This window comes from Euzebyales bacterium, from assembly GCA_036374135.1.
Lineage (GTDB): Bacteria > Actinomycetota > Nitriliruptoria > Euzebyales > JAHELV01 > JAHELV01.
This window is the reverse complement of the sequence record DASUUK010000035.1, coordinates 1-112,527: the sequence shown is the minus strand read 5'-3', so window position 1 is coordinate 112,527 and position 112,527 is coordinate 1. Positions and strand designations below refer to the sequence as shown.

Below are 112,527 nucleotides of genomic sequence, written 5' to 3'. Positions count from 1 at the left end.
CTGGACGCGCTGACACGCGCGAGCATGCGCCCGGCGTCGTCGCTGTGCCGCGCGTGCTTCGACGGGCAGTATCCGATCCCCGTGCCGCGCGCCACGCCGACCGACGAGCACACGACGCTTCCCGCGTTCGAGCTCGCCACCACGACAGGGTGAGGGCGAGCGCCAGCGAGCCGGCGGGCGGGGACGACAGGCCACGTGAGCCGGTGACGTACGCGGATGCCGGTGTCTCACTCGACGCAGCGGACGCGGCCATCGAGGCCATCGCACCGCACGTCGCCCGCACCGGGCGCCCCGAGGTCGTGGGCGCGTTCGGCGGCTTCAGCGGGCTGTTCGCGCTGCCGGCCGGTCGCTGGCGCGAACCGCTGCTGGTGACCAGTTGCGACGGCGTCGGGACCAAGCTCGAGATCGCGCGTCAGTTGGGCCGCTACGACACGGTCGGTCAGGACCTCGTCGCGATGGTCGTCGACGACCTGGTGGTGTGCGGAGCCGAGCCGCTGGTCTTCAACGACTACCTCGCGGTCGGCGCACTGGACGTGACCGCGGTCGAACAGGTTGTGGCCGGCATCGCCGACGGCTGCGTCGCCGCCGGCTGTGCACTCGTCGGCGGCGAGACGGCCGAGCACCCCGGCGTCATGGCCCGAGACCAGGTCGATCTCGCCGGCTTCGGCGTGGGGATCGTCGAACGCGACGAGGTGCTGGGCCCCGACCTGGTGGCGCCCGGAGACGCACTCGTCGCGATGGGATCGTCCGGCCTGCACAGCAACGGGTACTCGCTGGTCCGACGGGTCGTCGACGGCCTGGATCTGGCGAGTGATCACGGTCTGGGTGAGCCGCTGGGCGACGCGCTGCTGCGGCCGACGCGCATCTACGCGCCGGACTGCCTGGCGCTGATCCGCGCGACCGAGGTGCACGGACTGTGCCACGTGACGGGCGGCGGCGTGCCTGGCAACCTTCCACGGATCCTTCCCGACGGCCTGGGCGCAACCGTCGATGCCGCGACGTTCCCCGCCCCGCCAATCGCGGGTTGGCTCGCCGACCGCGGACCGGTGCCACCGGACGAGATGTGGCGGACGTTCAACATGGGGGCGGGCATGATCGCCGTCGTGGCCGATGGCGGTGCGGCTGTCGAAGTGCTGCGCCAGCGGCGGGTCGACGCGTGGGTGTGCGGCGTCGTCACGGACCGTCCGGGCATCGAGATCGCGGGCCTGTGATGCCTGACCGGCACCGGCGCTGCCCGAGCGCCGCATACGACCCGGGCGTGCGCGCACACCGTGGGAGGACCGCGGATGTCGGTGATGGACGACGCCGAGCGCGTCCCGGCGGAATCGCCGTCCGCATGGGGACGCTGGCTCGACCATGACGGACAAGGCGTGCGGACACACGCGCCCGCAGGATCGATGAGATCGCCGACGGTGCGTACGGGGGCGCCCGCGCGATCGGCTGACCGTCACAGTAGGCACAGCCGGATCTCCCGGTGCGCGTGCCGGTGACCACCGGAACCGTCCCGCCGGTCCGGCGTTATGCTGCCACGATGCGCGACCTGACCTCCTTCATCGCAGGACTGCCCAAGGCGGAGTTGCACGTCCACCACGTGGGGTCGGCGTCGCCCCGTGTCGTGGCCGAACTGGCCGCGCGCAGCGGCGGCGACTCGCCGGTCCCGGCCGACCCCGACGCGCTGGCCGACTATTTCGCGTTCCGTGACTTCGACCACTTCATCGAGGTGTACCTGTCGGTCGTCGATCTGATCACCGGGCCGGAGGATCTGCACCTGTTGATCTACGAGGTGGCACGGGACCTCGTGCACCAGCAGGTCCGGTACGCCGAGGTCACCGTCACCCCGTACACGCACACCAGGAACGGCATCGCGCCGGCGGCGCTGTGCGAGGCGATCGAGGACGCCCGCGTCGCTGCCGAGCGCGAATGGGGGATCGTCCTGCGCTGGTGCTTCGACATCGCGGGGGAGTTCGGGCTGCCGGCGGCGGACGAGACCCTGGCGATCGCCCTGGACCAACGCCCCGACGGCCTCGTCAGCTTCGGGCTCGGCGGACCGGAGCAAGGTGTACCGCGGCCGCAGTTCGCCGAGCACTTCTCGCGGGCGCGTGCCGCGGGCCTGCGGTCGGTGCCGCACGCCGGTGAGACGACTGGACCGGAGACCGTCTGGGACGCGCTGCACCACCTCGGCGCCGAGCGGATCGGTCACGGCATCAATGCCGTGCACGACCCCGACCTGGTCACGCATCTGGTCGAGCGCGGGATCCCGCTCGAGGTCTGCCCCACATCGAACGTGCGCACGGGCGCGGTGTCGTCCCTCGACGATCATCCGCTGCCGGACCTGGTGGCGGCGGGTGTGACCGTCTCGATCAACTCCGACGACCCGCCGATGTTCGGGACGACGCTCAACGACGAGTACGCGGCGGCGGCGCGGCTGCTGGACCTCGACGCCACCGGCGTGGCTGATCTGGCCACCGCGGCGGTCGACGCGTCGTTCATGCCCGCCCACGACAGGTCCCGGCTGCGATCGGAGGTCGACCGGTACCGCTCGGCCTGGGGACAGGTGCAACGCTCCGCGACGACGGAGGCCACGCCGGCAGCGGCCGTGCCGCCGCGCACCAGCGAGTTCGGCTGGTCGGAAGACTTCGAATGACAGCGGTTTAGCGGACGGTGGACCCGCCAGCCGGCGGGCCCATGTCGTCCGCGCGCCGCGTCAGGAGCGGAGCCAGAAGCCGCGCAGGCGCCCGACCGTCGCCATGCGCCGCTCGGCGAAGCGATCGGCCGCCGCGAGGGTCGTGATGCCCTCGTCGTGCGCCAGTGCGAAGATCTCACGCAGCCTCGGACCGATCTGCTCGACCCGTACGCGGGCGCGCGACTCCGAGTACCCGTCCGCGTGCATCTCGTCGGCGACCTGGATCACCCCGCCCGCGTTGATCACGTAGTCGGGTGCGTACAGGATCCCCGCGTCGCGCAGCGCGGCGGCGTGGCGCTCGTCCTCCAACTGGTTGTTCGCGGCGCCGGCGATCACGTCGCTTTGCAGTTCCGGGATGGTGTGGTCGTTGATCACCGCACCCAACGCGTTCGGGCTGAACACGTCGGCGTCCACCATGTGGATCTTGTCGACGTCGACCACGTCGGCGCCGAGGTGCTCGGCGCACCACGCGGTGGCATCGGCATTGGTGTCGGCGACCGTGACCTTGCCGCCCGCCTCGTGGATCGCGCCGGCCAGCCGTCGTCCGACCTTGCCGACCCCCTGGATCGCCACGTGGCGTCCAGTCAGCGCGTCGGAGCCCCAGCGTTCGGCGAGGCAGGCGCGCACGCCCTCGAACGTGCCGTGCGCGGTCATGACGCCCGAGTCGCCCGAGCCGCCCTCGACGGGTTCGGCGCCCGTCACCCATCGTGTCTCACGGGCAACGATCGCCATGTCCTTCGGGTACGTACCGACGTCACACGCCGTGATGTAGCGGCCGTTCAGTGACTCGACCAGTCGGCCGTAGGCGCGCAGCAGCCCTTCCGACTTGTCACGTGCCGGGTCGCCGATGATCACCGCCTTCCCACCACCCAGATCCAGGCCCGCGACCGCCGCCTTGTACGCCATCGCCTTCGACAGGCGCAACGCGTCGGTCAGCGCCGCCGACTCATCGGGATACGGATAGAAACGGGTGCCGCCGAGGCTGGGGCCCAGGCGCGTCGAGTGGATCGCGATGATCGCGCGCAGTCCGGTGTCGGGGTCGCTGCCCAACACCACCTGCTCGTGACCGTCGAACCGAGCGAACGGACCGTTCATGGTGCTTCCTCCTGCTCACCGCCGGACGGATCGCGTCCGGCGAGTCATCCGCCGACCGGGATCGCCGGTTCGGCGCCGTACTGCGATCGTATGTCGGATCCGGGCGTTCAGAAGCCCGGAGCGGCCACGGTGGCGGCGCAGGTGCCCACGCCGGCCAGCCACACCACCCACGACCGACGTCGCAGCCGCCGCAAACCCGCCCGCTGGGCGGCCCGACGGGTCGCCGTCGCGCACCGGTCGAGCGCGACCACGACGGTGTCGACGGAGGTGGCGTCGCGCAACTCCGCCGCCAGCAGTGTCACCCACGGGCACCGTGTCGCGGCGGCCCAGCCGTCGACGGCGTCCGCGACCGACACGCCGGACGCGAGGGCGTCCCTGACCTGACGCAGCTCGTCCACCACGCAGGGCCCACGGTGGGCGGCGGCACCGACCACGTCCGCCGCTCCCACGACCCGGGTGATGGCGGCGTCGGGCGACGCCCCGGCGGCGACGAGCAGCGCCCACCGGTCGAACGCCTCCGCGAGCTCCTCGACGCGGCGGACGCGTTGGCCGGGCGGCCGTGGCGCGTACCGCACCGCAGACCCCGGATCGATGGTCGACGCCCCGTCGACTGACGGTACGTGCGGCGCGAGGCGCTCGACGAGATCAACGCGACGGACCCGCATGCGTCAGGCGCGCGTCGACGCCGCCGGGGAGGCGAGGTGGGCCGTCGGCGCGCAGCGGGCGAGCCGGCGGGGTCCGGCGGCGTCGATCCACACCCCGGCGGCGAACCACGCGAGCACGGCGACCCCGGCGAGCAGGACGGCGGCAACGCCTCCGACCGCGCCGACCGCGATCGGTGCCAGCGGCGCCAGCAGCAGCCATCGACCCGCGTGGGCGGTGCGGGCGAGGGCGGCCCGGTCGTCGTGGTGGGCGATGTCGTCGACCTCGCTGCGCCACAACGCGGTGAGCACGAACGGTGCCGCCGTCCCGGCCACGACGGTGACGGCGTGCAGCCGGTCACTCCGCGCGCTGCCCAGCCGGTCGCACGCCACGGCGAGCCGACGCGCGGCGGACGCCCGCGGCCCGTGGGTCCGGCGCGCATGACGGACCGCCGCGCGTGCGCCCGGTGGCCCCTGCGCGAGGGCATCGAGCGCGCGGGCCGCGATGTGCCGGTCGGCCGGGCGTGCGCCCGACGCCGCGCGGGCGACCACACACGGCCACGCCTCTGCGCCGCCCCCGGTGTCGAGCGCCCCCCGGCGGCGGCGCGCGTGCACGGTGCCGAGGACGACCAGTAGGAGGGCGACGGCTACGGTCACCCGAGATCCTCCGAGCCGTCCGCCCAGTGGCCGAGCGCCCCCGCGCGGACCGGTTCGGGCGGGGTAGGCCGTCCGTCGTCGGACGGACGTTCGACCAGCGATGTCACGGCGCCGGCGAGCAGCGTCGCCCACGTGTCGGCGACCGCCTCGCGCTCCCGCAGCTGATCCTCCAGATCGACGGTCGGCGCGTACAGCACCGGGCGTACCGTCCGGCCTCCCGCGACCCCTTCCATCAGATGACCGACCGCCCGTCCCAGCTCGGCACGCACGCCGGTCACAGCGGGGGCCTGGTTGAGCACCGGCAGCAGCCGCTCGGGCCGCAGACCGATCTCCAGCAACTCGGCCATCACGCGGACGAGCGCGTGGACACCCTTCATCGTCGCCTGACCCACGACGACGATCGCGTCCGCGTCGAGCGCGATCGTGCGCGCGAGCACGTTGCGCTCCTCGACCTCGATCGAGCCGCCCTGTGCCTCACCCTCGACATCGGGGTCGATGTCGGCGACCACGACATCGAACGCGTCGCGCAGGGAGCGCAGCGTCGCCTGCAACGAGCCGCTCGCGACACGCGACCAGTGCCGTGCACGCGTGAGCCCGGGCAGCAGGTAGTAGCCGCGTTCGACGATGCCCAGCGCGAGCTGGCGCACCTGATGGCGTTCGGGCGTGCGCTCGGCGTGCAGATCGACGACATCGAGCAGCCCCGCGTGCCCGCCGCGGGCGTTGTGCAGCATCGCCTGCTCGGCGTGCAGGCAGCAGTCGGCGAGCAGCACCCGACGTCGGGCGGCGGCCAGGCCCTGCGCCACCGCGATCGCGGTGACGCTGGCGCCTGCGCCGCCCGCGCCGGTGACCGCGACGAGTGGCGACGCCGACGCGCGTGTCGACGCTCGATGATCGTCCTGCAGGAGTGAACGCAGCGCGGTGAGCAGTTGCGCCTGGTCGAAGCCGTTCGGCAACGCGGCGGCGGCACCGAGGTCACGCCACTGCCTGCGCCGGCGGACACCGTCGATGACGATGGCGACGCCGTCCACGGCCGCGATCGCGCCAAGCAGATCGCGGTCGACGAACGACAGGTCGCCGTCCAGTAGCACGCCCCGCGGAGTCGTCGCCGTGTCCAGGCGCGCCTGCAGGTGGGCGACGGACTGACAGTAGGACACGGTGAACGGAACGGCACCGGCCAGCGACCACGCTTCCAGCCGCTGCGGCCAGGAGGCGGTGCGGCTGACGAGTCCCAGCAGGGTGTCCGGGCCGCGCATCAGGCGCCTACCGTTGTGTACATGGCGATGCAAGATCGGGTCCCCGGTGTATCATGGCGGGCGATGGCGCAACAAGAAATCACCTGGCTTAGCACGGCGGCGGCGGCCCGGCATCTGGGGATCACACCGCGCACGCTCTACCGGTTGATCGACGAGGGCGAGATCGCCGCCTACAAGTTCGGCCGCGTGATCCGGCTTCAGGAGCAGGACGTCAAAGCGTTCATCGAGCGCAGCCGGATCGTGCCGGGTTCGCTCGAGCACCTCTATCCCGATCCTGCGCGGTCGAGCTCGGACTGACGTCATCGGCGGCTGACCGCCTCGGCGACGGCAGACAGCCGCATGTGCGTCCCGTCGACGAAGGACACGAGGTCACGGCCAACCCCTGCGATGCGTCCACGGTGGACGAGCGTGCCGCCCGCCAGCACCACGTCCGCGCCACGTTCGGCGAACGCCCCGACGACGTCGGCGACGGTGGCGGCCCGCAACGTGCTCACCGGCTCCGCGTCGAGCGTCGATCCGGCAGCGATCCGCACGCCGATGACGGCGTCGACGGCGATGTAGGCCACGCCCGACGCGTTCACGACGGCGAGGACGCGGTGGCCGGCAGCGCGCGCGACGCCCCGGTAGACCCGTCCCCCCGCGACGTGCACGTCGACCGGGTCCTGTGACGTGGTGGCGTCCCGGCACACGTCCTCGAACGTGCGGTCCTCGTCGAGCTGCCGCCCCAGCCAGCGGCGTCGACGGCGGGCGTCCACGGTGCGCCGTGCCAGCTCGTCGTCGACGAACGCGTGGAGTTGATCATCGCGCATGCGACCCCCGAGAGCTGTCGTCCGTCGAGCAGTGACGCGGCGAGTCTACGACCGCGCATCGGACGCCCGACATGACCGTTGCGGCACCCACCGGGGCGAGATCACCGATGTGTCGCGACCGCGTCGCGGGGGTGCCGCGCCCGCCCTGGCACGGTCGGCGACGACGTCCACGGCGGCGTCATAGGTCCGCAATCGACACGCGCCCGTAACCTCCGCTAAACTTGCTTCGTTTGCTTAGCAACTGCTCGACAAGTAACCCGCGACCTCGATCGGGGCACTTATGGCCGGAGTCAAGGGCAGGGTCGTCGTCATCACCGGTGCCGGCGGGGGACTCGGCCGGCAGCACGCGCTGCTGTTCGCACGCGAAGGCGCCCGGGTGGTGGTCAACGACCTGGGAGGCAACCGCGACGGCTCCGGGTTCGGGTCGGACATGGCCGACGACGTGGTCACGGAGATCACGCAGGCCGGCGGCGAGGCGATCGCCAACTACGACGATGTCTCGACGAGCGACGGTGGTGAACGCATCGTCAAGACCGCGGTCGAGGCATTCGGACAGGTCGACGCGGTGATCAACAACGCAGGCATCCTGCGCGACAAGTCGTTCCACAAGATGTCGGCCGACCAGTGGGACGCGGTGCTGCGGGTCCACCTGTACGGCGCGTTCAACGTCACACGCGCCGCCTGGCCCCTGATGCGCGAGCAGCAGTTCGGCCGCGTGGTCGTCACGACGTCGACGTCGGGACTCTTCGGCAACTTCGGCCAGGCCAACTACGGGGCGGCCAAGATGGGGATGGTCGGCCTGATCAATACCCTGGCGGTCGAGGGGGCCCGCTACAACATCGCCGCCAACGCGGTCGCGCCGCTGGCGGACACGCGCATGACCGAGGACGTGATCCCCGACGAGGCCCGCGCGGGTCTGGACCCCGCCTACGTCTCGCCGGTCGTCGTGCACCTGGCGTCGGAGGAGTGCACGGACACCGGGATCGTCATCCTGGCGAGCGGCGGCCACTACGCCCGCATCGCGTACATGCAGGCGAAGGGCGTGCAGTTCGACCACGTGCCGTCGGTCGAAGAGATCGCGCTGTCGTGGAACGAGATCAGCGATCTGACGGACTCCGCGCCCGGACGCAACCCGCTGGAGTGACCTCCGACGTCGGACCGGGCCGCGGCGGTCCGCTCCGCGCTACGCTGCCGTCATGTGCGCAGCGGGGCCGACCGACGAACTGTTCGCGACCGACGCCTACGTGCACACGTTCGAGGCGGTCGTGGACGCCGTCGACGCCGACCAGCAGTTGGTGGCGCTCAACAGGACCGCGTTCTACCCCGGCGGTGGGGGACAGCCCTACGACGTGGGCCGGCTGCAGTGGCACGACGGCAGCGGCGATGTCGCGCGCACGCGCCGGGTCGCGGGGCGCGTGTGGCACGCGATCGCGCCCGACCAGCCACTACCCGATCCCGGCACGGGTGTCGAGGGTCGCATCGACTGGGAGCGTCGCCACCTGCTGATGCGGACGCACACGGCGCTGCACATCCTGTGCGGCGTCATCTGGCAGGACTTCGCTGTAGCGGTCACCGGCGGCAACATGGAGCCGGGCACCGGCCGGCTCGACTTCGAGTTGTCCGAGATGTCGGCGGAGCTCGGGCGCCGCCTCGAGCAGCGAATCAACGCCGAGATCGCCCGTGCGCGCGCGATCGCGGTCGAGTTCGTCGACCGCGCGCACGCCGACACCGACCCGGCGCTGATCCGCACGAAGGCGAACCTGATCCCGGCGAGCATCGATCCCCTGCGCGTCATCGACATCGCGGGGCTGGACCGTCAGGCCGACGGGGGCACCCATGTCGCGACGACCGCCGAGGTCGGCGCGGTGGAGGTCACCGGGACCCAGTCGAAGGGGCGCGCCAACAAGCGCGTCCGCATCGCGGTGCGGGATCAACCGTCCGAGGAGTCCAGCCGCAGGGCGTAACCTGTCGACCGGACGCCCGGAGCCGGCTCGTGGTCGAGCGCCGGGTCACGTTGGAAGCCGAGCCTGCTGTACAGGTCCCGCGCGTCCTCCATCTCCTGCGTGACCGCGAGGACGACCCGCTCCTTGCCCTCGTCGCGGGCCGCGGCGATGCAGCGCTCCATGAGCGCGCGGCCCACGCCGGTGCCGCGCTCCTCGGGCGGCACCGCCAGGACGCGGACCGCGGACGCGTCCGGCTGCGCACCCCGCCAGTCGGGGTACCGCGTCACGGTGCCGACGATGCGGTCGTCGCGCAGAGCCACCAGCACCTGCGCGTCGATCGACCGGCCGCGGACGTTTGCGATGTCCTGCGCGAACGATGACCAGGCGTCAGGCGCCATCCGGGCTGCGAACTCGCTGTACGCGTCGACCACCAGCGACGCCACGATGTCCAGCTCGTCGTCGCGGGCCTCACGTATGGTCAGTTCCTGTTCGCTCACGCCGACCCCTTGATCGTCGATCTCGTGGATGTATCGTCACGACTGGTGCACGACGAAACATAGCGTCGGCGCTCCTGGCCGCGTGCGCGCCGCATGGCGCACTGGTAGACAGGATCCGCCGGGCGGACGAAGGACACAGACGGCGATGAGCGCGCGTGCGGGTCACCCGGTCGTCAAACTGATCGCCTGGCTCGCAGTGGCGTTGGGATGCGCCCTGCTCGTGTCGTGGTGGTCCGCGGGCGACGTCGCCGCGCAGGACGACGAGATCGGCGACGTCGAGCTCGGTGCCCAGCTGTACGCGCAGGCGTGCGCGCAATGTCACGCGTCGGACGGCGGCGGCGCGCAGGTGCCGGGCACCGACCGGCAGGCTCCGGCGCTCGCGGGGTCGGGCGTTGCCGCGTCCTACGTCGACCTGGTCCTGCGGACCGGCCGGATGCCCCCGGCGGCGGATCCGTACGACAACCAGCCCCGCAACGTCGCGTTCGACGACGAGCAGAGGGCGGCGATCGTGGCGTGGGTCACCCAGGAGTTCGACCTGACCAACGACCTCGCCGAGGTCACGGACCTGCCCGAGGGCGATCCCGCCAACGGCCAGGCGGTGTACGCAGAGAACTGCGCGGCGTGCCACGGCTCGACCGGCGCAGGCGGCGTCGCGGGCGGCGGTGCCTGGACGCCGGCCGTCAACACCTATGACACCACGACGATCGTCGAGGCCATCAGGATCGGCCCCTTCCAGATGCCCGCGTTCGGTGACGACATCATCAGCGACCAGGATGCCGCCGACGTCGGTGCGTTCCTCGAGGAGGTCTCCTCCGAGAGTGGCACACCGCTCGGCCTGGTCGAACTCAACCCCGTGTTCGCATCGGGCTTCGTCGCGCTGCTGGCGGTCGCGATGATCCTGTCGCTGTTCTGGATCTCGTCGAAGCCGACCTGGTTCCCGGATCCCGACGCGGACGCGGACAAGACCGAGAGCGACGACACGCGTCCGACCGCCGTGCGCACCGCAGACCGGACGGAGCGATCCTGACGTGAACCCGAACATCTCGAGCAGCGACAGCGGTAGGCACACGTCCCGTGCCTCAAGCAGCGACAGCGGTAGGCACACGTCCCGTGCCTCAAGCAGCGACAGCGGTAGGCACACGTCCCGTGCCTCAAGTGCTCAACACCGTGGCCACGCCGCCCCGCAGGCCGCCGATGCGAGGCACACGTCATGAGCGACGAGCAGCGCAGTCGACCGGATCTGCAGGTCGTCAGCGAGGAGACCCCACCGCCCAGCCAGGCCAACGACGCGCTGGTCATCGGCAGTGCGATCGTCGCGGCGCTGGCGGGCATCGGCTTCGCGGTGGGGCTGGCGTTGCAGACCTCCATCGCGGTGTACGGCACGGCGCTCGCCATCGGGCTGCTGGCGCTCGGCTTCGGCGCGCGGCGCTACTTCAGTGACCTCTTCCCGGACATCGAGGCGGTCGAGCCGCGGCACCCAGACGACGGGGAGGACGACGAATCGGTCGCGGCGATCGCGCCACTCGAGCGACGGTCCATGTTGCGCAACACGCTCATCGGTGCGGGCGGTGTGTTCGGCCTGAGCCTGCTGGCGCCCGTGCCGTCGCTGGGGCCCGCGCCCGGCGACGAGCTCAAGCGAACGGACTGGCGCCGCGGCACGCGCCTCGTGACGACCGACGGGGAACCGATCAGCGCCGACAACGTCGCGACGGGTGGTGTGGCGACCGTCTGGCCTGAGGGCTCGGTCAACAACGAGATCTCCGCGGTCATCCTGGTGCGGGTCGGCGACGGCCACATCCGGGAGCCGACGAACCTGGAGTGGGTGGTCAACGACGAGCTGATCGCCTACTCGAAGGTGTGCACGCACGCCGGGTGCCCCGTCGGCCTGTTCCGCGAGCAGGACAACGCGTTGTTCTGCCCCTGCCACCAGTCGACGTTCGACGCGGTACGGGGCGCGGTGCCGACGTTCGGGCCGACGGCACGTGCGCTGCCGCAACTGCCGCTCGGTGTCGACGAGGAAGGCTTCCTGATCGCACTCGGCGACTTCGAGGAGCAGGTCGGACCCGCCTTCGGTTAGGACGCGAACTAACGTGGAGGCCCACCGCCGGGAAGGGACGCGATGACGCCGCTGTTCGGCAAGCTGCTCGACGAGCTCGACGCCCGCCTGCACGTACGGAGGGACGCCCGCAGGACCGCCAACAAGGTGTTCCCCAGCAACTGGTCGTTCCTGCTCGGTGAGGTGGCGGTGTTCTCCCTGGTCATCCTCGTGCTGACCGGTATCTTCCTGACCTTCTTCTACCGCCCGAACGTCGAGATGATCACCTACACGGGCAGCAACCCGGTCTTCGCGGGACGGTCGTTGCCGGCCGCCTTCGAGTCGATCGTGCGGCTGTCCAGCGATGTCAACGGCGGTCTGCTGTTCCGCCGCCTGCACCGCGGGGCGTCACACCTGTTCATCGCGACGATCGTGCTGCACATGCTGCGGATCATGCTGACCGGCGCATTCCGTAAGCCGCGCGAGCTCAACTACTTCGTCGGCATCGGGCTGCTGACGCTGGCCTTCGGCGCAGGGTTCACCGGCTACTCGCTGCCCTACGACTCGCTGGCCGGGACCGGCATCCGCATCGCCTACACCGAACTGCTGTCGCTGCCGCTGATCGGCGACCGGGTTGCGTTCTGGATCTTCGGCGGGGCGTTCCCGACAGGCGACGTCATCCCGCGCTTCTTCGTGCTGCACGTCATGGTGCTGCCGGCGGCGATCATCGCGACCGTCGGCCTGCACCTGTTCATGGTGTACCGACAGAAGCACACCCAGTTCCCGCGCCTCGGGGTCGACGGGCACAACCTCGTGCTCGGCAAGCCGCTGTGGCCGCTGCAGTTCGCCGAGAGCACGACGCTGTTCCTGTGGACGGGCGGGCTGCTCGCCGCCGCCGCCGTGCTGATCCCCTGGAGCGATGTGTCGCTGCTCGGCCCGTACATCCCCGGCGAGGTGGGCAACAACGCGCAGCCCGACTGGTTCCTGTTCTGGCTCGAGGGCGCGTTGCGGATCTTCCCACCGCTCGAGTTCACGATCCCACCCGGCATCGTCATATCTGGCCCGTTCGTGGCCGGTGTCGTGCTGCCCGGACTGATCTTCACCTTCCTCGCGCTCTACCCGTTTCTCGAGAAGCGCGTCTACGACCTGTCCGGCGAGTGGCACGTGCTGCAGAACCCGCTGGAGATCCCGCTGCGCGCCGGCGTGATGCTCGGCGTGTTCAGCGGTCTGCTCATCCTGTCGGCCGCCGCGACCAACGACATCCTCTCGCGGATGCTGGGCATCCCCATCGAGATGATCACCTGGATCGCGCGGGTCGCGGTGATCGTCGTACCCGTCGTGCTCGGCTTGTGGATCGCGCGGTACTCCCGCAAGCGGCTGCGGCGCCGGGGTCTGGACGTCCCCAGCTCCGAGGTCGACGGCCAGGAGCGGTACATCGCCGCCTGACCACATGGTGCACGGGTCGGACCCCTCCGGCGATCGGATGTATCACACGCCGGTCCACGTGCCTCATCTTCACGATGATCTCCGCACGAATCTCAGACGCAGCCTGCGCAACGCGCGGGCGACCGGCCGGCCGCTGCGTAGACTCCGCCCCCATGGATGCTGACATCGGACAGCTGCTGCTGCGCGCGGCTGAGGGCGAGCGACAGGCGTGGGACGCTCTCGTCGAGCGGCACGCGCGCCTGGTGTGGTCCGTCGCCCGATCGTTCGGTTTCGACGATGCGACCGCCGCCGACGTCAGCCAGACCGTGTGGCTGCGTCTTGTCGAGCACCTCGACCGCATACGTGATCCGCAACGCCTGCCAGGATGGCTGGCGACCACGACGCGTCGGGAGGCGCTGCGAGTGCTGCGGGGGCAGCGTCGGCAACAGCCCTCGGAGATGGTTGAGACGACACCGGACCGGACGTCGCCGGCACCGGAGGAGCTCCTGCTGGACACGGAGCTACGACGCCAGGTCCACGCCGCATTCGCGGAGCTTCCGGACCGGTGTCGGCAGCTGCTGCGCCTGATGTGCGCGGAGCCGCGACTGGACTACGCGACCATCTCGGAGATCATCGGGCGTCCCGTCGGCAGCCTCGGGCCGACGAGGGCGCGCTGCCTGTCCCACCTGCGGCGGCTGATCGACAACCCGAGCACGACGGGAGCGCGACGACGTGGCTGATCACCCTGACGCCGACCGCACGGGCGTGCCACCGCCGCACCCGGATGGGTTGGACGCGACGTCGTCGTCCGATGGCGGCATGAACGACGACGAGCTGATCGGCATCCTGCACGAGGTGTTCGACGCCGTCGATGCGCCGCCTGGACACGTCGTTGCGCAGGCCCGGGATGCGTACCTCTGGCACAACGTCGACGTCGAACTGGCGGAGCTGGTCTTCGACTCGGCTGCGACGAGCGAACCCTCGGGCGTCCGCGCGGCCGAGGCGCCGCGGCAGGTGACGTTCCGCGCGCCGGGGCTCGAGATCGAGGTCGAGGTGGTGTCGGAGCGCACGCGGATCGTGATCGGTCAGCTCGTGCCGGCACAGGAGGCGACGGTCGAGCTGCGTCACAGCGGACGGCGCGACGAAACCACCGCCGACGCCCTCGGTCGGTTCTCGTTCGACGACGTGGCGGCCGGCCCGATCAAGTTGAGCGTCGTCACGGCGTCAGGTGCGACGGTGCAGACGGAGGGCCTCGTCGTCTGACCCGCGTCAGCTCTGTGGTGCCGTGTCGTCCTCACCGTTCTGCCCACCGCCACCGTTGGGCGGGGGACCGTCGCCGCCCTCGTCCGGGGCCGGCTCGGGCTCGGCGGGTGGATCCTGCTCGACGGGCTCCTGCACCTCGGGCTGCTCCTCGGGCTCGGGCGCTGGAGCGGGCGCCGGCGCCTGCGTCGGCTCAGGTTCCGGAGCGGGCGCGGGCTCCGACGGCGCCTCCTCGACGGGCTCGTCGGCGGGCTCGTCGGCGGGCTCGTCGGCGGGCTCGGGCTCGGCTTCAACCTCGGGCTCGGGCGCCGCGTCGTCGACGATCTCGAAGTCGCCGCTCGGCTCCGGGAAATCGTGCGGATCGGTGAACCGCAGCGCCTCCCGCATGTACTCGGCCCACAGCTCGGCGGGGAAGCCGCCGCCCGTGGGAGCGCCGGCGATCGGCTGGTTGGAGTTGCGGTAGCCCATCCAGGTGACGGTGGTCAGATCCGGTGTGAAGCCGGCGAACCACGCATCCGCCGCGTTCTGGGTGGTGCCGGTCTTGCCGGCCGCCGGACGATCGATCTGGGCAGCGACCCCGGTGCCCGAGTCGATCACGCCCCGCAGGACATCCACCGTCGTCCACGCGACATCCTCCGGCAGCACGCGGCGCGGCTCGGAGTCGGGCTGGAACAGCACCTGGCCGTCGGACTCGACACGGGTGATCGTGCGCGGCCGCCTGGCGACCCCACCGCTGGCGAGGGTGTTGTACGCGGCCGCGAGGTCGAGTGGCGTGACCTCCTCGGCACCCAGCACGATCGACGGGTTGGGTTCGAGCTCCGACGCGATGCCGGCGCGCTCGCCGAGGCGCGCGATCGCGTCGGCACCCACCTCGAGGGCGACCTGGGCGTACACCGTGTTGACGGAGCTCCACGTCGCTTCCCGCAGGGTCATCGATCCGTACGCCGCGCCACCGTAGTTGGAGACCTCCCAGCCGTTGGGGTCCCCGGACTCCCCGGCACCGAAGGTGATCGTCGACGGTGCGTCGAACCAGCTTTCCGGGGACCGCCCGTCGGCGATCCACGCCGCCAGCGCCAGCGGCTTGAACGTGGACCCCGGCTGCCGCCCGAGGCGCTGCGGTCCTCCGACCGCCAGGTTGTACTGGTCGCGTTCGTGGTTGCGTCCGCCGACGATCGCGCGTACGGCGCCGGTGGACGGGTCGAGCGACACGAGCGCTCCGGTCGGCACCTTGACGTCGTCGCCGGCGAGCGCGCGCAGCTCACCGCCGAGCTGGTCGAAGCGGCGGTCGTAGACCTCCTCGGCGGCGCGTTGCATGCGCAGGTTGAGCGTCGTCGTGACCGTCAGTCCGCGGTAGGCCTGTTCGCCCAGGCGCTCGCTGAGCTCCTGCTCGACCATGTCCATGAAGAACGGCGCGTTGCCCGACACGCGCTTGGCACGGGGCGTGACTGCGGGCCGCTCGGCGCGCATCTGCGCGGCCTCAGCCTCCGTGATCCACTGCTGGGCCAAGAGCTGATCGACCACGTACGCGTAGCGCTCGGCGGCGCGCTCGGGATGCTCGACCGGATCCGACGCCGAGGGCGCGGGGATCAGGCCCGCGAGCAGCGCCGACTCGGCCGGGGTCAGCTTGCCGACGGTCTTGCCGAAGTAAGCCCGCGACGCGGCCTGGATGCCGTACGCCCCACGCCCGAAGTAGATGGTGTTGAGGTACCACTCGAGGATCTGGTCCTTCGACACCTCCCGCTCCATCTTCATCGCCAGCACGGCTTCGCGAGCCTTGCGCATCGCGGTGTGTTCGGTGTCGCCGGTGACGTTCTTGATGTACTGCTGGCTGATGGTCGAGCCGCCCTGCCGCAGTTCGCCGGAACGCACGTTGCGGACGGCCGCCCGCACGATGCCCGGCACGCTCACACCGGGGTGCTCGTAGAACTCTGCGTCCTCGGCGGCCAGCACCGCCTGCTTCGTGTGGTCGGGGATGCGATCCAGATCGACGTCGGACCGCGCGGCCTCCTCGTACAGCTCGCCGACCTTGCGACCGCGCGTGTCGAGCACGACGGTCGGTGCCGTGTCCAGCTCGCCGGGCAGTGGCACCGACGCGACCGCGTACACGACGGCACCGGCGACGACCGCGGCGATCAGCAGCACCGTCAGCAACATGCCCAGCCAGAAGCTCGGTCTCCGGTACCAGCGTCGGCGACGACGCCGTCGGGCGCGGACGGGCTCATGGGGAGGGGTCCACTCGCGGCGACGGGCCGGGATCTGCGTGTGCGGAGTCGTCTGCAGACCGCGTGTCCGCGGGGACTGCGGCGCGTTCATGTGCAACGAGTCTGCCACCGTCGGCATGATCCGCATGACCCGCATCGGCACGTCGTGCAGGTTCTCCCTGGCCAGGCGGACGGGCTACGCGGAGTGGGACTGACCCATCAGCACGCTCTCGTGCAGATGGTTCCAGCCGCACACGAGGCAGCACTCGACGGTGTAGGCGGTGAACGAGTCATGGTCAGCCGCCAGGTCCTCCAACTCCTCCCGGGTCCACACCGGCGTGCCCGACCTGCGGCGCAGATCGCGGCCGAACACGTAGGTCACGAGCCGCAGCGAGGAGGTGGCGTCCGCCGCCACGTGCGCGCGCCGGTCGGCCAGGGCGCAGATTGGACACCGGCGCTCACTCGGGGTACCGATGTTGCGCGCCGCACGCAGCAGCTCGGGGTGCGCGTCGCACACGTCGGCCACCGCAACGGAGCCCTGCGACACCCGGCGAACGAGTGCGCGCTTGGCCATCCGGTAGTCGGTTGAGCTTCGCATGCCGCTCCCGCAAGTCTAAAGCGGGCGCTCGAGGACGGTTCCGGCACCGTCCCACCTGCCCGTCCGGCCAGGGATTGACGTCAGAACATATCGGCGCGATACATCGGCGCGATAGACTTGCGCCGTCGAAAGCTTCGTGGGGCCTGGTTCCACGAACGACTGGAGGACCGGCTCCCGCCGGACAGAGATTCTCGTGGGGCCTGGTTCCACGAACGACCGGAGGACCGGCTCCCGCCGGACAAGAACCCGTCCATGTGAGGAACATCTCGTGCTGGAGCTCGCCATCCTCGGGTTGCTCAAAGAGCGACCGATGCATGGCTACGAGCTGCGCAAGCAGCTCGCGCAGCGCCTCGGGTTGTTCTGGACCGTCTCGTTCGGCTCGCTCTATCCGACCCTCAAGAAGCTGGAGCGCCGGGGCGTCGTCGAGAAGGTCCCGACGAAGTCGACCGACGAGCGCCCACGCCGCAAGCAGGAGTACCGGATCACCGACGCCGGCGAGGCCGACTTCCTGGAGCTGCTCGGCGAGCTCGACGCGCAGGAGGTCGAGGAGGAGAAGTTCTCACTGCGGCTCGCGTTCTTCAGCTACCTGAGCCCTGAGATCCGCCTCCGCCTGCTCGAACGGCGTCGGTCGTACCTGCGCGAGCGGCTCGATCAGGCCGACCGTGCGCTGCGACGTGCCAGGCGGCTGCGCGCCGACACGTACACGATCGCCTTGATGCGCCACGGGGTCAACGGCATCACCAATGACATCGCATGGCTGGACGAGCTCATCACCGCCGAGCGCGTCCGCGTGACCGAGGATCGCGGCGAGGTCGACGATTCCGTCGAACCGTCGCAGGCGCCCGAGCCACCCCACGACTCGACCGACGTGACCGAATCCACTTCGCCGTTCATCCGCAGGCAGGAGCCGCAGGCCTGACGACCGATCGTCGTCGGCGCCCGTGCGCCGACGCAAGGAGTACAAGTCATGGGCACACACCGCACACCCGTCCGGGTCGCCGTGGTCGGCGTCGGCAACTGCGCCAGCTCGCTGGCGCAGGGGGTGCACTACTACGCCGACGCCCAGGCAGGCGAGGACGTGCCGGGGCTGATGCACGTCGAGCTCGGGGGGTACCACGTCAGTGATCTCGAGTTCGTGGCGGCGTTCGACGTCGACGCCAAGAAGGTCGGGCGCGACCTCGCCGAAGCGATCGTTGCCCCGCCGAACAACACGATCCAGTTCGCCGAGGTCCCACCGATCGGTGTCGAGGTGCAGCGCGGCCCGACGCTCGACGGCTTCGGCGAGTACTACCGCGAGACGAGCGAGGAGAGCGACGCGTCACCCGTCGACGTCGCCGCCGTGCTGCGCGAATCCGGCGCCGAGGTGCTGGTGTGCTATCTGCCCGTCGGGTCCGAGGACGCCGCCCGGTACTACGCCGAGCAGGCGCTCGCCGCGGGCGTGGCGTTCGTCAACTGCCTGCCGGTCTTCATCGCGAGCGACCCCGCGTGGGCACAGCGCTTCACGTCCGCGGGCGTGCCGATCATCGGCGACGACGTCAAGTCGCAGGTCGGGGCGACCATCACACACCGCATGCTCGCCCGGCTGTTCGAGGACCGCGGAGCCGCCATCGACCGCACGTACCAGCTCAACTTCGGCGGCAACATGGACTTCATGAACATGTTGGAGCGCAAGCGCCTGACGTCGAAGAAGGTTTCCAAGACGCAGTCGGTCACCAGCCAGCTCGACACGCCGATCGGGCGCGACGACATCCACATCGGTCCCAGCGACCACGTGCCGTGGCTGGAGGACCGCAAGTGGGCCTACATCCGCATGGAGGGGCGCAACTTCGGTGATGTCCCGATCAGTGTCGAGATCAAGCTCGAGGTGTGGGACTCACCCAACTCGGCCGGTGTGGTGATCGACGCGGTGCGTTGCGCGCGGCTGGCCATCGACCGCGGCATCGGTGGCCCGCTGCTCGGACCCTCCAGCTACTTCATGAAGTCGCCGCCGGCCCAGTTCACCGACGACGTCTGCCACCGGATGGTCGAGGAGTTCATCGCCGGCCCGGTCGGCGACTTCGCGGTCGACCTGCGCGAGCACGCCACCAGCTGACCTGCTCACCACAGGACGCCGGTCCGGTCCGGCGGCAGGTAGCGCCAGCCGACGCATCGGCTGACGGCTGCCACGGGGACGGGTCCGAAGTGCCGGCTGTCGGTGCTCGCCGCAGCGTTGTCACCGCGCAGGTCGACGCCGTCGGCGCCGACGTGCCGCGCCCGCTTGAGCAGCAGCCGGTCAGGCACCCGCGGATCGGCGGCGAGGGCGAGCCGCCCCGCGCGCACCCGGCCCGGTAGACGCACCAGCACCAGTCGGTCTCCCGAACGCAGTGTCGGCGCCATGCTCGAACCGTCCACGACGACGTGGCGCACGCCGCCGCGGCGTGCCCAGGTCGCGAGGGCGGCGGCCCCCAGCGCGATGGTTAGCGGGCGCAGCACCCGGACACACTACGACCCTGCAACGTCGCATGCGTCATCGACGCTCCAAGGAGTCCTCAGGCATGAACATCAGCACTCGACTGCTCACGCTGCTCGACCGGGTGGCTGCGCCGACCACGGTGCACGCGCACTGCGACATCCCCTGCGGCATCTACGACCCGGAGCAGGCACGGATCGAGGCAGAGTCCTGCTTCAAGATCGCCCAGAAGATGGCGGACTCGGACGACGAGCTGTTCAAGCAGCGCTGCGTCATCGTGAAGGAAGAGCGTGCCGAGCTCGCCAAGCACCACATCTCGGTCCTGTTCAGCGACCGGTTCAAGCCCGAGCACCTCGACCAGTTCCCGAACCTCCAGGACACGTTCTGGCGGGCGCTGAAGCAGTGCTCCCAGGTCAAGCGCAGCAACGACCCCGCCGAGGGCCAGAAGCTGCTCGATCTGATCGACGAGATCGACGACATGTGGAAGAAGACCGGCGGACTGGAAGAGACGCGCGTCAACGGTCGTCCCGGCTAGACGACGGCGTACGCTCGCTCTGTACGGGTCCCGCCGTTCGGCGGGGCCCGTCGCCGTGTGACGACGGGAGCTGCCACAGATGAGCGCGCCGCCACCGACCCGACCGGGCACGACGTTGCGCCGCCTGGCTCGTGCGGTCGGTGTCGCCGACGCCTACGACGCATCCGGGCGGACGCACCACGCGCCGGATGCGACGCTGCGGGCCGCGCTGCGTGAGCTGGGTCACCCGTGTGACACCGACGGGGACGCCGCCCGGTCGCTGCGGGCAGTGCGACGTGCGGCGTGGACGCGCCCGGTCGACCCCGTCGCGGTCTGCTGGCGCGACGCAACCGGCACGTCGGCCCGGACGCGCGTGTCCGTCAGCGCCGGTTCCCGCGCCACGGTCCGGTTGACGCTGGAGGTCGAGAACGGGGGGCGCGTCCCCGTCGCGCCTCCCGTGTGGGGTGGTGTGGCGGACACGACGGCGGGTCCGCGGCGGCGCGGCGCCGTCACCCTGCCGCAGGACCTGCCGCTCGGCTACCACCACCTGACGGTCGACGACAGACAGGCGACGGCTGTCTGCACCGTCATCGTCGCGCCGGGCAGCGCGCCCGCGGTCACCGCTCGGCGTCGATGGGGGTGGATGCTGCAGGCCTACGCGGTGCGGTCGGCCGGCAGCTGGGGACAGGGCGAGTTCCGCGACATCGGGATGCTCGCAGACTGGGCCGCCCCCCACGGGGCGGACTTCCTGCTGATCAACCCCGTGCACGCCACGGAGCCGACGCTGCCCCAGCAGCCGTCGCCGTACTCGCCGACCAGCCGACGCTTCGTGAACCCCTGCTATCTGCACGTGCCCGACGTCGACGGCTTCACCCAGCTCGCGGCGTCCGATCCGCGGTGGGAGCATGCGGCCCTTCCCGGTTCCTTGCGGCCGGACACGGATCGCATCGATCGCGACGCGGTGTGGGCGACCAAGCGGGCGGCGCTGTGGCAGCTGTACACCCGCGGCCCTGCCGACGACGCCGACGCCCGGGCACGGCTGGCGGCGTTCCGCGACGCTGGCGGCACAGCACTCCAACGCTTCGCGGTGTTCTGCGCGCTCGCGGAGGAGCACGGCGGCTCCTTCGAGGACTGGCCCGCGGACCTGCGGGATCCGCGGTCGGAAGCCGTCGCGGCGTGGGCGGGCTCGCACGCCGATCTCGTGGCCTTCCACGCATGGCTGCAGCAGCTGTGCACGGACCAGCTCGACGCCATGCAGGCCCGCGCACACCTGGCTGGCATGGACATCGGCGTCATTGGTGACCTCGCCGTCGGTGTCGCGCCCGGCGGCGCTGACGTCTGGGCGCTGCCCGACGAGTTCGCACGCACGATGCGCGTCGGCGCGCCCCCCGACGCGTTCAACCGCCAGGGACAGGACTGGGACCAGCCCCCGCCGTTGCCGAACGTCATGCGCGACACCGGGCACCGCACCATGCGGGAGGTGCTGGCGGCCGCGTTCGCCGGCTCCGGGGGTCTGCGGATCGATCACATCCTCGGGTTCTCGCGGTTGTTCTGGATTCCCGAGGGTGGGTCTCCCGCCGATGGAACGTACGTGCGCTATCCCGCGGAGGAACTGTTCGCGGTCCTCACGCTCGAGGCACGACGAGCAGGGGCCGTGGTGATCGGCGAGGACCTGGGAACCGTTGACGACCGCATCAGGCGGCTGATGCGCGAGCGGGGCGTCGCCGGCAGCGCCGTCCTGTGGTTCGAGGTCGACGAGTGCACGCCGCACGGTCGGCGGCGGCCACGGGACTACCCGCGCGCGGCGCTCGCGTCGGTGACCACCCACGACCTGCCGACCGCGACGGGATGGTGGGACGGGTCATCGCTGGAGATCCGCGACGAGCTCGACCTGCTGGGCCGGCCACTGTCGGAGGAACGCGCCGAGCGCGCGCGCGAGCACGCGTCGATGCTGGCGCTGCTGGAGGAGGCCGGCATCGCCGTCGACGACGCGGGCGTGCGCGAGCGTGTCGTGGCGATGCACCGGCTGCTCGCGGAGACACCGACCGCGCTGGTCGCCGTCGCGCTGTGGGACGGCGTGGGCGACCCTCGCCAGCCGAACCTGCCGGGCACGGTCGACGCGTACCCCAACTGGCGGTTGCCGCTGGCGGAGCCGGGTCCGGACGGTCTCCGGCCGATCACCGTGGAGCGGCTGCGCTCCTCACCGGCCATCGCCGAGGTCGCGGCCACCGTGCACACCGCCCGGCGCTGACCTGATCGCGTGCAGCGTGAGGAACACCGTGATCCCGTCCGTGGCCGCGTGGCACACGGCTGGCGTCCGCACCGTCACGCCTGCCGATCGCGCCACCACGCGTCGAGCAGTGCACGGCCGTCTGCCTCCGTCAGCGGTCCCTTCTCGATGCGCGCGTCGAGGAGGTGCCGGTACGCCTCGCCGACCAGCGGGCCCGGTGCGATCCCGAGGTGCTCCATGATCTGGTGACCGTCGAGCGGCGGGCGCAGCGCGGCGAGTTGCTCCTCGTGACGCAGTGCGACGATGCGCTCCTCGAGCTCGTCCATCGCCGCGGCGAGCGTACGCGCCGTGCGTCGGTTCTGGGTCGTGACATCCGCGCGCGCGAGCGCGTTGAGCCGTCGGAGCTGTTCGTCGGAGCCGGCGTCGCGGGCGTAGCGGCGGACCGCCGAGTCGGTCCACCCCTGCTCCGAGTAGCCGTGGAACCGCAGGTGGAGGTACACGAGCTGCGTGACGTCATCGATCATGCGCCTGGAGTAGCGCAGTTCCGTCATGCGGGCGCGCGCCATGCGGGCGCCAACCACCTCGTGGTGATGGAACGTGACCTTCCCGCCACCGCCGAACCGCCGCGTCGCCGGCTTGCCGATGTCGTGCAGGAGGCCAGCGAGTCGCAGGACCAGGTCATCGGGCTCGCACCGCTCCACGACCGCGAGCGTGTGGGCGTACACATCCTTGTGGTGGTGGGCGGGATCGCGTTCCATGCGCAGCGCTGGCAGTTCCGGCAGGAAGTGGTCCGCGAGGCCGGTCTCGCACAGCAGGTCCAGCCCGCGGCCCGCCTGTTCGGCGACGACGAGCTTGTTCAGCTCGTCGCGGATGCGCTCACGACTGATCGAATCCAGCTGATCCGCCATGGCCGTCGCCGCCGTCCGCGCCTCGTCGTCGACGTCGGCGTCGAGGACGGCGGCGAAGCGCGCGAGCCTGACCATGCGCAACGGATCGTCGCCGAAGCTGGTCTCGGCGGCGACCGGCGTGCGCAGCAGGCGCCTGTGCAGATCGGTCAATCCGCCGAACGGATCGACGAACCTGCGGTCCACCAGGTCGACCGCCATCGCGTTGCACGTGAAGTCGCGGCGTGACAGATCCGTCTCAATGTCGTCACCGTAGGACACCTCGGGATGACGCGACCCACGCTGGTACGTGTCCGAGCGCAGGGTCGTGACCTCGAACGTCGTGCCGTCGCGACGCGCGCTGACCGTGCCGAACCTGGCGCCCGTCAGCCAGAGGTCGTCGGCCCACCCCCGCAGGAGGCGCTCGGTGTCGCCGGGGCGCGCCGTCGTGGCGAGATCGAGGTCCCGACCGTGCGGCCCGTCATGTGTGAGCGGCCCGTACAGCAGCGTGTCGCGCACGGTGCCGCCGACGAGGTACAGCTCGTGACCGTCGTCGGCGAAGCGCGCCGCCAGCTCGTCGGCGGCCGGATAGACCGCGACGAGCTCAGCGAGTTGGCGCTGCTGCGTGTCGGTGTCGGACATGGATGGCCATGCTAGACCGCACGGTGACAGACCAGAGCGCCGGCGAATTATGCTTGCGCTCCATGTCCTCGTACGCACCCAGGCCAGCCCGTCGCGGCGGTCGCGCCCGGTCCGGCTCCGCGGAGTGAGCGGACCCATCCGCAGCGCAGCCGGCATCGACGTGGACGACACCTCACCGCGCCACTCTGCGCTCGTGGCCGCCGGCATCCTGCTGTCGCGGATGAGCGGGCTGGTGCGGACCGCCGTGTTCGGCGCTGTCTTCGGCGTCGGGCCGGTCGCCGACGCGTTCCAGGCGGCACTTCGCATCCCGAACCTCTTGCAGAACCTGCTCGGCGAAGGTGTGCTGTCGGCGTCCTTCATCCCCGTCTACAGCCGTCTGCTGGCCCAGGGACGTGACGAGGAGGCCGGCCGCGTCGCCGGCGCGATCCTCGGGCTGCTGACGGCGTTGACCGGCGTGCTGGCCGTGGTGGGCGTCACCCTGGCGGAACCGATCACCCGGCTGATCGCGGTCGGCTTCACCGACGAACGGCTCGACCTGACCGTCGCCCTGACCAGGATCATGTTCCCGGGCGTGGGGTTCCTCGTGCTGTCGGCGTGGTGCCTGGGCGTACTCAACAGCCACCGGCGGTTCTTCCTCTCGTACGTCGCCCCCGTCATCTGGAACGTCACACAGATCGTGGTCCTCGTGGTCGCGGCGACATTCGTGATCACCGAGGGGCCCGACAGGCTCGAGCAGCTCTCGATCGCACTCGCGTGGGGGGTGCTGGCCGGTGGCGTCCTGCAGTTCGCGGTCCAGATCGGGCCGGTGCTGCGATCCGCCCGCGGGTTGCGGCCATCGCTGGACACCAGCATCCCCGGGGTGCGCACGACACTGCGATCGTTCTGGCCTGTGGTCGCCGGGCGTGGCGTCGTCCAGCTGATGGCCTACATGGACCTGTTGCTCGCCAGCCTGCTGGCCGCCGGCGCGCTCGCCGCCCTGGAGTACGCCACCCGGCTGGCGCTCCTGCCCATCAGCCTGTTCGGGATGAGCGTCGCAGCCTCGGAGCTGCCGGCGCTGTCGTCCCTCGACACCACGAGCGGCGGCCTCGTGGCACGGCGGTTGCGGCCGATGCTGGCGCGGATCGCGTTCTACGTCGTGCCGTCCATCGTGGGGTTCGTCGTACTCGGCGACCTGCTGTACGACGTGGTGCTGACCCCGCTGGCGGCGCGTCAGGTGTGGTTCATCCTGCTCGGTTCGTGCGTCGGCCTGCTGTCGAGCACCTCGTCGCGGCTGCTGCAGTCCGCGCTGTACGCCGGCGGGGACACCCGCACGCCGACGCGCTACGCCATCCTGCGCGTGCTGGTCGCGGCGGCGCTCGGTGCGTTCCTGATGCTGCAGTTCGACCGCCTGGCAGTCACGAACGACGGCGTCATCCTCGACGGCTCGCTACCCGCTCTCACGCCGCTTTCGCAGGCCGCCCGAGCCACCGATGAAGACACGTTCCTGCGGCTGGGAGCCGTCGGGTTGACGCTGGCCGCCGGCATCTCGTCGTGGCTCGAGCTCGGCCTGCTGCGGCGCCACCTGACGCGCATCGGCGCCGTGGGCGTGCGGGTGGGTGGGGGCTGGCTCGCACGGACCGCACTCGCAGGCGTACTCGCGGCCGCGGCCGGTGTCGGGACGCGGATCGCGCTGGCCGCAGAGCCCCTGCTGGTGGTGCTGCCCGCAGCAGCAGCCGCGGTCTGCTCGACCTACTTCATCGCCGCAGGTCTCGCGCGCTTGCCCGAGATCGGTTACATGCTGCGACTGCTGCGCCGGCGGTGACACGGCACGCGGTTCTCTCGACGGGCGCCGAGAAGTACACTCGACGCCTGGTCCAGCCCCTGAGGGCACGTCGTCCGCAGTGAGCAAACGAATGGAACCGGGGCGTACAGCGCAATGGCCGAGGTCGTCGACCACCGGTGTCGCAGCGCGAGCAGTCACCGGCACGCGCGTGAGCACGGTCTGACTGACCGTCGCCGTAGGCGCATGTCATGAGCGACGAAGCCGATCGCACCGGAGTCCTGACGGGCGGCGGGCCCGAGCCCGACCCTTCACTCCCGCCCCGGGTGCTCAGCGACCGCTACCTGCTGGAGGAGCGCATCGCGATCGGCGGCATGGCGACCGTGTGGCGGTCGCACGACGAGAAGCTGGCGCGCACGGTGGCGGTGAAGCTGCTCCACAAGCACCTGTCCAACGACCGCGCCTTCCGCGAGCGCTTCCGCCGGGAGGCCGTCGCGGCGGCCAAGCTGGCGCATCCGGGCATCGTCGGCATCTACGACACGGGCCGTGACGGCGACTGGGTCTACCTCGTCATGGAGTTCGTCCAGGGCGTGACGCTGCGCGAGGTCATGGTGCAGTACGGGCGACTGGATCCCGGCCTCGCCGCGAGCGTCGGCATGCGGGTCGCCTTCGCGCTCGACTTCGCCCATGAGCGCGGGCTCGTCCACCGGGACGTCAAGCCGGCCAACATCCTCCTCGGCCATGAGGGTGCGGTGAAGATGGGCGACTTCGGGATCGTCAAGGTCGAGCACGCACGCACCGAGCTGACCAAGACGGGCATGGTGCTCGGCACGGCCGCCTACGTCGCGCCGGAACAGGTGGAGGACAGCGCGGTCGACGGCCGTGCCGACCAGTACTCGCTGGGCTGCGTGCTGTACGAGGCGCTGAGCGGCCAGCAACCATTCTCGGCCGCGTCGACCGTGGCGATCGCGGCGCAGCGGCTGGATCACGAGCCGCTGGCGCTCCGGTCACTGCGTGCGGACGTCCCGCGCGAGCTCGACGACGTGGTCATGCGTGCCCTCGCGCGCAGCCCGTCGGACCGGCACCCCAACTGTCGGGCGCTGGCCGAGGCGCTCGAACCTTGGGCGCGCGAGGACGACGTCCTGATCGAGACGACCCAGATGCTGGTTCGTGGCGAGACGGTGCCCGACGTCGAGGCGTCGCCCTACGTGTCGCAGCCGATCAACAGCCGATCGTTCATCCGCAGCGAAGGGCGCTGGCTCGCATCCGCGCTGGGCCTGCTGATCGTGTCGGTGCTGCTTATCGCGGCGGGCGTCGCGACCGGCGTGTTCGAGATCCGCGGCGTCCCCCTGCTCACCGTCAGCGGCGACGAGGCGACCCCCGCCGCGGTCACGCCACAGCCGTTGGAGATCGCCGAGCTGTCGACGCTCGACCCGCAGGGATTCCCCCCGACCGAGAACGATGATCTGTTGTCGGCGCTCGTCGACGGCGACCCCGACACACGATGGCGGACCGACACCTACTCGGACGAGGACTTCGGCAACCTGAAGAACGGCCTGGGCGTGGTGGCCGACTTCGGCGAGACCGTGCGGCCCACGACGATGACCATCGGCATCCCGACGGGGGGCATCAGTTTCGACGTCCGCGTCAGCGACGAGCTCACCGACGATCCCGATGCGTGGATGACGGTGGCCGAGCAACGGGCTGCCCAGGGTCCGACAGCGGTCATCACGTTCACCGACGAGCTCGAGGCGAGGTACGTGATGATCTGGATCGTGGCGCCGCTCGTCCAGGAGGACCGCGGCTACACCGCCTCGTTCTCCGAGATCTCGGTCGAGGGCGTCAGGAGCGGCGGCCAGTAGGCCATGACGACCGACGACGAGCTGGTCGCGCGCGCCCGCGCGGGCGACGACGGCGCGTTCGACGCCATCGTGGAGCGGTACGCCGATCATGTGTACGGGGTGTGCCTGCGCTACTTCCGTGATCCCCACGACGCCGACGACGCGTTCCAGATGGCCTTCCTCGCCTGCTACCGCGGACTGCGCGGCTTCCGCGGTCGCGCCCAGCTGTCGACCTGGCTGTACCGCGTGGCCACCAACGCCTGCCACGATCTCGCGCGCCGGCGGGCCCGCCGGCCACGTACCGTGCCGCTCGATGACGAACGTCGCGCTGTGGGCGCCGTCGACCAGTCGGCGGTCGACCGCCTGGCCGCCGCCGAGCTGCAACCGGCCCTGGTCGACGCGCTGAACCACCTGGACGACGACCAGCGCCAGGCGGTCGTCTTGCGCGATGTCATCGGTGCGAGCTACGCGGAGATCGCGAGCGCCCAGGGTGTCGCGGTCGGGACGGCGAAGTCACGGGTGCACCGCGGCCACGCACGTCTCGCCGAACTGCTGGCCCCGACCGGGAACCGATCCGAGGCCTTAGGACCTCCAACCGTGCAGGACTGACTGCGCATGCGTGACGATCACCAGACCTCGACGGACGCCGTGGACGACGGCGAGCTGCTGGCCGCCTACCTCGACAGCGAGACCGACGACACCACGACCGCCCGGCTGGAGCGGCGCCTCGCCGACGATGCGGCGCTGGCCGAGCGGCTCGACGCGATCGCACAGGTCCGCATGCGGATGCAGCGGCTCTCAGAGGTCTCCGCACCGGACGAGGCGCGGCAACGTCTGCGCGAGGAACTGGCGCGCGTGCGCGGCGGCACGACCGTCGGCGGGCCTGCCGGCGCCGATGCGCCGACGGGCGCAGGACGCCGCCGGTGGTGGGCGCTCCGCGCCGGACCTGCGTTGGCAGCGGCGGCGGTCCTGGTCATCGCCGTGTTCGGTGCCGCGACGCTGCTCAGACCCGTCGGCGGCAGCGAGGAGAGCGGCGAGGCGCTCGTCGCCGACGAGGGAGACGCGGCCGAGGCGGCCGGTGCTGGCGGAGCAGACGACGCCCCGCAGGCGGACGAGCAGCCCGCCGGGGAGGCCGCCGACACTGCCGCGGCGCAGGCGCAGGCGGCCCCGGTGGACAGTGACAGCGAGATCGCCACACGCGCCCTGGAGCTGCGCGCCGATGCGCCGGACGATCTGCGGGCGCGCGAACGGCAGCTGCGCGAACGCGCCGGCCTGCCGACCGACCGGCTGTGCGTCACCGAGCTCGACGCGGCGACGGTTGATCTCGTGGACGAGGACGGACGTGTCGCGCTGGCCATGCTGTTGTCCGACGTCGACCAGATCGTGCTGCTCGTGCCACGGACGTGCGCCGCCATACGCACCATCCCGGCGTCGCGATGACCTGACCGGTCACCCCGCCCGGCGGCGTCCCGCCACGAGCTCACCGCGGCGCTCCGCCGCCTGCGGCCTCAACCCTGCAGACCGCGCCCGGCCAGCCAGACGGCGACCGGATAGGCGAGCACGGCGAGCCCGGAGGCCGGCAACAGCGTGCCGAAGCCCACCAGGAAGGCGACGGCCACGGCGATGGCCGCGAGGCCCATCGCGATGCCGAGGAACGGTTGCTGGCTCTGTCCGCGCGTGCTCCAGCGCACGACGCGTCCCAGGCCGAAGCCGAGGACGCCTGCGAGTATCAGCGAGCCGATGCGCACCGCGGCGACGAGTTGGGCGTAGACGATGCCGCCGGCCACCGCCGCGACGAGACCGACGCCGATCGCCCGGACGTAGTGCTGCGGCTTGCCCAGGGCGCGCGCCGACCGTGGCGTGCGGGCACAGCTGGGGCACTTCTGGCCCACGGCCGCGGTGCGGACGCAACGCGTGCATATCGGGTCGCCGCATGCCGAGCACGAGAGCCGCGTCTCGGTGTCAGGATGGTTGACGCACGTCTGCACGATCTTCGCCACATCACGCATTCTAGGCGCGAGGGCCGGTACCCGGCGCTCCGGCGGGGTCCCGGGCGGCAGAGGAATATCCTGCACAGCGCCGTGCGTTGGCCAGGGGTGGCTGGACGATCCCGCCAGAAGGACAGGAAAGCACATATGAGCGACGACGTGATGCACGACGTCATCATCATCGGGTCCGGACCCGCCGGGCTGACCGCCGCGCTGTACGCGGCGCGCGCCGCGCTGGAACCGCTGATGATCGAGGGCCGTGCCGCCGGTGGTCAGTTGATGTTGACCACCGACGTCGAGAACTACCCGGGCTTCCCCGACGGCGTGATGGGGCCGGCGCTGATGGCGGACATGCGCAAGCAGGCCGAGCGGTTCGGCGCGCGTTTCGTGTCCGCCGACGTCGACGAGGTCGATCTGGCGGCCGGTTCCCCCTTCACGGTGCGCGTCGGGGGGGACCGCTATCAGGCACGGACCATCGTCGTCTCCACCGGGGCCAAGGCACGGTGGCTCGACCTGCCGGGCGAACAGCGGTTGATCGGCAAGGGTGTCTCGAGTTGCGCGACGTGCGACGGCTTCTTCTTCCGTGACCTCAAGCTCGTCGTGGTCGGGGGCGGCGACTCGGCGATGGAGGAGGCGACGTTCCTGACGAAGTTCGCCAGCTCGGTGACCGTCGTCCACCGACGCGACGAGCTGCGCGCCTCGCAGGTGATGCAGGACCGCGCGTTCGCCAACGAGAAGATCGACTTCATCTGGAACGCTGAGGTCACGGCCGTGCTCGGTGACGAGAAGGTCACGGGTGTCGAGCTGACGGACACCGTGACCGGTGACCGCCATCAACTGGCGACCGACGGCCTGTTCGTGGCGATCGGGCACGATCCCGAGACCGCGTTGTTCGCCGGACAGCTCGAGCTCGACGACCAGGGGTACATCGTCGTGGACGAGCCGAGCACGCGCACCAGCGTGTCCGGGGTGTTCGCCGCGGGCGACGTCGTCGACCACACGTACCGCCAGGCGGTCACGGCCGCCGGCATGGGCTGCAAGGCCGCCATCGATGCCGAGCAGTGGCTGGGCATCAACGCGCACAACTGGTAGCGTCGGCCGGCCGAGCCTGCCAGCGCACGCGCGGAATATTCTCGGCGTACGCACCGTTGGAACGCACGTTGGTCGCCGTCGAGCAGCGACCAACACGAGTCTGCGATCCACACATCCACCCGGAAAGGTAGAAGATTGAGCAACGCCACAGCCGTGACCGACACCAGTTGGGACACCGAGGTCCTGCAGGCCGACAAGCCGGTGCTGGTGGACTTCTGGGCGGAATGGTGCGGCCCCTGCCGGATGGTGAGCCCCATCGTCGACGAGGTCGCCGGCGAGCACGCCGACGACCTCAAGGTCGTCAAGCTCAACGTCGATGACAACCCCGACATCGCGCGGCGGTACCGGGTGATGTCGATCCCGACGTTGATGGTCTTCTCGGACGGCGACGAGCGCAAGCGTATCGTCGGCGCACGCGGCAAGGCACAGCTGCTCAGCGAGATGTCGGAGTTCCTCTAGAAGGGCACGTCGGTGCGCGACGCGTCGCGCACCGAGACGGTAACGTTGCCGTCCGTGGAACCAGATGCAGGGCTTCGGCGTGGCGCGGACGGGCCTGACGTTGCGGACGTCCAGCGACGGCTCGGTCGGTTGCGCATCGACGAGGTGACCGTCAGCGGTCACTTCGACGAGCGCACCGAACGCGCCGTGCGGCAGTTCCAGCGCCTACGCGGGTTGCCCGCCGACGGCGTGGTGACCGACGAGACCTGGCGCGTGCTGGTGGAGGCCGGGTACGCGCTCGGCGACCGGTTGCTGCTGCGGACGCGCATCCCCCTGCGCGGCGACGACGTGATGGATCTGCAGCTGCGACTCAACCAGCTCGGATTCGATGCCGGCAACGAGGACGGCATCTTCGGCCGCGCGACGCAGTCGGCCGTGGAGGAGTTCCAACGCAACACGGGACTGGCCGTCGATGGACGTGTCGGCCCCGCGACGGTCCATCAGCTGCAGCGTCTGCGGCGGGACCACCAGCGCGCAGGAGCGGGCGTGCGTGCGCGGCAGCGCGAGCGGTTGCGCGAGTGGATCGGTCAGAACCTGACGAGCCGGCGGCTGCTGATCGATCCCGCCCACGGGCCGCAGCATCCCGGACAGACCGGGCCGGGCGGCGCGGTGGAAGCCGACGTGACCTGGGCGATCGCCAGCCAGCTCGCGGCGCGACTGAACGCCACGGGCGCGAGCGCGTTCCTCTCCCGGGGCCCGGACACGTCGCCGTCGGGGAGCGAACGGGCGCGGCTGGCGAACGAGCTCGATGTCGACGCGGTCGTGTCGATCGGGACGAACTCGCTGGCCAACCCCCGTGCACGCGGAGCCGCGACGTACTACTTCGGCACCCAGCAGTTCGTGTCGGAGTCCGGTCAGCGGCTCGCCACCGCGCTCCTCGACGAGCTCGTGGTCCACGACTGGGTTCCCGACTGCCGTGCGCACGCGATGACCTGGGCGATCCTGCGCGAGACCCGCATGCCCGCCGTCGTGGTCGAGCCGGGCTTTCTGAGCTCGCCGGCGGACGAGGCGCGCCTGACCGCACCGGGCTCGCAGGCGGTGATCGCCGAGGCCCTGCTCACGGGCATCTCGCGGTTCTTCGCCGCACCCCTGCCGGCGGCGGTCGCCTGAGGCGCGTCACGACGTCGTGGGCGCCGTCCGAGGATCGCGACGGCCGAGAACCGCACGTACGCCTTCGAGGGCGTGCTCCATCGCCTCCTGCCAGCGCACGGTCTGCCGTAGGTCGAGGCGCAGGAGCGGGTAGCGAGGGTGCTCGTGGAGCACCGTGAACCCCACTGCCTGGAGGAACCCCTCGGGAAGCAGGCACGTGGACGTGGGTGTCCGCGCGCCTGTGGCCTCGACGGCGCGGAAGCCGGCATCGTGCGCGTGACGGAGCACACGGTGCAACAGCATGCGCGCGACACCGGCGCCGCGCGCATCTGGGTCGACCCAGATCGTGGTGAGGACCAACGCGTCGTCGCTCGGTTTGGTCCCGAGCCGCCGCGTCCGGTTGGCCTGTTCCGCAGGAACGTAGGCCGCGTAGGCGATCGTGTGCCCGTCCTGTCGCAGGAGCAGACCGGGCGGCCCCCAGTCGAGCTCCATGGCGCGCCACCACAGCTTCTTGGCCTCAGCGGCCTCGTCGGCGCGCGCCGGCTGGGGACCACGTGGCGAGGTGGGAAGCTCCCAGAACGTGCACGTTCGACACTCCTGCGGTAGGCGATCGACGTCGTCGCCGAGCAGGCGATGAACGCGGGCGCTCACCGACGGTCCGGGCGGCGCGGCAGCAGGAGCGCGAGCAGCGCGCCGATCGCCAGGCCGACGCCGAGGCCGATCACCGCCCGCCACACCGGCGTCGGTCCGACGTCGACCACGTCGCCGGCGTCGACGGGTCGCGTGTTGCGCACTTCGCCACCTTCTCGCAGATCATTTGCGGACCGCCGGTTCAGCGGCCGCAGTGCGCAGTGTACGGCGCTCACACGACATCCACCCACGACGTGTTCGGCGGTCCGCGCGGCCGCCCGATAGGCTCCATCGCCAACGACCGCGACGCACGGCGACGCAGCGAGGGCGCGAACGATGACCGAGGTCCAACTCGACCCGTACCAGCAGCGCTACGCACGACGCGCGCGAGGCATGACCGCGTCAGAGATCAGGGCGCTCTTCGCCGTCGCCACGCGACCGGAGATCGTGTCGCTCGCGGGCGGTATGCCCTACACGGCTGCACTCGACAACGACGCGATCACCGAGGTCACGACCGCCGTGCTGCGCGATGCCGGCCCAGCGGCGCTGCAGTACGGAGGAGGCGAGGGCCTCGCCCCGCTGCGCGAGCGGCTGGTCGACGTGATGGCCGCCGAGCACCTGAAGGTCCATCCGGACGACATCGTGGTGACCAACGGTGGACAGCAGGCCCTCGATCTGCTCGCACGCCTGTTCTGCAACCCCGGCGATCTCGTCTTAGCCGAAGGTCCTGCGTATGTCGGTGCATTAGGTGCGTTTTCATCATATCAAGGTCATGTCATTCATATTGACATGGACGCTCATGGGCTGATCCCCGAGGCACTCGACGACACGATGGCCGCGCTCGCCGACGCCGCGCGCACGCCGAAGTTCCTCTACACCGTGCCGAACCACCAGAACCCCGCCGGTGTCTCCCTTTCGCTGCGACGCCGCGAGCAGTTGATCGAACGGGCGGAACGGTACGACCTGCTCCTGGTCGAGGACAACCCGTACGGTCTGCTCGATTTCAAAGGTGAGCAGCTGCCGTGCCTCCACACGATGGCGCCGGATCGAGTGATCTACCTCGGGACGTTGTCGAAGATCTTCTCCCCGGGCATCCGCATCGGCTGGGCGGTCGCTCCTGCGCCGATCCGTCGCAAGCTGACACTGCTCAAAGAGACGGCCGACCTCAGCCAGTCGAACCTGACCCAGTACGTCGCGGAGCGTTGGTTGTCGACCCAACCGTGGCTCGACCAGGTCCAGCAGTTCCGGGATCTGTACCGGGAACGATGCGACGCGATGCTCGAGGAACTGACCCGTCAGATCGGCGATCAGTGCACGTGGAGCGTCCCGACGGGCGGCTTCTTCGTATGGCTGCGTCTGCCGGCCGGCATGGACAGCAAGGAGATGCTGCCCGGCGCGCTGCAGGCCCGGGTCGCCTACGTGCCGGGTCGGGCGTTCTACGCGGACGGATCGGGCGAACGCGAGATGCGGCTGTCCTTCTGCTTCCCGACGAGCGAACGGATTCGGGAGGGCGTGCGCCGCCTCGCCGGCGTCATCCGTGAACAGACGGCCTTGCAGGCGGCGTTCTACGGCGCCGCGGGGGAGGGAAGCGGGGCATGACGATCGCTGTGTTGTCCGGCGGGAGCAGCTTCGAGCGGGAGATCAGCCTCCGCTCCGGCAAGCGCGTCACCGAGGCGTTGCGTGATCGCGGTCACGACGTCGTCGAACTGGATCTCGACGCTGACCTTGTCCGCGCGTTGACGGAGGAGTCGATCGACGTCGTCTTCCTGGCACTGCACGGCAAGGCCGGGGAGGACGGGAGCATCCAGCGACTGCTGGATCTGCTGGGCCTGCCGTACACGGGCTCACGTGCGACGGCATCGGCGCTGGCGTGGGACAAGGGTGTCAGCAAGGGCATGTTCCGCCGCCACGGCATCTCCACGCCCGACTGGCAGGTCCTCAGCGCGGACGCCGTACGCGAGTACGGCGCAGGCAAGGCGTTGGCGCGCATCGCCGACGGCCTGCAGTTCCCGCTCATGGTCAAGCCGGTCCAGGGTGGGGCGTCACTCGGTGTCCGCCGCGTGGATCAACGCGACGCCCTCGCCCCAGCCGTCATGTCGGCGTTCCACTACCACTCGGCCGTACTGCTCGAGCAGGTGGTCACGGGGACCGAGGTCGCGGTGTCGATCGTCGACGGTCGACCGCTGCCAGCCGTCGAGATCCACCCGAAGGAGGGTGCCTACGACTTCGCCGCCCGGTACACGCACGGGGCGACCGACTTCCACGTGCCGGCCCGCCTTGACGGCGAAGTCAGCGACGCCTGCGCCGAGACCACGCTGGCGTCATGGGAGGCGCTCGGATGCCGCCACGTCATGCGGGCCGACCTCATGGTGGACGCCAGCGGCGCCCCCTGGGTGCTCGAGGTCGACACCTGCCCCGGCCTCACGGAGACATCGCTGCTGCCGTTGGCCGCGCAGGCGGCAGATCTCGCGTTCGATGCCCTCTGCGAGCGCATCGTGACGTTGGCACGGGACGCAGCGACGAGCTGACGCGCATGGCGGCGCATTCCGCCGTCGACACCCGTCGTCGCGAACCGCCGTGTCGTCGTCCGGCCGCGATCCTGGCGCGCTCGAGCGAGGCGCGCCGGTCGGATGGTCTGGTGATCCCCGCGCAGGGTCCATGATCTAGAGCGGCTGTTCCTGCTGTAGTCCCGTGCCGACCCCGCCTTCGAGCACACCCAGCAGGCGCTGCAGATCCTTGTGGCCCGAGAAGTCGATCACGACCTGGCCGCGGCGAGCGGTTCCGGTGATTCGCACCTTCGTGGCGAACACATCCGACAGACGCTGCTGGAGGCCTCCGAACGGCGACAGTTGGTGCTCGGCAGGGCGGTCCTGCGCGACCTGCTCCTCCAGCAGCCGACGTACCAACCGTTCGGCGGCGCGGACCGACAGTCCCTCTGACACGATCCGCTCGGCCGCGGTGCGCTGCAGTGCCACGTCCTCGATCGCGAGGAGGGCGCGCGCATGACCCGGCGACAACGCGCCGGACGCCACCTGCCGCTGCAGGTCGGGACCGAGGCTCAGCAGGCGCAGCGTGTTGGTGATCGCAGACCGCGATCGGCCCAGGCGAGCCGCCAACTGCTCGTGGGTGAATGCGAAGTCGTCGAGCAGTTGCTGGTAGGCCGCCGCCTCCTCGAGCGCGTTGAGATCCACGCGGTGGATGTTCTCAACGAGCGCCTCGGTCAGGATCTGATCGTCCTCGGTGTGACGTATGACAGCGCGGATCTCGCGGAACCCCGCGAGTTGCGCAGCGCGGAACCGGCGCTCGCCGGCGACGATCTGGTACCGGTCGTCACCCAGTTCGCGCACAACGATCGGCTGGAGCAGGCCGACTGTCTGGAGCGACTGGGCCAACTCGGCGATGCTGTGCTGGTCGAACGCGTCACGTGGCTGGCGCGGATTCGGTTCGATCTGCTCCAGCGCGATCGTGCGCAGGCCGCCGCGTTCCGCGGTGGCGGCCGGGATCAGCGCCTCCAATCCTCGACCCAGCCCACCCGTTCGGGTCATGATGTGCTCCTCGTTGCCTCAGCCGCCACTACGCGCTCCCACACTTCGGAGGCCAGTCGATGGTACGCGACCGCGCCGCGTGAGCCGGGATCGAAGACCGTGATCGGCTGGCCGTACGACGGCGCCTCCGCGAGACGCACCGACCTCGGGATGCGGGTGCGGAACACGAGGTCCCCGAAGTGGCGCCGAACCTCCTCGGCCACCTCGTGTGACAGCTTCGTACGGCCGTCATACATCGTCAGTGCGAACCCGGTTATCTTCAGATCGTGGTTGAGCGTCTGTCGGATGAGCTCGGCATTGCGTGTCAATGCGCCGAGTCCCTCCAGGGCGTAGTACTCGCACTGGATCGGCACGACGACACCATCCGCGGCCGATAGTGCGTTGATGGTCAGCAGTCCGAGACTGGGCGGGCAGTCGACGATGATGATGTCGTAGTGATCGCGCACATCGTCGAGTGCGCGCCGCAGTTGCCGTTCACGGCTCAGTGCGCTGACGAGCTCGATCTCGGCACCCGCGAGGTCGATCGACGATGGCAGCAGCCACAGGTTGGGGATGTCGGTCTGCTCGATCACCTTCGCGGACGGCATGCCATCACTGAGCACCTCGTAGATGCTCGGCTGATCGCCACGCAGGCGTATGCCGACCCCCGACGTGCAGTTGGCCTGCGGATCACTGTCAACGAGCAACACGCGCACCGACTGCTGCGCGAGCGCTGATGCGAGGCTCACGGCGGTGGTCGTCTTGCCGACGCCGCCCTTCTGGTTGGCGACGACGATGATCGACGCCGGCACTCCTCGACGACCGCCTTCGTGTTTCACGTGAAACTGCTCATCTGCACGCCAGTAGCCGTACCAACGGTCCTTGCCGTCAGGCAGTGCTGACACTGGGCCCTCCACCGTCCGCGCGCAACAGAACTCGCTGAGTCTTGGGGAAGTCGGCTGGGACTGCTCCCGTCCCGGACAGCCGCACCAACCACGTCGGCCGGATCGTACCCTCGACCTGCTCCACGTTCTCGACCACCAGACCGATCCGCTTCAGCATTGGCCGTGCCGACCCGACATCCTCGTGAGCGCGCGGTCCTCGGATCGCGACCACATCGCCCGTCGTGACGAACGGCCGTGCCAACGCCGCGGTGACGGTCAGCGTACCGGCGGCGCGGCTGATCACGCCGTCGAACGCCGCGCGGTAGTTGTCGTCGGCCGCGAGATCTTCGGCACGCGCATGCACCGGCTCGACGTTGTCCAGACCCAACTCCTCGGCAAACCTCGCCACCTGCCGGATCTTCTTCCGGCGCGCGTCGACCAGCGTCCACCGCACCGAAGGAAACGCGTGTGCCAGCACCAGGCCCGGCAGTCCCCCGCCGGTCCCGAGGTCCATCCAGCGCCCGCCGGCCTCGATGGCCAACCGGCCCGTGATCGCCACACATTCCGCCACATGGATGCGTCGGACATCAGCCCTGTCGCGCCGGGACACGAGGTTGACGGGCGAGTCGGCGATGAGCGCGGCGAGCCGCGCCGACCACACCGCGCCGACCGGCCACGGCTCAACGGCCATGGCTCACCGTGACGCGCGTGATCGGGGGACCGGCCATCGCCCTCGCGCGGGCGAATGTTTCACGTGAAACTACACGCGTGTCATTCTTCGTCCACGTAGACGACGACGCGTCGACGCGGCTCCACACCCTCACTCGCCGACCGGACACCGCCGGTACGGGCCACCAGATCGTGCATGATCTTGCGCTCGAACGCGTCCATCGGCTCGAGCCGGTACGGCTCGCCCGTTTCGCGGACCTGCGCGATGCCGTCCCGGCAGCGGTCCTTCATCTTCTCGAGCTGGCGCTGTCGGTAGCCCTCGATGTCGATGCGCACGTGTGAGCGACGTTCGACCTGGCGCTGGGTTGCGGCTCGCACCAGTTCCTGCAACGCGTCCAGCGTCGCACCACGACGACCGATGAGCAGTCCGCTTCCGACATCGACCACGTTGATGAAGGCCTGTGTCTCGTCGACCTCGATCTCGATGTCTCCCGGCAGCTCGAGGATGTCCAGCAGCCCCTCGACGAAATCCGCCGCGAGGTCCGCTTCCTCGTTCAGTTCCGCGAGCCGGTCCGTCGCGACGACCTCGTCCGCAGCCGTCACGGCCGCCTCGTCCTCGTCCGCAGCCGTCACCGGCGCATCCGCGACGTCCGCGGCAACGGTGTCGCCCGTCGGATGCTCGATCCCGTCGACCTCCTCGTCGGTCGTCGCGGTCGTGTCGTCCACCGCGGTGTCAGTCACAGCTGTCTCCCCGTTGTCGGCGGCGTCGAGCACGGTCACACGCACATGCGCCCGACTGCGGCCGGCGAACAACCCGCGGCGGCCCTCGCTGAGCACCTCGATCTTGGCCTCGTCGCGCGCGACGCCCAACTCGCGCAACGCCGCCCGTGTCGCGTCCTCGACGGTCGACGCCCGCTTCTCAACCATCCGCGTCATCGTCGCCTGTCCCTCGTTTCGTCACGTTTGCGTCCCAGGCGGCCGAGGCCTCCGGGGCGGTGTCCGTTGCCCTGAGCGCGGTTGCGGCCGGTGTTGCGTGCCCGATCCGGCGCCGAGCGCTTGCCGGAGTCCTTCGTCGACCGCTTGTCGCCGGTCCGCCGCCGGCTGTCCCCACGCCGGTCGGCATCGCGCGTGCCACCCGATTCTGTCTGGGGCGGCCCGCCCGCGCCGACCTCCCGCAGCATGTACCACTGCTGGCCGACCTGCACGACGTTGGTCGTCACCCAGTAGACCAGGATGCCGACCGGCAGACCCCACCCGAGGAACACCAGGAAGACCGGCATGATGTACATCATCATCTTCTGCTGCTGCATCTGCTGGTCGTCGGCGACGGTCGCCTGACGCCCCATCATCTGCCGCTGCTGCAGGAAGGTCGTCGCACCCATCGCGATGAGCATGAAGACCGCGACACCCGCCGCCACGGTCGCCCCGTTCGCGATCATCTGCCCGATGTTCTGCTGCAGCGTCGCGCTGCCGACGAAGGTCGCATCGACCAGTTCCGGACGCACGTCCGGGCTGCGCAGCACGCTGAACAACGCGATGAAGATCGGAGCCTGCGCCACGAGCGGGAGGCAACTCGCCGCCGGATTGACGTCGTGCTCCTTGTACAGCGCCATCAGCTCTTCCTGCTGCTTCTGGCGCCGCTCCCGGTACTTCTCCGGGTCGGTCCGCATCATGCCGCGGTCCGTCTTGTACTTGCTCTGGATCCGCTTCATGTCCGGACGCAACTGCTGCATCTTCTGCATCGACCGGAACTGGCGGATCGCCAGGGGCAGCAGTGCGAGCCGCACGAGCAACGTCAGCAGCACGACCGCGGAGACCCACGCGTACTCGCCGAAGAGCCCGACCGTCGCGTCGTGCAGGACCTTCAGTACTTCGCCTAGGGCCGTCAGCAGCCCGTTCCAGATGCCCATCGCGTTAGATACCGACCTTCCTGGTCACGACCCGCGTCCCGCTGCCTGTGTGCCGTTCGGGTCGCGGCGGCACATGGTCCACTCCACCCGGATTCCACGGGTGGCAACGGCCGAGACGACGCATGGCCATCCATCCTCCCCGGATCGCGCCGAACCTGCGGACGGCCGTGATGCCATACTGCGAACAGCTCGGGTAGAACCTGCACCGTTGCGGATCGATGCGGGGTACCAGTTGCCACACGCGCATCAGTGCGACCAGCAGATGAGCCAGGGGGCTCGCTGCCGAACGCCCGTCGTCGGCACTCATCCGACGGCCCGATCGGCAGCGCGCTCGCTCAGGCGCTGCAGGTCACGGTGCAGCGTCGTGAACGGGGCGTCCAGGGCCGGCCGGCGGACGTCGACCACCAGGTCCACGGCCCGGGGAAGCCGTGCGCGTTGCGCGGCCGCCCGGAGCCGGCGCTTGGCGCGGTTCCGCGCCACGGCGCTCCCGACCGCCCGACTCGCCACCACCGCCAACTCACCGTCGCCGCTCCGATCATGGCCGAGGGCGTGCACGACCATCGCCGACGACGACGCCCGGATGCGGGCGGCGCGGACCGCGCGGATGCGGCGGGACGACATGCCTGTCACTGCATTCCGTCAGGCCGTCAGCGTCTTGCGGCCCTTCGCACGGCGCCGCCGGATGATCGCGCGACCCGAACGGGTCCGCATCCGCGACCGGAAGCCGTGCTTCCGCTTGCGGCGGCGGTTGTTCGGCTGGTACGTGCGCTTCATGGTTCAGTCCTCGTGGTGCTCGCGGGAGCAGGAGACGGCTGGTCGGGAGGCAATATCGCCGGGCACACCTGCCCGTAGGCGAGCCGCTGGGAGCGATGTTGCCGCACAGCCCGCGCGGAACCGTTGCGGTGTGGTTGCAACGGAGGTTCCGTGGTCGTCGTGGACAACGTGCCCGAGTGCAACGACGGCCGTGCCGTTTGCGTACACACGAGTCTAGAACGGCGGACACCCCCCGCAACCACCGGTCCGGCGTCACGGGGACTGGCCGGCGGCATGTCCGGAGCGTCCCAGAATCGTGTTGCGACCTCCACCGTCGTCAACCTATACTCCTGCCCCGCGCTCGGTTGCCACGCAGATTTCAGGATCACTGGGGTCGGTAGTGCGCCGTCAGGGCACACCGCGGGACCCGGTGGGACGGTGTCTGGTGGGGGCCGATGCGACGTCACCGCTTCCCTGGTGCAGACGTGGCGAACGTCACGGTCCATTCCCTCTGCACGCCGGTGGGAGCCATCGCTCGTGGCACGAGTCCACAGCTGTGGATATGTATGTGGACAACCACCCGGTTGCCCCGCGGTCCAACGGATCGCCATCGCCGACAATGGGAGGATCGTGCCTGTGGAGACCGTCGTGGGCGATCTGGATCAGATCTGGCAGGCAAGCCTGGAAATCCTCCAGCAGGATCTCACCGCCGCCGCGTTGCGGGCATGGCTCGATGAGACCCAGCCGATCGGCATCGAGAACGACACCGTCGTCCTCGCCGCGCCCCACAGGTTCGCACGGGAACAACTCGATGCGCGGTACGGCGACGCACTGCGCTCCGCGTTGACGGCCGCTGCCGGCCGCACGCTCAACGTGCTCGTCATCGTCCGCACCGACGAGCCGACCAGTCAGCCTCACGCATCGTCACCCACACCGGCGCCCGCGCCGTACAAGCCCGAGGCCGCACCGACGGTGCCAGTCGGCGGCGGGGGCCGGCTCAACGAGAAGTACACGTTCGACCGGTTCGTCATCGGCGCCAGCAACAGGTTCGCGCACGCCGCCGCGTTCGCCGTGGCTGAGGCGCCGGCGCAGGCGTACAACCCGCTGTTCATCTACGGCGGCGCCGGGCTGGGCAAGACGCACCTGCTCCAGGCCGTCGGGCACTACACCACCTCGCTGTTCAGCGACCTACGCGTCCACTACGCGACCAGCGAGCAGTTCACCAACGAGTTCATCGACGCGATCCAGAACGGACGGCGCGTCGGCTTCCAGCGCCGCTACCGCGATGTCGACGTCCTCATGATCGACGACATCCAGTTCCTCGAGAACAAGGAGCAGACGCAGGAGGAGTTCTTCCACACGTTCAACGCCCTGCACAACGCTCAGAAGCAGATCGTCATCTCGTCCGACCGACCGCCCAAGGAGATCGGGCAGCTCGAGGAACGGCTCCGCACGCGGTTCAGCTGGGGCCTGATCACCGACATCCAGCCACCCGACCTCGAGACACGTCTGGCGATCCTGCGCAAGAAATCCCAGCAGGACCAGCTCCCGGTGCCCGACGACGTGCTCGAGCTGATCGCCAGCCGCATCTCTTCCAACATCCGTGAGCTCGAGGGGGCGTTGATCCGGGTCGCCGCGTTCGCCAGCCTCCAGCGCACCGAGGTCACGCTCGAGCTCGCGCAGATGGTGCTCAAGGACCTGTTGCCGGAGCCGTCCACGGCCGATATCACCGTCGGCCTGATCATGGGGCAGACAGCCAACTACTTCTCGCTGACCCTCGACGACCTGTGCTCGACGAGTCGCGCCCGCCAGCTCGTCAACGCGCGCCAGATCGCCATGTACCTCACCCGTGAGCTCACGGACCTCTCGCTGCCGAAGATCGGCCAGGCGTTCGGCGGCCGCGACCACACGACCGTGATCCACGCCACCAACAAGATCGGCGGACTGATGCAGGAGCGTCACGCGATCTTCGACCAGGTCCAGGAGCTCACGACCCGCATCAAGAACGCGGCCAACGCGTGACCTCGATGACCGGCCGCCACCTGTGGAGTTCCTGTGCATCCGCCACGGGACAGCATGTGGAAAACTGTGGGTTGTCCACGTCCACCGCGAACCACATCGCTGTCATGGGGACAACCCGGCAGTTGTCCCCACACCATCAACAGGATGTCCAGATGCCGTACACAAGGCTGACGAGGCGCCTGACCTGGGATGACGACCGGTTGTCCACAGGTTCCGCCTCCCCCTGCTGTTACGGCGGATCTGAACTCTCCATCAAGATCTTCACCCGGGCGAACGCCCGGCTGTGTACAACGCATCTCGGACAGCACGACCCGTCGGCACCGCCGGTGCCATCAGAGGTGGCACTTGACGGCCGCTCGACGGAGCGTTGCCGACCGCATCACCTTCGGAGGCCGTCATGAAGTTCCGGGCTGAGCGCACCGAGTTCGCCGACGCCGCGACGTGGGTCCTGCGCACCGTCGGCGCACGAGCGACGTTGCCCGCACTGTCGGGCGTGCGCATGGAGGTCGCCGGCGACCGGTTGCTGCTCGGTTCGACGGACCTCGAGGTGTCGAGCACGCTGTCGATCCCGGTCCAGGCCGAGCGGGAGGGCACGGCGCTCGTGCCCGGCCGCCTGCTCGGCGATGTGGTGCGCAGCCTGCCGAACGCCGCGATCAGTGCGGACGCCGACACCGACCGACTGCATCTCGAGTGCGGCAATGCGCGGTTCGATCTGCGGCTCATGCCGCTGGAGGACTTCCCATCGCTGGCCACGGCCGCCGCCGGCGGATCGCCGGCTGTCATGAAGGCCGCCGAGTTCGCCGGGCGGGTGGCCCAGGTGGCGCGGGCCGCGAGCACCGATGACGCGCGTCCCGTGCTGACCGGCGTGTACGTCGAGGCGACGAACGATCACCTGGTGCTCGCCGCGACCGATTCGTATCGCCTCGCCATGCTCACCCTCGACTGGGAGCAGGACGTGGAGGGCACCGTGCTGCTGCCGCGCCGCGCACTCGACGAGGCACGGCGGTCGGCCGAGCAGCTCGGTTCCGAGGTGCGGATGTCGTTCGAGGACAGCCAGGTCGGCTTCGACTTCGGCGACCGCCAGCTGGTGACGCGGCTCATCGAGGGGTCGTTCCCTCCCTTCCGTCAGTTGATCCCGTCCGGGTTCGAGCGGCGGCTCGAGGTCGACCGCTCCGATCTGATCGAGGTCGTGCGGCGCGTCGCGGTGGTCGGCGATGCCAACACCACGGCGACCCCGGTGACGCTCCACCTGACGGCCGACACCGTACGTGTGACCGCGGGCAGCGGTGAGATCGGCGAGGCCGAGGAGACGCTGCAGGGCGCACTGTCGGGCGACGACCTGCAGATCGCGTTCAACCCCAGGTACCTGACCGACGGCCTCGACGCCGCCGGCACCGACCAGGTGGCACTCGAGTTCCGCGACGAGCTCAAGCCCGCGGTGATCCGTCCGGTCGCGTCCGGCGACGAGGGTGACGAGGCGGGCGCCGACTTCCTGTACCTGCTGATGCCCGTTCGCCTGTAGCGGCCCGGCCGGTACGGCAGGGCGCGCCGGTCGTGCGGCTCGAACACCTGGAGCTCGTGGACTTCCGCGCGTACACGAGCGTCTCGGTCGAGTTCCTCGACGGCCCCAACGTGCTGGTCGGGCGCAACGCTCAGGGCAAGACGAACGTCCTGGAGGCGGTGAACTACCTGGCCACGGGCTCCAGTCACCGGACCAGCAGCGATGGCCCGTTGGTGCGGGCCGGTGAGGACGCCGCGATCATCAGGGCGCGGGCTCGGAGCGACGCCGGTCGGGAGCTGCGGGTCGAGTACGAGCTGCGGCCAGGGGGGCGGTCGCGTGCGCGCATCGGTGGCCAGGCGCAGCAGCGCGTCCGTGAGGCGATCGGTGTCATCCGGACCGTGCTGTTCGCACCCGAGGACACCCAACTCGTGCGCGGTGACCCCTCGGACCGGCGGCGGTTCCTGGACGACCTGTTGACACAGCGCCGCCCCGCGTACCACGCGGCGCGGCAGGAGTACGACCGGGTGCTGCGGCAGCGCAACGCGCTGTTGAAGACCGCACGTGGTCGGGGCGTCCCGCCGGCGTCGACGCTGGACACGTGGACCGATGCGTTGGTGGCGGCCGGCAGTGCGGTGCTCGCCGCACGGGTCGCGGCGGTGCACGCGCTGTCCGGACCGACCGCACGGGCGTACGCGGATCTGGTCGCCGGTGATGCGGGCCCGTCGGCAGGGGTGCAGCTGGACTACCAGCTGTCGACGGGACGGACGGTGCGGGGGGATCCGGACGAGGGCGTGCCCGATCCGTCGGTCCTCGCCGCCGAGCTGCGCGCCGGCCTCGACGAACGGCTGCCGGCGGAGATCGAGCGGGGTGTCACGCTGGCCGGGCCCCACCGCGACGATCTGGTGCTGACGTTGGCGGACCTGCCCGCCAAGGGCTTCGCCAGCCATGGCGAGACGTGGTCGCTCGTGCTCGCGCTCCGGCTCGCCAGCAGGGAGGTCCTGTTCGAGGTCGGGGACGAACCGATCGTGTTGCTCGACGACGTGTTCGCCGAGCTCGACGAGGAGCGCCGTCGCCGGCTCGCTGCGCACTGTGACCGCTTCGGTCAGGTGCTGGTGACCGCGGCGGTCGCCGACGACGTGCCACTGGACGGGCCCCGGTACGCAGTGCGTGACCGCACGATCGTGCCACCCCCGGAGACCGTCCGTGGGTGAGGGCGAGCGGCAGCGAGCCGGTGGGTGGGGATCTGGTGAGGGCGAGCGGCAGCGAGCCGGTGGGTGGGGACATGCCTGATCGCCCGCGCCGTCGCTGGTACGACCCGCTCGGAGCCGGCGCGACCCCGCCGGCCACCACGGGCGAGGTGGCGCCGGTCAGCGATGCGTTGCACTCGCTCGCAGCCCGCCGGGGCTGGCAGTCGCACCTGGTGGCGGGCGACCTGCAGGCGGACTGGGAGGCGATCGTCGGCGCACAGCTCGCCGGCCACACAGCCCCCTTGCGACTGTCCGGAGGCGTGCTCGTCCTGGCCGCGCGCACCCCATTGTGGGCCGCGGAGGTCCGCCAGTTCGGCACCGTGATCATGCGCCGCGTCAACGAGCGGCTCGGGGAGGGCACCGTTCGGACGATCACGGTGTCCGTTCGTCGTGACACAGGCCGCTGACCTGCGGAAACGCGCGGAACGCCTAGCACAGGCCATCGTGTGGTGCGTGGTATACTTCAGTAGTACGCAGACCGCTCCGGCTCCGTGTGCGGCTGACATTAGCGTGAGCGTTCGTCGTGCGCCTGGATGGCCGGCCGGTCGTGCACCTCTACGAAGCCTCGCCCCGTTGTGGTGCTGTGGTGTCGGGACCGCTCTCCGGCGGCCGTGACGCCGCCGTTGCTGTGAAGAAGGAACAACCCGTCGTGAGCATCAGCCCATCCGAGTACGGTGCCAAGGACATCACGGTCCTCGAGGGCCTCGAGGCGGTGCGCAAGCGACCGGGAATGTACGTCGGATCGACCGGCCCGCGTGGCCTGCACCACCTGGTGTACGAGATCGTCGACAACTCGGTCGACGAGGCCATGGCCGGTCGCTGCACCAGCATCGACATCGTGCTGGGCGCGGACAGTTCCGTCACCGTGTCGGACGACGGCCGTGGCATCCCGGTCGGCGAGCATCCCACGCTGCACCGTTCGGCTCTGGAGGTCGTGCTGACCGTGCTGCACGCCGGCGGCAAGTTCGACAACAAGTCGTACGCGGTGTCGGGCGGCCTGCACGGCGTGGGCGTGTCGGTGGTCAACGCGCTCTCCGAGCGCCTCGTCGCCGAGGTGCGGCGCGATGGCCGGCTGTACCGCCAGACCTACCGCCGTGGGGCGCCGGTGGCGCCGGTCGCCGACGTCGGCCCGGCCGAGGGCACGGGCACCACCATCAGCTTCTGGGCCGATCCCGACATCTTCGAGACGCTCGACTACAACTGGGACACGCTGACCACACGGTTCCGCGAGACCGCCTTCCTGACGGCGGGCCTGCGCATCACGGTCACCGACGAGCGCGCACGCGACGAGGATGGCACGCCGAGGCGGATCGAGTTCCGGTTCGACGGCGGCCTGACCGACTTCGTCACACACCTGTCCAAGGCGAAGGAGCCGCTGCACGACACGGTGGTCTCGTTCAGTGCGGCCGAGGACGGGCCAGGCGGACCGCAGGAGCTCGATGTCGCGCTGCAGTGGAACGGCAGCTTCCACGACTCGATCCACACGTTCGCCAACACGATCAACACCCACGAGGGCGGTACCCACGAGGAGGGCTTCAAGAAGGCGCTCACAGGTGTGGTCAACAGGGTCGCCCGCGACACGGGTCTGTTCCGGCCGACCAGCAGGGAGAAGGATCTGACGCTGACCGGCGAGGACATCCGCGAGGGCCTCGTCGCGATCGTGTCCGTCAAGATCGCAGATCCGCAGTTCGAGGGACAGACCAAGACCAAGCTGGGCAACACCGAGGTCCGTAGCTTCGTCGAGCGCACCTGCAACGAGCAGCTCAAGAACTGGTTCGCGGAGCATCCCCAGGAGACCCGGGTCATCGTCAACAAGGCGATCCAGGGCGCACGGGCACGGATGGCCGCGCGCAAGGCGCGCGACCTGACACGTCGCAAGGGCCTGCTCGAGTCGCACTCGCTGCCCGGCAAGCTGGCCGACTGCCAGTCCAACGATCCCCTGGAGACCGAGATCTTCGTGGTCGAGGGTGACTCGGCCGGCGGATCCTCGAAGCAGGCGCGCGACCGTCGGATCCAGGCGATCCTGCCCATCCGCGGCAAGATCCTCAACGTCGAGAAGGCCCGGTTGGGCAAGGCGTTGGAGAACAAGGAGATCCAGGCGTTGATCACCGCGATCGGCACCGGCATCGGCGACGAGTTCGACGCCGAGAAGCTGCGGTACCACAAGATCGTGATGCTGATGGACGCCGACGTCGACGGGGCACACATCCGCACCCTGGTGCTGACGTTCCTGTTCCGGCACATGCGCGAGCTGATCGAGGCCGGACACGTCTACATCGCCCAACCGCCGCTGTACCAGATCACGCCGGCCAACAGCAAGGACAAGCACCGCGACGCGCGGTACGCCTTCAGCGACCGGGAGCGTGACGAGATCCTGCTCGAACTGCGGGGCGATCCAGGGTCCAACGGCAACGGCAGCGGCCCGCCGAAGAAGGCCCGCAAGTTCGACATCTTCCGCTTCAAGGGCCTCGGCGAGATGGACCCGGAGCAGTTGTGGGAGACCACCATGGACCCCGGCGCGCGTGTCATGCGTCAGGTGACCATGGAGGATGCGGCCACCGCCGACAAGCTGTTCACGACGTTGATGGGCGACGACGTCGAGGCGCGCCGTGACTTCATCGTGCGCAACGCCAAGGACGTGCGATTCCTCGACGTCTGAGTCCGCGAGCTCGCCCGACCCACCGGATCCGACAGGTTCGCGAGACCTCGGGCACCCGACCAGCCCCTCACACACGACGACGTAGGCCAGATGGATGAGTGAAGACGTGCTGCCAGACACCGGCGACGGCGAGCAGTTCGAGCCGATCGAGCTCGAGGACGAGCTCCAACGCTCGTACCTCGACTACGCGATGTCCGTCATCGTCGGGCGCGCGCTGCCCAGCGCCCAGGACGGACTGAAGCCGGTCCACCGCCGCATCCTGTACTCGATGTTCGAGGGCGGGATGCGGGCGACGGCCAAGCAGCGCAAGGCCGCCGCCGCCGTCGGTGACGTGATGAAGAAGTACCACCCGCACGGCGACTCGGCCATCTACGACGCCCTGGTGCGCATGGCGCAGCCCTGGGCGATCCGTTACCCACTGATCGACGGGCACGGGAACTTCGGGTCGATCGACGGCGATCCCGCAGCGGCGATGCGTTACACCGAGGCACGCCTGTCACCACTCGCGATGGAGCTGTTGCGCGACATCGACGAGGACACGGTCGACTTCGTCGACAACTACGACGGGGAGGAGTCCGAGCCGGTCGTCCTGCCCAGCCGTTTCCCGAACCTGCTGGTCAACGGCAGCTCGGGGATCGCCGTCGGCATGTCGACCAACGTGCCGCCGCACAACCTGGTCGAGATGACCAACGCGATCATCGCCACGATCGACGACCCCGACATCACGCTCGACGACATCCAGCGGATCTGCCCCGGGCCGGACTTTCCTACCGGCGCGCAGATCATGGGCACCGCCGCCATCCGAGAGGCGTACGAGACCGGGCGCGGGTCGATCCGCATGCGGGCGGTCAGCGAGATCGAGGAGTCCCGTGACGGCGAGCGCATCGTCATCAGCGAGTTTCCCTACCAGGTGAACAAGGCCAATCTGGCGATGAAGATCGCCGAGCTGGTCAACGAACGACGGGTCGCCGGCATCCGCAACGTGCGCGACGAGTCGAACCGGGAGGGCATCCGCCTCGTCGTCGAGCTCCAGCGGGGGGCCAACGCTCAGGTCGTGCTCAACCAGCTCTACAAGATGACCCAGCTGCAGGAGACGTTCGGGGTCATCAACCTCGCGCTGGTGGACGGCGTCCCGCGGACGCTGGGCCTGCTCGACACCATCCGCATCTACATCGATCACCAGATCACGATCATCACCCGACGGACCCAGTACCGCCTGCGCAAGGCCGAGGAGCGGGCGCACGTCCTCGAGGGTCTGATCGTCGCGCTGGACCATCTCGACGAGGTCATCAACCTGATCCGCAACGCCGCATCGGCGGACGTGGCGCTCACCGAACTGCAGCAGCGGTTCGAGCTCTCGGAGATCCAGGCACGCGCGATCCTGGACATGCAGCTGCGGCGGCTGGCGGCTCTGGAGCGCCAGCGCATCCTCGACGAGTACGCCGAGCTGACCGAGCGCATCGCGGACCTGCGCGACATTCTCGCCCGGCCCGAGCGGATCCGCGGGATCATCGTCGACGAGTTGACGGAGATCCGCGATCGCTTCGGCGACGCCCGCCGCACGCGCATCCTGCCGGGAGACGGCGACCTCGACATGGCGGACCTGATCCCGCTCGAGGACGTCGTCGTGACGGTCACGCGCGCCGGCTACGTCAAGCGCACCAAGGTGAGCGAGTACCGCACGCAGCGTCGCGGTGGGAAAGGGGTCGCGGGTGCCGGCCTCAGGGAGGACGACATCGTCCGCGACCTGTTCGTGACGACGACGCACCACTGGTTGCTGTTCTTCACCAACCTCGGACGTGTCTACCGGGTCCGGGCGTGGAGCATCCCGGAGAAGTCGCGGACGGCGCGGGGGACCTATGTCACCAGCGTCGAGGGCCTGGCGCTCGAGTCGGACGAGCGGATCGCCGCCGTGCTCGCGCTGCGCGACTTCGAGGGCAACGGAGGGCACTACCTGACCTTCGCGACCGAGCAGGGGATGATCAAGCGGACCGTGCTCGACGAGTACGACTCGCCGCGCCAGGTGCTGATCGCGATCAACCTCCGTGATGACGACCGGCTGGTCGGCGTGTCGGTGACCAGCGGCAACGACGACATCTTCCTCGTGTCGCGCAAGGGCATGGCCATTCGCTTCCACGAGACGGACGCCCGCGCCATGGGCCGCGACACGACCGGTGTGATCGGCATGCAGCTCGGCGAGGCCGACGCGGTGCTGTCGATGACGCCGGCTGTGACTGACGGCCAACTGTTGGTCGTGACCGAAGAAGGCTACGGTAAGCGGACACCGCTGGAGCGGTATCCCAGGCAGCGACGCGGCGGCAAAGGGGTGCGGACCGCCAGGCTGACCGACGAGCGTGGTGCGCTGGTCGGTGCGTTGGTCGCAGCCTACGAGCAGGAGATCTTCATCATCACAGACATCGGTACCATCATCAGGATGGACGTCAAGGACATCCGGCCGACCGGGCGCTCGACCCAGGGCGTGCGTGTGATGACCCCGACCGAAGGCGCCACCGTCGTGTCGATCGCACCGGTGCGTGAAGGTGACGAGTTGGAGGACGACTAGGCCATGGACGACTGGCTGCCATCGGAGCGCTCGACGCAGACGCGCACGTTCGCCGAGCCGGGTGTTCCGGACCCTTCGCGAGATCGCGCTGGCGGGGCACAATCGAGGCAGGCGACACGCGGTGGCGTGGCGACGCGCGCGATACCGGAGGATGGCGATGGACGCCGACAGCGCTTCACCGACATGGTGACCTCCCGGGCCAGGGCACGCGGCGCGTCGACGCGTCCCGCGAGCACGCGTCCGACCCGACGCATGATCCGTCGCGACATCATGGTCCGTCGCGTCGACCCGTGGTCGGTGCTCAAGATCAGCGTCGTGTTCTACGCGGTGATGCTGATCATCACCATGCTGTCGAACGCGATCTTCTGGGCGTTCGTCAACCGCCTCGGGCTGATCGACCAGGTGACCGAGATCGCCGGTGCGCTCAACATCGCGCTGCGGATCAACACCGGCAACATCCTGCGGGCCACCTTCCTCGTGGGCGTGCTGGGCGTGATCTTCGCCAGTGCGGTCAACGTCTTCCTGGCGTTCCTGTACAACCTGGTCGCCGACCTGATCGGTGGGATCCGCATCGATCTCGCCGAGGACGAATAGGCGGCCGGATCGCCGACATCCGCGGACCTGCGCTGGTCCGTGGCCTCCGCTACACTCACGATTCCACAACGGGCCATTAGCTCAGGCGGTTAGAGCGCACCCCTGATAAGGGTGAGGTCCGAGGTTCAAGTCCTCGATGGCCCACTGGACGCAGTGAGCGGGCACGCGGCCCGCTCCGCTACCCGAGGTCCCACCATGCGCAAGCTGACGATCATGGCCCTGCTGGCCGCTGCCGTCTCGTACCTCCTCAAGAAGCAGCGCGAGCGGGAGTTCGACGAGTCGATCTGGGAAGAGCCGCAGGGCGCATAGCCCCCGGTGGCGCATCGGCCGTCCCAGGGCCCTTAGCTCAATTGGTAGAGCGCCACCTTTGCAAGGTGGAGGTCGCCGGTTCGATTCCGGCAGGGTCCACCACCTGAGCCCGCTGCGGCCGTGACCATCTTGTGTACGTGTACGCGGCGGCCCCGCGTGCACGGCGTTGCAGCGACCGGCGGGTGCGTGATAGGACTGCGCCATGACCGATGCGCCCCGAACCGCCAGTGCCGACCGCCTTCGTTCGGTGCCGTTGTTCGCCGGCGTGAGCGACGACGGCCTCGAGTTGGTGCTCGCGGCCGCCAGCTCGCACGAGGTGCCCGCCGGCCACGTGCTGATCCAGCCTGATCAGGCCGGCGCGGGCCTGTTCGTCGTCGAAGAGGGCACGGTGGTCGTCGAACGGCCCCAGGGCGCCGTCGAACTCGGGCCGGGTGAGTTCTTCGGTGAGTTGGCGCTGCTGTGGGAGGGTGCGGTGCACTCGCTGCGGGTGCGTGCGGTGACACCGGTGCGTGTGCTGGCGCTCGCAAGGGACGACTTCACGCGCCTGGTCGAGTCCGAGCCGCAGGTCGCCCTCGCCATGCTCCGGGTGCTGGCACGCCGCCTCTGGAACGCCACCAGGTAGCTCGAGGACAGGGTCGCGCGTCGCGCACCGCGCGCGGCTAGCGTGCGGGGATCCGATCGGGCACACGCACGCCGGCGCGCCACACGCCCGTGATGTGCTCAGGATCCGCGAGCACGCCGATGTCGTCCGTAGGGTCGGCGTCGAGCGTGATGACGTCGGCGTCATGATCCGGACGGAGCAGCCCCGATCGCGGAGCCTGTGGGCCCAGGGTGGCTGGTCCGTTGGCGCTTGCGGCCGCGATCACGTCGAGCACCGGCATGCCCAGGTCGGCGAGCAGCACGGCCTCCTGGGCGTTCCGCCCCCACAGGTGTGAGGCGAAGATGTCAGTCCCCATGGCGATCGGCACACCCGCCGCCACTGCGATGCGGATCGCCTCGTCGTGGCGGTCGCCACTCGCGGCCACCTTGGCGACGGTGTGGTCGGGCAACCCGCCGCCGGCACCGAGGCCGCGCAGGTGATGGTCGATGAAGCACGTCGGGACGAGCGTCGCGCCTGCTTTCACCATCGCGTCCGCCGCCTCCTCATCAAGCCACGTGCCGTGCTCGATCGTGTCCACACCTGCGCGCAGCGCGGCCATGATCCCCGCCTTGCCATGGCAGTGCGCGGCCACTGCGCAGCCCATGCGCGCCGCCTCGTCGACGATCGCCCCCAGTTCGTCGTCGGTGAACTGCTGGTGGTGCGGATCGTCGACGGCGGACATCATTCCGCCCGAGACGTGCACCTTGATGACGCGGGCGCTCATGCGTAGCATCTCGCGAACGGCCCGGCGGCAGTCCGCCTCGCCGTCGCACAGCCTGAGGTACGACACGTGCTCGCCCAGGGTGCGCATGACGGGTAGCGGGATCTCGTGGAGGTCTCCGTGCCCGCCGGTCATCGACAACATCGCACCGGCGCCGTAGATCGCCGGTCCGGGCAGGGTTCCGTCGGTCACGGCGCGTGCCAGATGGACGCCGACACCACCGACCTCACGGATGCTCGTGATGCCCGCGCGGAGCGCAGCGAGTGCGTCGATCGCCGATCGCGCACCGGCCGCCGCCGGCGGCTCGAACGCCCACCACACGGGGTTCATCGCCGATGTCCCGGTGAAGTGGGCGTGGCAGTCCCACATGCCCGGCATGACGCAAGTGCGCCTCGGTGACGACGGCGTCATCGATCGGGGGAGCGTCGCGAGCGCGGCCGGCGTAGACGATGCGCGGCCCGTCCATCACGACGACGCCGTCCGCGACCGGGTCGCCCCTGCCGGGGATCAGCACCTGCGCCTCGATCCGCTGCATGGTCATCCTTCCTCGGGTCGTGGCACGTGTGTGTACGCGTACGCACCAACGGCGCGTGCTCGGACGTCCAGGTGCCGACCAGTTCGTGTCCGCCCACCGTACGGCGGCGCGGCGTCAGCCGGTCGGCAGCGACATGCGATCGCGTCGGGACCACACGAACTTGACGACGGCCCCGACCAGCAGCGCGATGACCGCGTAGTTCAGCCAGTCCGAGTACTGCCCGACCGAGCGCCAGCGGTTGCCCAGCAGGTAGCCGCCGGTGACCAGCAGCGTGTTCCACAGCGCGCTGCCCAGTGTCGTGAGGATGACGAACGTGCCCAGCGGCATGCGGCGGAAACCGGCGGGAAGCGAGATCAGGCTGCGGACGCCCGGGACCAGGCGTCCGATGAGGACCGACGACCGGTCGTGGCGGTCGAACCACTGCTCGGCACGGTCGAGGTCACCGGGCTCCATGAGCGGGATGCGCTCCAGCAGATCCCGCACCCGGTCGTTGCCCCACGCCGCGGCCAGCAGGTACAGGCCGAGCGCGCCGAGCGTCGACCCGATGGTCGCGGCGACCACTGCGCCGAGCAGGCTCAGACGACCCTGCCCGGCGAGGAAGCCCGCCATCGGCAGCACCAACTCGCTCGGTACCGGGGGGAAGAACACCTCCGCCAGCGTGAGGAGGCCCACGCCGACGGATCCCAGCATGGCGATGACGTCGGCGATCCATCCGATGAGCCCTGTCAGCTCGCTCGGCTGGGCGGCACTCGCCGCAATGGCGACGTCGACGACCGCGTCCGGCAGGTGAGATGTCACGCAGGACAGCTACCCCGTGACCGGACGGAGACACGTGCGGGCGATGCGCCAGCGGTACTGTTGCCTCGCGGTCGTCCCGGGAAGGTGCTGATGCGTCGCTGGATCGTCGTCCTGGCGGTCATCGCGGTCGTCGTGGCCGTGGTGGTGGTGCTCGCCACCGATGTGCCGTCGTCCTACGCGTTCGCTCCGCTGCTCGGCGTCGTGATCCTGTGGTTCGGCCTTGGTTCGTTGCGCTCCCTGCAGGCGGGTGCGGCGCACATCCCAGACGGTGACCCGGTCCCGGTGGACGTGGCGAACGAACGCATCACCTACTGGTGTGCCGGCTGCGGCGCCGAGGTGCTGTTGCTGATGCGCGGCACCGACAGCGCGCCGCGCCACTGTGGAGAACGGATGCGCGAGCGTGTGGAGATCGCCCGCGAACGCCCGGATCGGAGACTGTGAACGGCGGCAGAGGCGCCGCCGATCCGGGCCGACCGGGCATGGGCGCATGTCCGGAGCCGTGGTCCACACCTGTGGATAACCATGTGGATAGTGCGGGCGAGAGGTGGTCCGCACGGGCCGGTCGCCGCCGTGCGGAGCGTGATCGGCCACCACACGCACACGCAGGTTATCCCCAGGTGTGGACAACATTGGGGAAATCTCATCGGTGGGAGTAGACGAATCCATGGGATCGTCAGCCGTTGGAGTCACCGCCAGCGGCTCAACGTCACCAGCCCCGCCGCCATCATCACGAACCCGATGATGAGGTTGATGTTGCCGCCGGGTATCCCCGGGATGAGGTAGATCAGGATCAGGATCAGGGTGCCCACGCCGATGAGGCCAAGGCCGAGCGCGGGCACCCACCTCGGGCTCGGTTTCGGCCTCGGCGGCTTCGGCGGGATGTAGGTCGAGCGCTTGGATCGGGATTTCGGCAAGGTACAACTCCGTGCGTGTGGGACGCTCCGACGCTCATGGTACGGTCTCCGGCGTTGACTTCGAACGCGACCACCGGTGAACGGCCGTGGAGTCTCCGCCTGATCGGTGTGGTCGGGTGGATGCTTCTCGCCGCGGGCGCTGTCGTGCTCCTGTACCTGGTCTACTCGCTGCTGTTCACGAACGTGGCGGCCGAGCGCGCACAGGACGAGCTCCGCAGCCAATGGCAGACGCCGGACGATCGTGGCGTGGTGGTGGCCGCTGCCGACGGTCCGTCGGAGCCTCCGTCGGGCGGAGCCGATCCCGTCGCCGCCGGAGGTGGTGGTGTCGCGCTCATCGAGTTCGCGCGACCCGGCACTGACGAGCCACTCGTGCACGATGATCCCCTCGTGGTCCTCGACGACGTCTCCGTCGCGGATCTGCAACAGGGACCCGGTCACTATCCGGGCACGGCGCTGCCCGGTCGGCCGGGGAACTTCGCAGTCGCAGGCCACCGCACGACCTATGGCGCACCGTTCTTCCACCTCGACGTCCTGCGCCCCGGCGATGAGGTGCTGGTCACCGATCGCCGTGGACGCCGCTTCACGTACCGGGTCGCCGGCCAGCAGGTCGTGGCCCCGAGCGCCACGTGGGTGATCGATGACGATCCCCTCAGAACGGGACGACCGACCCTGACGCTGACGACGTGCAACCCGCGGTTCTCGGCGGCGCAGCGGCTGGTCGTGCATGCCGAGCTCGTGACCTGACAGGCCAGCGAGAGAACGGGCCGCCCGTGAGCCGTGCAGTGCGCTTGTTGGTGATCGCCGTCATCGTCGTGATCGCCGTCATCGTGTTGTTCACCGTCGTGTTCCCCTGGGTGGACCGGCAGTTCTTCGCGAACCCGGTCCTCGGCTGATCGTGGTCCCGCCGGACCCCGACTGGGATGGGCGCGCGTCGTCGGCGACCTATCCGGCCGGGGTGCCGTCCTCGTACGCCTATCCGGACGTCGTCGCGTGCCGCCTGCTCGACGACGCCGCCCAGGACTTCCCCGACGTCGTCGCCGTGGAGTACCGGGGCTACCGCCTGACCTATCGCAAGCTCGTCGATCATGTGGATCGGCTGGCGACCGCGCTGACGGCGCTCGGCGTCGCGCCCGGCCATCGGGTGGCGGTGGTGCTGCCGACATGTCCACAGGCGGTGATCGCGCTGTTCGCCACATGGCGCGTCGGCGCCGTCGCGGCACTCGTGCACCGCGACGAGGGTCCGCACCTCGCGGCACTGGAGCCACGCGTCGTGGTCACCACCGACCGGTGGTACGGGTCGGCTGTCGCGGAGGTCCGTGCGTCGATGGCACCGTCGACACCCGTCATCGTCACCGCGCGCGAGGACTACCTCCCGTTCCCCCGCAACATGGCGGCCTCGCTGCGCAACCGCCTCCGCGGCGCGCGCGACGACATGATCCTGCCACTGTCCGATCTCATCCGGCGCAGCCATCCCACGACCGGCGGTCGGGCGGCGCCCGATGCCGACGCGGTCACGACCGCGCGTGCCGTGTCCACCACGCAGCACCACCTGGTGGTCAACAGCTTCCAGCTCCGGCTGTGGCTCCCTGACGTGGTCGCGGGCGACGAGCGCATGCTTCTGGCCGTCCCCCTCACGTCGATGGCCGGTGTCGTGTGGCTGCTCACCGCCGTGCTGTCGGCCGCCACGATCGTGCTGGTCGACCACAGTCGCACGGCCCGGCGGCAGCGCGCCGCGATGCGCGCCCGCCCGACGATCCTGCCGCTGGACGCGCAGCTCACGGGCGACCTGCTGCGATCGTCGTGGCGTCGGGGGCTGCTGAGCTCCGTGCGCATCGCGGTCTCGACCGACGCGCTCGACGAACGGTCCAGCGCCGCCCTGGAGCAGGTGACCGACAAGGGCCGCGTGCGGCGTGCGTGGGGGATCCGGGGCGTGCTCACGCACGCCGACCCGATCTACGGGCGTGTGCTGTCCGGTAGCGTGGGCCTACCCCTGCCCGACACCGCCACCGCTGTCGTCGATCCGGCCACCGGACGTGCGCGACCCGCGAGTGACCGGGGTCACGTGTGGATCCGCGGACCGCAGCTGTGCTCGGGCGAGTGGGTCGACGCCGCCACCGACGGGACACTCGACGCCGACGGCTACCTGACGGTGCTGCCCGACGCCGCGCAGGAGCACGTGCAGACGGATGACTGACAGCGCTCGACGCGCGGTGCGGGACTAGGATTGCGCCCATGACCGGCCCACGGCTCTTCGTCATCGACAACTACGACAGCTTCACCTACAACCTCGTCCAGGAGTTCGGTGAGCTGGGGGCGCAGGTCGAGGTCGCGCGCAACGACGCCTTCGTGCTGGACGACGTCGCGTCGGCGGCGCCGGAGGGCATCGTTGTCTCGCCCGGCCCCGGCACGCCGCTCGATGCGGGCCTGTCCAACGACGTCATCGCCGCGTTCGGTGACCGGATACCCATCCTGGGTGTGTGCCTGGGGCACCAGTGCATCGCGCACGTCCACGGCGGACGTGTCGTGCGCGCGCCGGAACTGCTGCACGGCAAGACGTCTCAGATCCACCACGCCGGCGCCGGCGTCTTCGCCGATCTGCCCAGCCCGTTCGTGGCCACCAGGTACCACTCCCTGATCGTCGCGGACGACGACCTTCCGGACGTGCTGGAGGTCACCGCACGCACGCAGGACGGGCTGATCATGGGGCTGCGTCATCGCACCCATCCGATCGAGGGCGTCCAGTTCCATCCCGAGTCGATCCTGACCACCGCCGGCATGGATCTGCTGCGCACGTTCGTACGCCGCACCGCCCCGCTTCCGGTTGGCTGACGTCGACGTCCTGGTCATCGGTGCCGGGCTCGCCGGGCTCACGGCCGCGCGGTCGCTGACCGCCGCGGGTCGCACCGTCGTCGTCCTCGACAAGAGCACCGGGCCCGGCGGGCGGCTGGCCACGCGCCGCATCGACGGCGCGACCCTCGACCACGGTGCGCAGTTCTTCACCGTGCGAAGCGACGAGTTCGCCGACCTCGCGCGGCGTTGGCAGCGCTCCGGCGCCCCCATCGAGCGGTGGAGCGACGGCTTCGCCCAGGCGTCCGACATCCGTGACGGACCGTCGGGCGTGACGGAGACCGGCGGGGACGGCCACGCGCGCTACGTCCTGCGCGGCGGGATGAACGCGCTCGCCAAGGCGCTGGCCCGCGACGATCTCACGGTCCTCACCGATGCGCGGGCGACGGCGGCGTGGGTGCGCGACGGGCGATGGCGTGTGGCCGTCGCCGGTGCGGGTGGTCCCGATGTGCACGACGGAGCGGCGCTGGTGTGCACCCCCCCGGTGCCACAGGGCCTGGCGTTGCTGGCCCGCGGTGGCACGGTGCTGCCCACGTCGTTGGCGGCGGCACTCGAAGCGGTCAGCTACGACCCGTGCCTGGCGTTGCTCGCGGTCCTGGACACCGATCCGGGTCTGCCCGCGCCGGGCGGGGTGCAGTTCGCGGACGGGCCGGTGCGTTGGCTTGCCGACAATGCCCGCAAGCCCGTATCGGACCGTCCCGCGGTCACGGTGCACGCGTCCGCACCGTGGAGCACAGCGTGGTACGACCGCGCCGAGGCCGACGTCGCGGCGACACTGCGCGGCTGGCTGGCGCCCTGGTTGGGGGACGCGACCGTGGTCGCCGCCCAGGTCAAGCGCTGGCGGTACGCCCAGCCCCGCGACCTCGTCGACCATCGAACCCTGCACGGTGCCGTCGACGGCGCCGCGGTGGGGTTCGCCGGCGACGCGTTCGGACACGCGCGGATCGAGGGCGCGGCGCGCAGCGGGCTCGCCGCCGCGCAGGCGTTGCTCGCCCGATGACGACGACCGAGGGCTGACGAGCCGCCGCGTCCTGCGCGGGCGACGATCCGTCGACCGTGGTCAGGGCCCACCGCCGTTGCCCTCGTTGCCGGACCCGCTGCCGCCGCCGTCGTTGCCCGACCCGTTGTTGCCGTCGTTCTGGGTCGCCGCCGGGTCGGGACCGACCGACACGGTCAGCTTGACCAGCGTCTGCTCCTCGACCACCTCACCGGCTGGCGGGTCGCTCTCGATGACCTGACCCTGCGGGATGGTGTCACTGAACTCCTCAACGGGCTCGTCGAGTTGCAGGCCCGCGTCGATCAACGCCTGGGTCGCATCGGCGATGTCCTGGCCCACCACGTCGGGGACCTCCGTCGTCGTCGGCTCGGGCGGTGGCGGCGGCTCGACCTGTTCGGGGCCCAGCGACACGATCAACGTGACCTCCAACCCCTTGGGCACACGGGTGCCGGCCGCCGGCACCTGACGGATGACGCGGCCCTGGCCAACGGTTTCGTCGAACTGCTCGGTGATCACGGCCTCGAAGCAGGGCTGCGGTTCGCATGCGGAGTTCAGCCGCTGGACCGCTTCATCCTGCGGCAGGTTCGCGACATCGGGCACCTCGGCTTCATCGGATCCGCTCGAGATCACCAGGTCGACCTCGGTGTCCTCGGGCACCTCGGTGCCGGCGGCGGGTCGGGTCTCGATGACCTGGCCCTCCGGCACGTCGTCGCTGGTCCGCCGGGTCTGTTCACCGACCCGCAGGTTGACGTCGTTCAGCGCCTGCCGGGCACGTCGCAGCGGCAGCCCGGACACGTCCGGAACCTCGACGGGCGGGGCGCCCGTGTTCACGGTCAGCGTGACCGCGGTGTCGACGGGCAGCGGCTCGCCTCCGGGCGTGGGATCCTGCGCGACGACCTCGCCTTCCTCGGGACCCGACTGCTCGACGGTCTCGATCGTCACGTCCATGAACCCCTGGTCGCCGAGGACCTCGACAGCCTCGTCCTGCTGCATGCCGACCACGTCAGGCAGTTCCGCGGTGTCCACCTGCTCGGCGGTCAGATTCGTGAACAGCCACCAGCCGCCGATCAGCAGCGCGAGCAGCAGGAGGACGGCCGCGATCCACCACCCCGCGCGGCGCCGCGGCTCCTCCTCGTACGGCTCGTCGCGGTAGTAATCGTCCTCCTCGACCGTCGGTGCGCCGGCGGCGGACGACACGACCGTCTGCTCGTTCCACCGGTCCGCCGCCTGCGTCGCCGCCAATGCACCGATCAACGGGGCAACGATCGGCACGCCGGCACGGGCGCGTTCGAGGTCGGCGTTGAACTCCCGCGCCGTCTGGTACCGGTCATCGGGGTCCTTGGCCATCGCCTTGAGCGTGATCGCGTCGAGCTCGGGCGTCGATTCGTCCGACAGCTCGGACGGTGGCTCGGGCATGGTCGACACGTGCTGGTAGGCCAACGCGACCGGAGAGTCGGCGTGGAATGGCTGCCGACCGGTGAGCAGTTCGTAGAGCACGCACCCGAGCGAGTAGACGTCCGTCCGGCGATCGACGGTGTCGCCCTGCGCCTGTTCCGGCGACACATACGCGGCGGTGCCGAACACCGCGGCGGTCTCGGTGATGGTCTCGGCGTTCACAGCCCGGGCGATGCCGAAGTCGGTGACCTTCACCTCGCCGTCGGTCGACACCATGATGTTGCCCGGCTTGATGTCGCGGTGGATCAGGCCGTGCTCGTGGGCGTAGTCCAGCGCCAGCGCCGCGTCGCCGACGATCTCGGTGGCGCGTCCCGCGGTGATGCGCTCCGAGCGCGTCAGGTCGCGCAGGCTGCGTCCGCGCACCAGCTCCATGACGATGAACGGGCGACCGTCGGTCTCGCCGGCGTCGTACACGCTGACGATGTTGGGGTGGTTGAGGCTGGCGGCCGACTGTGCCTCGCGGCGGAACCGCAGCAGGAAGTTGGGGTCGTCGGCGTAGCGCGCGTGCAGGATCTTGACCGCCACCTCGCGGTCGAGCTGCTCGTCGAAGGCGCGCTGGACGTCGGCCATCCCGCCGCGGCCGACGCTCCCGAGGAGGCGGTAGCGGCCGGCGAGCAGGGTGGGCACACCGCTGAGCGGCCGAGTCTCGTCTGACATGTCGTCCTCGCTGTCTGTCGCCGTCGGCGACGCCAGCTCACTGTGCTGTGTCGAGTGCGGCCTGCATCACCCGGGCCGCTACGGGAGCGGCGACGGCACCACCGGTGGCACCGCTGCCCGCGCCGCCACCGTCCGGCAGGACGACGGCCACCGCGACGGTCGGGTCGTCCGCCGGCGCGAATCCTACGAACCACACCGTAGGTGGGCGACCCTGCCCTGTCTCAGCGGTGCCGGTCTTGCCGGCGACCTCGACGCCGCTGATCGCTGCGGACTGACCGGAGCCCGCGTTGACCACGTTCTCCATCATGGCCTGCAGCGCGTCGGCCGAACTGCGACTGAGCGCCTGCGCACTCGGCTGATCGGGCAGGCGCAGCTCCTCGGGCTCGAACGGACGGATCACCCGACCGGACATGTCCTCGACGCGGTCGACGATGCGTGGGGTCATCAACACCCCGTCGTTGCCGATCGCGGCGGCGACCATGGCCATCTGCAACGGCGTTGCCCGCACGTCGCGCTGGCCGATCGCGCTCTGGGCCGTGGCGGGAGGATCGAGATCGGTGGGGATCTGACTCGTCCCGGGACCGGGGAGCTGGAAGGTCCACTCGGCGTTGAAGCCGAAGCGCTCGGCCTGTTCGGCCAGCAGGTCGGGTCCCAGTTCGAGGCCGAGCTGGGCAAAGGTCGTGTTGCAGCTGATGGTCAGCGCCTGCGTGAGGGTGATCGGCTGCCCTCCGTTGCACGTCCCGCCGCTGAAGTTGCCGATCGTCGCGGTGGTCTGTGGCAGATCCAGCGCCGCGGGGTCGGTGAACGTCTGGTCAGGGCTCACCCCGCTCTCCAGGGCGGCTGCGGCGGTGACCAGCTTGAACGTCGAGCCGGGGGGATACGACTCGCGTACCGCGCGGTTGAGCAACGGCGTGGCCGGGTCGGCGTTCAGGTCCTCCCACGCGGCGCGGACGTCGGCCGGGTTGTGACTGGCCAGCGCGTTCGGGTCGTACGTCGGCGACGACCAGAGCGCGAGCACCGCCCCGGTCCGCGGCTCGAGTGCGACGACCGCACCTTCGCGGTTGCCGACCCCTTCCGCGGCGGCTTGCTGGACCGCCTCCCGTACGGTCGTGTGCACCGAGTCGCCCGCACGCTCGCGACCCGCAATGAGGTCTGCGAGGTTGCGCGCGAAGGCCTCCGGGGCGTTGCCGGTCAGCTCGTCGTTGAACGCCCGCTCGATCTCGGAGCGTCCGAAGATGGGCGACGAGTACCCGGTCACGTGTGCGTAGCGTGGTCCGCTCGCATAGGTGCGCCGATACTTCAGCTCGCCGCCCGTCTCGACGGACTCGGCGATCGGGCGCGTGGCGTTGCCGTCGCCGATGAGGATCCGCCCACGTTCCGACTCGTACTCCTCCACGAGCCGACGAGCATTGGCGCCGTTGGACGCGAGGTCGTCGGCGCGGACGACCTGCAGGTAGTTGAGGTTGACGAACAGCGCGGCGAAGAGCGCCACGATCAGCAGAGCCACCCGGCGGATGGAGGCGTTCACGCCTGCGCCTTCCCGGCATCGTCGGCCTCGTCCTCGCGTGCGGCCGCGCGTCGGCGGCGCAGTGGCCTGCCACGTGTCCCCAGCTCAGTGGCCGAGACGCGGATGAGCAGCCCGACCAGCACGTAGTTCGCCAGCAGGGACGATCCGCCATAGGACACGAACGGCAGCGTCAGGCCGGTGAGGGGGATCAGGCGGGTCACGCCACCGACGATGATGAAGACCTGCAGTGCGTACAGGGTGACCAGGCCCATTGCGAGCAGCTGCCCGAACTCCTGGCGGCATCGCAGCGCGATGCGGTAGCCCCGTCCGATGAACAGCAGGTAGCACAGGAGCAGGCCGGTCGTGCCCAGCAGTCCGACTTCCTCACCGAACGCGCTGAAGATGAAGTCGGTCGACACGATCGGGATGAAGTCGGGGTGCCCCTGACCAAGCCCGACGCCGGCCACGCCACCGGTGCCCAGCGCGAACAGCGACTGCTGCAGCTGGCCGGCACCGAACGCGTCGCTGTTCCACAGGTCCAGCCAGATACCGATCCGATCGCGGACGTGTCCGAACAGCTGGTAGGCCATGAAGCCGCCCAGTGCGAACAGGCTGACCCCGCCGATCACGTACGCGATGCGTGACGTCGCGACGTACAGCATGCAGATGAACAGGCCGAACAACAGCAGCGACAGCCCCAGGTCACGTTCGAACACAAGGACGGCGAGGCTGAGCACCCAGACGGCGAGCACGGGACCGAACGCGCGAGCCGGCGGTACCATCACCGGCCCGACCCGGTTCGTCGCCACTGTCAGCAGCTGCCGGTTCTCCGCCAGGTAGCTGGCGAAGAACACGGCGAGGCCGATCTTGGCGAACTCACCGGGCTGGATCGAGAACCCGGCCACCCGGATCCACAGGTTGGCGCCGTTGATGTTGGCGCCGATCACGGGCAGCAGCGGCATCAGCAGCAGCACGATCGCGCCGATGCCGATGCTGTAGCGGTACCGGTCGAGGGACTCGTAGTCGCGGATCACGAGCAACGTCGTGATCAGCAGCCCGACGCCGACCATGGTCCACACCGTCTGCGACGGAGCCAGCTCGGACGTGTCACTCGCGGCGAGGGCATAGTCGATCCGCCGGATCATGACCAGGCCGAGGCCGTTCAGGACGTACGCGAGCGGGAACAGCAGGGGGTCAGCCCCGGGCGCGATGCGGCGTGTCAGCAGGTGGGTGCCCACGGCGAGCACCGCCAGCACGCCGCCGTAACCGGCCATGCCGGCAGGCAGCTTGGGCTCGCGGGCGAGTCCGACCAGCGCGTATGCCACGAGGCACACGACCAGCGCGAGCACCAGCAGACCCAGTTCGGTGTTGGCCCGCCGCCGCGCCTCCAGCTTGGTCTCGGCGGCGTTCACGGGCCCTGCGTGGGCTCGGTCAACGGTTCTCCGATGGCCGGCGCCGGCTGCTGCGCGTCGCGCGCCTGCTCCTGCAGGTCCTCCACGATGTGCTGTGCGTCCGTCAGGCTCTGCGCGGTCAGACCCTCCGTGATCGCCTGCTGGCGGAACTCGGGGAACGCCGACACCGGTGTCGTGGTGATCTCGGTGGGTACGACGCGGGCCGCCGTCACGCCGGCGAACTCCTGTGGGATGCCGCGGTAGATCGCGACCATGCCCTCGTGCTCCCCGACGAAGTAGGAGCGCGACAGCAGCAGCCACCCGCCGCCCAGCACGAGCGCACCGACCACGACGAGCGCCATCAGCACCGCGATGGACCGCACGACGATGCGCCGGGAGCGCGTGCGTGCACGGCGGTCGCCCGCGGGCGCGGCCGGCGGCGGCACCTCGGTGGTCGCGACCGCACGGCCGTCACCGGTCGGTTCGGCCACCGCCGTCGGGGCCGCGGCGTCGCCGCCCACCCGGTCGTCCGTCGAGCGGTCGGTCCCATCGGCACGGGCGTTCGCCGCGGGGTCCCCGGCCGTGCCGGCGTCGGTGGGGAGCGACGCGATCTGCTGCGTGGTGGACCCGTCGGGCTCGTCCGCCGGTGCAGCCGGCTGGGCCCAGTGGTCGCCGACGCGGATCAGCACCGCCGTGATGTTGTCGGGGCCACCGGCGGCGTTGGCCTGCGCCAGCAGCGCGGTGACGGCCTGGTCCCCGTCGGGCGTGCTGGCCAGGATCCCGGCGATGCGTGTGTCGTCGACCGGCCCCGACAGGCCGTCGGAGCACAGCAGGACCTGGTCGCCGTCGTGCAGGGTGATCGGTGGCAGCACCTCCACGTCGACCGTGGTCTCGTGCCCGATGGCGCGGGTGATCACGTTGCGCTGCGGATGGGTCGCCGCCTCGTCGCGCGACAACCGCCCCTCCCGCACCAGCCGCTCGACCAGGGTGTGGTCGGTGGTCAACTGGCTCATCTGCTCGTCGTCGCGCAGCAGGTAGGCCCGACTGTCACCGACGTGCGCCACGTGCAGTTGGCCGTCCCGCACGGCGACCGCGGTCAGGGTCGTGCCCATCCCCTCCAGTTGCGGATCCGACGATGCACGCTCGACGACGAGCGTGTTGGCGTCGCGGACCGCGGCGGCCAGTGCGTCGCTGACCTCCTCGGGACCGCGCAGGGACGACACGTCGAGGATGCGCAGCGGCTCGAGCGCGGCATCGGACGCGATCTCGCCCGCCTGATGGCCACCCATGCCGTCAGCGACGGCGTGCACGACGTCGCCGACGAGGAAGCTGTCCTCGTTGCCCGCGCGGACGCGTCCGGTGTGGGTCGCGCCGAACGCACGCACCGTCAGCGCCTGCCCGCGCACTGTCACTTCCTGACCTCGACGATCGTCTTCCCGATCCCGAGCTGATCGCCGGCCGCGATCTGTGTCGGCGTGGTCACCTTCACCCGGTTGAGGAACGTACCGTTGGTCGACTTGCAGTCGGCGACCATCCAGCTGCCGTCCGCCTGATAGATGCGCGCGTGGTCGTCACTGACGTACGGATCCTCGAGCCGCACTGTACTAGATGGCGACCGGCCGAAGAGGATGGCGTCCTGCTCCAGGTCGATGATGCGTGGCCGACCGTCCGGGATGTGCACGACCAATTGGCCGGGTGCCGGCCGTGGTGCCGGTCCGGGCGTCCGCAGATCGCGGACGATGGCGCGGACCGCGCGCCACAAGAAGATGTAGAGCAACAGCAGGAAGAACCCCTGCAGCAACCACAGAATGATGGGTGGCATCGCCGGTCTAGCGGCCTGCGACGAACCGCAACCTGACGTTGCCGAGCTCGAGGTCCTCGCCGCCCGCGAGGTACTCGCGGTCGACGGTGGTGCCGTTGACCATGATTCCGTTGGTCGAGCCGAGATCCTCGATGAGCCACCCCTGGTCACCGCGGCTGATCCGCGCATGGCGCCGTGACACCGAGGGGTCGTCGAGTTGGACGTCACAGCCGGGCATGCGGCCGATGACCGCCTGGTCCGAGATCGGGATCTCCTGGCCGGCCTGATCCACGAGCTCGAGGACGGCGCCGTGCCGCTCCGGCGCGAGGTTACGCGGACCGCCGGTCCGGCGCGACGGACCGTCCTGTCGGCCCGCCTCGACCTTGCCGCGAAGCTCGTACGTGCCCACAGGGACGTGGTCGTCGATGGCCAGTTCGATGCGCGCGGGCCCACGCAGCTGCCAGCCGCGCTCGGCGGCCGTGCGCACCAGCACGTCGCTCAGCTCATTGGCCAGCGACTCACCGAACTCCCGGAACCGCTCGTGATCGGAAGGGCTCAGCTCGAAGCGGTAGACGTTGGGTACGAACACGCCGTCGACCCCGACGTTCTGGTAGTTCCCCGCGTAGCGCTGTATCGCCTTGGCGAGCTCCACAGGCTGCAGCCCGGACCGGAACGCTCGTGCGAAGAAGCCTTCGACAGCTCCTTCAAGGCGTCGTTCAAAATCCCGCAGGACACTCATCCGTTCGCTCGGTTTCCCTCGAGGTGGCGGGCACATGGGGGATGACAGGACGTCGGAGGGTCGTGCGACCCCGTCACGCGCGCCGCAGCGTGCTTCTGGCGATGCTACACTCCGCGCGCTGCGGCGTTGCTTGTCCCAAGGGCGAGTGGCGGAATTGGCAGACGCGCAGGATTCAGGTTCCTGTCTCCGTTCAGGAGGTGGGGGTTCAAGTCCCCCCTCGCCCACCAGTCGACGCCGCGGCGTCCGTCGACGGTGATGGCCACGTGCCGTCGACCGACGCGCTACCGCGGCCGCCGCACGTTGGGCAGCGGACCCTTCGGCAGGGGCAGGTCGGAACCGCCCAGCGCGTGCAGCCGGCGGTCGAGCGGGCCGATCTCCTTGGCCTTCATCGCCCGCGGCAGCTTCATCACGTGCATGCGCAGGCCGCCGAGCTCCACCTGGTCGTCAGCATGGCCGACGCTGACCTCGTGCACGGGGATGTCGCCACTGATGCGTGCGGTCTTGCGCGCTTCCTGGCGCAGCAGCGCCCGTACCCGGGATCGCCGACCCTCCCCGACGAGGATCACACCCGGGCGACCGACCACGCGGTGCACCAGGTCCTGCTTGCCGCTGAAGGCCACTGCGGGCGTGACCTTCCACGTCCCCCTGAGCTGCTGGAGCACGGCGAGCGCGGCACCGGGCTGGCCCTCGATCTGCGCGATGGCGGCGTTCTGGCCGCGGACGCCCAGCACGATCATCGCGCTCGGCGCGGCCATCGCCAGTCCGGCGATCACGCCGAGCACCGGCGAGCCGAGCCACGTCAGGACAGCCAGCGGCAGCACCATGCCTGCGATGGCCGCTGCCACCATGTACGGCACCAGTCGGTCGTCGTGTGCCCGCGTCTGGGTGAACGCGAGCCGAATTTGTCGTAGGCGGTCGCCTACTCGGTCACGAAATCGGGAAGCCATGATTGGATGGTAGGCCGTCGTGTGCATGCTGTGCACGCACTCGTGAGGAGATGAGTCTCGATGACCGAGTCCGCCTCGCCCGTGGGGCTCGGAAGTGCGCGGTACCTCAACCGCGAGCTGTCGACCATGTCGTTCAACGCCCGCGTGCTGGCCGTCGCTGCGGACAAGCGTCGCCCACTGCTCGAACGCGCCAAGTTCCTCGCGATCTTCGCGACCAACAACGACGAGTTCTTCCAGAAGCGTGTCGGCAGCCTGCTCGAGCAGGCCAAGACCGGCGCGGAGACGGTGTCGCCCGACCAGATCCCGCCCGCGCACCAGCTCGCCGCCGTGCGCACCTATGCCCAGGAGCTGGCCGACGAGCAGTCGGCGCTGTTCAACGACGAGATCGCACCGGGACTCGCGGCGGGTGGGCTCGAGCTGTGCGCCTGGGACGACCTGGACGACGACGAGCTGGACTACGTCACCGCGTACTTCGAGGCGCAGGTGTTCCCGGTCCTGACACCACTGGCGATCGACCCCGGTCACCCCTTCCCCCACATCTCGAGCCTGTCGCTCAACCTGGCCGTCGTGCTGCACGACCCGGACCGTGGGCGACGCCAGCTCGCCCGCGTCAAGGTGCCGTCGCTGCTCGACCGCTTCGTCCGCCTGCCCAGCGGGACGCGCTTCATCCCGATCGAACTCGTGATCGCCAACAAGCTCGACACCCTGTTCTCCGGCATCGAGGTGCTCGAGTGGCACCAGTTCCGCGTGACCCGCAACGCCGATCTGGCGATCCGCGAGGACGAGGCGGAGGATCTGCTCGAGACGATCGAGGACCATCTGCTGGAACGGCGGTTCGGACGCGCCGTGCGCCTGGAGCGCCGCCCGTCGATGCCCGAGTGGCTGTCGGACCGGCTGCTGCGGGAGCTGGACCTCGGCGCGGCCGCCGAGACCGTCGTGGACGCACCGCTGGACATGTCCGCGTTGTGGGAGCTGTACGGCGCCGGCCCCCAGGAGCTGCGGGATCCGTCGTGGGAGCCGCGCATGCCGGCGCGCCTGGCGCAGCTCGACAGCGCACCGGACGCGCTCTTCGCCGAGATCGGGCGGGGCGACATCTTCGTCCAGCACCCGTACGACAGCTTCGACGCGTCGGTGCAGAGGTTCATCGTCGACGCGTCCCGGGACCCCGCCGTCCTGGCGATCAAGGTGTCTATCTACCGCACGACCGAGCAGGAGAGCCCGATCGTCGAGGCGCTGATCCGCGCGGCGGAGGCCGAGAAGCAGGCCGTCGCGATGGTGGAGCTCAAGGCGCGGTTCGACGAGGAGGCCAACATCTCCAGAGCCCGAAGCCTGGAGGATGCGGGCGTTCACGTCGCGTACGGGCTGATCGGGCTGAAGACGCACTCGAAGATCGCGCTGGTGGTGCGCGAGGAGGACGGCGTGCTGCGCCGGTACGCCCACATCGGGACCGGCAACTACAACCCCAGCACCGCCAGGATCTACGAGGACATCGGCATCCTCACGTGTGAGCCGAGCGTCGGCCGGGATCTGTCGCACCTGTTCAACTCGCTCACCGGCTACAGCCGGCACGACGACTACGACACGCTGCTGGTGGCACCCCGGTCCCTGCGCCCACGGCTGGCCGAGTTCGTCCAGCGCGAGATCGACGCCGACGACGGACACATCGTCGTGAAGGTCAACAACCTCGTCGACACCGATCTGATCGACGCGTTCTACGACGCGTCCGAAGCCGGCACGCCCGTCGATCTGATCGTGCGCAGCATCTGCAGCCTGCGTCCCGGCGTACCAGGGCTCAGCGACACGATCTCCGTGCGTTCGATCGTGGGGGACTTCCTCGAGCACTCGAGGATCTTCCGCTTCGGGTCCGCCGAGCGTGGCTACGACTATCTGATCGGATCGGCCGATCTCATGCCCCGCAACCTCGACCGCCGGATCGAGGCGGTGCTGCCGGTCACCGACGAGCACGCCCGCGGGCGACTGCAGGAGATCCTCGACGTCGTGCTGGCCGACGATCAGCTCGCCTGGGAGCTCGACGGAACCGACGGCACGTGGCACCGCGTCGAGGAGCGCGACGGCATCCACACGCACGAGAAGCTTCGCGAGCTGGCGATCGAGCGCACCCGGGGTTGATGGCGGGCGCGGGCCGCCGGAGCCAAGGGCAGAACCGGTCGGAGGACGGAGATCGCGGTGTGCACGGCTGTCAGGATCGTGATCCTCGCCGCCACGAAGGAGCGGCGCGCGGCGCTGCGGCGCGCAGCCGTCGGCACGGCGTGGCAGGTGGTCGCCGCGGTCGGCGACGTCGACGAGGCCGTCGACCGGTTGCGCGCACTCCATGCGAAGGTGCTGGTGGTCGACGCCGCGAGCGGGGCGTCGACCGATCACGTCCGAACCCCGGTCGGCGACGTGCTGCTCGTCGGCGTCGGCGACCTGGCCGGCGCCGACGCCGTCGTGCCGGCTGAAGACCTCGGACGTCTGCCCGGGGCGCTCGCCGACCTGCTCCACGCCGGCGGCGACCACACCCACTGAGATCGCGACGCCGCCCCGCCGGCGCCGCCACCAGGACCACGGCGGTGGTCGTCCGGTCCGGCTACGACGTCGCTGCTCCGCGTTGTCGTGCATCGAGATCGACGGCGATCGGCAGTGCGGTGTCACGCCAGTGGGTGAGGTCGCGTTCGGCCGTTGTGTAGCGCCGCCACACCAACTGGCGGGCGACGCCGTCCTCGGGATCGTCGGCGGAGACCACGCGCGCGGTGCCGGCCACGGTGTGATCGGCGATCCTGACCGTCACCCGCGCGTCACGTCGCAGGTTGCGCACCCAGTCGGCACGATCGCGCCCACCGGACAGGAAGTACACGGTGGCACCGTCCGCGGCGAACCAGATCTCGATCTCGTGCGGCTCACCCGTGACGCGGCCGGTCGTCGTCACGTAGGCGTACGCCTCGTCCGCCGCCGCCCGCAGCCATGTCCGGATGTCGTCCATCGCGGGCACCCTACCGGCGGTCACGCCCGGCCGGTCACCGCACGGCGCTGCGCGCGGGCACCGTTGTGCGAAGATTGCACGACCATGTTGAGCGGGCCCCTGGATGTCGCACTGCTGGCCGTCATCGCGGTGATCGCCGCGCTGGCGCTCGCCGTCGCGATCTCAGCGGTGCGGTTGCAGCGGCGCATCAGACGCACGCTGCGCGTCGGCGCCGGCGCGTCGGGCAATGAACTGCTGCTGGCGCTGCGCAACCACGACGACGACCTCGACGAGCTCGACGCCGCGGTGGTCGACCTGCGCGCGCGCGTCGCCCGCGTGGAGCAGAGCATCGAACTGTGCACCAACCGTGTCGCCATGGTCCACTACGACGCGTTCCCCGACATGGGCGGCAAGCTATCGTTCTCGGTCGCGATGCTCGATGAGCAGGGAGATGGCATCGTGCTGTCAGTGATCAACGGCCGCACCGAGACGCGCGCGTGGGGCAAGCGCGTGGTGGGCGGCGAGAGCCGCCAGCGGCTGTCGGCGGAGGAGTCCGATGTGCTGCGCCGCGCCAGCACCCTGGACCGGGCACGCGCCGACGAGCAACCTGTGGGTGACGGATGACCACGAGCAGCGGCAGCACGGTGCGACGCATCGCCTACCTCGGTCCCGACGGCAGCTTCGCGTCGGAGGCGGCGCGGCGCGCGAGCCACCGGCCTGCGTCGCTGCAGCCGATGCCGACGGTCGTCGACGTCATCGACGCGGTCCGCGTCGGTTCCTGCGACTGGGGCGTCGTCCCGATGGAGAACTCCGTCGAGGGATCGGTCAACGTCACGCTCGACGAGCTCGCCTTCGGCGACCCCGGGGTGTTCATCCGGGCCGAGATCACGATGCCGGTGACGATGAACCTGCTGGGCAGTCCCGAGGCCGATCTGTCGACCATCACCGTGGTGCGCAGCCACTCGCACGCCCTCGCGCAGGCCCGGGGGTGGCTGGCCGCCCAGTTGCCGAACGCCCGGCAGGAGGCGGTGACGTCCACGGCGGAGGCGGCACGGCAGGTCGGTGCCGACCCGTCGGTGGCGGCGATCGGGACCACGGCGGCCGCGGGCCGCTTCGGGCTGTCGATCATCGCCGCCGACATCGGTGACCACATCGACACCACCACACGGTTCGTCGTGCTGGCGAGCGGGTTCGCCAGCGCGACCGGCGCCGACAAGACCTCGCTCGTCGTGTTCTTCGGCCATGACCGTCCGGGCCAGCTGCTCTCGGTGCTGCACGAGTTCGCGATGCGCGGCATCAACCTCACCAAGATCGAGTCGCGGCCGACCAAGAAGCAGCTCGGCGAGTACTGCATCTTCGTCGACTGCGCAGGCCACGTGTCCGAGCCCCGCGTCGGCGAGGCGCTCAGGGGCGTGCACCGCCACGTCGCCGAGCTGCGCGTGCTGGGGTCGTACCCCCGTGCGGTCGGTCGGGCAGACGTACCGACGTCCACCGACAGCGCAGCGGCCTACGCCGAGTCCGACGACTGGTACGCCGGGATCCTGCAGCACACCGACCGCGGATGACCCTGTCGGCCACCCAGGTCGCGGACGCCGCCACCGAGGCGGCCAGCGAGGCCGTCGACGCGGCCGACGCCGTCACCGACGTCGCGGACGAGGCGCGCACGTTCGGGTCGATGGTGCTCGACCAGTTGCCGGTCATCGCGACCGCGCTCCTCGTGGGGCTGGTCGCCATGCTCGGTGCGCTGGCGCTCGCGCGGCTGGTGGAACGCGCGCTGTCCCGCACGCGGGCCGACCACGTGGCCGTCGTGCTGCTGTCGCGGCTGGTGCGTCTGGCGGGTCTGATCGGCGCGGCGCTGCTGACCCTGTCGATCGCCGGCGTCGAGGTCGGCTCGGTGCTGGCCGGTCTCGCCGTCATCGGTGTCGCCGTCGGTCTGGCGGTGCAGGGCATCCTCGAGAACTTCATCGCCGGGGTCATCCTGCTGGTGCGCAAGCCGTTCTCCGCCGGCGACCAGATCCGGTCCGCGGAGTTCGAGGGCACGGTCGAGTCGCTCGACCTGCGGGTCACCCATCTCATCGACTACGACGGGGAGACGATCCTCATCCCGAACCGGGACGTCTACAACAACCCGCTGGTCAACCTGACCCGTCGGGGCAAGCGACGGACCGTCGTGATGGTCGGTGTCGACTATCGTGACGATCACGACGAGGCGCGCGCGATCATCCTGGACGCGGTCCGTGCCGTCGACGGGGTCCTCGACCATCCGGAGCCTGAGGTGCTGCTCACCGAGCTGGGAGAATCCAGCGTCAACTTCGAGGTCCGCTACTGGACGCGGCCCGACATCCGCAGCGTGCGCCGGACCCAGGATCGCGTGCTCGCGGCCGCCAAGCGAGCGATCCAGGACGCCGGCCTCACCATCCCGTGGCCGATCCGGACACTGGTGCCGGACGGCACGTTCCACACGACGCGCCGGGAGACGCCGTGATGCGCAGGGCGCACCGTGCACTGCTGACGGTGGTCGGCGTCGCGTGTGTCGCAGCCGTCCTCGGGGTCGTCCTCCTCTGGCCGTCGAACGCCGCGCAGCCGGACGTGTCGACGGTGCCCGACGACGTCGCCCTCCGCTCCGCCGAGCTGACCGGGGTCACCGAGCTCGACGACGTCGACGATCCCGGCCTCGCGCCCGGTGCCCGGGTGCTGGAGCTGACCGCACGGCTGGACGACGGGCGGACGGTCACGTTCGAGATGGTCGACGAGACCGGAGACCTCTTCGCAGTCGGTCAGCGCGTGCGCGTCGCCGAGGCCAAGGGCCCCGACGGCGGCGTCGTCTACTACGTCAACGACATCGAGCGGGACCGTCCGCTGCTGCTGCTCACGCTCGTGTTCCTGGTCGCGGTGCTCGTGTTCGGCCGCTGGCAGGGCCTGCGCGCACTGCTCAGCCTCGGCATCACACTCGGCGTCGTCGTGGTCTTCGTCGTGCCGGCCGTGCTGGACGGGCGCGACCCCGTCGTCGTCGCGCTCTCGGCGGCCGTCGTCATCATGGCGGTCACCCTGTACATGACCCACGGAGTGCGGCCCAAGACGACCGCGGCGGTGGTGGGCACCCTGATCGCGCTCGCGGTCACCGTGGGCCTGTCGTGGCTGTTCATCGAGGTCGCGTCGCTCAGTGGACTCGCCGACGAGGAGGCCCGGCTGGCCAGCGTCTCCAGTGGCGGCCTGTCACTCCGCGGCCTCCTGCTCGCCGGGATCATCATCGGCGCGCTCGGCGTGCTCGACGACGTGACGATGGCACAGGCGTCGACGGTGTTCGAGCTGCGGCGTGCGGATCAGCACGCCGACGTCGGCAGCCTGTTCGCCGGAGCCATGGCGGTCGGTCGGGATCACGTGGCGGCCGCCATCAACACGCTGTTCCTGGCCTACGCCGGGGCGTCGCTGCCACTGCTGATCCTGTTCAGCACCTCACCGGACCCGCTGCCTGTGATCGCGTCCAGCGAGCTGGTGGCCGTCGAGATCGTCCGCACACTGGTCGGATCGATCGGGTTGATGGTCAGTGTGCCGGTGACCACCGCGCTCGCGGCGTGGCTCGCCTGCGGGCGGGCGTCCCGACCACGTGGGGGGGTCGACGGGTCCGACGGGCCGCAGGGACCGCCCGACCACCAGGTGGACCTCACCGCCCGCGGCGCCACGTCGCCGTTCGCCGATGACGGCGTCGAACAGGAATGGGAGCGCCGCCTGCGTGACTCGTACGGCATCCGTGGCGGCGAACGGCGGCACACCACCGCGAGGGATGAGGGACAGCGATGATCGACATCCGACGGGTCCGCGACGACTTCGACGGCACCGCGCAGGCGTTGCGGCGGCGCGGTGTGAGCGACCGCCAGCTCGAGGAGATCCGCGCGCTCGACGAACGCCGCCGGGCGTTGATCGCCGAGAGCGACAACCTGCGCGCTGAGCAGCGTGAGGGGTCGCGCCGGATCGGGGCGGCCACGCCAGAGGAGCGCGATGAGCTCATCGCCGCCGTCAAGGCGGTGTCCGCGCGCCTCGACGACCTCGAACCGCAGCAGGCGGCGGCGCAGCGCGCGCTCGACGAGGCGCTCGCGGTGGTGCCCAATCTGCCCCATCCCGAAGCCCCGGACGGTGTCGACGACAGCGACGCCGTCGAGCTGTTCAGGTTCGGGGAGCCGCCGACGTTCGACTTTCCCGTCTCGGACCACGTCGAGCTGGGCGAAGCGCTCGGCATCATCGACATCCCCCGGGGCGTGAGGGTGTCCGGCAGCCGGTTCGCGTACCTGATGGGCACGGCGGTACTGCTCGAGTTCGCGCTGGTGCGTTGGGGACTCGACCGCCTCGCCGAGCACGGGTTCCTGCCTGTCGTGCCCCCGGTCCTCACCCGCGAGGAGGCGCTGTACGGCACGGCGTTCCTGCCGAACGGCGCGGATCAGCTGTACCACATGGAGCGCGACGACATGTACCTCGTCGGCACGTCCGAGGTCCCGCTCGCGGGTCTGCACATGGACGAGATCCTCGACGCGGACGCGCTGCCGTTGCGCTACGCGGGGTTCTCGACATGCTTCCGGCGTGAGGCCGGCACCTACGGCAAGGACACCCGCGGCATCTTCCGCGTCCACCAGTTCGACAAGCTCGAGATGTTCAGCTTCGTCCTGCCAGAGGAGTCGGAGGATGAGCACGCGCGGCTGCGCGACATCGAGGTCGACACGTTCCGACAGTTGGGTCTGCACGGGCGGGTCGTCGACATCCCCGTCGGCGATCTGGGCGACTCGGCGGCGCGCAAGTACGACTGCGAAGTGTGGCTGCCCGGCCAGGAGGCGTACCGCGAGCTCACCTCGACATCGAACTGCACCGACTACCAGGCGCGGCGGCTGCGGTGCCGCTATCGCACCGCCGAGGGCGGCACCGCGATGGTCCACACGCTCAACGGCACGATGGTCGCGGTCGGCCGGACGCTGATCGCGCTGCTCGAGAACCACCAGCGTGACGACGGCACCGTCGCGGTCCCCGAGGTGCTGCAGCCGTACCTGGGGACCGACCTGCTCACCGGCCCGACCATCGGCGCGGGCGCGCGCGGCTGAAGGCGTCAGCGGCGCGGCGGTGCGAGCAGGAAAGCACGCACGCCACCAGGAACGCCACGCTACCGGCGGTGAGCAGCAGGTCCCCGTCACGCACGCCCGCGGCGACGAACGCGAGGGCGCACACCAGGAACAACAGCCATCCCCAACGCTCGAACCGGTCGCGCATCCGTTCCTCCTCGCAGCAGCAGGACGATAGCGGCAACCCACGCGGACCGTCGCGGTGAACCGCCCGCAAATGGGTAGGACGGCCATGGGGCTGGACATCCATAGGAGGCAGGCATGGCGCTGGTGGCCGGTATCGACGTCGGCGGGACGAACATCGAGGTCGCGCTGGTCGACGACGATCACAGCGTCGTCGACCGCGCCAAAGGCCGGACGCCCACGGACGGTCATGACGCGGTGGTCGAACGCGTCGCCGAGCTCGTCGGCAAGCTGGACGACCGGCCGTCGGCTGTGGGCGTCGGCATCCCGGGCCCCGTCAATGACGGGGTCGTCACACGCCCACCGAACCTGCGCAACTGGCCGGACGAGGTCAGCTTCGGCACGCTGCTGCGCGACGAGCTGGGCATGCCGGTCGAGGTCGGCAATGACGCCAACGTCGGTGCCCTCGGAGAGTGGGTCGCGGGCGCCGGACGGGGATCGAGGTTCATGCTCGGCGTCTGGATGGGCACCGGCATCGGTGGTGGGCTGATCCTCGACGGACGGCCCTACACGGGGGCGTTCGGTGGCGCGGGTGAGTTCGGGCACATGATCGTCCACCGGGGTGGCGCCCAGTGCGGGTGCGGGCGCCGCGGGTGCATCGAGGCCTACGCGGGCCGCGCGTCGATGGAGCGGTTCGTCGAGATGGCCGTCGCCGCCGGTCGTGGGACCGAGCTGTACGAGATCCGCGACGACAAGGGCAAGGAGCGGCTCACGTCGGCGGTGTGGGCCAAGGCGCTCGACGAGGGCGACGACCTGACGACCGAGCTGATCGACGAGGCGATCGAAGCGGTCGCAATCGGGATCGGTTCGGTTGTGAACCTGCTCGACCTCGACCGCGTCGTGATCGGCGGCGGACTCGCCGAGAAGCTCGGGCAGGATCTCGCGGACGACATCGCGAGGGCCGCGCAGCCGTGGACGCTCGTGCCGCGCGACGATCGACGCTACGTCGTGGCCGAGCTCGGCGACGATCCCGGCGTGATCGGGGCGGCCGCGCTCGGCCGCGCGTCGATGCTCCTGCGCTGACACTGCCGGGTCACCAGGGTCCCGTAGAGTCGACCACATGGACGACGGGCGGCAGCAGGCGCAGGACAAGATGGCACAGGCCGGGGTGCATCCGGCCGCGATCACCGTGTTCGCCCACTACTACGACGTGCTCGCCTCCGGCGGCACCGGGGTGATCGCAGAGGACGACATCGAGCCGATCGAGCGGTTGCCGCGACTTGCCGACGTCGAGGCGGACGCCACGGCAGGTCGCGACGCACTGGCGAGGACGGCCGTGGTGAAGCTCAATGGGGGTCTGGGCACCTCGATGGGCATGCAGCAGGCGAAGTCGCTGATCGAGGTGCGTCCGGGGCAGCGCTTCCTGGACGTCATCGTGCGGCGCGTCAGAGCGCTGCGTGCGACCTACGACGTGGCCCTGCCGCTGCTGTTCATGGACAGCTTCCGCACCCGCGACGACACCCTCGCGGCACTGGCGGCCCACCCCGATCTGCCGGTCGACGGCGTGCCGCTCGACTTCCTGCAGAACTCCGAGCCGAAGCTGCGCACCGACGACCTGACGCCGATCGCGTGGCCCGATGACCCCGAGCTCGAGTGGTGCCCCCCCGGGCACGGCGACCTGTACACGGCGCTGGTCACCTCCGGCGTGCTCTTCCGGTTGCGGGACGCCGGCTACCGGTACCTGTTCGTGTCGAACAGCGACAACCTCGGTGCGACGCCCGATCCGCGGCTGGCGGCGTGGTTCGCCGGCACCGGTCGACCCTTCGCGTCCGAGTCGTGCCGGCGGACCGGGATGGACCGCAAGGGCGGCCATCTGGCGCGACGCCGGTCGGACGGTCGGCTGGTGCTGCGCGAGTCGGCACAGACGCGGCCGCGGGACGCCGACGCCTTCGCCGACATCGAACGCCACCGGTTCTTCAACACCAACAACCTGTGGCTGGACCTGGACGCTCTGGCGGTCCGGTTGGACGAGACCGACGGCGTGCTGGGCCTGCCGATGATCCGCAACACCAAGACGGTCGACCCCACGGACCCGTCGTCGCCGGACGTCATCCAGATCGAGACCGCGATGGGTGCCGCGATCGCCGTCTTCGACGGCGCGACCGCGATCGAGGTCGACCGCTCACGGTTCCTGCCGGTCAAGACGACGAGCGACCTGCTGGTGCTGCGGTCCGACGCGTACGAGATGACCGACGACGGCGAGGTCCGCCTCGTCGGGTCACGGTCCGACGCGCCACTCGTCGACCTCGACGGCCACTACAAGCTGATCGCCGACTTCGACGCCCGCTTCGCCCACGGCGCCCCGTCCCTCGTGGCGTGCGACAGCCTGACCGTTCGTGGTGACTGGACGTTCGGCGCCGACGTCACGGTTCGTGGCGACGTGACGGTCACCGCAGCCGACGCTCCGGGACGCATCCCCGACGGGACGGTCCTGGACGGCGCCTGACGAACCCGGTCGACCCGGCCCGACCCCCGCGGCGTCAGCACCACGCCGGTCCGGTCGATGTCCCCCGGATCGACCACGCGGGTGCCGACCAGCCTGCCCTCACAGGTCCGTGATCCGCGCGATGTCGGTCAGCGCGCGGGCGGCGGCCTGGAGCAGGGGCACAGCCAGGAGGCCGCCGGTGCCCTCGCCGAGGCGCAGGCCCAGGTCGAGCAGCGGTGCGAGCCCCAGCGCGTCGAGCGCGATCTGTGCGCCCGGCTCGGGAGACCGGTGAGACGCGATGAGGTGCCCACTCAGAGGCGGACACAGCCGAGCGGCGAGCAGCGCCGCCGCGTTCGTGACGACGCCGTCGAGCACCGCCGGCACCCGGCGTGCGGCCGCGGCGAGCAGCAGGCCGACGAGCGCGGCGTGCTCCAGCCCTCCGAGGCTCGCCAGCACGCCAAGTGGGTCGTCCGGGTCGGGACGGTGCAGGGCCAGCGCCCGCGCGACCACCTCGATCTTGTGCGACGGCACGTGACCGTCGGTGCCGGCACCCCGACCGGTGACCGCTCCGGCCGGCCGTCCGGTGCACGCTGCGATCAGACACGCAGAGGCCGTCGTGTTCGCGATCCCCATGTCGCCGGTGACCAGCAGGTCGGCGCCGACGTCCATCAGTTCCACCGCGATCGCCGCACCCACCGACACCGCCTGCGCCGCCTCGCCGCGGCTCATGGCCGGACGCGTGCTCAGGTCCGCGGTTCCCGCGCGTACGCGCCGACTGCGCAGCAGCCGATCGTCAGGCGGCGGGTCCACGCAGCCGACATCGACCACGACCAGGTCGGCGCCGACGGTCGCCGCCACCGCGTTGACCGCCGCCTGACCCGCGCACATCGTCGCCACCATGCGCGTCGTGATGTGCTGCGGCCACGGCGTGACCCCCCGGGCGTGCACACCGTGGTCGGCCGCGGCAACGACCACCACCGGTGACCGCGGGACCGGCGGCGGGCAGCGCGAGGCCACAGCGGCCAGCTGGACACCCACCGCTTCGAGCCGACCCAGGCTTCCCGGCGGTTTGGCGAGCTCGGCATGGCGTGCCTCCGCCCGCGCCGCAGCGTCGGGATCAACCGGCTCGACGGCGTCCACGAGCTCGGCGATCGTCGACGGCAGCGAGGGCATCGCGAGGGAGTCTCGCACGGATGGCGCACTACGCTCGCCCCATGTTGCGCGACATCCGCCCCTACCTCGAGATCCGCACCGCGACGCCATCGGGGTTCGACCACACGGGCGAGCGCCTGCTCGTGTCGTCGAACCTCCCGGGCACGGCGCAGGTGCACCGGTTGGACCTCGCCCACGCCGCCGACGGCCCGGTCGCCGCGCGCGATCTGGTGCAGATCACCGGCCACACCGAGCCGGTCGGCGGCTCGACAGCGTCGCCGACCTGGCGGCCGTGCACGACTGGATCGCCGGCACGGACGATCTCGATCCGGACCGGTGCGCGTTGTACGGCGGGTCGTACGGCGGCTACATGGTGCTGTCGGGACTGGTCCACCAGTCGGAGCGCTGGGCAGCCGGGGTGGACATCGTGGGCATCGTCAACCTGGTGACGTTCCTCGAGCACCGCAGCGTGGCGGCGTGCGTGGCGCGAACGTGAGTATGGATCGCTGGAGACCGACCGGCCGCTGCTGGAGCGGCTGTCGCCACTGACCCAGGTCGACCGGTTGCGCGCACCGCTGCTCATCATCCACGGCCGCAACGACCCGCGGGTCCCCCTGGGAGAGGCCGAGCAGATCCATGCAGTCGCCAGGGCCAAGGGCCTGCGCAGCGACCTGCTGGTCTACGACGAGGGTCATGGGCTGGCCAAGCTGGCCAACCGCCTCGACGCCTATCCGCGCGTCGCGGCGTTCCTGGACGAGGTGCTCCGCGTCTGACCGGCACGCGTCAGCGGCGGTACGTTGCGTGGTCGGTCAGCAGCAGCGACAACACGGCGCCCGGCGCCTCGCGATGGATGCTGTGGCCCGCGCCGCGCACGATCCGGGTCGTGATCCGCACGTTGTGGCGCGTGAGCTCGTCGCCCACGGCCGGATCGAACCGCGTGCCGATGGCGGGGTCGGCAACAAGGATGTCGGTGGCGACCCGCACGTCACCGAGCAGGTCGAGGTACCACCATGGCCGGTTGTCCTCGAGCGTCCGCTCGACGACGTAACGGCTGGTCTGCGCCGCGGCCCGCGCCTTCAGCGCCGCGTCCTCCGGGTGCCATGCCGGGTTCGCCGCCGCCAGGGCCGCCGGGTCGTCGGCGTCGTCGAGCTCGGACAGTTGGTCGGCGAGCAGTCCGTCGAAGCGGTCCTCGGGCACCATGAAGATGGGATCCAGGAGGACCAGGCGGCGTGTGAACCCGGGATCGGCGGCCATCAGCGTGGCCAGCGTGCCGCCCAGCGAGTGGCCGACCACGAGGTCCCATCCGCCCCCGAGCTCCCAGAGGTCGGCGGCGTAACCGCTGAGCCGGTAGCTCACCGTGTGCGGTGCATTTCCGTGACCGCGGAGGTCAGGTGCCGTGACGTTGTATCCGGCGCCGGCCAGTCCGTCGGCGATCCGCCACCACGTCCCCGCCGACGATGACAGACCGTGCAGCAGCAGCGCCCGCTGACGACCGCGTGCTCCCCAGGTCAGCGTGGGCACGGCGACTGCGCGGTCGTAGTCGGTCATGACCGCCGACCGGCCACCACGGGCGTCGGCGAGTCGCGGCGTGCCGCTCCACACGTCATCGTTGCGCAGTCTCGCAGACCGACGGCATACCCGGCATGGGGAAAGATGACCGTTTCGCCGTGTCAGCCGCGTGGCCGGCCGTCGTCGTCCAAGTGGTCCCGCCACGACCGGGTCGGTCGCCATCCGAGCATGCGCTGTGCCTTGGCTGTCGAGATTCCCGACGCGTCGTCCTGTGGGAGGTCACGCACCTCGACATCGGGATCGGCGTGGTCTGCGATCAGTTCGCGCAGTGGGCGGCCCGCGTGGTTGTCGGGCGAGGCGATGTAGAACACCTCGTGCCCAGGCAGGTCCGATTCGACCGCCAGCCGGATGGCGTCGGCGAGGTCCGCGACGTCGATGTAGCTCCAGAAGTTGGCGCTGGGTCCGGGTTGGCGGAGTGTGGGCCCGAGGTTGTGCGCGTAGTTCCCGGCGTGCTGCACCCAGCTCGGGCGCAACGATGTGCAGCGCAGGTCACTGCGTCGCACCGCGGCGTCGCACAGCAGCTCACCGACGTACTTCGAGAACGCGTAGGGATCCTGCGGACGGATGGGGTGATCCTCGTCGACCGGCACGTAGTCGGGGGAGGCCGGCCGCTCGGGGAACAGGAAGCCGGGCACGGTCTCGCTGGAGATGTTGACCAGCCGCCGCACGCCCCAGCGGACGGCCGCCTCGACGACGTTGAACGCCGCCATGGCATTGTTGTGGAACACGACGTGCGGCGGGTTGTGCGACGGATCCGGGATCGCGGCGGCGTGGACGACGGCATCGGCGCCGCGCACCAGGGCGAACGCATCGCCCGCGTCGGTGAGGTCGGCCTGCCAGTACTCGGGCGCGTCGGGCTCGGGGCGCTCGAACACGCCCCGGGCCGTGTCGGTCGCGCGTACGCGGTGGCCCGCGGCCTGCAACGCCTCGACGGCCGCCGACCCCACCTTGCCGTTGGCGCCTGTCACCACTACGTACATCACTCGTCTCCTGACGTCGTCCCTGTGCGCCCAATGGTGGACCGTCGACCGCGGGCGTGCCGCGCGCAGCGCAGAACGAGTCGGCGATCGGCCGCCCGCGACGGTGTCGACTGGACGATCGACGCGCGTGCGGTCACGATGGGCGCCGCCGGTCGCGTCGTCGGGCGCGGTGGCACGGTCACGGCCACCGACCGGCCACCGGGGCCCGGGAGCGCCGGGACGTCAGGTGATGGCTGCGTGGACGGGTGCAGGCTGGCGCTTCCACACGGGGCGGATGTCGATGACGACACCGCGGACGTAGCAGGGCGGCACGCGGTCGCGCCGCCCTGGTTCGCGGTGCTGTTCGCCATCGCCGTCGGGGCGCACATCATCGGCAACCCGCCGACGGCGTCGCCGGTGCTGGGGGCCGTGACGTTCCTGCTCGCCGGCGGCACGGTGGCGCTCGTGCGCAGGCCCGCGTCGCGGTCGGCGTGGGCGGTCGTGGCGACCATCGTGCTGGTCATCGCGTGGCTGGAGGCGCCCACGGTGGGCAACCACTGGCTGCTGCTCGGCGTGTTCGCCGCGGCGGTGCTCGCCTCGCTGTGGCGCCGCACCCCGTGGCCGTGGCTCGCGGGCACGGTCCGCGTCACGTTCATGGCCTTCTACGCCTTCGCGGCGTTCGCCAAGCTCAACACGGCGTTCCTCGACCCGGCCGTGTCCTGCGCCGTCTTCTACGCCGATCACGCCCTCACGTCGTGGGGGCTGGCACCGCTGACCCCAGAGTCCCCGCTCGCGGCGGTGACCGTGGTCGTCGCGCTGGTGGTCGAGCTGTCGGTGCCGGTGCTACTGATCGTCCGCCGAACCCGTGGCGTCGGCGTCGCGTTGGCCGCCGTGTTCCACTACGCGATCTCGCTCGACCTGCTGCAGCACTTCTACGACTTCACGTCCGTGATCTTCGTCGGCCTCGGCGCGTGGGCCCACGAGGACGTGACCACACCGATCACCCGGTGGCTGCGTCACCGTCGTGCCGTGACCTGGGTGACGATCACGTGGGCGGTCCTCGCCGCCGCGGTCATCGCGGTGCCGTCCCTGCCGGTGCTCGCGCTGGCACGCCTGGCGGTGCTGGTGCTGTGGATCCCCCTCGGCGCGCTCGTCGTGCTGTACGCGGTGCGGGGTGCACGGACTCCGTTGGCCGACGCCCCCGCCCCGCGGGGTGCCATCGCTGCGATCCTCGTCGCCGCCGTCATCGTCAACGGAGTCGTCCCGTACGTGGGGCTCAAGACGGCCAACGCCTGGAACATGTACGCGAACCTCGTCACCGGTGACGGGCGGAGCAACCACCTGGTGGTGCCGGCCGCCGCGCAGGTCGTCGACGGCGGCTACGTCCGGGTCGTGCGGACCGACGACGAGGCGTTGCAGGCCTACGTGGGTTCGCGGTGGCTGGTGCCCGAGCGCAACCTGCGCCATCACCTGGCGGCACGACCATCAGCGTCCGTCACCTACGAACGCGGTGACGGTGTGACCGTGACGGGCACCGGCGAGGAGCTGGGGCGGCGGATGTCGCCGTTCGTCCGTCGTCTGCTCGCGCGGCGCTCGCTCGACGCGTCCGAACCCAGCCGGTGCCAGGCGGTGTGGCTGCCCGCGCTGTGACGCGATGCCGGTTCACGGCGCGGCGGACGGCCCCTGGTAGGCCCGGTACGTGCGCTGGCCCGGCGGCAGCGAGAGCGTGAACACCCGCTCGCCACCGGGCGTGACCTCCGTGACGAGCGGATCGGGCAACGCACCCCAGCTGATCAACGTGTTGCCGTTGTCCAGCCGCTCGGCCGATCCGAAGTAGCTGGTGTAGCGGCCGTCGTCGTGCGACCACACCAGCTCGGCCGTCATCGTCTCCTCGTCGATGGCGTACTCGACAGCACGGCTGCGAGGTGGGTCGTGCAGGTTGCCGTTGTCGAACAGCAGGATGTTCTCTGTCCGGCGGCGCCGGTCGACCGCGTGCTTCGTGGAGCCAGGCTCCGCGAAGTTGCCGCCGTCGACCAGGGTGGCGTCGTGCTGGTGGCTGAAGCCACCGTACGGGTCGCCGGAGATCTCGAAGTCGTTCTCCGCGCAGTTGACGCCGCCGAGCGTCCAGGCGATGTCACCTGTGTCGCGGTCGATCCGGTGGATGCAGTCATAGTTGCGGATCGACAGCAGGATGTCGCCGTCGTCGAACAGTTCGAGCGAGTTGGGATGGGCGTAGTCGGCGACAGCCGGTGGCCGCGCAGTCAGCTTGAGCCGCTTGTTGACGTCCGGCACGTCCTCGAGCGTGAGGTGGTCGGCGCCGTCCCAGAGCCACACGGTCTCGCCCGCGGGTGTGCGTTCGGCGATGACCGGGTCGTACACGATCGCATCGGCCGCGCCGTCGTAGGCGGTCAGATCGACCTGTCGTCGGCGGTACGCCAGCAGCAGGGCATTGCCGTTGTCGAGCAGCTCGAAGTCGTGCAGGTCCGCGTCGCCGCCGGGCAGATCGTCGAGGTCGAACTGCTGCAGCACGCGCAGCCGGTCGTCCGTGACGTGATGGGTGACGTGGAAGCCAGCCCCGTTGCGCCCGTTGCGATCGACGGCGTTGTACGAGTAGCGCCCGCCGGGCTCTGGCTGGAGCATCGACGCCATCGCGAACATGCGCTGCGCCCACACCAGCTCACCGGTCGCCTTGTCCACCTCGGCCAGGAACGGCGGGTGGAACACCGTCGTGTCGGTGAGCCGTGGTGTCGTCGACGTGGTGATCAGCACCGTCCCCGGCTGCATCCCGTCCTCAGCGGTCGTGCGCAGCTCCGGGAAGCCGTTCGGCGGCCGGCCGGGGTCATGGAGCGCACGGAAGGGAGGGCGCAGGGGCTGGACCCGGGCCAGCGTCGCGTTCGACGGCATCGGGGCGGTGAGCTCCCGGACCACGCGCACCGTGCCGACGAGCGTGGCGGCTGCGACGAGCACCGCGACGCCTGCGACGATCCGCCCCCGTCGGCCGGGCCGCTGACCTGCGCGGCGCAGCGCGACGCCGGCCGCGACGAGCACGAGGGCCACGGCGGCCGTAACTCCGAGCGCTGCAAGCAGCGCCGGGGGGCGCAGCCAGTTGATGCTCCCCAACGGCTACCTGGTGGCACCCTGGTAGGCGCGGTAGACCAACTGGCCGTCCGGCAGCGACACCGTGAGGACCTCCTCGCCGTCGGGAGTCACCTCACTGATCGCCGGATCGGTCAGCTGCCCCCAGCCGATCAGGGTGTTGCCGTTCTCCAGGCGCTCGGCGGAGCCCATGATCGGCGTGTAGCGGTCGTCATCGTAGGACCACACGAGCTCTGCGGTCATCGCCTCCTCGTCGATCTCGTACTCCACGACGCGGCTGACCTGCTCGTCGCCCGTGCGGAGGTTGCCGTTGTCGAAGATCAGCAGCGTGCCGTCGTCGGTGAGCGAGGCGTCGTGCTGGTGGCTTGGCCCGCCGAACGGGTCCCCGCTGATCTCGAAGTCGTTCTGCGCGCAGTTGGGCCCACCGAAGGCCCAGACCACGTCGCCGGAATCGCGGTCGATGCGCAAGGTGCAGTCGTAGTGGCGGATCGACACGAGCACATCACCGTCGTCGGCGATCTCCAGGGAGTTGGGATGGGCGTAGTCGGCGGCGCCCGACGGCGGCGACTCGACGAACTCCGCCTCGGCGACGGGGTCGGGCACATCGGCGAGGTCCATGTGCTCGGCGCCGTCCCACTCCCACACGGTCTCACCGTCGGGTGTCCGCTCGGCGATCACCGTGTCCCACACCGCGCCGTCGCTGGGACCCCCGAACTCGCTGAGGTCGACCTCACGCTTGCGGTAGGCCAGCAGCATCGCGTTGCCGTCGTCGAGCAGTTCGAAGTCGTGCAGGTCGGCGTCGCCGCCCTCGAGGTCGTCGAGGTCGTACTTCGCGAGGATGTTCAGCTCGTCGTCGGTGACGTAGTGCGTGACCTCGATCCCGGCGCCCGCTTCTCCCTCCCTGTCGACGATGTTGTACGAGTAGCGGTCGCCGGGCTCCGGCTGGAACATCGTGGCCGCCGTCAGCATCTGCTGCGCCTTGGTCAGCTCACCTGACTCCTTGTCGAGCTCGACGAGGAACGACGGGAAGTACGGCATGTCCTCCGTCATCCGCGGCGTCGTGTAGGTGGTGAACGTCACGGTCCCGGGTTGGACGCCGCCGTCGCTGCTGACCTCCAGGCGGGGCATCTGCCCGGGCGGCTCCTCGGGCTCGAGCATTGGGGGGAAGTGCCGGGGGTTGGTACGGGCGGCGTCGGCGAGCTCGGGCGCGTCGCCGAACGCCATCTCGCTCGGGCCGGTCGACGAGGTGTCGGTCACGCCGGCTGCCTCCCCGCCGCCGTCGGCGGCGGTGCACCCGGCGAGCAGCACCACGACGGTGCCCGCCGCCAGCAACGTCCGGCGTCGTCGACCGCTCGCACGGGCCGCCACGGCGGCGACCAGGCCGAATGCGGTGACCACCGCGAGCGCGGCGACCGCCGGGGATGACAGCATTGACAGCACAAGTACCGTGGACACACCAGCTCCGACGCTCGGGACGACGCGGGCGCTCCACGCTACTACTGCGATCGCCGCTCGGACACGTTCCGGCGCAGGAGCGACGAGGCCCCGCCGATGCGGGGCCTCGTGGCGGTTCGACCGGCGTCGGCGTCAGGCGGCGACCATGCCGTGTGGGTCGATGACGTACTTGACCGACGTGCCGGAGTCGAAATCGGCGTAGCCCTCCGGTGACTCGTCGAGCGAGATCTTCGTCGCGTTGACCGCCTTGGCGATCTGCGTCCTGTTGGCCAGGATGGCATGCATCAGGCCGCGGTTGTACTTCTTCACCGGGCACTGGCCGGTGGTCATGTACTGCGACTTCGCCCAGCCCAGGCCGATCCGTACGCCGAGGGTCCCGTGCTGTGCGGCCTCGTCGACGCCACCCGGGTCACCGGTGACGTACAGGCCCGGGATGCCCAGGCCGGCACCCGCGCGGCCGACGGTCATGATCGTGTTCAGCACGGTGGCGGGCGCCTCCCCGGCGTCGGCCCCGTGGCCGCGTGCCTCGAACCCCACGGCATCGACTGCGGCGTCGACGACAGGCTCGCCGGTGATGTCCTCGATCATCTCGGCGACCGTGGCGTCCTGGGTCAGGTCGACGGTCTCACACCCGAAGCTGCGGGCCTGCTCGAGGCGCTCGGGGATCATGTCGCCCACGATCACCACCGAGGCGCCGAGCAGTTGTGCGGAGTGCGCCGCGGCCAGTCCGACCGGTCCGGCGCCGGCGACGTAGACGGTCGATCCCGTCGTCGTGCCGGCTGTGTAGGCGCCGTGGTAACCGGTCGGGAAGATGTCCGACAGCATCGTCAGGTCCATGATCTTCTCGAGCGCCTGGTCCCGGTCGGGGAACTTCAACAGGTTGAAGTCCGCGTAGGGGACCATCACGTACTCTGCCTGGCCACCGAGCCAGCCGCCCATGTCCACGTAGCCGTACGCGGCACCCGGACGGGCGGGGTTGACGTTGAGGCAGATGCCGGTCTTGCGCTCCTCGCACATGCGGCACCGGCCGCAGGCGATGTTGAACGGCACCGAGCAGATGTCGCCCTCGTTGACGAACATGACGTCGTCGCCCTTCTCGACGACCTCGCCGGTGATCTCGTGGCCCAGGGTCTGCCCCTCAGGGGCCGTCGTGCGCCCACGGACCATGTGCTGGTCCGAGCCGCAGATGTTCGTGGTGACGATCTTGAGGATGACGGCGTGTGGCGCCGCCTGCGGCACGCCGAAGTGGTCCGCGACCTCTTTGGGGATCTCGAGCCTCGGGTAGTCGATGTCGTTGACGCTGACCTTGCCGGGCCCGTCGTACGTGACGATGCGGTTGTCTGCCATGGCTGGCTCCTTGCCCCTCTCGGTCGGGCGATGTGGTGCATTGGCTTTCGCCCCGTACCAACACATCGTTCCCGATGACCCGCGCCTGATGCGCGACGCCACGAGCCCGCCATTGCCGCCGATCGGCCCGGTCCGTCATGGCCGCGACGCGCTCGCGGAACCGCGCGGCGTCTCATGGGTCAGCCGGGCCGCAGATCCTCGACGCTCACGTCGGTCCGGTGCGCACGGTCACGGCGATCAACGGGTTGTGGGCCGGCGGGACGCCCTCGTCGGCCGGAGGTGGTCCGGGGGGTGTGCCGTCGCCGAACGGCGAGCCGCCGAGCTCGTCGCGGTGGTGCGGTGTCAGCCAGTTCTCCAGGGCGGGCCCCGCCGGCACGATCCGGGTCGGGTTGATGTCGCTGTGCACCACGTAGTAGTGGCGTTTGATGTGATCGAAGTCGATCGTGTCGCCGAACCCCGGGGTCTGGAACAGGTCCCGGGCGTAGCCCCACAGCGCGGTGAACTCGCTCAGCTTCGCGCGGTTGCACTTGAAGTGGCCGTGGTAGACGGCGTCGAACCGGGCGAGCGTCGTGAACAGCCGGACATCGGCCTCCGTGATCGTGTCGCCGACGAGGTACCGCTGGCCGGCCAGGCGTTCCTCGAGGTCGTCCAGCCGTGAGAACAGGCGGTCGTACGCCCGTTCGTACGACTCCTGCGTGCCGGCGAACCCACAGCGGTACACGCCGTTGTTCACGTCGCGGTACACCTGCGCGGCGATGGCGTCGATCTCGTCGCGCCTGTCGGGTGGATACAGCTCGGGCGCGCCGTCGCGGTGGTGGTCGGACCACTCGAGCGAGAAGTCGATCGTGATCTGCGGGAAGTCGTTCGTGACGACCGCGCCGGACGGGATGTCGACGATGGCAGGCACCGTGATGCCTTTGTCGTAGTCGGGGTCGCGTGCGAAATACGCCTGCTGGAGGCGCTCGATCCCCAGCACCGGGTCACGTCCGTCGGGGTACGTCTCGCGGTAGTCCCAGCTGCGTTGGTCATGGGTGGGACCGGCGATGCTCATCGAGATGGCGTCCTCGAGCCCGAGCACCCGGCGCACGATGATGGTGCGGTTGGCCCACGGGCAGGCACGCGCGACCATCAGCCGGTAGCGACCGGGCTCGACCGGATAGCCGTCCCTGCCGTCGGCCGTGATCCGCGTCGGGATGTAGCGGGTGTCGCGGTCGTAGTCGTCGGCCACCACGTAGCCGCGTGCGTCGTCGCTCATGTCGCCGACGATGCCCGGCGGTCAGACCGCCGAACCGCGCCGGACCGGTCGCCTCGGTGACGATGCAGCCCGTTCAGCCGATGTCGCGACGTCGGGCGCCGGCGATGCCCGCCGCCATGAGGGCGGCGGCGATCGCGGCCAGCCACAGCAGCGGTGTCCACGTCAGATCGGCCATCGGCAGCGCGGGCACGTGCGTGAACGGCGACAGGTTCAGGACCCACTGGTCGAGCTGGAGCACCGGTCCCAGCTGGCCGATCAGCAGGTAGGCCACCAGCACGCCCCACACGGCGGTCGTCATGCGCGGCGCCAGCCCGAACAGCGCCAGCGCGATGCCGGCGAGCACCCACGTGGCGGGCAGTTGCGTGAGCGCGGATGCCGCCAGCCGGACGATCTCGGTGGCGGGATCGCCGGTGCGCAGGCCGTGCACCAGTCCCATGGCCGCGCCGCTGACCACCAGGAGCAGCGCCGGTCCGAGCAGTGCGAACGTCAGGTGGCTGCCCACCCACGCCGTGCGCCGCACCCGCGTCGCGAGCAGTGGTTCAGCCCGCAGCGCGGTCTCCTCGGTGCGCAGACGCAGTGCCGCCTGCATCGCGTACACCGCCGTCGCGAGCCCGACGATCGCGAAGACCAGGCTGAGGTAGGTGTCGACGATGTTCTCGGCCCCACCGAGTGCCTCGATGATCTGCGCGAGCTGCTCGTTGCCATCGGCGGCGAACACGTCCCCGACGCTCGCGGCGAGGCTGCCGATGACGGCGCTCCAGACTGCGAGCGCGCCGACCCAGCCGAGCAGCATGCCCCGTTGCAGCCGCCACGCCAGCGCCAGCGGGCTGCGCAGGCCGTCGTCCGCCACCGCGGGGCCGGAACGGGTCGGCAGCATGCCGGCGTCGATGTCGCGACGCACCGCCATCGCGTGCGCGCCCGCGGCGGCGACCACTGTGAACGCCAGCATCAGACCCAGAACCCACCAGCGCTCGTCGGCGAACGGTCGCAGCTGCTGGTACCAGCCGATGGGGGAGACCCACGACGGCCACGCCGAACCGCCGTCACCCATGGCGTCGCCGGCGGCGCGGAGCAGGAACGCGGTGCCCACCACGCCCCCGGCGATGCCGTTGGCGGCACGTCCGGTCGTGGTCAGCTGTGCGGCGGCCGCGCCGACCGCAGCGAACATCGCCACGATGCCGGTCAGGCCGGCCCCGAACGCCACCGATCCCGCCACGGGCTGTCCGAGGCCGATCAGGGCGGCGGTGGAGGCCAGCCCGGTGAGTGCACCGGCACCCCACGCGGTGCACAACGCTGCGGCGAGCGTCGCATGGCGTCCGACGACGCCGGCACCCACCATCTCCAGCCGGCCGGTCTCCTCCTCCAGCCGTGTGTGGCGCACGACGGTCTGGTGCCCCATGAGTCCGCCCAGGACACCGAAGATCGACCCGATGCGCCAGGCCGTGAGCCCGCCTGTCGTCGTCGGGTCGAAGATCGGTCCGAGCAGGGCCGTGAAGGCGGGGTTGGTCGTGATCGTCGCGGCGAACGCCTCGCGTTCGGCCACCGTGTCGTACAGCCCCTCGAACGCCGAGGCGGTGGTGGCGGTCAGGGCGGTGAGCGCCAGCACCCAGATGGGCAGCTTCACGCGGTCCAGCCGCAGGGCCAGGCGGATCAGGTGGCCGGTGCCGGTCAGGGTGGTCACCGCCCGACCTCCTCGCTGGCGCGAGCAGGTCGCCCCCCGGCCTGTCCGGTGACCGCTGACGCGCTCACAGCGTCGCGTCCTGCGGCTCGGAGGCGTAGTGGCGCATGAACAGCTGCTCCAGCGTCGGGGGCTGGCTGGTGAGGCTGCGGATGCCGGCGCGGCCGAGCGCGGCGAGCAGGGTGTCCAGGTGCTCGGTGTCCACCTGGCAGCGCACGCGTGAGCCGCGGACCTCCAGGTCGTGCACACCCGGCAGCCTGTCGAGCCCGCCCGGCGCGGACGCCAGGTCGGCCAGGACCGCGGTGCGGGTGAGGTGACGGAGGTCCGCGAGCGTGCCGCTCTCGACGTTGCGGCCGTTGCGGATGATGCTGACCCGGTCACACAGCGCCTCGACCTCGGCGAGGATGTGGCTGGACAGCAGCACGGTGCGCCCGCGGTCGCGCTCCTCGACGATGCACTCGCGGAACACCGCGTCCATCAGCGGGTCGAGGCCGGCAGTCGGCTCGTCCAGGAGCAACAGCTCGACGTCGGACGACAACGCGGCGACGAGCGCGACCTTCTGGCGGTTGCCCTTGGAGTAGGTTCGCCCCTTCTTGGTGGGATCCAGCTCGAAGCGTTCGAGCAGCCGCGCGCGGCGCTGCTCGTCCAGCCCACCGCGCAGGCGTCCGAGCAGGTCGATGACCTCCCCGCCCGACAGTTGCGGCCAGAGCGCCACGTCGCCCGGCACGTATGCCAGCCGCCGGTGCAGCTCGGCCGTGTCCCGCCACGGGTCGCCGCCGAGGAGCCGTGCGGTGCCGCTGTCGGCGTGCAGCAGGCCGAGCAACACCCGCAGCGTCGTCGACTTGCCGGCGCCGTTCGGGCCGAGGAACCCGTGGACCTCGCCGGGCAGGACCTCCAGATCCAGTCCGTCGAGCGCGACGGTCGCGCCGAAGGTCTTGCGCAGATCGTGGATTGAGATCACGGTGTCCATGCGGGTATCCTACACTGTATTCACACATTTGTGAAGATCGTGAAGGTCATGAATGCTCGGAGGAGTGAGAGGCCTGGATGACGGCACGCGACGCGGCGGCGGTGCAGCGGTTCATCGAGCGGTTCGCGCTCGACCTGACGTCCTCGGGCGTCCCGCGCATGCCCGCGCGCGTGTTCGCCGGCCTGCTGACGACCGACTCGGGCAACCTCACCGCCGGTGAGCTCGCCGACCTGCTCCAGGTCAGTCCTGCGTCGGTGTCCGGCGCCGTGCGTTACCTGGAGCAGGTCGCACTCGTGGTGCGCGAGCGTGAACCGGGTTCGCGGCGCGATCACTTCCAGGTCGATCAGGACGTGTGGCACGAGCTGTACGCCAGTCGCGACCGGCTGCTCGTGCAGTGGATCGAGACGGTGCGTGAGGGGCGTGACGCCGTGGGTCCTGACAGCCCGGCCGGCATGCGGTTGGCCGAGACCATCGCGTTCTTCGAGTTCATCCACGAGGAACTGGGGGACCTGACCAAGCGGTGGGCGGTGCGGCGCGACGAACTGCGTCGGGCGTGGGGCATCGACTGATCTCAGTCACGCAGGCCGAGTGCCGCACGCTGCCCGGGCGTGTCGTCGTGGACCCGCCACTCGGTCACGAGACCGTCGCGCACGCGAGCCGTCCAGATCGCGGGCCCGTCGAGCGCCTCGACCGGACACTCGGACCGACCCGTGACCACGACCAGGTCGTCGCGCACATCGATCTCCTCGAAGACGTTCCGGTAGTCGGGGAAGCGGTCGAAGAACCGGCTCCATGCCGCAACGACTGCGTCTCTGCCGCGCTCGCCGGCGCCTGACGAGTCGACGAACGTGTGGTCCGGCGCCATGAGCGCCGCGATGCCGTCGAGGTCGCCGTCGTTGATGCAGGTGTTGAACGCGATGACGGTCGCGGCGCGGTCGTGGTCCGTGCCGTCCGGCTGAGCAGGTCCGTACTGCACGACGATCTCGTCGTCGACGGTCTCGCCCGTCGGCGTGAACCCCAGTCCGGCGTACAGCCGGGCGGCCACGATGTTGTCCGGGTGGTACGACAGCCGGACGACCTCACAGGCCGGCTTCTCCAGCAGCCACGTCATCAGCGTGCCCGTGGCCGCCCGCCCGAGGCCCAGTCCCTGCTGCGTCGCGTCGATGACCAGTCCGCCGATCCAGTGGGAGCCGTCGTCGTCGACGGCCCACATGACATGCCCGACCGCCGTGTCGTCGGCGTAGACGGCGAGCGACTCCCAGTCGTCGCCCATGAGCGACAGCAGCAGGTAGCGTGCCGCCAGGGCGAACACGAAGTCGCGCTGGTCGTCGCGTGGGGCCACATCTGCGACAGCACGCCAGTCGTCGCGGACATCGCGCAACGTCACGTGCCGACCGCGACGGTCGGATTGTCCGGCGTCGATCATGGCGGTCCCGATCTGCTGGCGGCGCCGTGGGCCTCCGGACGGGCCAGGATCCGCACGATCGCAGATCCCGCGGTCGGATGCGACCGCGTCGGCGGCGTCCGATCGCGCGCCGCGTGGCCTACGGTGCGAGCGCGCGATCGATCCAGGTCTCGATGCTGCGGTCCCGCTCGGTGTGCGACCCTGCGCCGCCGAGGGTCGGGGTCGCATCGCCCATCCGCAGGCTTGTCGCGAGCGTTGGCCGCCGGCGCAGCCATGTGCGCACCACCTCGAGGATCTCGCCGAGCAGCGACCGGGACCTGGCGAGCCTGACCGTGAGCACGCCGTTCAGGGGCGCCGTCGCCGTTCCCGCCGCCGGTCGCGGTCCCTTCATGCCCGTGGGCCACGGCCACGAGGTCCAGCGCGAGCAGGTCACGACGCCAACCGGTCGGTGAGCTCGTGCAGACCCTCATCCGGATCGCGGTCACCGGCGTGCACCGACAGGTGGAGGATGGCGTGCGCCGCGGCCTGGCCGCAGCCTCGCCACGCTGCCGGCTGACGACGCGCGTGGGCCCGCGCTGCGCGTCAGCCGACGGCGTCGAGGAAGCCGAGCACCCGCTCGGCGAGCAGGCGCGCCGCCGCCGCGTCGTAGGACTCGAGACTGTCGTCGGCGAACAGGTGCTGATCGCCCGGGTACATGAACAACTCGGCGTCGTCAACGCTCGACACCAGAGCGCGGGCTGCGTCGAGGTCGCCGTCGGCCACGAAGAACTCGTCGGCGTCCATCCCGTGGACCTGGACCGGGACGTCATCGGGCCACGGCCCGAACTCGCTCGCGGGGACGCAGGCGTGCACCAGGATCGCGCCGGCCGCGCCCGGCCGGGTCTGCGCCAGCTTCTGCGCCGGCATCACGCCCAGTGAGAAGCCGATGTAGACCAGCTCCTCCGGCAGGTCGGTCGCGCTGTGGACGCCCCGCTCCAGGAGCGTGTCGAACCCGACCTCCATCGCGTGGGCCACGCCGGCGTCGAGGTCGTCGAACGTCCGTCCCCCGTACAGGTCCGGTGCGTGCACGGTGTGACCGGCGCGGCGCAGGTCATCGGCGAACCGTGTGACGCCGTCCGTGCGTCCCTGTGCGTGATGGAACATCAGCACCTGTGCCACGTGTCTCTCCGTCCTTGGTCCGTCTGTCGGCGGGCGCCGGCCATCCCGGATCTCGTGGCGTCGGTCAGCACCCGCGGCGCCGCGCAGGGTATCGCGCCGGGCATCGTCCCCGTCGGACGGCTCCACATGCCCTGCCGACGGTGCAGGAGCGGCCGGACGGGGCGCTAGGCTGCCAGCAGTCCGGGTCGGTCGGGTGAGGAGTGTGTGCTGTGGCGACGTGCACGCAGGTTGCGCAGATGACGGCGGCGGTCACGCCCGGCGGGGTGAACGGACGATGATCCGCGGGCTCGCGCGCATGGCGCTGGCTGTGCCGTTCATCGTGCTGGGCGCGGAGGCGGCGCGCGAGCCGGGCCCCCGCGTCGCGCTGGCCGAGGACATCGGCATCCCGTATCCGGAGGAGGCCGTGCGGTTCAACGGCGTCGCCATGGTCGCGGGTGGGCTCGGGCTGGCCCTCCGGGTCCTGCCGCGGACAGCGGCCGCCGGCCTTGTGGCGTCGATGATCCCTACGACCCTGGCCGGCCACCGCTTCTGGGCGGACGACGATCCGGCGGCGCGCAAGGGCAACCGCATCCAGTTCCTCAAGAACGTGGGGTTGATCGGCGGTCTGCTGCTGGCCAGCCGTGCGGCGGAGGGCGACTGACTGCGGCCGAAGGCGGGGAGGCGATGGGTCGGCGACGACGAGTCGTCGGCACTGGTTGGACGACGAGATGGAATCGCCATGACCAACAGTGACATCGTGCGGGCCACGTTCACCGCCTACCTCGACCAGGATCGGGATGCGGCCGACCGGCTGCTCGCGGACGACTTCGTGTTCACCAGCCCGCAGGACAACCACATCGACAAGGCGACGTGGTTCGACCGGTGCTTTCCGACGGTCGATCGGCTGGCGTCCTATGAGGTGCTCCACGTCGTGCCGACAGGGGGCGACGACGTCTTCGTGCTCTACGAGTACGAGCTCTCCGGCGGCGGGCGCTTCCGCAACACCGAGGTCCACACGGTGCGCGACGGCCGGGTCCACGAGGTGCAGGTGTTCTTCGGCGGGCGCATCGACACGCGCTGACGCCGAGGCTCCGCTCGGGGTCACACGACGTGCACGTGACCCCCGGCGGGGTCAGCACGACGCAGGCGATGGTGCCGGTCGCGGACCGCCTGGCGGCTGGCGGTCAGAACGTGGTGTGGGTCGCCTCGGTGCGGAACTCGGTGTACTGGTACGGGTTGTCGAGCACCTTGGTCTCGGGGATGTCGGGGTTCATGCCCTGCGCCCACGCCTCGGGGCCGAGCTGACCCTGCAGGTACTCGACCGTCTGCCCGACGCGTTCCCTGGCGGCCGCGAGGTCGATGTCGACCAGTTGGTGGTCGTGCTTGACCACGCGCCCGTTGACGACCACGGTGTGCACGTCACCACGCTGCGCCTGGAACGCGACATGGCCGTACGGGTTCAGCACCGGGTACATCACCGGCGACGCATCGTTGTGCAGCAACACGATGTCGGCCTTCTTCCCGGGCTCCAGGCTGCCCGCGACGTCGTCGAAGCCGAGCGCCTTCGACCCGCCGCGGGTCGCCCACTCGACGACCTGCTCGGCGCGCAGGTGGCAGTGGGTGACGGTCTCGTTCCTGCTCTGAGCCTCCAGGTGCTCGCGGGAGCGGTCGGCCCCGAGCGTGGCGCGCATGGCGCTGAACAGGTCGCCGCTCCACCACACGCTGGTGTCCATGGAGATCGACACGGGGATGTCGTGCTTGCGCAGCGCCCAGGTTGGTGGGTAGCCCTGGCCCGCGCTCTGCTCGCTCTCGGTGGACACCGACGCCGACCCGCCCGTGGCGGCGATGCGGTGGTACGAGTCGTGGGACAGGCTCGCGGCATGGACGTAGATCGTGTCCGGCGTCATGAAGCCGTTGTCGTACATCAGTTCGATGCTGTCGTTGCCCGTGGCGCCCCACACGCCGGCGTGGGTCGTGACCGGCACGCCCAGCTCCCGGGCGACCTCGAACGCGGCGCGCTCGGGGAACTCGGGGTCGCCAGTCACGTCGAACGCCAGCTGGAAGCCGAGCATGTCGCCGCTGCCATCGATGCGTCGCTCATAGAAGTCGCGGAACTCCGGTGAGGTCGCCCACTCCCATGGGCCCTGCTGGATGTTGCCGTAGGCCAGCACGAAGCGGCCGGGCACGGCCTGCAGCGCGTCGAGCGCCGCGTCGGCGTGGTCGACGGTCTGCAGCCCATGCGACCAGTCGACGGTCGTGGTGACGCCCGCGTCGATCGACTCGATCGCGGCCAGCAGGTTGCCCGCGTGCACGTCCTCGGGGCGGAAGACCTTGCCCCACTCCAGGTAGTAGAACACGAAGTACTGCGTCAGCGTCCAGTCGGCGCCATACCCGCGCATGGCGGTCTGCCACATGTGGCGATGGGTGTCGATCATGCCTGGCATGACGATCCCGCCGGACGCGTCGATCTCCTGCGTGCCCTCCGGGACCTCGAGTGCGGTCCCCACCTCGGCGATCCGATCGTCGACGACCAGGACGTCGCCGTCGTTCAGCACCCTGTGCTGGTCGTCCATCGTCAGGACGGTGCCACCGCGGAACACGATCGGACGGTCGGGTTCGATGGGTCGGCTCTGGCCATTGCTCGCACTCATGGGCTCGCTCCTCGATCCCGTCAGATTCGGACGACTGTCCGCACAGCGGTCGGGCGAGTATGATGCGACCCAGTCGATCGTGTCAAGGGTCGACCGCCGCGGGACCGGGAGCCCAGTCACGCGGCACACCGCACCGACGAGTGGGAGGTCACCGATGGCGCGCCGCAGCGCGGGGCCCGACTTCATCGAGGCGCTCGCGCGAGGGCTGGACGTCATCACCGCCTTCCAGCAGGACCGTCGGCGGATGACGCTGAGCGAGCTGGCAGCGGCGACCGGCCTTGCGCGACCGACGGTGCGTCGCATCCTGCTGACGCTCGTCGAGCTCGGCTACGTCCGCAACGACGAGGGCGCGTTCACCCTGACGCCGAGGGTGCTCGACCTCGGTGTCGCGTTCGTGCGCTCGATGGGGCTGTGGGACATCGCGCGCCCTCACATGGAGCAGCTCGTCGCGTACACGCACGAGTCCTCGTCGATCGCACAGCTCGACGGGTCGGACATCGTCTACGTCGCCCGTGTGTCGGTGCCGAAGATCATCACGTTCGCCGTGAGCATCGGCACGAGGTTCCCGGCGCTGCAGACCTCGCTCGGCAAGGTGCTGCTGGCGGCCCTGCCGCCGGGCGAGGTCGATGACGTGCTCGCCGAGCGCAGCCGCTCGGGCATCACGCCGAGCTGGCGGCCGGATCGCGACGAACGTGACATCGCGTTGCGACAGGTCCGCGCGCAGGGCTACGCCGTCACCGACGAGCAGCTCGCCGCCGGCATCAGGTCCGTCGCGGCGCCGTTGCGCGACGGCGACGGCCGGGTCGTCGCGGCGATGAACGTCACGGTGCACGCCGCCGAGACGCCGCTGGAGCGCGTGACCGGTGACTACCTGCCGCGCCTGCTGCAGACGGCGAGCGACATCAGCGCGGACTGGGCGCGACTGGGGGCCACGCCGCACCTGGTGGTGGGTTCGCAGCGCTCCTTCTGATTCCGGGCGGCGCCCGAGGGGCGGCGGGGGGCGACCGCCGAGCGGGCTGACGCCGCCCCGGACCGGCCGGGCTCCCATGACGCCGGCCGCTGGCGCGAACGACGTTGACATGATGCCGAGGCACGGGAATACTCGTTTTCGGACGACTGTCCGCATGGCGGACACGCGATGCCGGAAGGGCGGACATGAACGGGCGCACGGCCACCACGGGCGGACCACTGCACGGCGTGCTGGTCGCGGACTTCTCACGGATCCTCGCGGGTCCCTACTGCACAATGCTCCTGGCCGACATGGGCGCCGAGGTCGTCAAGGTCGAGAGCCCCGGCGGTGACGACACGCGGACGTGGATGCCGCCGGTCCGCGACGGCGTCTCCACCTATTACCTGGCCATCAACCGCAACAAGCGCTCGGTCGCACTGGACTTCACGGACGACGACGACCTTGCGATGGCGCACGAGCTGGCCCGGCGCGCCGACATCATCGTCGAGAACTTCCGCCCTGGCGGACTGGCGAAGTTCGATCTGGACTACGAGACCGTCAACACGCGCAACCCGGGGATCGTGTACGCCTCGATCAGCGGGTTCGGCACCTCCGACGAGGCGCGGAGCCTGCCGGGTTATGACCTCATCGTGCAGGCGATGTCCGGTCTCATGGACCTCACCGGCTCGCCGGACGGTCCGCCGTACCGTGCAGGCATCTCCGTCTTCGACGTCATGACCGGCATGCAGGCGACCATCGGCATCCTCGCGGCGTTGCACCACCGGCGCGATTCGGGCGTCGGCCAGCACGTGGAGGTCAACCTGCTGGCCAGCGCGCTGTCGGGCATGGTCAACCAGACCAGCGCTTGGGTCGCCGGCGAGGTCGTCCCCGAGCGGATGGGCAACAGCCACCCCAGCCTGTTCCCGTACGAGCCGTTGCCGACGGCGGACGGAGAACTGATCATCACCGCGGGCAACGACGGCCAGTTCGAGAAGCTGTGCAAGGTGCTGGGGCTGACCGAACTGCTGGACGACGAGCGGTTCGCCCACAACCAGGACCGCACCGCCAACCGCGACGATCTGCGACCGATCCTGGTCGACCGGTTGGGTCAGCGAACGACCCAGGAGTGGTTCGACGATCTGATCGCCGCCGGCGTCGCGTGTGGACCGATCAACACGGTCAAGGGCGGGGTCGAGTTCGCGGAGGAGATCGGGCTCGATCCCGTGGTCGTGGTCGGTGAGGGCGACACGGCGATGCCGACCGTCCGTCACCCCATCACCTTCTCCGAGACGCCGGCGCGCTACGACCTGCCGCCACCAGTGCTCGACGAGCATGGCGACGACATACGGGCCTGGTTGGCGACGGACCAGGAGGGCGTCCGGTGACCGGCGAGCAGCCGCGCTACCCCACAGGACTCGGCACGTCGGACCGCGAGCGGATCTACCTGCTGGGCCACGACCTGGCGGACGAGCTGATGGGCCAGGTCGGGTTCGGCGAGCTCGCGCTGTGGCTCATGACCCAGGATCGGCCCGAACCGTCGAAGGTGCGCGTGTTCGAGGCCGTGCTCGCCGCGCTCGCCGACCACGGGTTCACGCCGACGGCGATCGCCGCGCGCCTGACCTACCTGTCCGCTCCGGACGCGTTGCAGGGCGCCATGGCCGCGGGCCTGCTCGGCGGCGGCTCGCGGTTCCTCGGTGTGACGGAGAACACCGGGAGGTGGCTGCATGATGTGCTGGCGGATGTAGGACAGCCCCCGTCCTCAGACGATCGCTACGACGACATCGCCCGCGCTGCTGTCAAGCAGTCCAAGGCGCGCTCCGAGCGGATCCCCGGACTCGGCCACCCCGTCCACAAGGAGCAGGACCCGCGCACGCCGGTACTCATCCGCATCGCTGACGAGGAAGGGCTGCGCGGACCGCATCTGCGGTTGTTCGAAGCGGTCGGACGCGTGCACCCGGAGATCCTGGGCCGGGCGCTGCCGCTCAACGGGGCGGGGGTGTGCGGCGCAGCGCTGGCGGACCTCGATCTGCCGGTCGAGCTGCTGCGCGGCGTCGCGCTGCTCGCGCGGGCGGCGGGGCTGCTCGGTCAGCTGGCGGAGGAGCACCGGACACAGCTGAGCATGGACATGTACATGCACATCGACCGCAATGCCGTGTATGAACCGGAGTCCGACTGATACTTCGCGGAGCCTGGTTCCACGAAACGCGCGGGGACCGGCTCCGCCGGGCAAGAACCGAGCCGAGCCGACGAGCGAGGGAGACAGCCATGGCCGAGGTGTGCGCCGTCATCGCCTCCACCCACCACCCCTTCTACTACCGCGCCAGCACGTCGACGGGGGACGAACGGCCGCCGTTCGCCGACGAATGGGTCGCCAAGATCGAGCGTTTCCGTGAGACGCTGACCCGTGCGGACCCCGACCTGCTGGTGATGGTCGGGTCGGACCACTTCCACCAGCTGTGGCTCGACAACATGCCCCAGTTCCTCGTGGGCAAGGCGCCGTTCTACGACGCCAACTGGTACAACGAGCAACGCGAGTTCGGACTGCCGAAGTTCCGCCTCGAGGGCGACGAGGAGCTGTCGGCGCACATCCTGCGCCACGGCCTGGACGCCGGGTTCGATCTTGCGTTCAGCAACGAACTGCGCATCGATCACAGCATCACGTGCCCCATCATCACGCTGCGCCCCGACGCCGACCTGCCGATCGTCCCGATCTACACGAACATCTTCGCCCCACCGTTGCCGCAGCCGTCCCGGTTCGTGGAGCTCGGCCGCACGATCCGGCGACTCGTCGAGGAGTGGCCCAGCGATCTGCGGGTGGCGATCATCGGCACCGGTCATCTGTCGCTGGAGCTCGGCGGGCCGCGCCAGTTCGGCCCGCACGGCCCCGATCCCGAGTTCGACCGCAAGGCCGTCGAGTGGATCGCCAGCTGCGACATCGACGGCTGCGCGAAGGAGGTCTCGCTCGACAACCTGTGGAACCCCGGCAACGCGACCCACGGGTTCATGGACTTCATGTTGATGATGGGGGCCGCGGACGGGGACGGTGAGGCCGACTACGTCGACACCCTCGACCTGTTCCACACCATGGAGGCGTACTTCACCTGGTACCCGAACGGAGTCCCGGCATGAGCACGTACCTGCTGAACAAGTTCCTGTTCACCGTCGACCGGGATCCGGACCTCGTCGAGCGCTACCGCGAGGACCCGGAGGGCACCGTTGCGTGGTGGGAGGCGGAGAGGGCCAACGAGATCCTCAACTGCCACAGCGGCGAGGCGAGCACGTGGCTCGCGTTCGATGACGTCGAGCGCGAGGCGCTGGCCGGCCACGACTACCCGAAGCTGTTCGAACTCGGCGCGCACCCGTTCCTGACGCTCACGCTGTTCATCGCCATGTTCGAGCGCGACTACGACGAGCCGCTCGGCTTCCAGCTCGAGTACGCCGAGAAGCTGTCCCATTTCTCGCTGCCGTATCCCGACATCGCGACGTAGGCGCGACCACCTCACGCGGACGCGGCGGGCAGCCGTGTGTCCTCGGGACGTAGCGGCTCGCCGGCCTGGGCCCGCGCCGCCAGGCTCGCCGGCGGCCTGAAGCGGTCGCCGTAGCGCTCGGCGAGCACCTTGCAGCGCGCGACGAATCCGGTGGTGCCGCCCGGATACTGGTCGATGTACTGGGCGACGCCGCCGGTCCAGCGTGGGAAGCCGATGCCGAACAGTGACCCGATGTTGGCGTCGGGGAAGCTGGTGATCACGCCTTCGTCGAGGCATCGGACGGTCTCGATGGCCTCGGCGAACAGCATCCGTTCCTGCAGATCGACCAGCAGGTCGTCGTCGCCGGGATGGATGTGGGTCGCGGCATCGTCGGTGAAGTGGTCGACCAGACCGTGCCACAGCCCGATCCGGGCGCCGTCGGCGCCGTAGTCGTAGAAGCCCGCGCCGGCGGCCCGGCCCTCGCGTCCGAACTCGTCGATGATCCGGTCCACGATCGCGTCCGCGGGGTGCGTCGGCACCGGCTCGCCGGTTGCCGCGGCCGCCGCCTGCGTCTCCCTGCGGATGCGGCGCGGCAGCGTGAGGGTCAGCTCGTCCATCAGCTGCAGCGGCGGCGCCGGGTACCCGGCCGCGAGTCCGGCCCGTTCGATCATTACCGGATGCACACCTTCGCCGAGCGCGGCGACCGCCTCGTTGAGGAACGTGCCGATCACTCTGCTGGTGAAGAAGCCACGCGAGTCGTTGACGACGATCGGGGTCTTGCGCAGTTGGAGGACGACGTCGAACGCCCTCGCCAGCGCTGCGTCCGACGTGGCGGCGCCACGGATGATCTCTACCAACGGCATCCGGTCGACCGGCGAGAAGAAGTGCAGGCCGACGAAGTCGTCCGGGCGGGTCACGCCCTCTGCCAGCGTGGTGATCGGGATCGTCGATGTGTTCGAGCACAGCAGCGCGTCGTCGGCGACGCACGGTTCGACCTCCCCGAAGACCCGGTGCTTGAGCTCGGTGGACTCGAACACGGCCTCGATCACGAGGTCGCAGCCCGCCAGGTCTGCGGCGTCCGTTGTCGGCGTGATGTGCGCGAGCAGCGCGGCGGCGCGGTCCTGATCGATGCGGCCGCGCTCGACGTCACGTGCGACGAGCCTGCTGCTGTGGCCCTTGCCCGCCTCTGCCGCCTCGGCGTCGACGTCGGTCAGCACGACCTCGATGCCGACCTTCGCACACTGGTACGCGATCGCCGAGCCCATCATCCCGGCGCCCAGCACCGCGACCTTCGACGCGTACCATCGGTCGTGGCCCTCGGGGCGCGAACGGCCGCGGTTGACCGCCTGCAGGTCGAAGAAGAACGCCTGCATCATGTTCCTGGCCTGCGCCGAGTGGCACAGCAGGTCGACGAGGTAACGGGTCTCGATGTCGAACGCCCGGTCGACGGGCACCTGGGCACCCTCGACGACCGCCGCGAGGATGTGGTGCGGGGCGTCGTAGTGGGCGCCAGAGAGCTCGGCGCGCAGCGTCGCGGGGATCGCAGGCGCGTCGGTCGCGAACGACCGCTGCGCCGGTCCGCCGCCAGGGATCCGGTAGCCGGGACGGTCCCACGGCTGCGCGGCGTCGGGGTTTGCGTGTATCCACGCGCGAGCCTGATCCAGCAGTCCATCCGTGTCGGTGGCCAGCGCGTCGATCAACCCCAGTTCCAGCGCGCGGGCGGGGTCATGCTGCTGGCCGCGCAGCAGCACGTGGGTCAGCGCATCGACGATGCCGAGCAGGCGCGGGATGCGCGTGCAGCCGCCGGCGCCCGGCAACAGACCGAACGTGACCTCCGGCTGACCGATGCGCAGCCGCGGCTCGTCGAGCGCGATCCGGTGGTGGGAGACCAGCGCGAGCTCGCAGCCCCCGCCCAGCGCCGACCCGTTGATCGCGGCGACGACCGGCACGCCGAGCGTCTCGACGGTGCGCATCGCCAGCTTGAACGCCCGCAGGCGCTCCGTCACCGCCGCGGCGTCATGCGGCGTCGTGCGGATCATGTCGCGCATGTCGCCGCCGGCGAAGAACGTCGGCTTGCCGGACGTGAAGATCACGCCGGTCACCTGGTCACGCTCGTCACGCAGTCGCCGTGCGAGCGCGATGTAGTCCGCGAGGAATGCCGCGCGCATGGTGTTGGCGGACCGGTCCGGGTCGTCGAACGTGACGGTGACGATCCCATCCGGGGCACGGTCGTAGCGCAGCGTCTCGAAGCTCACCGTGGTCAGACCCGTTCAACGATCGTCGCGATGCCCATGCCTCCGCCGATGCACAGTGTCACAAGCGCGGTGGTGAGGTCGCGGCGTTCGAGCTCGTCGACCATGGTGCCCAGCAGCATCGCGCCGGTCGCGCCCAACGGGTGTCCCATGGCGATCGCGCCGCCGTTGACGTTGGTGATCTCCCCGTCGACGCCGAGCTCGCGCATCAGCTTCAGCGCGACCGACGCGAACGCTTCGTTGATCTCGACCAGGTCGATGTCGTCGATCGTCATGGCCGCGCGATCCAGTGCCTTGCGGCTGGCCGGCGCGGGACCGGTCAGCATGATGGTCGGCTCCGAGCCCACGACGCCGGCCGCTACGACGCGGGCCCGCGGCGTCAGGTCGTGGCGCGAGCCCGCCTCGGCCGAGCCCAGCAGCACGAGTGCGGCGCCGTCGACGATCCCCGACGAGTTCCCCGCGTGGTGGACGTGGTCGATGCGCTCGACCCGCGTGTAACGCTGCAGCGCGACGGCGTCGAAGCCGGCCCGTTCACCGAGTGCGGCGAACGACGGCGTCAGCGCGGCCAGATCGCCCATCGTGGTGCCGGGACGCATGTGCTCGTCGCGGTCGAGCACCACCTGCCCGCTCACGTCGACGACCGGCACGATCGACCGCTCGAAGTGACCGTTGGCCCACGCCTTGGCGGCCCGCTCCTGCGACTGCACCGCGAACGCGTCGACGTCGGTCCGCGTGAACTCCTCGATCGTGGCGATCAGGTCCGCGCCGATGCCCTGCGGGACGAAGCCGGTGGCGTAGTTGGTGGCCGGGTCCAGCGCCCACGGATCACCGCCGGAGAACATCGGCACGCGCGACATCGACTCGACGCCACCGGCCAGGAACAGATCCTCCCAGCCCGATCGGATGCGCGCCGCGGCCTGATTGACCGCTTCCAGCCCTGAGCCGCAGTAGCGGTTGAGCTGGGTGCCCGCGACGTCCTCACCGAGACCGGCGACGTTCGCCGCGGTGCGCGGCAGCACGCCACCCTGGTCGCCGTGCGGCTCGACGATGCCCATGATCACGTCGTCGATCCCGGTGGCGTCCAGCCCCGGGTTGCGTTCGCGGATCGCGTCCATCAGGGTCGTCACGAGGTCGATCGGCTTGACCGTGTGCAACGCGCCCGTCGGGCGGCCTCGGCCGCGCGGCGTGCGGACCGCGTCGTAGATGTAGGCCTCGTTCATGTGCTCCTCCGGGCGCTCAGCCCCTGTGGACCGGTCGTCTCACGAGCCCATCGGGCGGCCGATGATCTCGTTGACATATCCGTGCCCGCCGGCACCCTGCACGGTGGCCGGTCGCCACCTCATTGGCGGCATCGGTGGAAGCATCTTGAGCCCGCCAGGGACGCTAGAGCAGATCACCATGGGGCAGTAGAGGCAATCTTCCTCGCGGCCCGGCCTCGGTCGCCCGCTCGCCCCCACGCGCACCTCGCACACGGCGGGAGACGGCGGCATGGGTTCACGCGGGAATGTGGGCAGCTGCCCGGGCCGCGCCCTCCCGCGCGACGTGCTCGACGGCGCCGGGGCCCCACTGGTCGATCGCGGCCTGCCGCTCGTCGGGATGGTCGGACCGTCCCGTGATCGTGAGCACGAGCCTGGCGCCGTGGCCCGTGCCCTCGACGAGCTCGAGGCGCACATGGTCGCCCGGTTCGCCTGGTGCGGTGTCGAAGGCCAGGACCGAGGGCGCGGCGACCTCGGTCACCGTCCCGAGCACGACATGAGGAGTCGCGAATGGATTCAGCGGTGACCCGACATCGGGTGCGGTGCGCTGCTGTCCGGTCTGCGGGTCACGACCGAGGAACAGGTCCCAGGCGACGTCGGCCGCGCAGGTCAGCTGGCGCTCGAAGCGGACCTGCCACTCGCCTGCGTCCTCGGTCACGTCGGGCTGGTCGAGGCCGAACCGTCTCACCAGCTCCTCGTGACGTGCGACTCCGCGGGGGTCGGCCGGCCCCGGGACCGGGGCGCCCCGCAGCACCGGGTCGAGGGCGGCGAGGCACAGGCCCCAACCGGTCGCGAAGCTCGCGGCGCCGGGTCGGTCGTCGAACGTGTTGACGAGGACCAGCAGCGTCGCGTCGCCGTCGGGGGTGAGCTCGAAGCGCAGTTCGTTGTCGTCCCAGGTGTACACGAGCAGGTCGGGAGGGTCCGCCTGCAGCACCGTGCCGTGGGTCGCGGGCTCGTCCGCCGTGTCGCCGAACGTGAACGTCAGCTGTCCGCCGGTCCGCATCTCACCGGCGACGTGGGCCGGGAACCACACGTTGAGGTGATCGGTCTGCGTGATCGCCTGCCACACCCGGTCGATGGGATGTGACAGCCGGCGTTCGAGCCGCACGGCCCACCGGCCGTCCCTCGGCATCAGCTCGTCGTCTCGTGTCATGTCGGGTCCTCCTTCGGATGACGATCGTGTGGTGCCGCCGGCCCCTGATCCGCTCCACCGCGCAGCGTGTCGAGGTGCCGCTCCAGCGCGTCGATGCGGCCCTCCCACATCCACCGGTACGGCGCGAGCCACGCATCGACGGGTGCCAGGGGCTCCGGGTTCAGCACGTACCAGCGCCGTTGCGCGTCGACCCGAACCCGTACGAGCTCGGCGTCCCTGAGGACCTTCAGGTGCTTGGAGGTGTTCGGCTGGCTGAGCTCGAGCGCGGTCGCGAGGTCGCCGACGGTGCACGGACCGGCACGGAGCCGGTCGAGGATGCGCCGTCGCGTCGGCTCGGCGATGACGTCGAACGATGAGATCATGCGGTTAGCATACTCTATCAGTTATATAACGCAACAAGCATATAGTGCTGTCGATATCGTGATCTCATCTACCCGGATGCGAGTTGACCCGTCGCTGCGCGCCGGGACGATGCGGGGCACCCGTCCCTGCAGGTTCGCTGCAAGGCGTCAGCGGGCAGGCATCGCCGCATGAACATTGCGACCAAGGACACCGTCGACCGCGACGCGCTGAGCACCTTTCTGTCCGACCGGCGCCGGTACGTGCTGATCACGTCCCGGTCGGACGGCCGACCGCAGGTGTCGCCGGTCACCGGGGCGCTGGCAGACGACGGGCGGCTGCTGATCTCCACGTACCCGACACGCGCCAAGGCGAAGAACCTGCGACGCGACCCCGATTGCGCGGTGCTGGTTCTCAGTGACGACTTCGACGGACCGTGGGTGCAGGTGTACGGGACGGCCGAGGTGCTGGACGGCGAGGCAGGCGTTGAGGCCCTGGTCGACTACTACCGGGCGGCCGCCGGCGAGCACGACGACTGGGACGAGTACCGCGCCGCCATGCGCGACCGCGGCAAGGTCTGTCTGGCGATCACCGTGACCGACTGGGGTCCGGTGGCGACCGGCGGGATCCCACCCGAGTTCGCGGACTGACCACCGCGCCGGTCCCGGCTCCCAGCGCGATCAGGCCCGGCCGGTGCGCGCCGAGCGCTGGCAGCGCTGCCCGCTGCGCGTCACCTGTCGTCGCGCCGGGCTACGCCAGCGGCCTCGGCCCGGCGAGCGCCGCACCTGAACGCGATGACCCCGGCCGCGCCGATCGTCACGCCTAGGGCAGGCTGACGGACCTCGCAGCCTGCCCTCGGCTCATGAGGGCGTCAGATCGCAAACACCCGGCGCCCCGTGACCTTGCCGGCCAGGACCTCGGCGAACTCCTCGTTGACGCGGTCCAGCTCCGCACGTTCGGAGACCACGCGCGTCCGGCCAGCCGCATGCAGGCGAAAGACCTCGGCGAGGTCGTTGCGGGTGCCCACGATCGAGCCCTTGATGGCGGTGCCGTTGAGCACCGTCTCAAAGATCGGCAGGCGCACCTCGTTGTCGGCCGGTAACGCCACGAAGACCAGCGTTCCGCCGCGACGAAGTGAGCCGTAGGCCTGCTCGAACGCCTTCGGCGAGACGGCGGTGGAGATCGCGGCGTGGGCTCCTCCGAGGTCGTTGATCACCTCGACGGGGTCCTGCTCGCGGGCATTCACGGTGACCGACGCACCGAGTTCGGCGGCGAGCTCGAGCTTCGCGTCCTCGAGGTCCACCGCCACGACGGAGGCGCCGGCAACCTGACCGTACTGCAGGGCCAGATGACCGAGTCCGCCGATGCCGTAGACCGCCATGATGTTCGAGGGACGAACCCCCGACACCTTGACGGCCTTGTACGTCGTCACGCCCGCACAGGTCAACGGCGCCGCGTCGAACGGATCGATGCCCTCGGGCACGCGGCCGACGAAATCCGCGTGTGCCTTTGCATATTCCGCGTAGGAGCCCGGGATCGAGTAGCCCGTGTTCTCCTGACGCGGACACAGGGTCTCCCAGCCGTCCACGCAGTACTCGCACCGACCGCACGCCCATCCGAGCCAGGGCAGGGCGACGCGGTCGCCTTCCGAGACATGTTCGACGCCTTCGCCCAGGGCCACGACCCGTCCGACCCCTTCATGCCCCGGAATGAGCGGGAGCTTCGGCTTGACTGGCCAGTCCCCGTGGACCGCGTGGATATCGGTATGGCAGAGACCCGATGCTTCGATCTGCACAACCACCTCGCCACGGCCGGGCTCGGGCTGTGGCACGTCCTCGATCATCAGGGGCCCACCGAGTTCATGAGCAACGGCTGCCTTCATGGCAACCTCCTTCCCTCGCTCCCTCGAACCTCTCACTTCCACGAACAGAGTCAAGGGCGTGTCGAAGAAGGCTCCCGCAGGGGACGGGAAACCGGGCGGCGGGGCCGTTGCCTTGAGGACCGACCCCGCCAGCTGGTGCGGTCCTAATAGGCGGCGAGACCGGCCAGGCCAGCCGGTGTGGCGATCAGGAAGGGCAGCGGCGACAGCGATCCGTCCGCTTCAAGGACGTTGAGTCGGCGCTCAAGGGACGCGTCGAGTCGGACGGCGGCTGCATCTTGCCACCGTCGACGGTGAACCCGCTGATGTTGTCCGGCACGCCGTCGCTCAGGACGTAGAGAAGCCCGTTCCGGTACGTGAGGCTGGTCGGCAGGGTCCCGCCGCGGCCGCGGCTTTGGATGACGACGCCGTCCTGACGGCCGCGGGGCCCGCGGGGAACGGTGATGTGGACTTGCCGACGGCATCACGTCGGAAGTGCCGTGGACCGCCAGCGCAGCCTCGTGGCTGGCGGCACTGTCGCCACCGGCCCATAGGCAGGCGGTGATGACTCCTTGCACGGGTGCGCGGGGGAGCGGTGCAGCCGTAGCGAATGTGTCGCCACGGCGGGTGCGCTCGTACAGTCCCGACGCAGTGATGCCGGCGACGGCGACCTCGCCAAGATCACAGATCGAGGGACAGCTGGGGTTGGTGGGGCGTCGTTGCAGCGCGACGGCAGCCTGGCAACGGCATGCTCGGAGCACACCGACTCCCAAGCGATCGACTCCTCCTCCAGGCGTCCCGGATTGTCTGTTGACACGTTCGGCCACCGACGTGACGATCGACGGAGACCGCTCTTCGAACACGTTGGTGGTCGAGGGCGGCCGCGGGGGAACCCGTTCGGATCGCGGAGGCCGGCCATGAGGGATGGCTCATTCGTTCTCGACGCGCACACGGGCTACTGGGACGCCAGCCCCGAGAACACGAAGAACCGCTTCGGTGAGGCCTTCATCGAAACGTTCTACGCGTTCCACAACGGCTTCAATCCGCCGGACGAGCGCTGGAAGATGGACTACGACACGGTCTTCCGCAAGGTCGACCCCGACTGGTACCTGGAGGAGGTCTTCGTCCGCGGCGAGGCCGACATGTCAATCCTGTCGACGCAGGTCCTGATGGACTTCTACCACACCGGGTTCGTCAACCCTGAGCGCAACGCTGAACTGGCGGCGCGGGCGCCGGAGCGGATCATCCCGCTCGGCGGCGTCGATCCGCGCGCCCCCGACGCCCTCGAGCAGGTGGAGTACCAGATCACCGAGCTCGGCATGCAGGGCTTCAAGTGGTACACGGCCGAGTGGCGGGGCGAGTCGCGCGGATGGTCGGCCAACGACCCGATGGTCTACCCGCTCTACGAGAAATGCCTCGAACTCGGTGTGCGGAACATGTTCTTCCACAAAGGTCCCGCAGTCGAGCCACTGTCGCTGGCGAAGTTCGACGTGCGCGACATCGACGAGCCGGCCTGGCTGTACCCGGAACTCAACTTCATCATCGACCACTGCGGCGCGCCGCGCGTCGACGACTTCTGCTGGCTGGCGGCACGCTGCCCCAACGTGTACGCGGGGCTTGCGGTCGTGTTGGCGTTCATCCACAACCGGCCCCGGTGGTTCGCGGACGTCATGGCGAACCTGCTGTTCTGGCTCGGCGAGGACCGCATCACCTACGGCACCGACTTCCCCATCTGGTACCCCCACTGGCAGCTCGACGACTTGATGAACTTCGAGTTGCCCGAGGACCTCAAGGAGGAGTACGGGGTCGACCTGACACCCGAGATCAAGCAGAAGATCGTCGGCGGAAACATCGCGCGCCTGTACGACATCGACGTCGAGGCCAAGCTCGCCGCGATCGCCGATGACGAGTTCGCCCAGCGGCGGACCGAGTACGTCGGGGGGCGGGCCGTGCGGCCGACGTCCGTCCCAGGCGAGGAACCCCCAGCGGTCGATACCGGGGTGACGGGCACGACGTCACGATGAGCAACGGCGCCCCGATCGACCTCGACCGCATCCGCGCAGTTGCGGGTTCGGTGAAGGACCCGGAGATCCGGATGTCGCTCGCCGACATGGATCTGCTCGACGAGGTCGTCGTCGACGGGGGCGATGTCACGGTCCACTTCCACCTCACATCTCCGCTGTGCCCCGCGAAGTTCGCCGGCGCGATCGGGCAGGAGATCCGCCGTCGCGTGTCCAAGGTCCCGGGCGTCGCGTCGGTGGAAGTGGTGCTCCAGGATCACTTCATGGCGGACGCACTGCACGAGTTGATGAACCACGGGGATCGCTCAGCTCTGACGCGCGGACTGATGCGCCGATGAGTGTGGCGACCCGTGCCTGGACGCCACTCGCTGGGCGCCGCGAGGCAGCGCTGCTGGAGCTGCCGAGCGTGGCACGCATGGTCGACGTGCTCGAACGACGCTGTCGTGAACCCTCGTGGATCCGGACGTTGGTGCCGGCACTCGATCGGTTCGCCACGCTGACGGGGGTCGACGACCTCGAGGCGCTGGCCGCGACCGCGCAGGCCAATCCCGGCGTCGCGGAAGCGCAACTCCTGGCGCTGTCCCGCGCCCTGGACGGACAGACCGATGTCGCCGTCGCAGGGTTGGCGATGGGCCCGAAGGTGTGGTTCCGCCTCAACGGCGTGGACGTTGCGTGGCGACCATTGCCAGCTCGGGGGACGCCGCAGCCGATCGCGTCCGGCAGCACACGCGATCGGCTCGTGCTCCTCGGCCTCATCGGCACGGGCCTGTACCTCGCCGAACTGCTGCGGGTCCGGCTCGGGGACCTGGGCGTCCTCGACACGGACGGCGACGTCATCCCCGATCTCGAGGCGGAGCCGCTGGCCGTGCGCTTCGACCAGCGGCGGGGTCGCGTCGCCGAGCGTGTGACGTTCCTGTCATTCGCCGCGCGCCAGGCGGTGATCGACGAGGTCGCCCGCCGTCGCCGCGAGGGGATGGACGTCGGACCCGAAGCCCCGTTGATCGCAACGGCGGACGGTCGCCCGGCTACACGTGATGCGGTGACGTCGGCCCGGCGACGGGCGCACGATCTGATCCGCGCCGGCAACCGTCTCAACGTCGACCTGTGCCGGACGACCGGCGAGTTCTTCCGCACGTGGGGTATGCCGGGTGAACGCTTCATGCAACGAGCCGCCGCGAGCGAAACGGAGCAGTGATGAAGGCCGTCCGTCTCCACGAGTACGAACAGCGACCGGTCGTCGAGGACGTGCCCGAGCCGGCGATCTCAGGACCGCACGACGTCATCGTCAAGATCGGCGGTGCCGGGCTGTGTCGGACCGACCTCCACATCTATGAAGGGCAGTGGGCCGAGAAGTCCGGAGTCAAGCTGCCCTACACGATCGGCCACGAGAACGCCGGATGGGTCGAGGAGGTCGGCTCGGCGGTGACCAACGTGGCACCGGGCGACACCGTCATCCTCCATCCCCTCGTCACCTGCGGGCTGTGCCGCGCGTGCCGGGACGGTGACGATGTGCACTGCGAGCACAGCGCGTTCCCCGGGATCGACACCGACGGCGGCATGGCGGAATACCTGCTGACCGGTGCGCGCTCCACGGTCAAGATCGACCCGTCGCTCCAGCCGGCAGACATCGCAGCGCTCGCCGATGCCGGTCTCACCGCATACCACGCCGTCAAGAAGGCCGTACCGCTGCTGCCTCCCGGCGCGCGAGCGGTCGTGATCGGCGCCGGGGGTCTCGGGCACATCGGCATCCAGTCGCTGGTGGCCCTGACTTCTGCCGAGATCATCGTGGTGGATGCCTCCGACGCGGCGCTTGACCTGGCCCGGTCGACAGGCGCCGAGCACACGGTGCTTGCCGACGGCTCCCACGTCGATGAGGTGATGGAGCTGACCGGTGGGCAGGGCGCTGAGGTCGTCTTCGACTTCGTCGGCGAGCGCGGCGCGGAGGCCGACGCCTGGACGATGACGCGGCGCGCTGGCTCGCACTACGTCATCGGATACGGCGGGGCGGTCAACGTGCCGACCATTGACATCATCTCCACCGAGCGGAACATCATCGGCAACCTCGTCGGCTCCTACAACGAGCTCGCGGAGCTCATGGCACTGGCCGCCGGCGGCAAGGTCACGCTCCACACGCGCACATATCCGCTCGATGCCGTCAACGACGCCATGGACGACCTCGAACAGGGCCGCCTGCAGGGCCGGGGCATCCTCGTCCCGGAGAGCTGACATCCCGCGCCGGTCCGCCTGAAGCGGCCACCGCAGCGACAGACAACCGGCGCTCCGCCACATCGGTGGGTGCCACGAAGGAGGATCGGGCATGGCACGCACCCCGCAGGAGACGTTCCAGCACCACGTGGAGGCCCTCGGAGCCCAGGACATCGACGCCATCGTCGAGGACTACACCGACGACGCGCTCTTCATCGGCAATGGGACCGTCCGGCGTGGCCTCGACGGTGTACGTGCGGCGTTCGTGGAGTTGATCGACACCGTGCCGGATGCCTCGTGGGAACTGCCGAAGGTCGTGTTCGAAGACGACATCCTGTATCTGGAGTGGACGGCCGACTCGGCCAAGAACCGCATCGAGGACGG

The 112,527-nt window shown here is 70.2% G+C and carries 115 protein-coding genes and 3 tRNA genes (1 of these 118 only partly in view); 67 read left to right on the top strand and 51 right to left on the bottom strand.

Annotated features, from left to right (window positions below; genetic code table 11):
• The 3 genes from purF to VFZ70_06220 all read left to right on the top strand — a co-directional run.
• Positions 1-153, top strand: partial view of an amidophosphoribosyltransferase gene (gene purF / locus VFZ70_06230; protein ID HEX6255391.1) — the end only. It extends 1,305 nt beyond the left edge of the window; 153 of the gene's 1,458 nt are visible here — the last part of the coding sequence; its start codon lies beyond the left edge, outside the window; it ends in the stop codon at positions 151-153.
• 50 nt (positions 154-203) lie between these two features.
• Entirely contained in the window at positions 204-1,211 is a 1,008-nt protein-coding gene (purM, locus tag VFZ70_06225) for a phosphoribosylformylglycinamidine cyclo-ligase (protein ID HEX6255390.1), read from the top strand.
• A 320-nt stretch (positions 1,212-1,531) separates the two neighbouring features.
• Positions 1,532-2,644, top strand: coding sequence for an adenosine deaminase (locus tag VFZ70_06220; protein HEX6255389.1), 1,113 nt, complete (start codon positions 1,532-1,534; stop codon positions 2,642-2,644).
• Positions 2,645-2,704: 60 nt separating this feature from the next.
• On the opposite strand, the gene VFZ70_06215 is transcribed toward VFZ70_06220, so the two are convergent.
• From VFZ70_06215 to VFZ70_06200, 4 genes are all read right to left on the bottom strand, one after another.
• Positions 2,705-3,778: a Glu/Leu/Phe/Val dehydrogenase gene (locus VFZ70_06215; GenBank protein ID HEX6255388.1), complete on the bottom strand. Its 1,074-nt coding sequence runs from the start codon at positions 3,776-3,778 to the stop codon at positions 2,705-2,707.
• 107 nt (positions 3,779-3,885) lie between these two features.
• Complete coding sequence (locus tag VFZ70_06210; protein HEX6255387.1) at positions 3,886-4,443, bottom strand: hypothetical protein; 558 nt, start codon at positions 4,441-4,443, stop codon at positions 3,886-3,888.
• A gap of 3 nt (positions 4,444-4,446) precedes the next feature.
• A complete protein-coding gene (locus tag VFZ70_06205; GenBank protein HEX6255386.1) occupies positions 4,447-5,076 on the bottom strand; it encodes a hypothetical protein in 630 nt (209 codons plus the stop codon).
• Complete coding sequence (locus VFZ70_06200) at positions 5,073-6,329, bottom strand: hypothetical protein (GenBank protein ID HEX6255385.1); 1,257 nt, start codon at positions 6,327-6,329, stop codon at positions 5,073-5,075. The genes VFZ70_06205 and VFZ70_06200 overlap by 4 nt, the downstream gene beginning before the upstream one ends.
• A 21-nt stretch (positions 6,330-6,350) precedes the next feature.
• Between VFZ70_06200 and VFZ70_06195 the strand changes: the two genes are divergently transcribed.
• Positions 6,351-6,626, top strand: a complete 276-nt coding sequence (locus VFZ70_06195; protein HEX6255384.1) for a helix-turn-helix domain-containing protein — start codon at positions 6,351-6,353, stop codon at positions 6,624-6,626.
• A 2-nt stretch (positions 6,627-6,628) separates the two neighbouring features.
• Here VFZ70_06195 and VFZ70_06190 read toward each other — a convergent pair whose 3' ends face one another.
• Positions 6,629-7,138, bottom strand: a complete 510-nt coding sequence (locus tag VFZ70_06190; protein HEX6255383.1) for a hypothetical protein — start codon at positions 7,136-7,138, stop codon at positions 6,629-6,631.
• 280 nt (positions 7,139-7,418) lie between these two features.
• Between VFZ70_06190 and VFZ70_06185 the strand changes: the two genes are divergently transcribed.
• Positions 7,419-8,282 (top strand): SDR family oxidoreductase, encoded by an 864-nt coding sequence (locus VFZ70_06185; protein HEX6255382.1) that lies wholly within the window; start codon positions 7,419-7,421, stop codon positions 8,280-8,282.
• Positions 8,283-8,334: 52 nt separating this feature from the next.
• On the top strand, positions 8,335-9,102 hold the full coding sequence (locus VFZ70_06180) for an alanyl-tRNA editing protein (GenBank protein ID HEX6255381.1): 768 nt from the start codon (positions 8,335-8,337) through the stop codon (positions 9,100-9,102).
• On the opposite strand, the gene VFZ70_06175 is transcribed toward VFZ70_06180, so the two are convergent.
• The gene (locus VFZ70_06175) at positions 9,069-9,578 is read right to left on the bottom strand and encodes a GNAT family N-acetyltransferase (GenBank protein ID HEX6255380.1); all 510 of its coding nucleotides are present in this window, start codon (positions 9,576-9,578) and stop codon (positions 9,069-9,071) included. The genes VFZ70_06180 and VFZ70_06175 overlap by 34 nt on opposite strands.
• Positions 9,579-9,723: 145 nt before the next feature.
• Between VFZ70_06175 and VFZ70_06170 the strand changes: the two genes are divergently transcribed.
• The 5 genes from VFZ70_06170 to VFZ70_06150 all read left to right on the top strand — a co-directional run bounded on the left by VFZ70_06170 (position 9,724) and on the right by VFZ70_06150 (position 14,301).
• Positions 9,724-10,605, top strand: a complete 882-nt coding sequence (locus VFZ70_06170) for a c-type cytochrome (protein HEX6255379.1) — start codon at positions 9,724-9,726, stop codon at positions 10,603-10,605.
• A gap of 183 nt (positions 10,606-10,788) precedes the next feature.
• Entirely contained in the window at positions 10,789-11,655 is an 867-nt protein-coding gene (locus VFZ70_06165) for a Rieske 2Fe-2S domain-containing protein (GenBank protein ID HEX6255378.1), read from the top strand.
• Positions 11,656-11,697: 42 nt separating this feature from the next.
• Positions 11,698-13,059: a cytochrome b N-terminal domain-containing protein gene (locus tag VFZ70_06160; GenBank protein ID HEX6255377.1), complete on the top strand. Its 1,362-nt coding sequence runs from the start codon at positions 11,698-11,700 to the stop codon at positions 13,057-13,059.
• A 152-nt stretch (positions 13,060-13,211) separates the two neighbouring features.
• Complete coding sequence (locus VFZ70_06155) at positions 13,212-13,778, top strand: sigma-70 family RNA polymerase sigma factor (protein HEX6255376.1); 567 nt, start codon at positions 13,212-13,214, stop codon at positions 13,776-13,778.
• Entirely contained in the window at positions 13,771-14,301 is a 531-nt protein-coding gene (locus tag VFZ70_06150; protein ID HEX6255375.1) for a hypothetical protein, read from the top strand. The genes VFZ70_06155 and VFZ70_06150 overlap by 8 nt, the downstream gene beginning before the upstream one ends.
• 6 nt (positions 14,302-14,307) lie before the next feature.
• Here VFZ70_06150 and VFZ70_06145 read toward each other — a convergent pair whose 3' ends face one another.
• Together VFZ70_06145 and VFZ70_06140 are read right to left on the bottom strand one after the other, a co-directional pair.
• Positions 14,308-16,452, bottom strand: a complete 2,145-nt coding sequence (locus VFZ70_06145) for a PBP1A family penicillin-binding protein (GenBank protein HEX6255374.1) — start codon at positions 16,450-16,452, stop codon at positions 14,308-14,310.
• A 243-nt stretch (positions 16,453-16,695) separates the two neighbouring features.
• Positions 16,696-17,097: a DUF5318 family protein gene (locus VFZ70_06140; protein ID HEX6255373.1), complete on the bottom strand. Its 402-nt coding sequence runs from the start codon at positions 17,095-17,097 to the stop codon at positions 16,696-16,698.
• Between the two features lie 268 nt (positions 17,098-17,365).
• On the opposite strand from VFZ70_06140, the gene VFZ70_06135 reads away from it, so the two are divergent.
• Both VFZ70_06135 and VFZ70_06130 read left to right on the top strand, forming a co-directional pair.
• A complete protein-coding gene (locus tag VFZ70_06135; protein HEX6255372.1) occupies positions 17,366-18,016 on the top strand; it encodes a PadR family transcriptional regulator in 651 nt (216 codons plus the stop codon).
• Between the two features lie 48 nt (positions 18,017-18,064).
• On the top strand, positions 18,065-19,189 hold the full coding sequence (locus VFZ70_06130; protein ID HEX6255371.1) for an inositol-3-phosphate synthase: 1,125 nt from the start codon (positions 18,065-18,067) through the stop codon (positions 19,187-19,189).
• A gap of 5 nt (positions 19,190-19,194) precedes the next feature.
• Here VFZ70_06130 and VFZ70_06125 read toward each other — a convergent pair whose 3' ends face one another.
• Entirely contained in the window at positions 19,195-19,473 is a 279-nt protein-coding gene (locus tag VFZ70_06125; protein ID HEX6255370.1) for a hypothetical protein, read from the bottom strand.
• 158 nt (positions 19,474-19,631) lie between these two features.
• Between VFZ70_06125 and sodN the strand changes: the two genes are divergently transcribed.
• Complete coding sequence (gene sodN / locus VFZ70_06120; GenBank protein ID HEX6255369.1) at positions 19,632-20,081, top strand: superoxide dismutase, Ni; 450 nt, start codon at positions 19,632-19,634, stop codon at positions 20,079-20,081.
• Between the two features lie 79 nt (positions 20,082-20,160).
• The gene (gene malQ / locus VFZ70_06115) at positions 20,161-22,311 is read left to right on the top strand and encodes a 4-alpha-glucanotransferase (GenBank protein ID HEX6255368.1); all 2,151 of its coding nucleotides are present in this window, start codon (positions 20,161-20,163) and stop codon (positions 22,309-22,311) included.
• Between the two features lie 74 nt (positions 22,312-22,385).
• Here the strand turns inward: malQ and VFZ70_06110 are convergent, their stop codons facing one another.
• Positions 22,386-23,816, bottom strand: coding sequence for a CCA tRNA nucleotidyltransferase (locus VFZ70_06110; GenBank protein ID HEX6255367.1), 1,431 nt, complete (start codon positions 23,814-23,816; stop codon positions 22,386-22,388).
• A 124-nt stretch (positions 23,817-23,940) separates the two neighbouring features.
• Between VFZ70_06110 and murJ the strand changes: the two genes are divergently transcribed.
• The 4 genes from murJ to VFZ70_06090 all read left to right on the top strand — a co-directional run bounded on the left by murJ (position 23,941) and on the right by VFZ70_06090 (position 28,856).
• Entirely contained in the window at positions 23,941-25,617 is a 1,677-nt protein-coding gene (murJ, locus tag VFZ70_06105; protein ID HEX6255366.1) for a murein biosynthesis integral membrane protein MurJ, read from the top strand.
• Positions 25,618-25,826: 209 nt separating this feature from the next.
• The gene (locus tag VFZ70_06100; GenBank protein HEX6255365.1) at positions 25,827-27,437 is read left to right on the top strand and encodes a protein kinase; all 1,611 of its coding nucleotides are present in this window, start codon (positions 25,827-25,829) and stop codon (positions 27,435-27,437) included.
• A gap of 3 nt (positions 27,438-27,440) precedes the next feature.
• Positions 27,441-28,025 carry an RNA polymerase sigma factor gene (locus VFZ70_06095; protein HEX6255364.1) on the top strand — a complete coding sequence of 195 codons (585 nt, stop codon included), beginning with the start codon at positions 27,441-27,443 and terminating at the stop codon, positions 28,023-28,025.
• A gap of 6 nt (positions 28,026-28,031) precedes the next feature.
• Positions 28,032-28,856: a hypothetical protein gene (locus tag VFZ70_06090; protein HEX6255363.1), complete on the top strand. Its 825-nt coding sequence runs from the start codon at positions 28,032-28,034 to the stop codon at positions 28,854-28,856.
• A gap of 68 nt (positions 28,857-28,924) precedes the next feature.
• Here VFZ70_06090 and VFZ70_06085 read toward each other — a convergent pair whose 3' ends face one another.
• Positions 28,925-29,416 (bottom strand): hypothetical protein, encoded by a 492-nt coding sequence (locus VFZ70_06085; protein ID HEX6255362.1) that lies wholly within the window; start codon positions 29,414-29,416, stop codon positions 28,925-28,927.
• A gap of 135 nt (positions 29,417-29,551) precedes the next feature.
• Here VFZ70_06085 and trxB point away from each other — a divergent pair, with 135 nt between their 5' ends.
• From trxB to VFZ70_06070, 3 genes are all read left to right on the top strand, one after another.
• Positions 29,552-30,496, top strand: a complete 945-nt coding sequence (gene trxB / locus VFZ70_06080) for a thioredoxin-disulfide reductase (protein ID HEX6255361.1) — start codon at positions 29,552-29,554, stop codon at positions 30,494-30,496.
• A 105-nt stretch (positions 30,497-30,601) separates the two neighbouring features.
• The gene (trxA, locus tag VFZ70_06075; GenBank protein ID HEX6255360.1) at positions 30,602-30,955 is read left to right on the top strand and encodes a thioredoxin; all 354 of its coding nucleotides are present in this window, start codon (positions 30,602-30,604) and stop codon (positions 30,953-30,955) included.
• 54 nt (positions 30,956-31,009) lie between these two features.
• Positions 31,010-32,104 carry a peptidoglycan-binding protein gene (locus VFZ70_06070; GenBank protein HEX6255359.1) on the top strand — a complete coding sequence of 365 codons (1,095 nt, stop codon included), beginning with the start codon at positions 31,010-31,012 and terminating at the stop codon, positions 32,102-32,104.
• Between the two features lie 6 nt (positions 32,105-32,110).
• Here VFZ70_06070 and VFZ70_06065 read toward each other — a convergent pair whose 3' ends face one another.
• The gene (locus tag VFZ70_06065) at positions 32,111-32,734 is read right to left on the bottom strand and encodes a GNAT family N-acetyltransferase (protein HEX6255358.1); all 624 of its coding nucleotides are present in this window, start codon (positions 32,732-32,734) and stop codon (positions 32,111-32,113) included.
• Positions 32,731-32,877 carry a hypothetical protein gene (locus VFZ70_06060; GenBank protein HEX6255357.1) on the bottom strand — a complete coding sequence of 49 codons (147 nt, stop codon included), beginning with the start codon at positions 32,875-32,877 and terminating at the stop codon, positions 32,731-32,733. Before VFZ70_06060 ends, VFZ70_06065 begins: the two co-directional genes overlap by 4 nt.
• Before the next feature lie 172 nt (positions 32,878-33,049).
• On the opposite strand from VFZ70_06060, the gene VFZ70_06055 reads away from it, so the two are divergent.
• Together VFZ70_06055 and VFZ70_06050 are read left to right on the top strand one after the other, a co-directional pair.
• Positions 33,050-34,312, top strand: coding sequence for a PLP-dependent aminotransferase family protein (locus tag VFZ70_06055; GenBank protein HEX6255356.1), 1,263 nt, complete (start codon positions 33,050-33,052; stop codon positions 34,310-34,312).
• Positions 34,309-35,241 (top strand): D-alanine--D-alanine ligase, encoded by a 933-nt coding sequence (locus VFZ70_06050; protein ID HEX6255355.1) that lies wholly within the window; start codon positions 34,309-34,311, stop codon positions 35,239-35,241. Before VFZ70_06055 ends, VFZ70_06050 begins: the two co-directional genes overlap by 4 nt.
• Positions 35,242-35,376: 135 nt before the next feature.
• Here VFZ70_06050 and VFZ70_06045 read toward each other — a convergent pair whose 3' ends face one another.
• From VFZ70_06045 to rpmH, 8 genes are all read right to left on the bottom strand, one after another.
• Positions 35,377-36,258: a ParB/RepB/Spo0J family partition protein gene (locus VFZ70_06045; GenBank protein HEX6255354.1), complete on the bottom strand. Its 882-nt coding sequence runs from the start codon at positions 36,256-36,258 to the stop codon at positions 35,377-35,379.
• A complete protein-coding gene (locus VFZ70_06040; GenBank protein ID HEX6255353.1) occupies positions 36,255-37,142 on the bottom strand; it encodes an AAA family ATPase in 888 nt (295 codons plus the stop codon). Before VFZ70_06040 ends, VFZ70_06045 begins: the two co-directional genes overlap by 4 nt.
• A complete protein-coding gene (locus tag VFZ70_06035) occupies positions 37,126-37,812 on the bottom strand; it encodes an RsmG family class I SAM-dependent methyltransferase (GenBank protein ID HEX6255352.1) in 687 nt (228 codons plus the stop codon). The genes VFZ70_06040 and VFZ70_06035 overlap by 17 nt, the downstream gene beginning before the upstream one ends.
• An 80-nt stretch (positions 37,813-37,892) precedes the next feature.
• A complete protein-coding gene (jag, locus tag VFZ70_06030; protein HEX6255351.1) occupies positions 37,893-38,717 on the bottom strand; it encodes an RNA-binding cell elongation regulator Jag/EloR in 825 nt (274 codons plus the stop codon).
• Between the two features lie 5 nt (positions 38,718-38,722).
• Positions 38,723-39,700 (bottom strand): membrane protein insertase YidC, encoded by a 978-nt coding sequence (gene yidC / locus VFZ70_06025; protein HEX6255350.1) that lies wholly within the window; start codon positions 39,698-39,700, stop codon positions 38,723-38,725.
• A gap of 4 nt (positions 39,701-39,704) precedes the next feature.
• Positions 39,705-40,007 carry a membrane protein insertion efficiency factor YidD gene (yidD, locus tag VFZ70_06020; protein HEX6255349.1) on the bottom strand — a complete coding sequence of 101 codons (303 nt, stop codon included), beginning with the start codon at positions 40,005-40,007 and terminating at the stop codon, positions 39,705-39,707.
• A complete protein-coding gene (rnpA, locus tag VFZ70_06015; protein ID HEX6255348.1) occupies positions 40,004-40,321 on the bottom strand; it encodes a ribonuclease P protein component in 318 nt (105 codons plus the stop codon). The genes yidD and rnpA overlap by 4 nt, the downstream gene beginning before the upstream one ends.
• Positions 40,322-40,339: 18 nt before the next feature.
• Positions 40,340-40,474, bottom strand: a complete 135-nt coding sequence (gene rpmH, locus VFZ70_06010; GenBank protein HEX6255347.1) for a 50S ribosomal protein L34 — start codon at positions 40,472-40,474, stop codon at positions 40,340-40,342.
• Between the two features lie 615 nt (positions 40,475-41,089).
• On the opposite strand from rpmH, the gene dnaA reads away from it, so the two are divergent.
• From dnaA to VFZ70_05960, 10 genes are all read left to right on the top strand, one after another.
• Entirely contained in the window at positions 41,090-42,475 is a 1,386-nt protein-coding gene (gene dnaA, locus VFZ70_06005; protein HEX6255346.1) for a chromosomal replication initiator protein DnaA, read from the top strand.
• A gap of 397 nt (positions 42,476-42,872) precedes the next feature.
• Positions 42,873-43,997: a DNA polymerase III subunit beta gene (dnaN, locus tag VFZ70_06000; protein ID HEX6255345.1), complete on the top strand. Its 1,125-nt coding sequence runs from the start codon at positions 42,873-42,875 to the stop codon at positions 43,995-43,997.
• Positions 43,998-44,029: 32 nt separating this feature from the next.
• Complete coding sequence (gene recF, locus VFZ70_05995) at positions 44,030-45,187, top strand: DNA replication/repair protein RecF (protein HEX6255344.1); 1,158 nt, start codon at positions 44,030-44,032, stop codon at positions 45,185-45,187.
• Positions 45,188-45,258: 71 nt separating this feature from the next.
• A complete protein-coding gene (locus VFZ70_05990; GenBank protein ID HEX6255343.1) occupies positions 45,259-45,630 on the top strand; it encodes a DUF721 domain-containing protein in 372 nt (123 codons plus the stop codon).
• 242 nt (positions 45,631-45,872) lie between these two features.
• Positions 45,873-47,882, top strand: a complete 2,010-nt coding sequence (gyrB, locus tag VFZ70_05985) for a DNA topoisomerase (ATP-hydrolyzing) subunit B (GenBank protein HEX6255342.1) — start codon at positions 45,873-45,875, stop codon at positions 47,880-47,882.
• A 94-nt stretch (positions 47,883-47,976) separates the two neighbouring features.
• Positions 47,977-50,445, top strand: a complete 2,469-nt coding sequence (gyrA, locus tag VFZ70_05980) for a DNA gyrase subunit A (GenBank protein HEX6255341.1) — start codon at positions 47,977-47,979, stop codon at positions 50,443-50,445.
• A 252-nt stretch (positions 50,446-50,697) separates the two neighbouring features.
• Positions 50,698-51,039: a DUF3566 domain-containing protein gene (locus VFZ70_05975; protein ID HEX6255340.1), complete on the top strand. Its 342-nt coding sequence runs from the start codon at positions 50,698-50,700 to the stop codon at positions 51,037-51,039.
• A 70-nt stretch (positions 51,040-51,109) separates the two neighbouring features.
• Positions 51,110-51,183, top strand: a tRNA-Ile gene (locus VFZ70_05970).
• A 191-nt stretch (positions 51,184-51,374) separates the two neighbouring features.
• Positions 51,375-51,450: transfer RNA gene (locus VFZ70_05965), tRNA-Ala, on the top strand.
• A 100-nt stretch (positions 51,451-51,550) separates the two neighbouring features.
• The gene (locus tag VFZ70_05960; GenBank protein ID HEX6255339.1) at positions 51,551-51,970 is read left to right on the top strand and encodes a cyclic nucleotide-binding domain-containing protein; all 420 of its coding nucleotides are present in this window, start codon (positions 51,551-51,553) and stop codon (positions 51,968-51,970) included.
• 37 nt (positions 51,971-52,007) lie between these two features.
• On the opposite strand, the gene VFZ70_05955 is transcribed toward VFZ70_05960, so the two are convergent.
• Both VFZ70_05955 and VFZ70_05950 read right to left on the bottom strand, forming a co-directional pair.
• Positions 52,008-53,087, bottom strand: a complete 1,080-nt coding sequence (locus tag VFZ70_05955) for an amidohydrolase family protein (GenBank protein HEX6255338.1) — start codon at positions 53,085-53,087, stop codon at positions 52,008-52,010.
• A gap of 271 nt (positions 53,088-53,358) precedes the next feature.
• Complete coding sequence (locus VFZ70_05950; GenBank protein HEX6255337.1) at positions 53,359-54,042, bottom strand: DedA family protein; 684 nt, start codon at positions 54,040-54,042, stop codon at positions 53,359-53,361.
• A 90-nt stretch (positions 54,043-54,132) separates the two neighbouring features.
• Between VFZ70_05950 and VFZ70_05945 the strand changes: the two genes are divergently transcribed.
• The gene (locus tag VFZ70_05945) at positions 54,133-54,483 is read left to right on the top strand and encodes a hypothetical protein (protein HEX6255336.1); all 351 of its coding nucleotides are present in this window, start codon (positions 54,133-54,135) and stop codon (positions 54,481-54,483) included.
• A 245-nt stretch (positions 54,484-54,728) separates the two neighbouring features.
• Here the strand turns inward: VFZ70_05945 and VFZ70_05940 are convergent, their stop codons facing one another.
• On the bottom strand, positions 54,729-54,956 hold the full coding sequence (locus VFZ70_05940) for a cell division protein CrgA (protein ID HEX6255335.1): 228 nt from the start codon (positions 54,954-54,956) through the stop codon (positions 54,729-54,731).
• A 36-nt stretch (positions 54,957-54,992) separates the two neighbouring features.
• Between VFZ70_05940 and VFZ70_05935 the strand changes: the two genes are divergently transcribed.
• From VFZ70_05935 to VFZ70_05915, 5 genes are read left to right on the top strand one after another with little or no spacing between them, the layout of a single operon-like run.
• Positions 54,993-55,700: a class E sortase gene (locus VFZ70_05935; GenBank protein HEX6255334.1), complete on the top strand. Its 708-nt coding sequence runs from the start codon at positions 54,993-54,995 to the stop codon at positions 55,698-55,700.
• A gap of 26 nt (positions 55,701-55,726) precedes the next feature.
• Entirely contained in the window at positions 55,727-55,849 is a 123-nt protein-coding gene (locus tag VFZ70_05930; GenBank protein HEX6255333.1) for a hypothetical protein, read from the top strand.
• Between the two features lie 2 nt (positions 55,850-55,851).
• Positions 55,852-57,150 (top strand): AMP-binding protein, encoded by a 1,299-nt coding sequence (locus VFZ70_05925; protein HEX6255332.1) that lies wholly within the window; start codon positions 55,852-55,854, stop codon positions 57,148-57,150.
• A 38-nt stretch (positions 57,151-57,188) separates the two neighbouring features.
• Positions 57,189-57,785 carry an aminodeoxychorismate/anthranilate synthase component II gene (locus tag VFZ70_05920; protein ID HEX6255331.1) on the top strand — a complete coding sequence of 199 codons (597 nt, stop codon included), beginning with the start codon at positions 57,189-57,191 and terminating at the stop codon, positions 57,783-57,785.
• Entirely contained in the window at positions 57,778-58,803 is a 1,026-nt protein-coding gene (locus VFZ70_05915; protein HEX6255330.1) for an FAD-dependent oxidoreductase, read from the top strand. Before VFZ70_05920 ends, VFZ70_05915 begins: the two co-directional genes overlap by 8 nt.
• A gap of 60 nt (positions 58,804-58,863) precedes the next feature.
• Here the strand turns inward: VFZ70_05915 and pknB are convergent, their stop codons facing one another.
• The 6 genes from pknB to VFZ70_05885 are packed head-to-tail and all read right to left on the bottom strand — an operon-like array spanning position 58,864 to position 66,350.
• On the bottom strand, positions 58,864-60,912 hold the full coding sequence (gene pknB, locus VFZ70_05910; protein ID HEX6255329.1) for a Stk1 family PASTA domain-containing Ser/Thr kinase: 2,049 nt from the start codon (positions 60,910-60,912) through the stop codon (positions 58,864-58,866).
• Between the two features lie 37 nt (positions 60,913-60,949).
• Positions 60,950-62,440, bottom strand: a complete 1,491-nt coding sequence (locus VFZ70_05905) for a penicillin-binding protein 2 (GenBank protein HEX6255328.1) — start codon at positions 62,438-62,440, stop codon at positions 60,950-60,952.
• Positions 62,437-63,831 (bottom strand): FtsW/RodA/SpoVE family cell cycle protein, encoded by a 1,395-nt coding sequence (locus VFZ70_05900; protein ID HEX6255327.1) that lies wholly within the window; start codon positions 63,829-63,831, stop codon positions 62,437-62,439. Before VFZ70_05900 ends, VFZ70_05905 begins: the two co-directional genes overlap by 4 nt.
• Positions 63,828-65,222, bottom strand: coding sequence for a Stp1/IreP family PP2C-type Ser/Thr phosphatase (locus VFZ70_05895; protein ID HEX6255326.1), 1,395 nt, complete (start codon positions 65,220-65,222; stop codon positions 63,828-63,830). Before VFZ70_05895 ends, VFZ70_05900 begins: the two co-directional genes overlap by 4 nt.
• Entirely contained in the window at positions 65,219-65,632 is a 414-nt protein-coding gene (locus VFZ70_05890; protein HEX6255325.1) for an FHA domain-containing protein, read from the bottom strand. Before VFZ70_05890 ends, VFZ70_05895 begins: the two co-directional genes overlap by 4 nt.
• A 7-nt stretch (positions 65,633-65,639) precedes the next feature.
• On the bottom strand, positions 65,640-66,350 hold the full coding sequence (locus VFZ70_05885; GenBank protein ID HEX6255324.1) for a DUF3662 and FHA domain-containing protein: 711 nt from the start codon (positions 66,348-66,350) through the stop codon (positions 65,640-65,642).
• A 139-nt stretch (positions 66,351-66,489) separates the two neighbouring features.
• On the opposite strand from VFZ70_05885, the gene VFZ70_05880 reads away from it, so the two are divergent.
• Positions 66,490-66,577, top strand: a tRNA-Leu gene (locus VFZ70_05880).
• A 54-nt stretch (positions 66,578-66,631) separates the two neighbouring features.
• Here VFZ70_05880 and VFZ70_05875 read toward each other — a convergent pair.
• Complete coding sequence (locus tag VFZ70_05875; protein HEX6255323.1) at positions 66,632-67,297, bottom strand: DUF4191 domain-containing protein; 666 nt, start codon at positions 67,295-67,297, stop codon at positions 66,632-66,634.
• Between the two features lie 60 nt (positions 67,298-67,357).
• Here VFZ70_05875 and ppk1 point away from each other — a divergent pair, with 60 nt between their 5' ends.
• Both ppk1 and VFZ70_05865 read left to right on the top strand, forming a co-directional pair.
• Entirely contained in the window at positions 67,358-69,427 is a 2,070-nt protein-coding gene (gene ppk1, locus VFZ70_05870) for a polyphosphate kinase 1 (protein HEX6255322.1), read from the top strand.
• A 57-nt stretch (positions 69,428-69,484) separates the two neighbouring features.
• Positions 69,485-69,823, top strand: coding sequence for a hypothetical protein (locus VFZ70_05865; GenBank protein HEX6255321.1), 339 nt, complete (start codon positions 69,485-69,487; stop codon positions 69,821-69,823).
• Between the two features lie 61 nt (positions 69,824-69,884).
• Here the strand turns inward: VFZ70_05865 and VFZ70_05860 are convergent, their stop codons facing one another.
• Positions 69,885-70,277: a nitroreductase family deazaflavin-dependent oxidoreductase gene (locus tag VFZ70_05860; GenBank protein ID HEX6255320.1), complete on the bottom strand. Its 393-nt coding sequence runs from the start codon at positions 70,275-70,277 to the stop codon at positions 69,885-69,887.
• 84 nt (positions 70,278-70,361) lie between these two features.
• Between VFZ70_05860 and VFZ70_05855 the strand changes: the two genes are divergently transcribed.
• Genes VFZ70_05855 through serS form a run of 5 tightly spaced genes read left to right on the top strand, consistent with a single transcriptional unit; the run spans position 70,362 to position 75,343 of the window.
• On the top strand, positions 70,362-70,880 hold the full coding sequence (locus tag VFZ70_05855) for a DUF4446 family protein (GenBank protein HEX6255319.1): 519 nt from the start codon (positions 70,362-70,364) through the stop codon (positions 70,878-70,880).
• Positions 70,877-71,821 (top strand): prephenate dehydratase, encoded by a 945-nt coding sequence (pheA, locus tag VFZ70_05850; GenBank protein ID HEX6255318.1) that lies wholly within the window; start codon positions 70,877-70,879, stop codon positions 71,819-71,821. Before VFZ70_05855 ends, pheA begins: the two co-directional genes overlap by 4 nt.
• Positions 71,818-72,741, top strand: coding sequence for a mechanosensitive ion channel family protein (locus VFZ70_05845; protein ID HEX6255317.1), 924 nt, complete (start codon positions 71,818-71,820; stop codon positions 72,739-72,741). The genes pheA and VFZ70_05845 overlap by 4 nt, the downstream gene beginning before the upstream one ends.
• A complete protein-coding gene (locus tag VFZ70_05840; GenBank protein ID HEX6255316.1) occupies positions 72,741-74,057 on the top strand; it encodes a YibE/F family protein in 1,317 nt (438 codons plus the stop codon). Before VFZ70_05845 ends, VFZ70_05840 begins: the two co-directional genes overlap by 1 nt.
• Positions 74,054-75,343, top strand: a complete 1,290-nt coding sequence (gene serS, locus VFZ70_05835) for a serine--tRNA ligase (GenBank protein HEX6255315.1) — start codon at positions 74,054-74,056, stop codon at positions 75,341-75,343. The genes VFZ70_05840 and serS overlap by 4 nt, the downstream gene beginning before the upstream one ends.
• On the opposite strand, the gene VFZ70_05830 is transcribed toward serS, so the two are convergent.
• Positions 75,306-75,509 carry a hypothetical protein gene (locus VFZ70_05830; protein HEX6255314.1) on the bottom strand — a complete coding sequence of 68 codons (204 nt, stop codon included), beginning with the start codon at positions 75,507-75,509 and terminating at the stop codon, positions 75,306-75,308. The two genes, serS and VFZ70_05830, sit on opposite strands and share 38 nt — an antisense overlap.
• A 113-nt stretch (positions 75,510-75,622) precedes the next feature.
• Here VFZ70_05830 and VFZ70_05825 point away from each other — a divergent pair, with 113 nt between their 5' ends.
• Both VFZ70_05825 and VFZ70_05820 read left to right on the top strand, forming a co-directional pair.
• Positions 75,623-76,567, top strand: coding sequence for an ROK family protein (locus VFZ70_05825; protein HEX6255313.1), 945 nt, complete (start codon positions 75,623-75,625; stop codon positions 76,565-76,567).
• A gap of 37 nt (positions 76,568-76,604) precedes the next feature.
• Positions 76,605-77,990, top strand: coding sequence for a UTP--glucose-1-phosphate uridylyltransferase (locus VFZ70_05820; protein HEX6255312.1), 1,386 nt, complete (start codon positions 76,605-76,607; stop codon positions 77,988-77,990).
• A 99-nt stretch (positions 77,991-78,089) separates the two neighbouring features.
• On the opposite strand, the gene cobT is transcribed toward VFZ70_05820, so the two are convergent.
• Positions 78,090-79,160 carry a nicotinate-nucleotide--dimethylbenzimidazole phosphoribosyltransferase gene (cobT, locus tag VFZ70_05815; GenBank protein HEX6255311.1) on the bottom strand — a complete coding sequence of 357 codons (1,071 nt, stop codon included), beginning with the start codon at positions 79,158-79,160 and terminating at the stop codon, positions 78,090-78,092.
• Here cobT and VFZ70_05810 point away from each other — a divergent pair.
• Together VFZ70_05810 and VFZ70_05805 are read left to right on the top strand one after the other, a co-directional pair.
• Positions 79,120-79,617: a prolyl oligopeptidase family serine peptidase gene (locus tag VFZ70_05810; GenBank protein ID HEX6255310.1), complete on the top strand. Its 498-nt coding sequence runs from the start codon at positions 79,120-79,122 to the stop codon at positions 79,615-79,617. The two genes, cobT and VFZ70_05810, sit on opposite strands and share 41 nt — an antisense overlap.
• Positions 79,618-79,627: 10 nt before the next feature.
• The gene (locus VFZ70_05805; GenBank protein ID HEX6255309.1) at positions 79,628-79,894 is read left to right on the top strand and encodes a prolyl oligopeptidase family serine peptidase; all 267 of its coding nucleotides are present in this window, start codon (positions 79,628-79,630) and stop codon (positions 79,892-79,894) included.
• 10 nt (positions 79,895-79,904) lie between these two features.
• Here VFZ70_05805 and VFZ70_05800 read toward each other — a convergent pair whose 3' ends face one another.
• Together VFZ70_05800 and VFZ70_05795 are read right to left on the bottom strand one after the other, a co-directional pair.
• On the bottom strand, positions 79,905-80,669 hold the full coding sequence (locus VFZ70_05800) for an alpha/beta hydrolase (protein ID HEX6255308.1): 765 nt from the start codon (positions 80,667-80,669) through the stop codon (positions 79,905-79,907).
• 122 nt (positions 80,670-80,791) lie between these two features.
• Positions 80,792-81,670, bottom strand: coding sequence for an NAD(P)-dependent oxidoreductase (locus tag VFZ70_05795; protein HEX6255307.1), 879 nt, complete (start codon positions 81,668-81,670; stop codon positions 80,792-80,794).
• A gap of 336 nt (positions 81,671-82,006) precedes the next feature.
• On the opposite strand from VFZ70_05795, the gene VFZ70_05790 reads away from it, so the two are divergent.
• Entirely contained in the window at positions 82,007-83,299 is a 1,293-nt protein-coding gene (locus VFZ70_05790; protein ID HEX6255306.1) for a hypothetical protein, read from the top strand.
• Positions 83,300-83,311: 12 nt separating this feature from the next.
• Here the strand turns inward: VFZ70_05790 and VFZ70_05785 are convergent, their stop codons facing one another.
• The 6 genes from VFZ70_05785 to VFZ70_05760 all read right to left on the bottom strand — a co-directional run bounded on the left by VFZ70_05785 (position 83,312) and on the right by VFZ70_05760 (position 91,450).
• A complete protein-coding gene (locus tag VFZ70_05785; GenBank protein ID HEX6255305.1) occupies positions 83,312-84,769 on the bottom strand; it encodes an aryl-sulfate sulfotransferase in 1,458 nt (485 codons plus the stop codon).
• Between the two features lie 3 nt (positions 84,770-84,772).
• Positions 84,773-86,200, bottom strand: coding sequence for an aryl-sulfate sulfotransferase (locus tag VFZ70_05780; GenBank protein HEX6255304.1), 1,428 nt, complete (start codon positions 86,198-86,200; stop codon positions 84,773-84,775).
• 132 nt (positions 86,201-86,332) lie between these two features.
• A complete protein-coding gene (gene fdhA / locus VFZ70_05775) occupies positions 86,333-87,547 on the bottom strand; it encodes a formaldehyde dehydrogenase, glutathione-independent (GenBank protein HEX6255303.1) in 1,215 nt (404 codons plus the stop codon).
• 205 nt (positions 87,548-87,752) lie between these two features.
• Positions 87,753-88,802 carry a glutathione S-transferase C-terminal domain-containing protein gene (locus tag VFZ70_05770; GenBank protein ID HEX6255302.1) on the bottom strand — a complete coding sequence of 350 codons (1,050 nt, stop codon included), beginning with the start codon at positions 88,800-88,802 and terminating at the stop codon, positions 87,753-87,755.
• Positions 88,803-88,875: 73 nt separating this feature from the next.
• Positions 88,876-90,483 carry a hypothetical protein gene (locus tag VFZ70_05765; GenBank protein ID HEX6255301.1) on the bottom strand — a complete coding sequence of 536 codons (1,608 nt, stop codon included), beginning with the start codon at positions 90,481-90,483 and terminating at the stop codon, positions 88,876-88,878.
• Positions 90,484-90,547: 64 nt separating this feature from the next.
• Positions 90,548-91,450 (bottom strand): ABC transporter ATP-binding protein, encoded by a 903-nt coding sequence (locus tag VFZ70_05760; GenBank protein HEX6255300.1) that lies wholly within the window; start codon positions 91,448-91,450, stop codon positions 90,548-90,550.
• Positions 91,451-91,527: 77 nt separating this feature from the next.
• On the opposite strand from VFZ70_05760, the gene VFZ70_05755 reads away from it, so the two are divergent.
• Entirely contained in the window at positions 91,528-92,019 is a 492-nt protein-coding gene (locus VFZ70_05755) for a MarR family transcriptional regulator (GenBank protein ID HEX6255299.1), read from the top strand.
• A gap of 2 nt (positions 92,020-92,021) precedes the next feature.
• Here the strand turns inward: VFZ70_05755 and VFZ70_05750 are convergent, their stop codons facing one another.
• The 3 genes from VFZ70_05750 to VFZ70_05740 form a co-directional block, all read right to left on the bottom strand.
• Positions 92,022-92,837: a GNAT family N-acetyltransferase gene (locus tag VFZ70_05750; GenBank protein ID HEX6255298.1), complete on the bottom strand. Its 816-nt coding sequence runs from the start codon at positions 92,835-92,837 to the stop codon at positions 92,022-92,024.
• Positions 92,838-92,994: 157 nt separating this feature from the next.
• A complete protein-coding gene (locus VFZ70_05745) occupies positions 92,995-93,246 on the bottom strand; it encodes a hypothetical protein (GenBank protein HEX6255297.1) in 252 nt (83 codons plus the stop codon).
• 191 nt (positions 93,247-93,437) lie between these two features.
• A complete protein-coding gene (locus VFZ70_05740; GenBank protein HEX6255296.1) occupies positions 93,438-94,013 on the bottom strand; it encodes a dienelactone hydrolase family protein in 576 nt (191 codons plus the stop codon).
• A gap of 274 nt (positions 94,014-94,287) precedes the next feature.
• On the opposite strand from VFZ70_05740, the gene VFZ70_05735 reads away from it, so the two are divergent.
• Complete coding sequence (locus VFZ70_05735; GenBank protein HEX6255295.1) at positions 94,288-94,653, top strand: DoxX family protein; 366 nt, start codon at positions 94,288-94,290, stop codon at positions 94,651-94,653.
• 78 nt (positions 94,654-94,731) lie between these two features.
• The gene (locus VFZ70_05730; GenBank protein HEX6255294.1) at positions 94,732-95,073 is read left to right on the top strand and encodes a nuclear transport factor 2 family protein; all 342 of its coding nucleotides are present in this window, start codon (positions 94,732-94,734) and stop codon (positions 95,071-95,073) included.
• A 103-nt stretch (positions 95,074-95,176) separates the two neighbouring features.
• Here the strand turns inward: VFZ70_05730 and VFZ70_05725 are convergent, their stop codons facing one another.
• The gene (locus tag VFZ70_05725; protein HEX6255293.1) at positions 95,177-96,643 is read right to left on the bottom strand and encodes an amidohydrolase family protein; all 1,467 of its coding nucleotides are present in this window, start codon (positions 96,641-96,643) and stop codon (positions 95,177-95,179) included.
• A 154-nt stretch (positions 96,644-96,797) separates the two neighbouring features.
• On the opposite strand from VFZ70_05725, the gene VFZ70_05720 reads away from it, so the two are divergent.
• The 5 genes from VFZ70_05720 to VFZ70_05700 all read left to right on the top strand — a co-directional run bounded on the left by VFZ70_05720 (position 96,798) and on the right by VFZ70_05700 (position 101,080).
• Positions 96,798-97,613, top strand: coding sequence for an IclR family transcriptional regulator C-terminal domain-containing protein (locus VFZ70_05720; protein ID HEX6255292.1), 816 nt, complete (start codon positions 96,798-96,800; stop codon positions 97,611-97,613).
• 185 nt (positions 97,614-97,798) lie between these two features.
• Positions 97,799-98,977, top strand: coding sequence for a CoA transferase (locus VFZ70_05715; GenBank protein HEX6255291.1), 1,179 nt, complete (start codon positions 97,799-97,801; stop codon positions 98,975-98,977).
• Positions 98,974-99,768, top strand: coding sequence for a citryl-CoA lyase (locus VFZ70_05710; GenBank protein HEX6255290.1), 795 nt, complete (start codon positions 98,974-98,976; stop codon positions 99,766-99,768). Before VFZ70_05715 ends, VFZ70_05710 begins: the two co-directional genes overlap by 4 nt.
• A gap of 89 nt (positions 99,769-99,857) precedes the next feature.
• On the top strand, positions 99,858-100,721 hold the full coding sequence (locus VFZ70_05705) for a hypothetical protein (protein HEX6255289.1): 864 nt from the start codon (positions 99,858-99,860) through the stop codon (positions 100,719-100,721).
• Positions 100,718-101,080, top strand: a complete 363-nt coding sequence (locus VFZ70_05700) for a hypothetical protein (GenBank protein ID HEX6255288.1) — start codon at positions 100,718-100,720, stop codon at positions 101,078-101,080. Before VFZ70_05705 ends, VFZ70_05700 begins: the two co-directional genes overlap by 4 nt.
• An 11-nt stretch (positions 101,081-101,091) precedes the next feature.
• Here VFZ70_05700 and VFZ70_05695 read toward each other — a convergent pair whose 3' ends face one another.
• The 4 genes from VFZ70_05695 to VFZ70_05680 form a co-directional block, all read right to left on the bottom strand.
• Positions 101,092-103,314 carry an FAD-dependent oxidoreductase gene (locus VFZ70_05695; protein HEX6255287.1) on the bottom strand — a complete coding sequence of 741 codons (2,223 nt, stop codon included), beginning with the start codon at positions 103,312-103,314 and terminating at the stop codon, positions 101,092-101,094.
• 5 nt (positions 103,315-103,319) lie between these two features.
• Positions 103,320-104,531: an acetyl-CoA C-acetyltransferase gene (locus VFZ70_05690; protein HEX6255286.1), complete on the bottom strand. Its 1,212-nt coding sequence runs from the start codon at positions 104,529-104,531 to the stop codon at positions 103,320-103,322.
• 274 nt (positions 104,532-104,805) lie between these two features.
• On the bottom strand, positions 104,806-105,720 hold the full coding sequence (locus VFZ70_05685) for an SRPBCC family protein (protein ID HEX6255285.1): 915 nt from the start codon (positions 105,718-105,720) through the stop codon (positions 104,806-104,808).
• On the bottom strand, positions 105,717-106,082 hold the full coding sequence (locus tag VFZ70_05680; GenBank protein HEX6255284.1) for a metalloregulator ArsR/SmtB family transcription factor: 366 nt from the start codon (positions 106,080-106,082) through the stop codon (positions 105,717-105,719). The genes VFZ70_05685 and VFZ70_05680 overlap by 4 nt, the downstream gene beginning before the upstream one ends.
• 168 nt (positions 106,083-106,250) lie before the next feature.
• Here VFZ70_05680 and VFZ70_05675 point away from each other — a divergent pair, with 168 nt between their 5' ends.
• Positions 106,251-106,709 carry a PPOX class F420-dependent oxidoreductase gene (locus tag VFZ70_05675; protein HEX6255283.1) on the top strand — a complete coding sequence of 153 codons (459 nt, stop codon included), beginning with the start codon at positions 106,251-106,253 and terminating at the stop codon, positions 106,707-106,709.
• 221 nt (positions 106,710-106,930) lie between these two features.
• Here VFZ70_05675 and VFZ70_05670 read toward each other — a convergent pair whose 3' ends face one another.
• Positions 106,931-107,941 carry a zinc-dependent alcohol dehydrogenase gene (locus tag VFZ70_05670; protein ID HEX6255282.1) on the bottom strand — a complete coding sequence of 337 codons (1,011 nt, stop codon included), beginning with the start codon at positions 107,939-107,941 and terminating at the stop codon, positions 106,931-106,933.
• 893 nt (positions 107,942-108,834) lie between these two features.
• Here VFZ70_05670 and VFZ70_05665 point away from each other — a divergent pair.
• From VFZ70_05665 to VFZ70_05645, 5 genes are all read left to right on the top strand, one after another.
• On the top strand, positions 108,835-109,941 hold the full coding sequence (locus VFZ70_05665) for an amidohydrolase family protein (protein HEX6255281.1): 1,107 nt from the start codon (positions 108,835-108,837) through the stop codon (positions 109,939-109,941).
• The gene (locus tag VFZ70_05660) at positions 109,938-110,276 is read left to right on the top strand and encodes an iron-sulfur cluster assembly protein (protein HEX6255280.1); all 339 of its coding nucleotides are present in this window, start codon (positions 109,938-109,940) and stop codon (positions 110,274-110,276) included. The genes VFZ70_05665 and VFZ70_05660 overlap by 4 nt, the downstream gene beginning before the upstream one ends.
• Positions 110,273-111,133, top strand: a complete 861-nt coding sequence (locus VFZ70_05655; GenBank protein HEX6255279.1) for a hypothetical protein — start codon at positions 110,273-110,275, stop codon at positions 111,131-111,133. Before VFZ70_05660 ends, VFZ70_05655 begins: the two co-directional genes overlap by 4 nt.
• Positions 111,133-112,164 carry an NAD(P)-dependent alcohol dehydrogenase gene (locus tag VFZ70_05650; protein ID HEX6255278.1) on the top strand — a complete coding sequence of 344 codons (1,032 nt, stop codon included), beginning with the start codon at positions 111,133-111,135 and terminating at the stop codon, positions 112,162-112,164. Before VFZ70_05655 ends, VFZ70_05650 begins: the two co-directional genes overlap by 1 nt.
• Before the next feature lie 91 nt (positions 112,165-112,255).
• The coding region (locus VFZ70_05645; GenBank protein ID HEX6255277.1) for a nuclear transport factor 2 family protein at positions 112,256-112,527 on the top strand (272 nt) is incomplete at its 3' end.

Bases quoted from the DNA above. Each gene is read 5' to 3' on its own strand.
- VFZ70_06220 (HEX6255389.1), top strand. From the start codon at position 1,532: ATGCGCGACCTGACCTCCTTCATCGCAGGACTGCCCAAGGCGGAGTTG.
- VFZ70_06215 (HEX6255388.1), bottom strand. From the start codon at position 3,778: ATGAACGGTCCGTTCGCTCGGTTCGACGGTCACGAGCAGGTGGTGTTG.
- VFZ70_06210 (HEX6255387.1), bottom strand. From the start codon at position 4,443: ATGCGGGTCCGTCGCGTTGATCTCGTCGAGCGCCTCGCGCCGCACGTA.
- VFZ70_06200 (HEX6255385.1), bottom strand. From the start codon at position 6,329: ATGCGCGGCCCGGACACCCTGCTGGGACTCGTCAGCCGCACCGCCTCC.
- VFZ70_06195 (HEX6255384.1), top strand. From the start codon at position 6,351: ATGGCGATGCAAGATCGGGTCCCCGGTGTATCATGGCGGGCGATGGCG.
- VFZ70_06190 (HEX6255383.1), bottom strand. From the start codon at position 7,138: ATGCGCGATGATCAACTCCACGCGTTCGTCGACGACGAGCTGGCACGG.
- VFZ70_06185 (HEX6255382.1), top strand. From the start codon at position 7,419: ATGGCCGGAGTCAAGGGCAGGGTCGTCGTCATCACCGGTGCCGGCGGG.
- VFZ70_06180 (HEX6255381.1), top strand. From the start codon at position 8,335: ATGTGCGCAGCGGGGCCGACCGACGAACTGTTCGCGACCGACGCCTAC.
- VFZ70_06170 (HEX6255379.1), top strand. From the start codon at position 9,724: ATGAGCGCGCGTGCGGGTCACCCGGTCGTCAAACTGATCGCCTGGCTC.
- VFZ70_06165 (HEX6255378.1), top strand. From the start codon at position 10,789: ATGAGCGACGAGCAGCGCAGTCGACCGGATCTGCAGGTCGTCAGCGAG.
- VFZ70_06160 (HEX6255377.1), top strand. From the start codon at position 11,698: ATGACGCCGCTGTTCGGCAAGCTGCTCGACGAGCTCGACGCCCGCCTG.
- VFZ70_06155 (HEX6255376.1), top strand. From the start codon at position 13,212: ATGGATGCTGACATCGGACAGCTGCTGCTGCGCGCGGCTGAGGGCGAG.
- VFZ70_06145 (HEX6255374.1), bottom strand. From the start codon at position 16,452: ATGTTGCTGACGGTGCTGCTGATCGCCGCGGTCGTCGCCGGTGCCGTC.
- VFZ70_06140 (HEX6255373.1), bottom strand. From the start codon at position 17,097: ATGCGAAGCTCAACCGACTACCGGATGGCCAAGCGCGCACTCGTTCGC.
- VFZ70_06130 (HEX6255371.1), top strand. From the start codon at position 18,065: ATGGGCACACACCGCACACCCGTCCGGGTCGCCGTGGTCGGCGTCGGC.
- VFZ70_06125 (HEX6255370.1), bottom strand. From the start codon at position 19,473: ATGGCGCCGACACTGCGTTCGGGAGACCGACTGGTGCTGGTGCGTCTA.
- sodN (HEX6255369.1), top strand. From the start codon at position 19,632: ATGAACATCAGCACTCGACTGCTCACGCTGCTCGACCGGGTGGCTGCG.
- malQ (HEX6255368.1), top strand. From the start codon at position 20,161: ATGAGCGCGCCGCCACCGACCCGACCGGGCACGACGTTGCGCCGCCTG.
- VFZ70_06110 (HEX6255367.1), bottom strand. From the start codon at position 23,816: ATGTCCGACACCGACACGCAGCAGCGCCAACTCGCTGAGCTCGTCGCG.
- VFZ70_06100 (HEX6255365.1), top strand. From the start codon at position 25,827: ATGAGCGACGAAGCCGATCGCACCGGAGTCCTGACGGGCGGCGGGCCC.
- VFZ70_06095 (HEX6255364.1), top strand. From the start codon at position 27,441: ATGACGACCGACGACGAGCTGGTCGCGCGCGCCCGCGCGGGCGACGAC.
- VFZ70_06090 (HEX6255363.1), top strand. From the start codon at position 28,032: ATGCGTGACGATCACCAGACCTCGACGGACGCCGTGGACGACGGCGAG.
- trxB (HEX6255361.1), top strand. From the start codon at position 29,552: ATGAGCGACGACGTGATGCACGACGTCATCATCATCGGGTCCGGACCC.
- VFZ70_06055 (HEX6255356.1), top strand. From the start codon at position 33,050: ATGACCGAGGTCCAACTCGACCCGTACCAGCAGCGCTACGCACGACGC.
- VFZ70_06050 (HEX6255355.1), top strand. From the start codon at position 34,309: ATGACGATCGCTGTGTTGTCCGGCGGGAGCAGCTTCGAGCGGGAGATC.
- VFZ70_06045 (HEX6255354.1), bottom strand. From the start codon at position 36,258: ATGACCCGAACGGGTGGGCTGGGTCGAGGATTGGAGGCGCTGATCCCG.
- VFZ70_06035 (HEX6255352.1), bottom strand. From the start codon at position 37,812: ATGGCCGTTGAGCCGTGGCCGGTCGGCGCGGTGTGGTCGGCGCGGCTC.
- jag (HEX6255351.1), bottom strand. From the start codon at position 38,717: ATGGTTGAGAAGCGGGCGTCGACCGTCGAGGACGCGACACGGGCGGCG.
- yidC (HEX6255350.1), bottom strand. From the start codon at position 39,700: ATGGGCATCTGGAACGGGCTGCTGACGGCCCTAGGCGAAGTACTGAAG.
- yidD (HEX6255349.1), bottom strand. From the start codon at position 40,007: ATGAGTGCCGACGACGGGCGTTCGGCAGCGAGCCCCCTGGCTCATCTG.
- rnpA (HEX6255348.1), bottom strand. From the start codon at position 40,321: ATGTCGTCCCGCCGCATCCGCGCGGTCCGCGCCGCCCGCATCCGGGCG.
- rpmH (HEX6255347.1), bottom strand. From the start codon at position 40,474: ATGAAGCGCACGTACCAGCCGAACAACCGCCGCCGCAAGCGGAAGCAC.
- dnaN (HEX6255345.1), top strand. From the start codon at position 42,873: ATGAAGTTCCGGGCTGAGCGCACCGAGTTCGCCGACGCCGCGACGTGG.
- VFZ70_05990 (HEX6255343.1), top strand. From the start codon at position 45,259: ATGCCTGATCGCCCGCGCCGTCGCTGGTACGACCCGCTCGGAGCCGGC.
- gyrA (HEX6255341.1), top strand. From the start codon at position 47,977: ATGAGTGAAGACGTGCTGCCAGACACCGGCGACGGCGAGCAGTTCGAG.
- VFZ70_05975 (HEX6255340.1), top strand. From the start codon at position 50,698: ATGATCCGTCGCGACATCATGGTCCGTCGCGTCGACCCGTGGTCGGTG.
- VFZ70_05960 (HEX6255339.1), top strand. From the start codon at position 51,551: ATGACCGATGCGCCCCGAACCGCCAGTGCCGACCGCCTTCGTTCGGTG.
- VFZ70_05955 (HEX6255338.1), bottom strand. From the start codon at position 53,087: ATGCCGGGCATGTGGGACTGCCACGCCCACTTCACCGGGACATCGGCG.
- VFZ70_05945 (HEX6255336.1), top strand. From the start codon at position 54,133: ATGCGTCGCTGGATCGTCGTCCTGGCGGTCATCGCGGTCGTCGTGGCC.
- VFZ70_05935 (HEX6255334.1), top strand. From the start codon at position 54,993: ATGGTACGGTCTCCGGCGTTGACTTCGAACGCGACCACCGGTGAACGG.
- VFZ70_05920 (HEX6255331.1), top strand. From the start codon at position 57,189: ATGACCGGCCCACGGCTCTTCGTCATCGACAACTACGACAGCTTCACC.
- pknB (HEX6255329.1), bottom strand. From the start codon at position 60,912: ATGTCAGACGAGACTCGGCCGCTCAGCGGTGTGCCCACCCTGCTCGCC.
- VFZ70_05890 (HEX6255325.1), bottom strand. From the start codon at position 65,632: ATGCCACCCATCATTCTGTGGTTGCTGCAGGGGTTCTTCCTGCTGTTG.
- VFZ70_05885 (HEX6255324.1), bottom strand. From the start codon at position 66,350: ATGAGTGTCCTGCGGGATTTTGAACGACGCCTTGAAGGAGCTGTCGAA.
- VFZ70_05875 (HEX6255323.1), bottom strand. From the start codon at position 67,297: ATGGCTTCCCGATTTCGTGACCGAGTAGGCGACCGCCTACGACAAATT.
- ppk1 (HEX6255322.1), top strand. From the start codon at position 67,358: ATGACCGAGTCCGCCTCGCCCGTGGGGCTCGGAAGTGCGCGGTACCTC.
- VFZ70_05860 (HEX6255320.1), bottom strand. From the start codon at position 70,277: ATGGACGACATCCGGACATGGCTGCGGGCGGCGGCGGACGAGGCGTAC.
- VFZ70_05855 (HEX6255319.1), top strand. From the start codon at position 70,362: ATGTTGAGCGGGCCCCTGGATGTCGCACTGCTGGCCGTCATCGCGGTG.
- pheA (HEX6255318.1), top strand. From the start codon at position 70,877: ATGACCACGAGCAGCGGCAGCACGGTGCGACGCATCGCCTACCTCGGT.
- VFZ70_05845 (HEX6255317.1), top strand. From the start codon at position 71,818: ATGACCCTGTCGGCCACCCAGGTCGCGGACGCCGCCACCGAGGCGGCC.
- VFZ70_05840 (HEX6255316.1), top strand. From the start codon at position 72,741: ATGCGCAGGGCGCACCGTGCACTGCTGACGGTGGTCGGCGTCGCGTGT.
- serS (HEX6255315.1), top strand. From the start codon at position 74,054: ATGATCGACATCCGACGGGTCCGCGACGACTTCGACGGCACCGCGCAG.
- VFZ70_05830 (HEX6255314.1), bottom strand. From the start codon at position 75,509: ATGCGCGACCGGTTCGAGCGTTGGGGATGGCTGTTGTTCCTGGTGTGC.
- VFZ70_05825 (HEX6255313.1), top strand. From the start codon at position 75,623: ATGGCGCTGGTGGCCGGTATCGACGTCGGCGGGACGAACATCGAGGTC.
- VFZ70_05820 (HEX6255312.1), top strand. From the start codon at position 76,605: ATGGACGACGGGCGGCAGCAGGCGCAGGACAAGATGGCACAGGCCGGG.
- VFZ70_05800 (HEX6255308.1), bottom strand. From the start codon at position 80,669: ATGACCGACTACGACCGCGCAGTCGCCGTGCCCACGCTGACCTGGGGA.
- VFZ70_05795 (HEX6255307.1), bottom strand. From the start codon at position 81,670: ATGTACGTAGTGGTGACAGGCGCCAACGGCAAGGTGGGGTCGGCGGCC.
- fdhA (HEX6255303.1), bottom strand. From the start codon at position 87,547: ATGGCAGACAACCGCATCGTCACGTACGACGGGCCCGGCAAGGTCAGC.
- VFZ70_05770 (HEX6255302.1), bottom strand. From the start codon at position 88,802: ATGAGCGACGACGCACGCGGCTACGTGGTGGCCGACGACTACGACCGC.
- VFZ70_05760 (HEX6255300.1), bottom strand. From the start codon at position 91,450: ATGGACACCGTGATCTCAATCCACGATCTGCGCAAGACCTTCGGCGCG.
- VFZ70_05755 (HEX6255299.1), top strand. From the start codon at position 91,528: ATGACGGCACGCGACGCGGCGGCGGTGCAGCGGTTCATCGAGCGGTTC.
- VFZ70_05745 (HEX6255297.1), bottom strand. From the start codon at position 93,246: ATGAAGGGACCGCGACCGGCGGCGGGAACGGCGACGGCGCCCCTGAAC.
- VFZ70_05735 (HEX6255295.1), top strand. From the start codon at position 94,288: ATGATCCGCGGGCTCGCGCGCATGGCGCTGGCTGTGCCGTTCATCGTG.
- VFZ70_05730 (HEX6255294.1), top strand. From the start codon at position 94,732: ATGACCAACAGTGACATCGTGCGGGCCACGTTCACCGCCTACCTCGAC.
- VFZ70_05725 (HEX6255293.1), bottom strand. From the start codon at position 96,643: ATGAGTGCGAGCAATGGCCAGAGCCGACCCATCGAACCCGACCGTCCG.
- VFZ70_05720 (HEX6255292.1), top strand. From the start codon at position 96,798: ATGGCGCGCCGCAGCGCGGGGCCCGACTTCATCGAGGCGCTCGCGCGA.
- VFZ70_05715 (HEX6255291.1), top strand. From the start codon at position 97,799: ATGAACGGGCGCACGGCCACCACGGGCGGACCACTGCACGGCGTGCTG.
- VFZ70_05705 (HEX6255289.1), top strand. From the start codon at position 99,858: ATGGCCGAGGTGTGCGCCGTCATCGCCTCCACCCACCACCCCTTCTAC.
- VFZ70_05700 (HEX6255288.1), top strand. From the start codon at position 100,718: ATGAGCACGTACCTGCTGAACAAGTTCCTGTTCACCGTCGACCGGGAT.
- VFZ70_05690 (HEX6255286.1), bottom strand. From the start codon at position 104,531: ATGAACGAGGCCTACATCTACGACGCGGTCCGCACGCCGCGCGGCCGA.
- VFZ70_05685 (HEX6255285.1), bottom strand. From the start codon at position 105,720: ATGACACGAGACGACGAGCTGATGCCGAGGGACGGCCGGTGGGCCGTG.
- VFZ70_05680 (HEX6255284.1), bottom strand. From the start codon at position 106,082: ATGATCTCATCGTTCGACGTCATCGCCGAGCCGACGCGACGGCGCATC.
- VFZ70_05675 (HEX6255283.1), top strand. From the start codon at position 106,251: ATGAACATTGCGACCAAGGACACCGTCGACCGCGACGCGCTGAGCACC.
- VFZ70_05670 (HEX6255282.1), bottom strand. From the start codon at position 107,941: ATGAAGGCAGCCGTTGCTCATGAACTCGGTGGGCCCCTGATGATCGAG.
- VFZ70_05665 (HEX6255281.1), top strand. From the start codon at position 108,835: ATGAGGGATGGCTCATTCGTTCTCGACGCGCACACGGGCTACTGGGAC.
- VFZ70_05660 (HEX6255280.1), top strand. From the start codon at position 109,938: ATGAGCAACGGCGCCCCGATCGACCTCGACCGCATCCGCGCAGTTGCG.
- VFZ70_05655 (HEX6255279.1), top strand. From the start codon at position 110,273: ATGAGTGTGGCGACCCGTGCCTGGACGCCACTCGCTGGGCGCCGCGAG.
- VFZ70_05650 (HEX6255278.1), top strand. From the start codon at position 111,133: ATGAAGGCCGTCCGTCTCCACGAGTACGAACAGCGACCGGTCGTCGAG.